The organism is Streptomyces sp. S07_1.15, from assembly GCF_020739505.1.
Lineage (GTDB): Bacteria > Actinomycetota > Actinomycetes > Streptomycetales > Streptomycetaceae > Streptomyces > Streptomyces xinghaiensis.
On the sequence record NZ_JAJBZK010000001.1, the window covers coordinates 1310376 to 1425718 of the forward strand.

The window sequence follows — 115343 nt, forward strand, 5'->3', positions numbered from 1 at the left end:
TCGCCTCGGGACTGCCGGAGCCGGCGGGCGGCAAGGTGTACCAGCTGTGGTTCGACGACGGCGGGACGATGCGCTCCGCCGGTCTGCTCCCCCTCACGACCGGGCCGGACACGCGTGCCGCGGCGGGGGCGGTGCTGATGGAGGGCCGGGTCGGCGCGGCGGGCGGGGTCGGCATCACGGTCGAACCGGCGGGCGGTTCGCCACAGCCGACCACCGAGCCGCTGGGGCTGATGGAACTCCCGGCGTGAATCCGGGACCGCCGCCGGGAAGGGCCGGGCACCCCCGCGACCGGGCGCCCGGCCCGGAGGACTGCCCGGCCGCGCCCCGCACGGCCCTCCCGGCTGACCGGCTTCGCGGGGTGTGAGGCCGGGACCCGGTCGGGGGGTACGGCTCGGAGCGGGCCCGGGGCCGCCCGGCCGGGCCGGGGGCCGCCGGCGTCCCGGCTCGTCAGGCGACGCGGTGTTCCACCGCGATCTGCTCGATGCGGTGGGCCAGTTCGGTGTCCAGTTCGGTCACCTTGCCGCCCACGCTGTGGGTGTTCACCGACACCTTCAGCTTGTCGTAGGACAGCGTCAGATCGGCGTGGTGGTTCAGGCTCTCCTGCACCCGGGCGATCTCGGTGACGATCGCCGCCGCGGCCAGGTGCCCGGCGAAGGTGTACGTGCGCTCGATGCGGTCGCCGGTGGACGTCCAGCCCGGCAGCTCCGTGAGAGCGTCCTGGATCTCCTGGGGCGAGAGCGGTCGGGGTGCCATGGTTCTTCCCTCCGTCGGTCGTGCCTCGGCCTGCCACCGTGGCACGCCGGGTCCGCCGTGCGCCACGGCCCCGGGGCGGTGTCACTCTCCTCGGCTACCGTCGGGCGGCATGACGACGCATGCGGGGGACACGGGGACGGCCGCGCGGGGCGGAGCGGGGGCGCTGCTGCGGGGCTGGCGGGAGCTGCGCCGGATCAGCCAGCTGGAGCTGGCGCTGCGCGCGGGCTCCTCGGCACGGCACATCAGCTTCGTCGAGACGGGCCGGTCCCGGCCGAGCCGGGAGCTGCTGCTGCGGCTCGCGGGGCAGCTCGACGTCCCGGTGCGGGAGCGCAACGCCCTGCTGGTGGCGGCCGGTTACGCCCCGCACTTCCCCGAACGGCCGCTGGACGACCCGGCTCTGGAGCCCCTCCGCGCGGAGCTGGAGCGGCTCCTCGCGGGCTACGACCCGTATCCGGCGTTCGTGGTCGACGGCATGTACACGGTGGTCGCCGCCAATCGCGGATTGGCCGCGCTGCTGGCGGGCGTCGCCGCCCCGCTGCTGGAACCCCCGGTGAACGCGCTGCGGATCGCGCTCCACCCGGGGGGCCTGGCCCCGCGCATCCGGAATTTCGCCGAATGGCGCGGCCATCTGCTGGGCCGGCTGGAGCGGCAGCTGCCCCTGGTCCGTTCCGCGCCGCTGCGGGCGCTCTACGAGGAGCTGCGCGGCTACCCGGCACCGCCCGCGCCCCCGCCCGCCTCGGGCCCGGCGGACGCGTCCGCCTCCCCCGGCTTCCGCACCACAGGCTCCCCCGGCGCCGGTGAGCGGGAGCCGGTCGCGCTGCCGATGCGGCTGGAGCACGGCGGGCGGGTGCTCTCCTTCGTCTCGGCCATCGCCACCTTCAACACCCCCATGGATGTGACGGTGTCGGAGCTGGCCATCGAGACGCTGCTGCCCGCCGACCGCGAGACGGGCGAGTATCTGCGCGGGACGGCGCCCTGAGTCCCCCGCGGGACGGCACCCGCGCCGCCACCCCTCCGCCGTGCGGCGGACGGAAGTGAGACCCGTCTCCCCGGCCGCTCGGTCCCGGGCCGCGCGGTACGACCCCTTACGCCCCCTACGCCACCCCGGGGGCCCGCCCCCGTGCCGGCCCTCGGGCTGCCCGGATGGAAGTGGGGCCTCCGGATGCCGCACACTCGGCGGTATGACGACAAGCACCGAGGCCCCGGGCACAGCCCGGGCGGCCTCGGAAACGGTCCACCCTCCTCGTACCGCGGAATCCGGCAGTGATTTCGCCCGGCTGGCGAAACGGATCTCCCGCGCCGGCCTGCTGGAGCGCCGCCCCCGCTACTACGCGGTCCGGTTCTCCGTGGTCTCCGTCCTCTTCGCGGCCGGCTGGACGGCCTTCGCGCTGCTCGGTGACTCCTGGTGGCAGCCGGCCGTGGCCGCCTTCCTCGGGCTGGTCTTCGGGCAGATCGCGCTGCTGACCCACGACCTCGCCCACCGCCAGGTCTTCCGGCGCCGCCGGCCCAGCGAGACCGGCGGCCGGCTGTTCGGCAATCTCGGCATCGGGATGAGCTACGGCTGGTGGATGAACAAGCACACCCGGCACCACGCCAACCCCAACCACGAGGAGCTGGACCCGGACGTCACCCCCGACATCCTGGTCTGGTCCGGCGAGCAGGCGCGGAAGAGCCGGGGCCTGCCCCGGTTCATCGGCCGCCGGCAGGCGTATCTGTTCTTCCCGCTGCTCACCCTGGAGGGCTTCAACCTCCATGTGTCGAGCGTCCGGGCGCTCTTCGCCGGGGGGATGAAGCGGCGGATCCTGGAGGCCGTCCTGCTCTCCGCGCACACCGCGGTCTATCTGGGCGCGCTGTTCCTCGTCCTCTCCCCCGGCAAGGCGCTGCTGTTCCTCTTCGTCCACCAGGCCGTCTTCGGCGTCTACCTGGGGTCGACGTTCGCGCCCAACCACAAGGGGATGCCGACCTTCACCGGCGGGGACCGGCCCGACTTCCTGCGGCGCCAGGTGCTCACCTCCCGCAATGTGCGCGGCGGGCACCTGATGGACATCGCCCTGGGCGGGCTGAACTACCAGATCGAGCACCATCTCTTCCCCAGCATGGCCACCCCGCATCTGCGCCGGGCCCGGGCCATCGTCCGCGAGTACTGCGCGGAGCTGAACATCCCGTACCACGAGACCGGGCTGATCGCCTCGTACCGTGAGGCGCTGCGCCATCTGCACGCCGTCGGCGCGCCGCTCCGGCGGGGCGGACGGGACGCGGTTCCCGCCGCCTGAGCGGTACGGGCGGGCACCCCGCGGTCCCGGCGCCCCTCGACGGCCCGGCAGCCCAAGCCGCCCCCGGCAAAGCCCCGGCGGTCAGCCGACGCGTTCGCCGGGGCCGCCCGCCGGAGGCGACAGCGGGGCCCCGGGCGCCTCCGTCTCGGCCAGCCAGCGGCGGAACACCCGGTGCACCGCCTCCGCCCCGGTGAGGATCTCGCCCTCCGGCACCGGAGGCGACAGCTCGGCGGGGCGGAGCAGGAAGGCGTGGCCCTGGGACCCGCCGAGTCCGCCGTGCGAGCCGATCTGCGCCTCGAAGGCGTGCACCCGGCCGGTCGTCGGGTCGTACGCGGAGTTGACCATGATGTCCGCGGCGTGCGGGAAGGCCGCGGTGCGCCGGACCGCGTCCTCGGCCTCCGGGCCGAAGGGCGCCAGCGGGTCCGGGCCGATGACGACACGCTGGTCGAGCCGGTGCTCGCCGCCGTGCGGGCCCAGCACCACCGGCCCGTACTCCTCGCTGCGCACCAGGACGAACCCGATGCCGGGGTGCTCGGCCAGTGTGCCCAGCAGTGCGGGGTGGCGGCGCTCGATCTCCTCCCGGCTGACTCGGCCGGGCAGTTCGGGGAAGCTGATCAGCCCGAGGTTGCCGGAGCCCAGCACGACCGGCCCGGCGCCGCGGCCGCGCCGGGTCTCCTTCTCCTCCTCGTCGACGCGGTGCAGCGCCGCCCGGGCCACCGCCCGCGCCTCGGCGCCGGTCACCTCGCGGTCGGCGCGCCGACCGGCCAGCGGCCGGGAGCCGGACCGGCCGCCGCGGCAGCCGATGCGGACCAGTTCCTCCAGGGTGATCCCGTAGGCCTCGGCGAACGTCCGGCCGGGGCTCTGCCCGTGATCGGACAGCAGCACGATGCGGTAGGCGCGGGGCGCGTGGGCGGCGGCCTTCGCGATCAGCCGGACGCTGCGGTCGAGCCGGGCCAGCACCTGCTGGGCGTCCCGGCTGTGCGGGCCGGAGTGGTGGGCCACCTCGTCGTAGGCGACGAGGTCGGCGTAGACCACCGTGCGCCCGGCGAACAGGTCGCCGATGACGGCCGCGACGACCACGTCCCGGGAGACGACGGTCGCGAAGGCGCGGATGAACGGGTAGAGCCCGCCCCGCTTGACGCGCGGCTCGTCCCCGCGCATCCGGGCCCGCACGGCCTGCACGATCTCGCGGAACACCTCGGCGGTGAAGGACAGGGCGGTGCGGGTGGCGTTGGCCGGATCGGAGAAGTACGCGAAGTAGCCCGCCCGGGAGCGGATGCCCCGGCCGCGCCGGGCGGCCACGGAGAGCACCAGGGCGAGCTGCTGCGCGCCGCCGCTGAAGAGGTTGCCGCGGCTGGCGCCGTCCTCCGCCAGCAGCCCCCGGTCGCCGGTGCGCTCGACGGCGCGGCGCTGGAGTTCGGCGACGCTGCTCGGCGAGGAGCACACCAGGACGCGGCCGGTCTCCTTCTCGTACCAGCGGAAAGCGGGGACGTCGTGGTTGGTGCCGTGCAGAATGCCGAGCTGGCTGGCGCCGGTCTGGCTGGACCAGTCGGTGCGCCACATCGACAGGCGGTGGCCGCCGGACTCGATCCAGGAGGCGACGGTCTCCATCACGGGCGGCAGCACCCGGCCGGTACCGGGCAGGGTGCGGGGGCTGACGGCCTCGCTGAGGACGTCGAAGCCCACCCCGTCGAGCTGGAGGAAGAGGATGCCGGGCCGGGCGGGCAGACCGTCCTCGCCGGTGCGCCGGGGGCCGGGCCGGTGCCGGTGCGCGAGCCGGCGGAGCCGCCGCCGGTAGGCGCCGTCGTCACGGACGGCGAGAGCGGTGCTGGTCGCGGAGGCGACGGCCGACATGATGGCGGCCACCGCCACGGCCGTCTCCGGCCCGGCCTCGCTCCCGCCGTCGGGGACCAGCCGCAGGGCGAGCAGCAGCATCGAGCCGTTGAGGAAGAACACCAGGACGCCGAGGAAGAACGCCGGCACCAGCAACAGCGCGCGGACCAGCAGCGGCCAGACCAGCGCGCTCAGCAGACCGAAGGCGCCGGCGCCGATGGCGGCCGTGCGCGCGATGGTCGTCGGGCTGTCGCCGCTCGGGGACTGGATGCGGAAGTCCGGCAGCAGACCGGCGAGGATCAGCATCGTCAGCGTGCTGACCGCCCACACCGCGAGCACCCGGAACACCGCGCCGCCGACGGCCCGCCATCTGCCTCGTACCACGCACGTTCCCATCTCGCCGGTCCGCCCGCACCGTCCGCGGTACGGGCCGGCTCCAGACTGTCACAACGGGGCGCGGACCACGGCGGACCGCGTGGTCGTGAACCGTCCGGCCGGAGTGCGCCCGGCGCCCGGCCCGGGAGCGGGGACGACGGGGGCAGCCGGGTCCGGGAGCCGGGGCGTTCCCATACGGGTGCGGGGGCGTGAGGGGTGGAGGGGCGGAGTTCAGGACCGTCCGGTGCGGGACCGCAGTTCCGCGACGATCTCGGCGGTGAGCGGGGCCGGGAGGCCGTGGCGTTCGGCCGCGCGGAGCACCGAGCCGCCGATCGCGTCGAGTTCCAGGGGGCGGCCCGCCTCGGCGTCGCGCTGCATCGAGGACTTCATGGAGCCGGGGGCGCCCTCCAGGAAGCCGAGCACCTCGCCCGGTTCCACGGCGGCGCCCGCGGCGCGCGCGACGGCGCCGATCTCGTCGAGCAGGGCGAGCAGTTCGGGCCGCCGCTGCTCGCGGACCGCGCCGACCGTGGCCCCGTAGCGGGTGGTGAGCAGGGCCATCGGGGCGAGGAAGACCAGTTTGTCCCAGAGCAGGGCGGTCTCGTCGTCCCGTACGGTCGCGCCGAGCCCGGCCTCGCGCAGCAGTGCGGCGGTGTGGTCGAGGCGCTCGCGGGGCACGGTGCGGCCGGCGAGTTCGATGCCGGCGAAGGGGCTGGTGTGCTCGATGCGGCCGGGGGCGACGCGGGTCGACTCGACGCGGATCGTCGCGGCGGCCACCTGCTCCGCCGGATAGCGCTCGCGCAGCGGCCCGAGGTGGTCGGCCCCGTTGAGGAGCGGCAGCACCAGTCCGCCGCCGAGAGCCGCCGCCGGCACCCGCTCCAGGGCGTCGGCGAGCGCGGTCTCCTTGACGGTGACGAACAGCAGGCCGGCCGGCTCGCGCAGTTCGGTGTCCGCCTCGACCGGGACCCGGAACGTGCCGAAGCGCCCGCTGGTCACGTGCAGGCCGTCCGTCCGCAGCGTTCCGGCGGTCTCCGCTCCGGCGAGGCACACCACGCGGTGCCCCGCGCGGGCGAGCAGCGCGCCGACCAGTCCTCCGACGCCGCCCGGGCCCAGTACCGCCACTGTCGTCGGGGTCGGGGTTGGGGTTGGGGTTGGGGTTGGGGTCACGGTCACTCTCCTTGCCGCCGGTCTCGCCGCGTCCTGCCGTCCACCCCGCCACCCGGGGCGGCCCCACCGTACCGACCGGCGGGTACGAGGGCGGTCCCGGGGCAGACGGTGCGGGAGCGGCGCGGCCCCGCGGAGGCGGCCGGGGGTACGGCCCGGCCGCCGCAGACCCCGGCGCCGTACCCGGCCGTGCGGCTACGCTCGGCAGCAGGACGCCGCCGCCGCGGCGGAGACCAGGGAGGTGTGGCGGGTGCCGGTCGAGATCACATGGTGGGGCCATGCCACCGCGACCGTGACGGATTCCGGGGTGCGGGTGCTCACCGACCCCCTGCTCGTGCAGCGGCTGGCGCATCTGCGGCGCCGCCGGGGCGCGGTGCCCCCGCCCGAGGCCGCCGTCGCCGATGTCGTGCTGGTCTCCCATCTGCACGCCGACCATCTCCACCCGCGCTCGCTGGCCCGGCTGGAGCCGGGCACCCGGGTGCTCGTGCCGCGCGGGGCGCTCGCCGCGGTGCCCGCGCTGCGCCGGCTGGCCGCCGGGACGCTGCGCGTCACCGAGGTCGCGCCCGGTGACGAGACGAGGGTCGGCGATCTCACGGTGCGGGCCGTGCCCGCCGCGCACGACGGGCGCCGGCTGCCCTACGGGCCCCGCCGCTCTCCCGCCCTCGGCTATGTGCTGCGGGGCGAGTCGACCACCTACTTCGCGGGGGACACGGGCTTGTTCGACGAGATGGCGGATGTGGTGGGGCCCTGCGATGTGGCGCTGCTGCCGGTCGGCGGCTGGGGCCCGTATCTGGGCAGCGGCCATCTGGACGCCTCGCGCGCCGCCCGGGCGGCGGCCCGGCTGGCGCCGCGGTGCGCGGTGCCGGTGCACTACGGCACGTTCTGGCCGATCGGCCTGGACGCCGTGCGGCCGCACGAATTCCACTCCCCCGGCGAGGAGTTCGTCCGGCAGGCGACGGCGCTCGCCCCGGAGGTGGCCGTGCACCGGCTGGAGCACGGGCAGAGCGTGCGGCCCGAGGTCGCGCGGTGACCGACGGGGCCGTGCACCGGGCGCTGCCCGGCGCGGTCGGAGACCTCCTCAGCTGGGTGCCGGCGACGTCGCCGCAGACCTTCGTGGGCTACCCCTCGCTGTTCCTCCTGGTGGCGCTGGGGTCGCTGGTGCCGGTGGTGCCGACGGGCGCGTTGGTGAGTTCGGCGGCGGCCGTGGCCCTCCACCACCAGCTGCCCGGGCTCACCCTGCCGCTGGTGTTCGCGGTGGCGGCCCTGGCGGCCTTCGCCGGTGACGTCCTCCTCTACGGGCTCGGCCTGCGCGGCGTGCGCTCGGACAGCGGTTCCCGCTGGCTGCGGCGGCTGCGGGACCGGGCGGCTCCCGACCGGCTGGAGACGGCGCGGCGGAAGCTGGACGAGCGCGGGGTGACGGTGCTCGTCGTGTCCCGGCTGATGCCGGCCGGGCGGATTCCCGTGATGCTGGCGTGCCTGCTGGCGAAGATGCCGATGCGGGACTTCATCCGGGGTGACGCGCCGGCGAGCCTGGCGTGGGCCGGGGCCTATCTGCTGATCGGGATCACCGGCGGATCGCTCTTCCCCGAGCCCTGGCAGGGGGCGCTGGCGGCGGTGGCCCTCGCCCTGGCGATCAGCGCCGCCCCGGCCGGCTGGCGCCGGGTCCGGGACGCCGGCCGGCGCGATACGGCGAGCTGACCGGCGCGCCCCGCCCCCGTTGGGCCGGGCCGCCCCCGTTGGGCCGGGCGGGCCCCGGTCCCCCGGTCACTCCTCCGGGAGGATCCGGGAGCCGCCCACCGGGAGGTCCCAGAGCTGCCCGCGGGGGCGGCCGGTGCGCCGCCAGGCGGCGCGGACCCGGGTGAGCGGTTCCAGCGGGGGCTCGGCGGAGAGCAGGAACGTCGCCCAGTGCATCGGTGCCATGTGCCGCGCGCCCACGTCCAGACAGGCCTGCACGGCCTCCTCCGGGTCGGTGTGGACGTCGCGCAGCATGTCGGAGGGGTCGTAGGCGCCGATCGGCAGCAGGGCGAGGTCGATCCCGGGCAGCCGGGCACCGATCTCCGCGAACCAGTGGCCGTAGCCGGTGTCGCCCGCGAAGTACACGCGCCGGCCCGCCGGGCCGGTCAGGACCCAGCCGCCCCACAGCGAACGGCAGGTGTCGGTGAGGGTGCGCTTGCTCCAGTGGTGGGCCGGGACGAAGTCGAAGCGGACGGTGCCGCCGTCCCGGGCGGGCAGTTCCACCGCCTCCCACCAGTCGAGTTCGGTGACGCGGGTGAAGCGGCGGCGCCGGCACCAGGCGCCGAGCCCGGCCGGCACGAAGAGGTGGGTGTCGCGCGGGAGCCTGCGGAGCGTGGGGCCGTCGAGGTGGTCGTAGTGGTTGTGGCTGATGACGACGGCGTCCACCGGGGGCAGGTCCTTCCAGGGGACGCCGACGGGGGTGAGGCGGGAGGGGGTGCCGAGGATGCGGCGGGACCACACCGGGTCGGTCAGCACGGTGAGCCCGCCTATCCGCACCACCCAGCTCGCGTGGCCCGCCCAGGTCACGGCGACGGTGCCCGGCCCGGCCTCCGGCAGCGGGCCCGGCGCCACGGGCAGCTCGGAGACCTCCGCCAGGGCCTCGGCGGGGGGCCGCGACACCCCTTCGCGGGCCAGCCGCGCGAGGCCGGCCACCCCGGCGGGCAGCGGCGCGGTGAGCCGGTCGGCGAAGGACCGGGGCCAGGTGCGGGTCTCCCCCAGCGGACGGGGCTCGGGCAGCGGTCCGGTACGGGGGCGGGGGGCCGGGCCCGGAGCGGTGACCGTGGCGGTGCCGGGAGGCGCCGCGGCGGTGCCGGGACCGGTCCGGGTCTCCGTGCCGGCGCCGGTTCCGTAGCCGATACGGCCGCCGGTTCCGGTGCCGGTACCGATTCCGGTGAGGAAGCGCTCCTGCCGTTCCGTCATCGCTGCTCCCTTGGCTCTCCGCGGTGCCCTGCGGCCCGCTCGCTACCAGGCGTCACGCCTTGCCGTATGCCCCCTTCCGTTGACAACGTTCCTCCTTCTGTCCGGCTGCTCCGGCTGCCCGGACGGACAGAAGCCGTGCCCGTCCGGTGCCACGCCTCACCCGTCACGCCACCCGCTGCCGGAGCGCCGGAGCTGCCGGCACGGCGACGGTCGGAGCCGCAGCCACCACGACCGGACCGGCCGGCACCGGGCCGAACGGTGCCGGGCCGAACGGTGCCGGGCCGCCGGCCGGTCCGCGTCCGGCGGCGGCGGCGAGGGTCCCGTGCCCGTCCCGGTCCCGTCATCCGCCGCTCCACTCGTCGAGAGCCCCTGTCACCAGGGTCAGCGACCGGGCCGCGTGCGGCGAGTCCAGCGGGTCCGCGGCGGTGAGCGCCCGGAGGCGGCCGGGCCCGTCCGGGGCGAGCAGCGGCTCGGTGGTGAACCGGACGCGGAGCGCGTCGGGGGGATCGCCGAACCGGTGCCCGCCCGCCACGGGGAAGCCGAGCCGCCGGGTGAGGTGGACCTCCAGCTCCACGGAGTCACCGACCCCCCGGGCGGCCAGCGCGTCACCGAACGGGCCGAGGTCGGCGTAGACCCGGTCCCCCGCGCGCGGCGGGCGGCCGAGGGCGCCGTGGCGGACGACGGTGCGGTACAGGGCGGCGGCGAGGATGCCGTGCAGCCGGGCGGCGGCCCGGAGCCGCTCGGTGACGTCGGGCGGCTCGGTGAGGGCGTGGGCGACGGCGGCGGCCAGCGGCGCCCCCGGCCCGGTCCGTGTCCCGGCGAGTACCCCCAGTGCGGCGGCGCGCAGCCCGGCGCCCTCCCGGCCCGCCGGGAAGCGGGCGATCGCGGCGGGCCACCCGGGCGGCAGCAGCGTGGTCCCGAGCCCGGCGAGGACGACGACGTGTTCGGGCAGCATCTCCGCCGGGCTGACGAACACGGGCCGGCCCCGCCCGTCCCGCGCGGGATCGCCCGGCGGGGCCGCGGCGTCCGGGGTGCCCGGGGTGTCCGGGACCGACACGGGGGACGGGTGGAGCGCGTCGCGGTCCGTCTCGTCGCTGATGATCAACAGCCCCTCGCCGGCCGCCGCTTCGCACACCTCGTGCAGCAGTTCGGGGGGCGCGGTGGTGCCCGTCGGATCGTCGGCCGGCGACAGGACGAGCACGCGGGGGGCCCCGCCCTCGGCCCGCACCCGACGCACGGTCTCCAGCAGGGCGAACGGGTCGGGCACACCCCCGCACTCGGCGGGGACGGGCACGGGGTAGGCCGGGCGGCCGAGCACCAGCGGCTGCGCCGAGTGCCACGGGGCGCACGGCCGGGTGGTGAAGACGTCGCCGCCCGCCGCCGCGAGCAGCGCGAGCAGCAGGGGCTGCGGGCCCGCGGCGGCCAGCAGCCGCTCGGGGCCGGTGGCCAGTCCGCGCCGGGCCCAGTAGCCGCAGGCCGCGTCGAGCAGTTCCGGTCCCCCGCCCACGGGCTCGGGTGCGCCGCGGCCGGCCGACGCCGCCAGCCGTTCGGCGAGTCCGGGGAGGACGGGCAGGCCGGAGGGCTCCACCGGCGGCCCGAAGAGGGCCCGGCCACGCGGCTCCGCCGGCATCGGCTCCATCGGGTACCTCCGTCGGGCCTGGGCGGTGTGACGGCCCGCTCCTTCCACCTTCGCAGATCCCGCCCGGTCGGCAACGGCGGGCGGCCGTGCCCCGGCACCGCGACGGCGCGTGCGGCGGCGGCTACGGCCGGGAGCGCGGCCGTTCGCGGGGCCCGGCCGGGCGGCCGCCCGCGAGCCGGACGATCTCCGCCTCCGCGCCCCGGCCGCGGCTGCCGACCAGGGCGGCGGCCAGCTCGGACAGCTTCCGGTTGGTGCGCTGGGACATGGTGCGGAGCAGGCCGAAGGCCGTGTCGGCGTCGCAGCCCAGGACGTGCATGATGATCCCGCACGCCTGGTCCACCACGGGGCGGGCCCGCAGCGCGGTGCCGAGCTGGTCTATCTCGGCGCGCAGCCGGCGCTGTTCGATGCCGCGGACGATCTCGCTGGTGGCCAGGTCGCCGAGGAGGGCCGTCACCCCCCGCGCCGGGTCCACGAGCCGGCCCGGACGGAAGCCGTAGACGGTGAGGGTGACCAGCAGGTCCTCCCGGCGGAACGGCAGGGTCGTGCTGGAGCGCACCCCCGCCTCCAGGGCCCGTGCCCGGTAGCGGGGCCAGCGCTCGTCGTGCAGCAGGTCCTCCGAGACGGCCGGGCGGCCGGTCTCCAGAACGGCCGGCACGGGGCCCTCGCCGGTCTCCCACTGCACGGTCGCCAGCGGTGCGAGGTCGGGGTGGGTCACGGCCGTACGGAGCGGGGCTGCGGAGAACGCCGCGGCGGCGCCCCGCGCGCCGGAGAGCCCGGAGAGGGGAACGGCGGTCGCCCCGGCACCGCAGCACCAGGGATTGGACGCGGCGGCCTGCTCGGCGAGCCGCGCCAGGCTGGGCTCGGAGGTGTCGGGCACCGTCTCCGGCGCGGGATCCGGCTCACGTTCCTTGTGCTCGGGCATACCTGGGGACAGCCCTCCTTACGCTCCGAGGTCACCCATCCACGCCGGTGATCAGACTCTCACCGTCCTGAAGCCGTGTGGTTCCCCCGGTCTCCCCCCATCCGGCCGCCTGCCCGGGCCGGGACCGGCAAAACGGGCACGGGCGTCCTTCCGCCCGCCGGGGCCCCGGCGGCCCTCCGCCACCGCCCGCACCCCGGGTGGTGCCCGGCTTCCCGGCAGGCGATGCGGCTACCGTGGGCTCATGGGCGAGACCATCGATTTCGGTGCCGAGCTGGCGGATTTCCGCAGCCGGGTCGCGGAGTTGCAGTCCGCACGTTCGCTTCCCTCCGAGGAACGGGGAGCGGCCCTGGACACCGCGCTGTTCGAACTCCAGCACGTGGCGGAGATCCTGTGGCCGCGGTTCGAGAAGCTCTCGGCGGCGTCCGCACGCGACGGCACCCCCCGGGAGAATCCGGAACTGCGGCTGCTGCGCGGCCTCTTCCAGCGGCTGCCGCTTCCGGTGGTGCTCATGGACCGCACCACCGTCGTCCGGCGGCTCAACGTCGCCGCCGGTGAACTCTTCGCCCTGCGGGCCGGGTACGCCACCGGCCGGGCGCTGACCGGTGCCCTGGCGCACGACACCCGCGCGGCGTTCCGCTCCCAGGTGGCCGCCGTGGCGCGGGGCGAGGGCAGCCGCAGCCTGCTGGTCCGGCGGCTGCCGGAGCCCGCCCCGGAGGACGGGGAGCGGAGCGCGCTGCGCGCGACCCTCACCGCCCTGCGGCCGCCGGACGAGCAGCGGCCGGCCGTGCTCGCCGTCTTCCAGACCGTCCCCGCGGGAGAGGCGGAACGGGAGCCGCGCCGCGCTCCGGGGCGCGCGGCGGACCGCACCGGCTCCGCCCGGCTCCCCGCGCCGCCGCCGCGGCGGCCCCGGCCGGACCTCGCCGAGGTGTCCCGGAACGCCGAACTGATGGACCTGGTCGACGACATGGCCGCCGCCCTGCTCGCCGGCTCCCCCGGTTCCCCGGAGGACGTGCTGGGCCGGGCGGCCCGGCTGCTGCACGGCCGGTTCGCCGACTGGGTGATCGCCGACCTCGCCCCCGTCCCGCCCGGCGGCGGTACGCCCGGACCGCTGCGGCGGCTGGTGGTGCTGGGCCCGGACCCGCGGCCGGAGCCGGGCACGGGGCCGGCCGGCCAGGACCCCGCGGACTGCCCGCTGGTGCTGGACGCCGTACGGGACGGGGTGCCGGCGCTGCGGGTCCGCCCGGAGGACCCGGAGGCCTTCGGGCGGGACGCGTCGGGGGCCGCGGTGCTGGTGTCGGCGCGGGTGACCTCGCTGCTCTGTGTACCGCTGTGCCCGCCGCCCCGCGAGGGTCCGGCGCCGGCGCCGGGTACAGCCGCGCCGTGCGGGGCGCTGACCCTCTTCCGCACGGGCGGACGGCGCGCCTTCGAGATGGCCGAGGCGGGAGCGGTGCACCGGATGGCCCGGCATCTGTCGCTGGCCCTGGGCCGCTCGGCCGGGCGGGACGCCGCGCCCGCCGGTCCGGCCGCCTTCCCGGCGTGAGGCCCGTACGGCGCGGGGGCCGGGGCGGCCCGCGCCCCGTCCCGGCGGCGAACACCGGCAGAGAACAACCGCCCCGCCGTCCGGGAGTACCGGGGCGGAGCGGCCCGGGGAACCGAACCGCCGGGCGGCTGCTGCGGGCGGCCGCCCGGCCGGTTCAGTTCGCGTCGGCCATCACCTGGTCGCAGAGCGTGGCGCAGGTCCGGCTGATCAGCCGGGAGACGTGCATCTGGGAGATGCCGAGCTGCTCGGCGATCCGGCTCTGGGTCATGTCGCAGAAGAACCGCATGTAGAGGATCTGCCGCTCGCGTTCCGGGAGCCGGCTGAGCTTGGGCTTGATCGCCTCGCGGTCCACGATCCGGTCGAAGCCCGGCTCGGCCTTGCCCAGGGTGTCGACGAGTGCGTAGCCGTCCTCGGAACCGGGGAGTTCCGCGTCCAGCGACAGCGGGGTGAAGCTGTCGAGCGCCTCCATGCCGAGCAGCACGTCCTCCTCGGACATCCCGGTGTGCTCGGCGACCTCGCGGATGCTGGGGCCGCGTCCGTCGAGGGTGGTGGAGAGTTCGCGGTACGCCACCCGGACCCGGTTGCGCAGTTCCTGCACCCGGCGGGGTACGTGCAGGCCCCACATGTGGTCGCGGAAGTGCCGCTTGACCTCGCCGACGACCGTCGGCACGGCGAAGCTCTCGAAGGCCGTGCCGCGGTCCGGGTCGTACCGCATCACGGCTTTGACCAGGCCGAGCGCGGCCACCTGCTGGAGGTCCTCGATGGACTCGCCCCGGTTGCGGAACTGCCGGGCCAGCCGTTCGGCCATGGGTATCCAGGCGCTGACGACCCGCTGGCGCAGGGCGTCCTTCTCGGGGCCGTCGGGCATCCGGGAGAGCCTGCGGAAGTCCTCGGTGGTGTCGGGTGCGTCGTCGTGCGGGTGCCTCGAGCGAGGCCGCTTGGTGGTGTGAGCGCGTACGGTCGTCATGAGGATCTCGCTCCCAGGACGGTCGGACTGGTTCACCGTGGGAGCAGGCACGACATACGGGGCCGAGGCGCGCTCGGGGCCGCAGACAGAGCTGGTCCCACGGGCGTGCCTACGGTCCGAAGCACGGTTGTCGCTTGCCCCCGGGCCCGGGCCGCAAACACACGGCCTTCGAGCCCTTCCGGCAGCGGCGGGAGCCCGCTGGAACAGGTTCACTTCCATGCTCCACCAGGTCCGCCGGGTGCGCGACCGGAGGCATCGCCGGCCGTCTCCCCCAGCCCTGCGAGCGCCGCCCGCGTCTTGGAAAAACCGCAGGCGGAAACGGTGTTGACCGGGCCGGGGGCCCGCCCGCCGGGCCGCCGGGGGCGGACCGAAGCGGAACCTCCCGGCGGGGCCGCGGTACCTCCGGCACCCCGGGGTGGGCGGCCGGCGGTGCTTCCCCGGGACGGAAGCGCCCCGGCCGAAAGGCCGGGGCGTCGCCGTGGCGGCCCGGGGAGGTTCGGGCCGGCCCGCCGGCCGTCGCGGCCGACCGTCCGTCCGTCCGTCTGGCCGTCTGGCCGTCTGGCCGTCTGGCCGTCCGGACGCTGTCAGTCGTTCGTCGGCCAGCTCCCGGTCACCCGGCGGACGCCGTTGGCACCGCTCCGCTCCACCACGGCGCGGACCCCGCCCACGATGGCCCCCTTGACGATGGCGGGCGGCAGGATCTGCGCCCAGGTGTAGTCGGGGTCGGTGGGCTCGGGGGCCTCGTCCTTGTCCGAGACCCGCTTCCAGAGCTGCTTGAAGAGGGCGCCGGCGATGACACCGCCGAGGATGCCGAAGAGCGCGCTCAGAATCTTGTACACCGTGCTCACGTTCAGCCCTTGCCCTTCTCCGCGCGCTTGCCGCGTATCACCATCAGAACGAGGAGCAGGGCGACACCGCCCGCCACGGCGGCGAGCGGCGGGCCGCCCAGCCGTTCCGTGGCCTGCCCGGCCTGCTCCCGGACCTCCTCCTTGATCTCGGCGGCCCGGGCCCTGGCGCGGGACTTCACGTCCGCGCGGGCCGCGAGCCGCTCCACCGTGTCACCGAGCCGCTCCCGCGCCTGGATCACCTCTTGGCGCAGTTCCTCGGGAGTGCTCGTCATCGGTGCGCCCTCTCCTTGATCCGTTCGGCATCGGCCTTCATGCCGCTGATCGCCTCCTCGGGCATCAGCGGTGCCGCTTCCCGGGTCTGCTTGCGGCCGAGCGCCGCCAGGATCCCGGCGAAGGCGAAGAGCGCCGCCGCCCCGATCAGGGCGGCGGCCCACACCGGCAGGACCAGGGCGAGTGCGGCGATCCCCGCCGCCACCAGCGCCTGGAACGCCACGAAGGCCACGACGCCCGCGCCGCCGAACAGCCCGCCCCCGAGACCGGCCCGCTTGCCCTTGCGGGCCAGCTCGGCCTGGGCGAGCCGCATCTCACCTCGTACCAGGTCGGACAGTTGCTCGGCGGCCTGCTTGACGAGGTCGCCTGCCGACGGTTCGCCGGTGTCGCCCCCGGGCGGCCGTCGGTTCACGGTCGTGGTCACTGGTGTCTTCCTCCCTCATGAACATGACTTCCTCGTAGCGGCCCAGTGCCAGGACGAGGCCGAGCATGGCCATCGGTATGAGTACGGCGAATACCGCCATGGCCCTGGTCCTTCCCTGGGGAACAGTCACGCTCTGTGACGAACGTCACGGGCCTTGAAGGCGAGTGACCATTCCCTTTCGGGTCAAACCGGACTTTCCGCTGGTCTACGGGCTCGTTCCGCCACCGTTCCGTCACCGGGTAGGGCTCGGACCCGGGATCCCTGAATTCCCGGGCCCGAGCCTTCCTTTTCCCCACTCACGGCCACTCCGGCCGTGCACCGGGTCCCCCGGCCCGTATCCGCCAAACACCGCGGCGGGCCGGCGGGACCGGGACTCCGGGGCGGGGCCGCAGCCCCCGCCCCGGAGCGGCTCAGGGCTCGCGGGCCCGCGCCCCCTCCCGGGTGCGGGACGGCGTCACCTGCCGGCGCGGGTGGCGCCGCAGATACTCGCCCTCCAGTTCGGCCATCCGCGAGTTGTGGGCGTCCAGCGCGTCCGGCGCGCCGTGCAGCAGCGTCTCGTGCCGGGTCCGGTGGACCGACTCCAGCTCCTTCAGCAGCTGCCGCTCGTCCAGGTCGGCGGGGTCGACCCCGGCTCTCCGCCGTTCCGCGTCCGCCATGGCTCCACCTCTCTCGTCGTCTCTCGCCTCGCGGTCCCGCCCGCCGTGCGGCGGTCCCGGTCCGCTCGTGGCCCCGTCCGTGCGTGCCGCGTCCTCTCCCGTCGTCTTCTCCGTCACGGGCCGCGCAACCGCCCCGCGGCCGGGTTCCCACGGTTCCGGCGTTCCCCCGCGTCCGGCGGGGTCTCCCGGGAGACGGGTGCCGGTCGTGTTGCCGTGGATCCATCGGGTACCCGGTTCGCACCACCGATACAGACAGTTCGGAGGAAGCAATGGAACTCGCATTCCTCAACCCGGTCGTGGAGCGGCCCGGCCCCTGGGCGTCGGTCTACTTCGACACCTCCCGCGCGTCTCAGTACGCCTTCAAGGAGCAGGAGCTGGCGGCCCGCGAGGCCTGTGACGAACTGGCCGCGCAGGGCGCCGACGAGCGCACCTGCCGCACGCTGCGCGATGTGCTGAGCGAACTGCCCCGCACCGGCGCTCCCGGGCGGGCCCTCTTCGCCACCGGTGGGGAAGTCGTGCTGGACGTACCGCTCGGCGAGGCCCCGCAGGGCCGCTCGGAGGTCAGCTGGTCGCCGGTGCCGCACCTCGGTCCGCTGCTGGAGCACCGCAGCGAGAACCCGCGGTGCCTGATCGCGTACATCGACCGCAGGGGCGCGGACTTCCAGATCCGCGACGACTACGGACGCGAGAACGCGGGGCACCACGAGGGCCGGCAGTGGCCGATGCACCGCACCAAGTCCGGCGCCGACTGGTCCGTCCGGCACTGGGAGTTCTCCGTGGAGGACACCTGGGAGCACAACGCCGGGGAGATCGCCGAGGCCCTCGTGGAGACCTGGGAGGAGACCGGCGCCCGGATGCTGGTCCTCGCCGGGGACGTGCGCGAGCGCCGCGCCGTGCACGACCGGCTCCCCGAGCCGCTGAAGTCCGCCTGCACCGAGACGGAGTACGGCGGCCGGGCCGCCGGCGCCCGCCGGGAGCGGCTGGACGAGGCGGTGGACGAGGCCCGCGAGAAGTACGTCCGGCAGCACACGGCGGAGCTGCTGGACCGGTTCCGCTCCCGCCGCGCCCAGGTGCCCGGCGATGTGCGGCACGACGCGGCGGAGGGCGTGCCCGCGCTGGTCGAGGCGGCGCGCGAGCACCGCATCGGCTCACTCGTCATCCGGCCCGACGGACCCGACGTGCACCGCGAGGTGTGGGTGGGCCGCGAGCCGGACCAGATCGCCGTACGGCACACCGACATCCCGTACCTCGGCGACACCGAACCGGTCGCCGTCCGCGCCGACGACGCGCTGCTGCGCGCCGCGGCCGCGAGCGGCGCCGAGGCCGTCGTCGTGCACCGCCCGGAGGACGTCGACGGTGATCTGCCGTCCGGCGGGCTGGGCGCCCTGCTCCGCTGGCCCAGCGCCCGCGGCGAACGTCTGGAGGAATCGCTGTGACCCTCAGGAACCCCCTCCTCCGCAACCCCTTCCGCCGGAATCACCGCGCGGGCCGCCCGCCCGACCCGGCGGCGGGCCAACAGCAGCGCGGAACGAAGCAGCAGCGGGAGGACCACATGCAGCGAGGCAGCGACCGGCTCAACGTGCACCACGACGACGAGATGAAGCACCAGCTCCAGGGGATGCTCCGCTCCGGGCACTCCACCCGGGCGGAGGAGTGGCACGACCCCGAGCCCGGCGCCGAGGACGACCCCGACACGACGCTGCGCCCGGCCCCGACCCCCGGTGTCAGCGACGAGGCCGAGGCGGAGGCCCTCCGCTCCGAACTCGCCCGCTACTTCGGCCGCACCCCCTTCCCCGGCCGGCGCGAACAGCTCCTGGGCACGCTGCGCGAACGCAACGCCCCCGAACGGCTGGTGGAGCTGATCGACGGCCTGCCGGCGGACCAGGACTACCGCAATGTGCAGGACGTGATGGTGGCCCTCGGCCGCAAGCCCCGGTCCTGACCCGGGACGGCGGGCCGCGGTCCCGGCGCCGGCACCGGAGGGGTGAGTCCCCGGGTCCCCGAGGCCCGGACGCGCGGACGCACGGACACGTGTTCGCCCGCTCCGCGCCGCGCCGGCCGCCCCGCCCCGCCCTGTCCCCGTGATCCCCGCATACGCCGCGCCCCCGCGGGTACTCCGGGCCGGAGAACGAACCCCGCTCCCCGCCCTGAACCCGCGGGGACGGCGTGGGGACGGGGCCGCGACGGGCCCGCCGGGCCCCGCGCCCCGAGGAGGCGACGAAGCCATGGCACACGGACACGGACAGGCAGAACACGTACGCGACGTCATGACCCCCGCGGTGACGGCCGTGCGCCCCGACGCGTCACTGGTCGAGGCCGCCGAGCTGATGCGCACCCACGACATCGGCGATGTCGTGGTCGTCGAGGACAGCCGGCTCATCGGCATCCTCACCGACCGGGACATCACCCTCCGCGCGGTGGCCGAGGGCGTCGACCCGCTGACCGTCAGCGCGCTGTCCGTCTGCACCCCGCGCCCCGTCACGGTCGGCCCGGACGAATCGGTCGACGCCGCCGTGATGCTGATGCGGACCAACGCCGTCCGGCGGCTGCCCGTCGTCGAGGACGGCAGGCCGCTCGGCATGGTCAGCATCGGCGATCTCGCCCTGGCCCAGGACCCGGGCTCGGCCCTCGCCGACATCAGCCGCGCCGTCCCGGACACCTGGCCCGTCCAGGCGGTCTGACCCCGCCGGTCCCGCCGGCCCCGCCGGTCCCGGTGATCACCCGCCGGCGGCAGCGATGCCTCGGCCGGCAGCGGGTATGCGTCTGTCCATGACGGACGACACGAGGGGCCGCTGGCACCGATGGCTCAGCGAAGGGGACCGGGCGGTGTTCGCCCGGGTGGCCGCACACCACTGGCCCGCCGGGGACCGGTTCCTGCCGCGCCTCACCCACAGCGCCAACCACGGCCGGCTGTGGTTCGGCGTGGCCGCCGGACTGTGGGCGTTCGGCGGCGCGCGGGGCCGCCGCGCGGCCACCCGGGGGGTCGCCTCGCTGGCGCTCGCCTCGGCCACCGTGAACACCCTGGGCAAGCGGTCGGTGCGCCGCGACCGCCCGATCATCGATGCCGTGCCGCATCTCCGGCGCGCCAAGCGGCAGCCGACCACCACCTCCTTCCCCTCCGGGCACTCGGCCTCCGCCGCGGCCTTCGCCGTGGGCGTCGCGCTGGAGTCCCGGCCGTGGGGCACGCTGCTGGCCCCGGTCGCCGCCGCCGTCGCCTTCTCCCGCGTCTACACCGGCGTGCACTACCCCAGCGACGTCGTCGCGGGCGCCGCCCTCGGCGCCGGCGCGGCCTACGCCGTCCGGGGCCTCGTGCCCTCGCGGCACCAGCTGCCGCCGCCCGCCCGCCCGCGCGGCGACGCCCCCGCCCTTCCCGCCGGTGAGGGCCTGTTCGTCGTCGTCAACCCGCTCTCCGGCGCCATGCCCCACCGGACCGACCCGGTACGGCAGTTGCGGGCGGCGCTGCCCAAGGCGGAGATCGTGCGCCACGACCCGGACCGGGCCCCGCTGACGAGCACGCTGGAGACCGCTGCGCGCGACGCGGCCGAACGGGGCGGCGCGCTCGGCGTCGTCGGCGGCGACGGCACGGTCAGCGCGGCCGCGACGGTCGCGCTCCAGTACGGGGTGCCGCTCGCCGTGCTTCCGGGCGGCACCTTCAACCACTTCGCCTCCGACCTCGGCGTGGAGGACATCCAGGACGTCTGCGCCGCCGTGACGCGCGGCGAGGCCGTCCGGGTGGACGTGGGACGGCTGACCCCGAGCGAGGGCCCCGGCGCCCTGCGCGAACCGACCTACTTCCTCAACACCTTCAGCCTCGGCTCGTACCCGGAGCTGGTGCGGCTGCGCGGCCACTGGTCGCCGCGGATCGGCGGCCCCGCCGCGACCCTGCTCGGCGTGGCGCACGTCCTGCGCACCTCCCGCCCGGTGAAGGCCGTGGTCAACGGCGTGCCGCGCTCCATGTGGCTGCTCTTCGCGGGCAACGGCGCCTACCGCAGCGTGGGGCTGGCCCCGGTCCGCCGCTACGACCTGGCGGACGGCCTGCTGGACGTCCGGGTCGCGCACGGCGGACGCTTCGCCCGCACCCGGCTCGTCGCCGCGGCGCTCACGGGCGCGCTGGCCCGGTCCCCCGTCTACGCCGCCGCGCGTCCGCGCCGGCTGCGGGTCTCGGGACTGCCGACCGGCACCCACATGGCGTACGACGGCGAAGTGGCGCCCGCTCCCCCGGCCTTCGTCATCGACAAGGCGGAGGAGGCGCTGACCGTCTACCGGCCGGTCCCGGACTGAGGGCACACCGGCGGGCCGACCGGCCCTCGGGCGCACCGGCTCGCCGAGGCCCGCCGCCTCTCCGCACCTCCCCTCGCGTACCACATGGCGAGACGTCATTCTCGTGATGCGAGACGCCGGTCTAGACTGCGGCTCCCCGCACGCCTCGACCGGAAGGGGCCGCCATGCCCGACCGCACCGACGTACGAGACGAACCGGCCGCGCGGGCCGGAGCAAGGGAAGACCCGAACCCGGACGGGCCGGGGAAGGAGCACCCGGAGACCGGAGCCGCCGTCTACACCCACGGCCACCACGAGTCGGTGCTCCGCTCGCACACCTGGCGGACCGCCGCCAACTCCGCCGCCTATCTGCTGGACGAACTCCGCCCCGGCATGACGGTCCTGGACGTCGGCTGCGGGCCCGGCACCATCACCGCCGACCTGGCCCGGCTCGTGGCCCCCGGCCGGGTCACCGGGATCGACGCGGCCCCGGGGATCCTCGGCCGGGCCCGGTCGGTGGCCGCCGAACACGGTCTGGACACCGTCGGCTTCACCGTGGCCGACGTCTCGGAACTGCCCTTCCCCGACAACTCCTTCGACGTCGTCCACGCCCACCAGGTACTCCAGCACGTCGGCGACCCGGTCGGCGCCCTGCGCGAGATGCGCCGCGTCTGCCGGCCCGGCGGTGTGGTCGCCGCCCGCGACTCCGACTACGCGGCCATGACCTGGTATCCGGGCTCCCCGGCCCTCGACGGCTGGCTGGACCTCTACCGCCGGGTCGCCCGCGGCAACGGCGGCGAACCGGACGCCGGACGGCACTTGCTGTCCTGGGCGCGGCAGGCCGGCTTCACCGACGTCACGGCGTCCGCCTCCGCCTGGTGCTACGCCACCGAGAAGGAACGCGCCTGGTGGAGCGGCCTGTGGGCGGACCGCACCGTGGACTCGGCCTACGCGCGTCTCGCGGTGGACGGCGGCCACGCCGGGGAGGACGAGCTGCGCCGGATCGCCGGCGCCTGGCGGGAGTGGGGCGCGAGCCCGGACGGCTGGTTCGCAGTCCTGCACGGCGAGATCCTCTGCCGCGTCGTCAACTAGGCTCAACCGCCATGGAAATCCTGGGTACTTCACTCCGTGTCTGCGTGGACGACCTGGACGCCGCCGTCGGCGTCTACGAGCGGCTGACCGGCGAACGGGCGGTGCGCTCCCGGCGCGGCGGCGTCTCGGTCGCGGCGGTGGGAGCGTTTCTGCTGATGAGCGGGGACGAGGCCGAGCTCGAACTGCTGCGCAAGGTGACCGCCACCATCGCGGTGAAGGACGTGGACGAGGCGCACCGCACGCTCACCGAGGTGGGCGCGCGCATCCTCGCGGGACCGCTGCCCACCCCCGGGCGGAATCTGCTGGCCCTCCACCCGGACGGCTCGATCTTCGAGTACGTCGACGGCGGTGTGCCCGGGGCCCGGTGACGCCCGTGCCGCGGCGGCCCGGAGACCCGGCCGCCGCGGAGGGGTCTCCGGGCCACCCGGCTCCGGAGCGTGGGAACGGTCAGACGGTCAGGCCGTCAGACCGTCAAACCGTCAAACCGTCAGGACGATCTTGCCGCGGGTGCGTCCCTCCTGGCTGAGCCGGAACGCCTCCCCGGCCTGCTCCAGCGGCAGCTCCTTGTCCACGTTGACGGTGAGCTTCCCGGCGTCGGCCAGTTCACCGAGCGCGGTGAGATCGGCCGCGTCGGGCCGCACGAAGACGTAGCGGCCGCCGGACCCGGCGATCCCCGGGTCCACGACGGAGACCACGCGCGCCGCCGACTTCGCCAGGTCCAGTGAGGCCGGGATCGCGTCACCGCCCACGAAGTCGAGCGCCACATCGACGCCCTCGGGCGCCAGTTCCCGCACCCGGTCCGCCAGTCCGTCGCCGTAGGTCACCGGCTCGGCGCCGAGGGACCGCAGATAGTCGTGGTTGCGCTCGCTGGCGGTGCCGATGACCCGCGCGCCCTGCGCGGCCGCGATCTGCACCGCGAACGAGCCGACACCGCCGGCCGCCGCGTGCACCAGCACGGTGTCGCCCTTGGCCGCCCCCGCGGCGCGCAGCGCCTGGTAGGCGGTGAGCCCCGCCAGCGGAACCCCGGCCGCCTGCTGCCAGCTGAGGGAGGCGGGCTTGCGGGCCAGGGTGCGGACGGGGGCGGCGACGAGCTCGGCGTAGGTACCGAACTGCGCCACGTCCTGCCGGTTGTAGCCGATCACCTCGTCGCCCGGGGCGAACTCGGTGATCGCCGGTCCGACGGCTTCCACCACTCCGGCCACGTCCCAGCCGGGGATGAGGGGGAAGTTGGTCTGCAGGACCGGGTCGAGATAGCCGGCGGTGATCTTCCAGTCCACGGGGTTGACGCCGGCGGCCCTGACGCGGATCAGCACGCTGTCCGGCCCGACCTTCGGCTCGGGGACGTCGGTGAGCTTCGGCGTTTCGCCGTATGAGTTGATCGTCACTGCCTTCATAACGGACTCCAACAAGGCTGAGGGGGGAGGGAATTCCCGGTCACGGGCGTGATCGCCGTCATCGGGGGCGGTTTCCGGTGACAGACCGGGGCGGATTCGGTGACGGCCGGAGGCGGTCCTGCGACGGCCCGGGGGGCGGATGTGTGACAGCGGGGGAGGAACGGGCCCGGAGCGGGCCGGGCGCCCGGGGCGGCGGGGAGGACGGCGGGCGGCCGTCCGGTCAGGGCTGGGCCAGAACCGACTCCAGAAGACCGGCGAGAAGGACCGCGCCCTCGCCCTCCTGATCGAGGTCGGGATCGTAGACGGTGACGTTGAGCCCGGCGCAGCGCGGCGAGCGCACCAGGGGCCGCAGCACGTCGTGGGCCTCCTCGACGGTGAGGCCGTCCGGGTCGGGGCTGTCCACGGCGGGCATCACGGTGGGGTCGAGCACATCCGCGTCGAAGTGCACCCAGAAGCCGTTGAGGGCATGGGCTTCGAGGCTCGCGAGACAGCGGTGCGCCACCTCGCCGGCCCCCTGGCGCCGGATCTCCCCGACGGTGGTGACCGGGATCTTCAGCTCGGCCAGTTCGGCGCGGTCCTCGTCGTCGTCGCGGATGCCGATGACCCGCACGTCCTCGTCCCGCACATAGGGGCGCAGCCCTTCGAGGTCGGTCAGGTCCGGCTGCCCGCGCCCGGTGGCCAGGGCCAGCTCCTCCCCGGCGGCGGCCCCGACGCGGGGGGAGTTGCCGGGGTGGCGGAAGTCGGCACTGCCGTCGAGCGCGGCCACCCCGTAGCGGCCGACGCGGCGCAGGGCGAGCGCGGCGCCGAGCTGGATGCTGCAGTCGCCGCCGAGGACCACGGGAAAGTCCCCGGCCCGTACGTGCTTCTCGATCCGGTCCGCCAGCCGGGGGGTGTACCCGGCGATGGCGGCGGCGTTGAACACGCCGTCCCCGTCCCGCCACGGGCCCCGGTCGTACCGGGGCGGCACCACCACCCCGCCCTCCTGGGCGCCGAGCCGCTCCAGGAGCCGCTGCTCGCGCAGCGCGCCCGCGAGTTTGTAGCAGCCGGGAACCGTACCGGGGACCGGCGGACGCAGGCCGAGATTGGACGGGGCATCGATCAGCACAGTGCGGCGCATGTCCTCACTCTGGCACGACATGCACCGGGGCAGGAGGTCTTGCTCGGCGGATCGGAGCACGCGCGCGTCCGGGCGGGGGCGCCCATGCCGGGGCCGTCGCGGTTCTCGGCGCGCCGGTCGTCCGTCGGGGGCCGGGAGCGGGCACTCCGGGACGGGCGTCCGGCCATCCGGTGGGCCCGGTACGCCGCGGCACGCCCGGCGATTCCGGTGCGCCCGGCGCCTCGGCGGCCCCCGCTCCGGAGCACCGGCGTCAGTTCCGCGTCATCTCGGTGGTGATGGCCCAGCGCTCGTGGTCGCGCCAGGCGCCGTTGATGAAGAGGAAGTCCGGGGAGAGCCCCTCCCGGCGGAAGCCGAGCCGCCGTACGAGCCGCAGGGACGGTTCGTTGCCCGGCTGGACGTTCGCCTCGATCCGGTGCAGCCCCAGTTCGCCGAAGGCGTGGCACAGCAGGAGCCGCAGGCCCTCCGCCATCAGCCCGCGCCCGGCCGCGTGGACGAACGCCCCGTAGCCCAGCGCACCGGACTGGAAGGCGCCGCGGACGATGTTGTTGACGGCGGCTCCGCCGGCGATGTCGCCGGTGTCCCGCTCGCAGAGGACGAAACCCTCGCGGTCGGGTTCGTCGAAGCGCTGCCGGTAGGCGGTGAAGTCCTCGGGCCGGGCCGGGAGGGCGACCCAGGGGTGGTGGAACTCCGCGCTCTCCCGCGCCCGTTCCGTGAACTCCGCCATGTCCTCGTCCTGGAGGTGCCGCAGCCCCACCCGGGGTCCGGTCAGAAGATACGCATCGTCGGACACCGGACCATCGTAGATCGACGACGGCCCGCCCGCCCCGGCAGCCGGACGGCCGGCGGCCGCCGTCAGCCGCCGCCGTCAGCCGCCGTCAGCCGGGGCCGTGTCCCCCGGACGGCGCACGCGGCGGCGTACCCGGGGAGGGCGGGTATGTCGGTCAGGGCCCAGCCGGCGAGCCGCGCCGGGGAGGGGCCCGCGCCGACATAGGTCGCCGCCGGATCCTCCGACAGCCCGGTGCCGGTGCCCTTGAGGTAGGCCTCCTTCCGCGTCCAGCAGCGGGCGAAGGCGAAGGGCCGCCCGGCGGCCGGCAGCGCGGCCAGCTCGGCCCGCTCCCCCGGGTGCAGGGCCGACGCGACCTCGGTCACCGTCCTCTCCCCCGGGACCTCCTCCACATCGGCGCCCACCGGCACGGGGGCGAACGCCAGCAGCACGAGGTCTCCGGCGTGCGAGAGCGAGAAGTGCAGCGGGGCGCCCGGCACGGCGGGACGCCCGTGCGGGCCCCCGCAGCCGGGGCACGGCTCCCTCGTCAGCTCCACCGACCGCGGCTCGGTGGCCAGATAGCCGCCGAGGAGCCGGCGCAGCGCCACATGCGCCACCCGGTAGCGGTCACGGTCGGGGGTCCGTACGAAGGCGTCGGCGCGCCGCCTCTCCTCCGCGTCCAGCACGGCGCGCTCCGCCGCCGCGTACGCGGCGTGCTCGGGCACCCGCACGAACCAGACCTCGGTACCGCTGTCCGGGGACCACGGCCGGCCGGGAGACCGTCCCGCCGGGTCCAGCCACCGGGGAACGGGGGGCCCGGACGAGCCGGACCCCCCGGCCGGTCCCGGAGAGCGGGTGCGCCCGGGCTCCGGTCCGGTGTCCCGCGGAGCCGGGCCGCCCCGGGGCCGTCCGGAGGCTCCGTCCGGCGCGGTGCGATGTGTCATGCGCTTCCCCCTGTGGGCGGCGGCCCGTCGCCGTACCGCGCCCCGGTCCACTGTTCCCTGTTCCCTGTTTCCCTGTTCCGTCGAGCCGGTGATCCGTACCCGTGGCCGGGCACCACAGTGACCGGGCCCGTCCCCGCTCCGGCCCGGCCGGCCGCCGCTCACTCCGTGCGCAGTTCCAGCCTCGGCACATCCGGCGCGGCGATGCCGAACACCTGCGTATACAGGGCGAGTTCGGCCTCCAGCGCCCGGACCACGGTGTCCCTGCGGCGGAAGCCGTGGCCCTCGCCCTCGAAGGTGATGCAGGCGTGCGAGACACCGTGCTCCGCGGCCGCCCGCCGGAAGGTCTCGCACTGGGCGGGCGGGCAGATGACGTCGTCCAGGCCCTGCAGGATCAGAAAGGGCGCGGTGATCCGGCCGGCGCGGCGCAGCGGGGACCGGTTGCGGTAGCGGTCGGGGTGCTCGGCGAGGGTGCCGATCAGCCCGTCGAGGTAGTGGGACTCGAAGTCGTGGGTGCCGCCCTCGGCCCAACTCTCCAGGTCGAGCACCGGGTAGCGGAAGGTGCCGCAGGCGTACAGGCCGGTGCCGGCGAGGGAGGCTGCGGCCGTCCAGCCGCCGGCGCTGCCGCCGCGGATCGCGAGCCGGGCCCGGTCGGCGGTGCCCTCGGCGGCGAGGGTCTCGGCGACGGCGGCGCAGTCCTCCACGTCGACGACGCCCCACTGGCCGCGGAGCCGCTCGCGGTATTCCCGGCCGTAGCCGGTGGAACCGCCGTAGTTGACCTCGGCGACGCCGAAGCCGCGGGAGGTGAAGTAGGCGATGTCGAGGTCGAGGACGAGCGGGGCGTGGGCGGTGGGCCCGCCGTGCGCCCACACCACGAAGGGCGGGAGTTCGTCCCCCGGCACGGTGTGGTCGGGGTTGTAGGGCGGGTAGATGTGCGCGTGGATCTCCCGGCCCTCGGGGCCGGTGAACGTGCGGATCTGCGGTTCGGGGTAGTAGGCGGGGTCGACCGGATCGCGGTGCTCCGCGCCGACCACCCGGGCGTGGCCGGTGGCGGTGTCCAGCTCGACGACCTCGTACGCGCTGCGCGGGCTGGCGGCCACCCCGAAGACCCGAGTGTCCTGCACGGCCAGGGCCGGGTCCCACTCGGACCACGGGCCGGGGGCGTCGTAGAGGTCGCCGCTCTCCGGGTCCAGGACGCCGAGGGAGGTGGCGCCGCAGCCGTGCACCACGGCGATCAGGCCGGTGGGCAGCGGGGCGAACCAGCGGCTGCCGGTCTTCCACAGCGGGCCGCCGAACTCCTCCTCGCGGGGGCAGAGGGAGGTGACGGTCACCTCGCCGGCCGGCGAACCTGCGGCGCTGTCCCCGAGGCCCGTGCCGGGCCCGGGGCCGCCGGGGTCGGGCGGGCCGATCCCCGGGCCGGTGATCCGGTAGAGGTTCCACCAGCCGCTGCGGTCGGAGACGGCGAGCAGACCGCCGTCGGGGGCCCACTCGGCCTGCGGCACGGACTCCGCGGGGCCGCCGAGCACGGTGCGCGCCCGTTCGAAGGTTCCGTCCGGCGCCACCTCGGCGACCCGCAGTTCGGTGCCGTCCCAGGGCATGTTCGGGTGGTCCCAGGCGACCCAGGCCACGCGGCCCCCGTCCGGGGACAGCCGGGCCGCGGTGACGAACCGGTGTCTGTCGTCGCTGAGTTCGCGGACCGCCGCGCGGTCCTCCGCGGCCGAGCCGTCCAGCGGTACGGCGGCGATGACGCGCCGTACGTCGCCGGGGGCCTCACCGGTGTACTCCTCCAGGACGCACCACACCTCGCCGCGCTCCGGGTGCAGCCGCAGGTCGGCCCAGCGCAGCCCGCCGCCGATGGCGGAGAGCGGGGTCAGCGGGCGGGGCCCGGTGCCGCCGGCGGCACCGGCGGCACCGGAGTCATCGGGTTCGTAGGCGTAGAGCCGCTGGTCGGCGAAGTGGACGAAGACGACGAGCGGGCCGCGCCGCCCCCGCGCGGTTCCGGCCCAGGGGGTGCCGCCGTATTCCATGACGCGGCTGCGGACGTTCCACGGGGCGGGGAGGACGGCTTCCTCGGTTCCGTCGGGCCGGCGGCGGACCAGGGTGCGGCGGCCGCCCTCGGCCGGGCGGGGCGCGGTCCACCACACCTCGTCGCCCACGATGCCCGGATACTCCGGCCGCCCGTCGTGGACCGCGGCGAGCTCGGCATCGATGGGTGACTGCCATGTGCCGTACGGGGCCGTGGACACCATTTCCCAACGCCTCCTGCGTGCTGTCCTAGCTCAACTCCGCCGGGATGGTCACGCCCGGCGCCGGTACCCGTCCCCGAGCCCTGGCCCTCTCACCCCCGTGAGCACCCCCCGGTGCACCCGCCGACCGCCCGCACCGGCGCGGGCCCCGGCGGTCCGTCCGCCCCCCACTCCGGCCGGCCGCTCCTTCCGTTGCCTCCACCTCTTCACCACGGCGCGGTGGTTCAACCCACCCGGCCGCGCATTCCGCCGTTCCGCCGCTCCGCGCACGGACCCCGGCGCCCGGGATCCGCTCCGCCCCGGCGGCCGCGCCGGGAGGGCCCGCACCGCTCCACTACCCGGGGCGGGGCCGCTCACCCCACCCCACCCCGGGCCGCGGCCCGGGGCCGCTCACCCCGGTACCCCGGCCGGCCCGGACGATGCCGGTGCCGCCGCGCCCGTGTCCGGCCCGGCCCGCCCCGGGCTCCGCAGCAGGAACCGGTCGAGGACCCGGACGCCGAACCGCAGGGCCTCGACGGGGACGCGCTCGTCGACCCCGTGGAAGAGAGCCGCGTAGTCGAGGCCCTCGGGCAGCTTCAGCGGTGAGAAGCCGTAGCCGGTGATCCCGAGCCGGGAGAACTGCTTGGCGTCCGTGCCCCCCGACATGCAGTACGGCACGGCCCGGCCGCCCGGGTCGAACTGCTCGACGGCCTCCCTCATGGCACGGAAGGTCGGTGAGTCGACCGGTGCCCCGAGCGGGACCTCCCGGTGGTGGAACGCCCAGTCGACATCGGGACCGGTGAGCCGGTCGAGGGTCTCCCGGAACTCCTCCTCGCCGCCGGGCACCATCCGGCCGTCCACGAAGGCGGTGGCGCTGCCCGGGATGACGTTGACCTTGTAACCGGCGCTGAGCATGGTCGGGTTGCTGCTGTTGCGGAGGGTCGCCTCGACCAGCGCCGCGGCCCGGCCCAGCCGCTCCAGCAGCGGGCCGGGGTCGAATCCGGGGGCGTCCAGGTCGAGTTCGGGGGCGTCCGCCGGAACGCCGTACAGCGCGGCGATCTCGGTGAGGGCGGCCCGCACGGTCGGGGTGATGCGGAGCGGCCAGGCGTGCTCGCCGATGCGGCTGACGGCGGCGGCCAGCCGGCTGACGGCGTTGTCCCGGTTGACCTTGGAGCCGTGCCCGGCCCTGCCCCGCGCGGTGAGTTCGAGCCAGGCGGTGCCCCGCTCACCCGCCGCGATGGGGTAGAGCCGCATACCGGAGTCGGCGTGGAAGGTGAACGCCCCCGATTCGCTGACCCCTTCGGTGCAGCCCTCGAACAGCTCCGGGTGGGAGTCGGCGAGGAAGCCGGAGCCGTACTCGGCGCTGTCCTCCTCGTCGGCGGTGAAGGCCAGGACGAGATCGCGGCGCGGGCGGTGGCCGGTCCGTGCCCAGGAGCGCACGAGCGCGAGGACCATCGCGTCCGCGTTCTTCATGTCGACGGCGCCCCGGCCCCAGACGACGCCGTCCCGGATCTCGCCCGAGAAGGGATGCACGGTCCAGTCGGCGGGCTCGGCGGGCACCACGTCCAGATGGCCGTGGACGAGCAGGGCCTCCGCGTCCCGGTCGCTGCCCGGGATCCGGGCGACCACGTTCGTGCGGCCCGGCGCCTTCTCCAGCAGCACCGGTTCCAGGCCCGCCTCGGCGAGCCGCTCGGCCACGTACTCGGCGGCCGGGCGCTCGCAGCCGTCTCCGCGGCCGCGGTTGGTGGTGTCGATGCGGATCAGCTCGGAGGTGAAGGTCACCACCTCCTCCAGCGCCCGCTCGTCCACCCCGCCCGCCGGCGGCACCACCGCCGGCCCGGACGGGACCGGACCGGACGGGGCGGGGCCGTTCGCCAACCCGCCGCCCGTCACCGTTCCGTTCGACGCCGCGCCGGGCGCTTCCGTCCCCGGTCCGCCCGCGCCCGGGGTCCGTGGGGCGGTGCCGGGGGCCGCTGTGTCAGCCATACTGCTCCTCCACCGCTGCCGACACGACGGTCGTGACCGCCTTGAAGCAGCGGATTCCCTCGTACATGGTGTCGCTGGTATAGGCGGCCCGGCGCTCGCCGGTGCGCTCCACCCCGGGCACGACGGTCGCCGCGCCCACCAGATGATCCGCGTTGAATTCCATCTCGACGGTGAACGGGCCCGCGTCCCGCGCCGGCTCCTGCCGTATCGCGAGCACGGCCGCCTCCTTCGCCGCGGCCCTGATGTCCGCGGCCGTGCGGGCGGGCGGGCGGCAGACGGCGGCATAGCGCGAGACGCAGTCCTTGACGGCCACGGCGGGGGCCCCGGGGGCGTACCCCCGGGCGTCCTCACAGGTGCGGTCGTCGCCGGTGACCAGCACCACGGGCGTGCCGAACTCCGCCGCCACCCGGGAGTTGAGCAGTCCTTCGCTCGCCCGGACGCCGTTGAGCCAGACCCCGGTGAGGGAGTTGGCGAGGTAGGTGTGCGCGAGGACGCCCTCGGCACCCGCGCCGGTGTGGTAGCCGACGAAGGCGATTCCGTCCACATCGCCCCGCTGCACGCCCTCGACCATGCTCAGCTCCTTGTGCCGGCCGGTGAGCATCACCGCGCGCTCGTCGAGCCGCTCCAGGAGGAGGTTGCGCATGGTCCAGTGCGCCTCGTTGATGACGACCTCGTCCGCCCCGCCGTCGAAGAACCCGGCCACGGCGGCGTTGACGTCCGAGGTGAACATCCGGCGGCAGCGCTGCCACTGCTCATGGCCCGGCAGGACGTCGGCGGGCCAGGTGACGCCCGTCGCGCCCTCCATATCGGCGGAGATGAGGATCTTCATGCCCGAAACCGTACGCGGTGGCGCAGGGCCCTGCCATGCCTGTGGATAACCCGCCGTCACCCCGTCCCGGGCCGCCCGGCCGCCCCCTGCGCCACCGCGGAGGAACGGCCCGCCGCTTCCGGTGCGTTCACCCGGCCGGGTGAGATCGCGCGGGCGGCGGCAAGCCGGGAACCTCCCGGCGGCACGGCCCCGCCGCCCCTTCCGCTCCCCGGCGGCCGCCTACTGCTCGACGTCGGCCGCGAGCCGCGCCAGCACGGCGTCGTAGATCCTGCCGAGCCCCTTGGGCGCGAAGGTCCGCTCGAAGAAGCCGCCGACACCGCCCGCCCCGTCCCAGACGGTGGTCACCCGCACCGTGGACTTCCCCTCACCGGCCGGGGTCACCGTCCAGGTGGTCAGCATCGAGGAGTTGCGGTCCTTCTCGGCGAGCTGCCCGGCGGTCGGCTCGGTGACCTCCAGCAGGCAGTCGCGGACGCGCTTGCTGGTGGCCTGCAGCCGCCAGTGCACCAGCGTGCCCGCGCCGCGGCCGCCCTCGCGCACCTCGTACTCGCTGAACTGCTCGGGCAGCAGCCGGGCGCGGGTGCCGGAGTAGTCCGCGATCGCCTCGAACACCGCCTCGGGTGCCGCCGCGATGATCCGCTCCGTCGTGGCCTCGACCTGCGCCATGTTCCGTCCTCCAGTCGGTCGCCGGCCCACGCCGGCCGGTCGTCTTCCGCACAGCCAACCACCGGAGGGGGACACGCCCAAATCGGATCCCGCTGGCGTTATTCGAATGCGTGTTCTAACTTGTGGGAACAGGTACGGACGGAAGGAGCGTGGAAACATGCGCTGGGACGGCCTGAGCCATGACGACTCCTCCGGAGCCCCCGCCCTCTTCGGCACCGACGCCGTCACACGGACCTTCGACACCCCCGAGTTCCGGGGCATCACCTTCCACGAGATCCGCGCCCGCTCGATCCTCAACCGCGTGCCCGGGGCCTCCCGGATGCCGTTCGAATGGACCCTCAACCCGTACCGCGGCTGCTCCCACGCCTGCGTCTACTGCTTCGCCCGCAAGACGCACAGCTATCTGGACCTCGACACCGGCCTCGGCTTCGACTCGCAGATCGTCGTCAAGGTCAACGCCCCCGAGCTGCTCCGCCGCGAACTGGCGTCCCGCCGCTGGCAGGGCGAGCACATCGCGATGGGCACCAACGTCGACTGCTACCAGCGCGCGGAGGGCCGCTACCGGCTCATGCCCGGCATCCTCGCCGCGCTGCGCGACCACGCCAACCCGTTCTCGATCCTCACCAAGGGCACGCTGATCCTCCGCGACCTCGACCTGCTGCGGCAGGCGGCCGAGGTGACGGACGTCGGCACCTCCGTCTCCGTCGGCTTCACCGACCGCGAGCTGTGGCGGACCGTCGAGCCCGGCACCCCCTCCCCCGAACGCCGGCTGGAGGTCTGCCGCACCCTCACCGCGAACGGCATCCCCTGCTCCGTACTGATGGCCCCGGTCATCCCCTATCTCAGCGACTCACCGGAGCAGTTGCGGGAGACCGTGCGCGCCGTCGCCGCGGCGGGCGCCGGATCGGTGACCCCGCTGGTGCTCCATCTGCGGCCCGGCGCCCGCGAATGGTTCATGGAGTGGCTCGCCCGGCACCACCCCCGTCTGGTGCGGCGCTACGAGGTGCTGTACGCCGACGGCGCCTACGCGCCCACCTGGTACCAGCGCCGGATCACCCGGCGGGTGCACGAACTGGCGGACGAGTACGGCATCGGCCCCTCCCACCCCGGAGCCGCCCGCCGCCCCCGCGGGCCGGCGCCGGCGCCGGCGACGGAGCCCGCCGGGCCCCCGGCGCCCGGGCCCACCCAACTGACCCTCCTCTGACCGCACCCGGCCCCGCCGCCCCGTTCTTCCCCTCCCCCGCCTCCCGCCCGGCCGGGCCGCTGCCGCGGATGAGTCTCCCGGGGCCCGCGTCCGTACCACAGGGCGGCGGCGTGGCGGGCGCGCCGGCGAGGGAGCGAGGGAGGCCGACGTGGACAGCGGTGACGAGTCCGGGCAGCCGCGGCGGCGCCGGGTGGTCGAGCCGACGAGAGTGATCAGTTCGCGGCGGAGCAGCAGGCTGGAGGACCTCGAACTCTTCCGCCCGGAACCGGCCGCCGGAGACCCGTCCGGCGCCCCCGCCGGCGCCCCGGCGGACGACCCGCCGACCGAACAGCTGCCCGGATCCCCTCTCCCCGGGACCGGGACCGCGGCCAGCACCGGGTCCGCCGGAGCCACCGGAGCCACCGGGTCCGCCAGGTCCGCCGGGTCCGCGGCCGGTGTCGGAGCGTCCGGAAACGCCCCCGGCCCCGGCACCCCCGGCCACCCGCGGACCCAGGCCCTGCCCGGCATGTTCCCCCCGTCACCCGGCGCGGCGCCGCGGCTCCGCGGCCTCTTCGCCGGGCGGCGCCCCTCCACCCGTACGGCCGGCTTCCTCGCCGCGGGCGCGGGCGCGGCCGTGCTGGTGGTCCTGCTGCTCACCCGGGGCGGTGCGGAGACGACGGCGCCCGGGACGGCGGCTCCCCCGGCCCCTTCGGCCCCCTCGGCCGCCCCCGCCGAGCCCACGGCGATACCGCAGCCCCCGACCGGGGCGGAGCGGGAGGGCGGCGGCGTCCTCCAGCCGGGCGACAGCGGGCCGGCGGTCTCCGAACTCCAGGACCGGCTCTCCAGAATCCCGAACGTCTACACCGAGCGGGGGGCCGACGGCCAGTACGACGACGTGCTCACCGAGGCCGTGGCCCGGTTCCAGCTCTGGTACGGCATCCGCGGCGACGAAGAGGGGGTCTACGGCGACGACACCCGCCGCGACCTGGAGTCCCGCACCTGAGCCGGCCGCACGGCGTGTCAGGTCTTCCCCGCCGGTCCCGTCCTGGTGAGCCGCCCCAGTGCCGCGGAGGCCGCGGGCGCGAGCCGGGGATGCTCCCGGGCCGCGTTCAGCACCGGGATCGCCCGCCGGTCACCGAGCACCGCCAGCCCCTCGACGCAGGCCATCGCGATCTGCCCGTACCCGGCCGGCCCGCCGCGCCGCGAGGAGCCCACCAGCCGTTCCAGGGTGGTGATCAGGGCCGGTACGGACTCGGGGGCCCGCAGCGCCGTCAGCAGCCGCACCGGGTGCAGGGCGTAGGCGGTGCGCAGCGGGTTGGTGGCCAGCGCGGCGGCGGCCCGGGCGGTCCGGGGGTCGCCGAGGCGGGCGAGGGCGTGGGCCGCGGTGGCGCAGCGGCCCGGGTCGCGGTGGTTGAGGAGCAGGACCAGGGTCTCGAAGGCGCGCCGGTCGCCGCGGCAGCCGAGGGTGAAGGCGGCCAGTTCGCGGGCCCACAGGGGCTGTCCGGGGCGGGTGAGCACGGCGGCCAGTTCGTCCAGGGCGGCGGTCCCGCCCGCGCCGGAGAGTGTTCTGCGGGCGAGCGCGGCGAGGGTGCCGCAGGCCGCGGTCTCCCCGGCCCGGGCCGCTTCGCGGCTCACCCGTTCCAGCAGCGTGCCGAGCGCCGCCCGGTCCTCGCGTCCCGCCGTATGGCCACCGGCCGCCATGCCCTTTCCCCCTCCCCACCACGGTGCCGGACGCCCCGGCACCGGACCGTCCCGCACGGGCGCGGCTCCCGGCACCGGCGGGTTTAACCTCTCTACCCGGCCCGGGCCCCGGGGTCACTTCCGGACCGGGGTGACCTTCCGCGTATCGCCGTACGGACGCCGGGCCGCCGGACCATCCGCCCCAGGTGTCCCGCCCGGCACCACCGCCCCGGCACCGGCCGCGGCGCCGCGGTCCCGTCGCGGTCCGTTCCGCCACCCCACCGCTCACTTGTGAGCGGTGCAGATCACATGGGCGCAGGGGTGGCGCGGAACGGACCGTCCGCCTACCCTCGTCGCAGGAGTCCGTACGCCGCCACAGCGGCCGGTGCGGACCCGTTTCCGGTGGCCTGGTGACGCAGCCGCCGGAGGCACCGCCGGTCCGGCCCGGTTTCTCCGCCGGCCCGGCAGCACGGCGCGGTCCCGGGGACAGGGCCCGCCGATGTCCCGCCGGGCGTCCGCGCCCGCCCGGGGCGAGTTCCGCAGTGCCCGACCATCCGCAGTGCCCGAACAGCGGTGCCCGTCTCGGGGCGCACGCCCGACTCCCCGGCCGCGCACGCCCGTTCGGCGCCCGCAGGCCCCGTCCTCCTCAGTCGTCACTCTCCCCGCCCGACATGTCCGGGGATTACCTTCTGGAGTCCGCGATGGACCGCAATCCCACTCCCGATTCCGCTGCTCCCGCCGTCACCCTTCCCGTCGTGGCCGTCGTCGGCCTCGGCACCATGGGGACCGGCATCGCCGAGGTCCTGGCCCGCGCCGGCCGTGAGGTCATCGGCATCGACATCAGTGAAGCCGCCGCCCGCGACGCCGTGGCGGCCCTGGAGCGCTCGACCGCGCACGCCGTGGCCCGCGAGCGGATCACCGAGCAGGAGCGGCAGGACATGCTCGCCCGCTTCCGCACCTTCTCCGACCTCCAGGCCGCGGCCGACGCCGACCTCGTCATCGAGGTGGTGCCGGAGGAGTACGAGACCAAGCGCGAGGTGTTCACCGCGCTCGACGGCATCGTCCGCCCCGATGCCGTCCTGGCCACCGGCACCAACGCGCTCTCCGTGACCCGGCTGGCCGCCGACTCGGCCCGCCCCGAGCGGGTGCTGGGCCTGCACTTCTTCAACCCGGCCCCGGCGATGAAGCTCGTCGAGGTGGTCTCCACGGTGCTGACCGCCCCGGCCGCCACGGCCTCGGTGACCGCGCTCGCCCGCGAGCTGGGCAAGGAGCCGGTGGCGGTCGGCGACCGTCCCGGCTTCCTCGCCGACGGCCTGCTGTTCGGCTACCTCAACCAGGCCGCGGCGATGTACGAGGCCAAGTACGCCACCCGCGAGGACATCGACGCCGCCATGCGGCTGGGCTGCGGCCTGCCGATGGGCCCGCTCGCGCTGCTGGACCTGATCGGCATCGACACCGCCCGCACCGTCCTGGAGGCCATGTACGCCGAGTCCGGCGACCGGCTCCACGCCCCGTCCCCGATCCTCAAGCAGCTGAGCGCCGCCGGGCTGACCGGCCGCAAGACGGGGCGCGGCTTCTACAGCTACGAGGCGCCGGGCAGCGGCACCGTCGTCCCGGACGAGCTGACCCCGGCCGCGGACGCGGCGGCCGTCGCGGGCCGCCCGGTGAGCAGTGTGGGCGTGGCCGGCTCCGGCACCATGGCGAGCGGTATCGCCGAGGTGTTCGCCAAGGCCGGTTACGACGTGGTGCTCGCCGCGCGCGGCCAGGAGAAGGCCGACAAGGCCAAGGCCCGCATCGCCAAGTCCCTGGGCCGGTCCGTGGACAAGGGCCGGATGACGGCCGAGGCACGGGACGAGACGCTGGCCCGGATCACCCCGGCCGGCTCGCTCGACGCCTTCGCCGACGTCGACCTGGCCGTGGAGGCCGTGGCCGAGGACCTCGCCGTCAAGCAGCAGCTCTTCGGCACCCTCGACAAGGTCTGCAAGCCGGGCGCGGTCCTCGCCACCACCACCTCCAGCCTGCCGGTCGTGGCCTGCGCCCGGGCGACCTCCCGCCCGGAGGACGTCATCGGGATGCACTTCTTCAACCCCGCCCCGGCGATGAAGCTGGTCGAGGTGGTGCGCACGGTGCTCACCGCCGACGACGTCCACGCGACGGTCCGCGAGGTCTGCGCCAAGGTCCGCAAGCACCCCGTGGACTGCGGCGACCGCGCCGGGTTCATCGTCAACGCGCTGCTGTTCCCGTACCTCAACAACGCGGTCAAGATGGTCCAGGAGCACTACGCGACGCTGGACGACATCGACGCCGCGATGAAGCTCGGCGGCGGCTACCCGATGGGCCCGTTCCAGCTGCTGGACGTGGTCGGCCTGGACGTCTCGCTGGCCATCCAGAAGGTGCTGCACAACGAGTTCCGGGAGCCGGGCCTGGCGCCGGCGCCGCTCCTGGAGCACCTGGTCGCGGCGGGCTGCCTGGGCCGCAAGACGGGGCGCGGCTTCCGCGAGTATGCGAGGGCCTGACCGGTCCCGGGGCTGGGGCGGACTGCTGGATCCCGGTGGCGGTCCGTCCCGGCGCGGCCCCGAGGAGGCGTGTTACGTTCCCCACATGTCCCATCCCGTGAAGTCCGCCCGCCCCCCGCGCACGGCCGTGAAAGGCCCGTCGAACCCGGACAGTTCGGACACGACCGGCAATCGCCGCGCCGCCGCCCAGCGGCTCACCATGCGGCGGAAGCTGGCGGCCGCGGCGATGGAGCTCTTCGCGACCAAGGGCTACGAGGCCACCACGGTGGACGAGATCGCCGCCGCGGCCGGGGTCGCCCGGCGCACCTTCTTCCGGCACTTCCGCTCCAAGGAAGAGGCGATCTTCCCGGACCACGACGACACCCTGGTCCGGGCGGAGGCGGCGCTGGCGGCGGCCCCGCCGGAGGAGCATCCGCTGGACACGGTCTGCCGGGGCATCAAGGAGGTCATGCGGATGTACGCGGCCTCCCCGGCCGTGTCCGTGGAGCGCTACCGCCTCACCCGCGAGGTGCCCACGCTGCGGGAGCGGGAGATCGCCTCGGTGGCCCGTTACGAGCGGCTGTTCACGCGCTATCTGCTGGGCCACTTCGACGAGCGGGCCCACCGGGACGGCGACGACGACCCGCTGCTCGCCGAGGTCGCCGCCTCGGCGGTGGTGACGGCCCACAACCACGTACTGCGGCGCTGGCTGCGGGCGGGCGGGGAGGGCGATGTGGAGGCGCAGCTGGACCGGGCCTTCGCGATCGTCCGGGAGACCTTCGGCAGCGGCATCGGCAGCGCGGTGCGGCCCGCGGCGGAGGAAACCGCGGACGGGCCGGCCACCGGGGAGTCCGCCGGGCGGGACCGGGCTCCGGCGGTGACGGCCTCGGCGACCGACGAGGTCCTGGTCACCGTGGCCCGTACGGACGCCCCGCTCAGCGAGGTCATACGCACCATCGAGCGGGCCCTCAAGAAGGACTGACCCCTCCCGGCCCCGCACTCCGGCAGAACGGCCGCCTCCCCGGGCGGCCGTTCTGCCGTTTCTCCCCGCCCTCACCCCGCCCGCGCCCCACACCTTTCCCACCCCCCTCACGCTCCCCGCTCATGTGCGCACCCTTCGCGACGGGTGAGAGAAATTCTTGGCACGCAGTGTCTTGTCGAGTGGCACGCCGTGCCATACGGTGGTGCTCGTCCGGGGCGCTGTCCCCACGGCTCCCGCCGTGTGCCCCGGCGCCTGCGTCACAGGCATCCCCGGACCCGTCCGGGACTACAAGAGCGCTCACCAGCGCCGCCACAGCACCACCCGTGCGGACCGCATGGCGAGCCGCACACCGTGCCGCCCCGGCGGCACAGTGACAAGACCCCAGCGTTCCCTCAAGCGTCCCCAAACGCTTCGCCGGAGGCCCCAACCGTGAATGAGATCCTGGACGCAATCGTCGCGGACGGTACGACGTCCGCCGACTTCGCCGCCCTGCAGCTGCCCGAGTCCTACCGGGCCGTGACCGTCCACAAGGACGAGCAGGAGATGTTCGCCGGCGTCGAGAGCCGCGACAAGGACCCCCGCAAGTCCCTGCACCTGGACGACGTGCCGGTGCCCGAGCTCGGCCCGGGCGAGGCCCTCGTCGCCGTCATGGCCAGCTCCGTCAACTACAACTCGGTCTGGACCTCGATCTTCGAGCCCGTCTCGACCTTCGGTTTCCTGGAGCGGTACGGCCGGCTCTCCCCGCTCACCAAGCGGCACGACCTGCCCTACCACATCATCGGCTCCGACCTCTCCGGCGTCGTGCTCCGCACCGGCCCCGGCGTCAACGCCTGGAAGCCCGGTGACGAGGTCGTCGCGCACTGCCTCTCCGTGGAGCTGGAGTCCGCCGACGGCCACAACGACACCATGCTCGACCCCGAGCAGCGCATCTGGGGCTTCGAGACCAACTTCGGCGGCCTCGCCGAGATCGCCCTGGTCAAGTCCAACCAGCTGATGCCGAAGCCCGGCCACCTCAGCTGGGAGGAGGCGGCGGCCCCCGGCCTGGTGAACTCCACCGCCTACCGCCAGCTCGTCTCCCGCAACGGCGCCGGCATGAAGCAGGGCGACAACGTCCTCATCTGGGGCGCCAGCGGCGGCCTCGGCTCCTACGCCACCCAGTTCGCGCTGGCCGGCGGCGCCAACCCGATCTGCGTCGTCTCCAGCGACCAGAAGGCGGACATCTGCCGTTCGATGGGCGCCGAGGCGATCATCGACCGCAACGCCGAGGGCTACAAGTTCTGGAAGGACGAGCACCACCAGGACCCGCGCGAGTGGAAGCGGTTCGGCAAGCGCATCCGCGAGCTCACCGGCGGCGAGGACGTGGACATCGTCTTCGAGCACCCGGGCCGCGAGACCTTCGGCGCCTCGGTCTACGTCACCCGCAAGGGCGGCACCATCGTCACCTGCGCCTCGACCTCCGGCTACAACCACGAGTACGACAACCGCTACCTGTGGATGTCGCTGAAGAAGATCGTCGGCTCCCACTTCGCCAACTACCGCGAGGCGTGGGAGGCCAACCGCCTGATCGCCAAGGGCAAGATCCACCCCACGCTGTCGAAGACGTACAGCCTGGAGGAGACCGGCCAGGCCGCGTACGACGTGCACCGCAACCTCCACCAGGGCAAGGTCGGCGTGCTCGCCCTCGCCCCCGAGGAGGGCATGGGCGTCCGCGACCACGAGATGCGCGCCAAGCACCTCGACGCCATCAACCGCTTCCGGAACGTCTGAGACGGGTCTTTCACCGATGACTGAGCGTCGCAAGGATCGTCCGTGGCTGATGCGGACCTACGCGGGGCATTCCACCGCGGAAGCCTCCAATGAGCTCTACCGGCGGAACCTCGCCAAGGGCCAGACCGGGCTGTCGGTCGCGTTCGACCTGCCGACGCAGACCGGCTACGACCCCGACCACGTCCTCGCCAAGGGCGAGGTCGGCCGGGTCGGGGTCCCGGTCTCCCACCTCGGCGACATGCGCCGGCTGTTCCAGGACATCCCCCTGGACCGGATGAACACCTCGATGACCATCAACGCCACGGCCATGTGGCTGCTGGCGATGTACCAGGTGGTCGCCGAGGAGCAGGGCGCGGACATCACCAAACTGTCCGGCACCACGCAGAACGACATCGTCAAGGAGTACCTCTCCCGGGGGACGCACGTCTTCCCGCCCGGGCCGAGCCTCCGGCTGACCACCGACATGATCACGTACACGGTGGCCAACATCCCCAAGTGGAACCCGATCAACATCTGCAGCTACCACCTGCAGGAGGCCGGCGCCACCCCGGTCCAGGAGATCTCGTACGCGATGTCCACGGCGATCGCCGTGCTCGACGCGGTGCGCGACTCCGGCCAGGTGCCGCCGGAGAAGTTCGGGGACGTCGTCGCCCGCATCTCCTTCTTCGTCAACGCGGGCGTCCGCTTCGTCGAGGAGATGTGCAAGATGCGCGCCTTCGGCCGCATCTGGGACCGGGTCACCCGCGAGCGGTACGGCGTCGAGAACGACAAGCAGCGCCGCTTCCGCTACGGCGTCCAGGTCAACTCCCTCGGCCTCACCGAGGCCCAGCCGGAGAACAACGTCCAGCGGATCGTGCTGGAGATGCTGGCCGTCACCCTCTCCAAGGACGCCCGCGCTCGCGCCGTCCAGCTCCCCGCCTGGAACGAGGCGCTGGGCCTGCCCCGGCCCTGGGACCAGCAGTGGTCGCTCCGCATCCAGCAGGTCCTCGCCCATGAGTCGGACCTGCTGGAGTACGAGGACATCTTCGCCGGGTCGCACGTCATCGAGGCCAAGGTCGACTCCCTCGTGGAGGAGTGCCTGGCCGAGATCGAGCGGATCCAGGAGATGGGCGGCGCCATGGCCGCCGTCGAGTCCGGCTACCTCAAGTCCCAGCTCGTCGCCTCGCACGCCGAACGCCGCGCGAAGATCGAGTCCGGCGAGGAGAAGATCGTCGGCGTCAACTGCTACGAGTCGACGGAGCCGAACCCGCTCACCGCGGACCTCGACACGGCCATCATGACGGTCGACCCGGAGAACGAGGCCCGGGTCGTCGAGGCCCTGCACCGCTGGCGCGACGACCGCGACGAGGCCCGCGCGCAGGACGCCCTGTCCGCCCTCAAGGCCGCCGCCGCGGGCGACACCAACCTCATGCCCGCCACCCTGGAGTGCGCCCGCGCGGGCGTCACCACCGGCGAGTGGGCCTGGGCGCTGCGGGACGTCTTCGGCGAGTTCCGCGCCCCCACCGGCGTCTCCAGCGCCCCGCTGGCCGTCGCGGCCGAGCGGGGCACCGCGCTCGCCGCCGTCCGGCAGAAGGTGGCCCGCACCGCCGAGGAGCTCGGCAGCGGCAAGCTGCGGCTGCTGGTGGGCAAGCCCGGCCTCGACGGGCACAGCAACGGCGCCGAGCAGATCGCCGTACGGGCCCGCGACGCGGGCTTCGAGGTGGTCTACCAGGGCATCCGGCTGACCCCCGAGCAGATCGTCTCCGCGGCCGTGGCCGAGGATGTGCACTGCGTCGGCCTGTCGATCCTGTCGGGCTCGCACGCCGAGCTCGTACCGGACGTCGTGGAACGGCTCCGCCGGGCCGGCGCCGCGGACCTGCCGGTGATCGTCGGCGGGATCATCCCGAGCGCCGACGCGCGGGCGCTCCGCGAAGCCGGGGTCGCCGCCGTCTTCACCCCGAAGGACTTCGGGATCACGGAGATCATCGGCCGTATCACCGACGAGATCCGGATCGCGAACAAGCTCGACCCTCTCGACCTCCAGGAGGACCACGCATGACCGCCCCCGCCCCCGCCGCCGGCGAGAACCGTCTCCGCCCGCGCCGCTCCTGCCTGGCCGTGCCCGGCAGCAACCCGCGCTTCCTGGAGAAGGCCCAGGGGCTCCCCGCCGACCAGGTCTTCCTGGACCTGGAGGACGCCTGCGCCCCGCTGGCGAAGGAAGGCGCCCGGCACACCATCGTCGACGCGCTGAACAACGGCGACTGGACGGGCAAGACCCGGGTCGTGCGGGTCAACGACTGGACCACCCACTGGACGTACCGCGACGTCGTCACGGTCGTCGAGGGCGCCGGCCCCAACCTCGACTGCATCATGCTGCCCAAGGTGCAGAGCGCCGACCAGGTGGTCGCCCTCGACCTGCTGCTCACGCAGATCGAGAAGACCATGGGCTTCGAGGTCGGCCGGATCGGCATCGAGGCGCAGATCGAGAACGCCGCGGGCCTGGTCAACGTGGACGCGATCGCCGCCTCCTCGCCGCGCATCGAGACCATCATCTTCGGTCCGGCCGACTTCATGGCCTCCATCAACATGAAGACCCTGGTCGTCGGCCAGCAGCCGCCCGGCTACCCGGCCGACGCCTACCACTACATCCTGATGCGCATCCTCATGGCCGCCCGCATGCACAATCTGCAGGCCATTGACGGACCGTTCCTGCAGATCCGCGACGTGGACGCCTTCCGCGAGGTCGCCGGCCGCTCCGCCGCCCTGGGCTTCGACGGCAAGTGGGTGCTCCACCCCGGCCAGGTCGAGGCGGCCAACGAGATCTACTCCCCCTCCCAGGAGGACTACGACCACGCGGAGATGATCCTCGACGCCTACGAGTGGTGCACCTCCGAGGCGGGCGGCAAGAAGGGCTCCGCCATGCTCGGCGACGAGATGATCGACGAGGCCAGCCGCAAGATGGCGCTCGTCGTCTCCGGCAAGGGCCGCGCCGCCGGCATGACCCGTACCACCACGTTCACCCCGCCGGAGGCCTGATCCCATGCAGTTCGGACGCACCTACGAAGAGTTCGAGGTCGGCGCGGTCTACAAGCACTGGCCCGGGAAGACGGTCACCGAGTACGACGACCACCTCTTCTGTCTGCTCACCATGAACCACCACCCGCTCCACATGGACGTCAACTACGCCGAGAAGACGACGGACTTCGGCAAGAACGTCGTGGTGGGCAACTACATCTACTCGCTGCTGCTCGGCATGTCCGTGCCGGACGTCTCCGGCAAGGCCATCGCCAACCTGGAGATCGAGTCGCTGAAGCACGTGGCGCCGACCTTCCACGGCGACACCATCTACGGCGAGACGACCGTCCTCGACAAGACCCCGTCCCGCTCCAAGGACGACCGCGGCATCGTGTACGTCGAGACCAAGGGCTACAAGCAGGACGGCACCCTCGTCTGCGTCTTCCGGCGCAAGGTGATGGTCCCGACCGCGAAGTACACCGAGGCGCGCGGCGGCGAGCAGCCCGGCCGCCCCCAGCTCAAGTCCCAGGAGAAGTGATGAGCCGTCTCGCGCAGACCCACGGCCTGACCGACGTCCAGCAGGAGATCCTCTCCACCGTCCGGGACTTCGTCGACAAGGAGATCCTGCCGGTCGCCACCGAGCTGGAGCACCGCGACGAGTACCCCACGCAGATCGTCGAGGGCCTGAAGGAACTCGGCATCTTCGGCCTGATGATCCCCGAGGAGTACGGCGGCCTCGGCGAGTCGCTGCTCACCTACGCGCTGTGCGTGGAGGAGATCGCCCGCGGCTGGATGAGCGTCTCGGGCATCATCAACACCCACTTCATCGTGGCGTACATGCTGAAGCAGCACGGCACCCAGGAGCAGAAGGACCACTTCCTGCCCCGGATGGCGGCCGGCGAGGTGCGCGGCGCCTTCTCGATGTCCGAGCCCGCGCTCGGCTCGGACGTGTCGGCCATCTCCTCCAAGGGCGTCAGGGACGGCGACGAGTACGTCCTCAACGGCCAGAAGATGTGGCTGACCAACGGCGGCACGTCCACGCTCGTCGCGGTGCTCTGCCGCACGGACGAGGGCCACCCCGAGGGCACCGCCCCGCACAAGTCGATGACGACCTTCCTCGTCGAGAAGGAGCCGGGCTTCGGCGAGGTCCGCCCGGGCCTCACCATCCCCGGCAAGATCGACAAGATGGGCTACAAGGGCGTCGACACGACCGAACTCATCATGGACGGACTGCGGATTCCGGCCGACCGCGTCCTCGGCGGCACCACCGGACGTGGCTTCTATCACATGATGGACGGGGTCGAGGTCGGCCGCGTCAACGTCGCCGCCCGCGGCTGCGGTGTCGCCCAGCGCGCCTTCGAGCTGGGGGTTTCCTACGCGCAGCAGCGCACGACCTTCGGCAAGCCGATCGCCCAGCACCAGGCGATCCAGTTCAAACTGGCCGAGATGGCCACCAAGGTCGAGGCCGCCCATGCGATGATGGTGAACGCAGCACGCAAAAAGGACTCCGGGGAACGGAACGACCTCGAAGCGGGCATGGCGAAGTATCTCGCCTCCGAATACTGCAAAGAGGTCGTCGAAGACGCTTTCCGGATTCACGGTGGCTATGGCTTCTCCAAGGAGTACGAGATCGAGCGCCTGTACCGAGAGGCGCCGATGCTGCTCATCGGAGAAGGCACCGCCGAGATTCAGAAAATGATCATTGGCCGCCGTCTGCTCGAGGAGTACCGGTTCCAGGGGTGATCGCAGTGGATCGCTCCGCTTCGGTGCCGATTTCTCCCTCGGCGGGGATCACGCGAGCTCACCCGGGGTGATCACTGTTCGGACATCGACTGAGCTTCTGGCTTGCCCAGTTGCCGCTCGTAACCGATACCATCCCGGAAAGCCGCCGTCCCCAGTCGAAGCGCGGCATCATCCGCTACGAAGGTCATCCATGCCCCACAGCCAACCCTCTGCACCACGCGGCCGGGTCCGCCTCGCGCGCGGCGCGTCGCCGTGGCTCCTCCCGACCGTGGCCACCGCGGCCATCAGCCTGTCCCGCGCCCGGCGCTCCGGGCGCGCGGCAGCGGTCGCCGTGCCCGCCACCGCTCTGGCGGCGGGCATGCTGTGGTTCTTCCGCGACCCCGAGCGCGAGATCACCCAGGGCAGAGTGATCTCGCCGGCCGACGGTGTGGTGCAGAGCATCATGCCGTGGAAGGACGGGCGCACCCGCGTCGCGATCTTCATGAGCCCGCTGAACGTCCACGTCAACCGTGCCCCGCTCGCCGGCACGGTGACCTCCGTCGAGCACGTCCCCGGCGGATTCGTCCCGGCGTTCAACAAGGAGAGCGAGAACAACGAGCGGGTGGTCTGGCACTTCGACACCGAGCTCGGCGACATCGAGATGGTGCAGATCGCCGGCGCCGTGGCGCGCCGCATCGTCCCGTACGTCACGCAGGGCACGAAGGTCGAGCAGGGTGAGCGCATCGGCCTGATCCGCTTCGGTTCGCGGGTCGACGTCTACCTCCCGGAAGGTGTCGAGGTGGACGTCGAGGTGGGCCAGGCCACACAGGCAGGGGTGACTCGTCTTGACCGTGATTGATTCCCGGGCGGAGAGCTCGTGGGTCCCGGACGCCGAGGCGGACGAGGACGACGACATGCCGCTGTCGACACGCCTGTCGATAGCGGACGCTCTCACCCTCGGCAACGCCACCTGCGGCTTCCTGGCGGTGTACTTCACCACCACCGGGGTGCTCATCCCGCACATCACGGGCAGCGAGGTCAGCGGCATGGCGCGGCACAGCGCCGCGACCGCCGTCATGCTGATGCTGCTCGCGTCGGTCTTCGACCTCTTCGACGGGCTCGTGGCGCGCAAGCTCCGCAGCTCGGCGATGGGCGCGGAGCTGGACAACCTCTCCGACCTGGTCAGCTTCGGCCTGGCGCCGGCGTACTTCGTCGTGGTCTGGGGCATGGTCGCCAACGACGCCCACCAGCTGATGTCGGCGGTGGCCGCCATCGTGGTGCTGCTGGCGGTGGTGCTGCGGCTGGCGCGGTTCTCCTGCGTCACGCTGCGGGACGGGATCTTCCAGGGGATGCCCTCCCCGTTCGGGGCGCTGACCGTCGTGTCGATCGTGCTGCTGGAGCTGCCGTTCTTCCCGACGCTGCTGGCGATCATCGGGGTGGCCTGGCTGATGGTGAGCCGGGTGGAGTACCCGAAGCCGCGGGGCGCGCTGGCGGTCGCCATGCTCGCCTGGATCGCCGCGAGCATGGGCATGCTGGCGGCCTGGGCGTTCGACTCCCCCGGCGGCCAGCTGCTGCTGCAGACGGGCTGCGCGCTCCAGGTGGTCCTGGGCGCCGTCATCCCGCTCTTCGCCACGGCGCGGCGGGTGAACACCTTCCGCGGCAACCGGCGCGAGGCCCGCGCGGCCCAGCTGCCGTAGGACCCGCTTCTCCCGCCACAACGCCCGTGGGCCCGAGCACTCCGCTCGGGCCCACGGGCGTTTCCGCGTCCCGCACCGCGTCCCGCGCTGGATGCCATGCCGGATCCCGCCCGGGGTGCGTCCGCGGGCGTTTCCGCCCCGGCGGCCTACCCGGCCGGCAGCCGGTCGGCGGCCAGCCGCTCCCCCACGCGCACCAGGAGCGGCCCGGCGCGGTCGATGCAGACCGCCGGATCGGACTCCAGGTCGGTGAGCGCGTAGGCGTGCCCGATCCCGGCGGCGGCGAGCTGCCCGGGAGTGAGGGCCAGCCGGCCGCAGACGGCGACCACGGGCTTCCCCGCGGCCCGCGCCGCGGCGGCCACGCCCGCCGGGGCCTTGCCGTGCAGCGTCTGCTCGTCCAGCGAGCCCTCGCCCGTGACGACCAGACCGGCCCGCTCCAGGGCGGCGCCGAAGCCCAGCACCTCCAGGAGCACCTCGATCCCGGGCCGGAAGCGGGCCCCGAGCACGGCCAGGGCCCCGTAGCCGACGCCGCCCGCCGCTCCGGCCCCCGGGGCGGCGGCGCACTCGGCGGCGCGCGGCCCGAGCACCCGGTGCAGCACGGTGGCGTAGTGGACGAGGGCGTGGTCGAGGACCCGCACGTCCGTCTCGGTCGCGCCCTTCTGCGGCCCGTAGACGGCGGCGGCGCCACGGGGCCCGGTCAGCGGGTTGTCGACGTCACTGGCGAGGACCAGGTCCGTCGCGGCGAGGCGGGGGTCGAGGCCGGACAGGTCGGCGGACGCCAGCTCCCGCAGCCCGCCGCCCCCGGGCGGTACCGGCTCACCGCCGGGGGTCAGGAAGCGGGCGCCGAGCGCGGTGAGCATTCCCGCGCCGCCGTCGGTGGTGGCGGAGCCGCCGACACCGAGGACGATCTCGCGGGCCCCGGCGTCCAGCGCGGCCCGCAGCAGCTCACCGGTGCCGAAGGTGGTGGCCGTGCGCGGGGCGGCGTGCCCGGCCGGGAGGTGCCGCAGCCCGGAAGCCTCGGCCATCTCGACCACGGCGGTGGAGCCGCGGAACGCGTAGCGGGCCGTGTGCGAGGCGCCGAGCGGACCGGTGACGACGGCCTCGCGCCGCTCGAATCCGGCGGCGAGGGCGGCGTCGACCGTGCCGTCACCGCCGTCGGCGACGGGCAGTGCCTCGATCCGCGCCCCGGGAGCGGCCCGGTGGATGCCCTCGGTGAGATACCGGGCGACCTCGGCGGCCGTGAGGGAGCCCTTGAACTTGTCGGTGGCGATCAGCACACCCGCCGCCGCCCCTGCGGTGTCCGGCACCGTGCACCCCTTGCTTCCGTACGGACGGTGGTGACGCCGTGACCCTACCCGCGCCGGACCCGGCCGCCCATCCCCGTGGGCGCCGCTCGGACCGTGTCCTCGGTGGGACCGGTCCAGGCGGACTCGCGCAGCAGGCGCAGGCCGTTGAGACCGACGATGACCGTGGAGCCCTCGTGTCCGGCGACGCCGAGGGGCAGCGGCAGCGTGCCGATCAGATCCCAGGCGACCAGGGCGGTGATGAACACCCCGGCGATGCACAGATTCTGGACGACCAGGCGGCGGGCGGTGCGGGAGAGGCCGACGACGGCGGGGAGGGTGCCCAGCTCGTCGCGGACGGCGACACCGTCGGCGGTCTCCAGGCGAGGTCGGAGCCGGCCCCGCCCATGGCGATGCCCGCGTGGGCGGCGGCCAGCGCCGGGGCGTCGTTGACGCCGTCGCCGACGACGAGCACCTTGCGCCCCTCCCGCTCCCACTCCCGCACGGCGGTCACCTTGTCCTGCGGCAGCAGGCCGGCGCGGACGTCGGTGATGCCCACCTCGGCGGCCAGGTGCCGCGCGGCACGCTCGTTGTCACCGGTCAGCAGCACCGGCGTACGGCCGGTCAGGCGGGTGAGCGCGGCGACGGCGGCGGGGGCGTCCGGCCGCAGCCGGTCGGCGATCCCCAGCACTCCGGCGGGTTCGCCGTCGCACAGGACCACCACCGCGGTGCGCCCGGCGTCCTCCAGTTCCCGTACCGCCGCGCGGGCCGCGTCCGCTCCCTCGGGCAGCAGGCGGGAGGGGGAGCCGGCCCGGACGGTGCGGCCGCCGACCGTGGCGCTCACCCCCTGGCCGGGGGTGGAGGTGAAGCCGGTGGCGGGGGCGAGGGCAAGGGAGCGTTCGCGGGCGGCGCCGACGACGGCCCAGGCCAGGGCGTGCTCGCTGGGGTGCTCGGCCGCGGCGGCGAGGGCGAGCAGTTCCTCCTCGTCCAGGCCGCTGCCGGGCAGGGGGCGCAGATCGGTGACCCGGGGGGTGCCCTCGGTGAGGGTGCCGGTCTTGTCGAAGGCGACGGTGTCGGTCCGCCCGAGGCGTTCCATGACGACGGCGGACTTCACGAGCACGCCGTGGCGGCCCGCGTTGGCGATGGCGGAGAGCAGCGGCGGCATCGTGGAGAGCACCACCGCGCAGGGCGAGGCGACGATCATGAACGTCATGGCCCGCAGCAGCGCGGGCTGGAGCGCCTCGCCGAAGGCGAGCGGCACACCGAAGACGGCGAGGGTGGCGATGACCATGCCGACCGAGTAGCGCTGCTCGATCCGCTCGATGAACAACTGCGTGGGGGCCTTGGTCGCGGACGCCTCCTCGACCATCCGTACGATCCGGGCGATCACCGAGTCCGCCGGGGCCCGCCCGACGCGTACGCGCAGGGCGCCGGTGCCGTTGAGGGTGCCGGCGAAGACCTCGTCCCCGGCCTGTTTGGCCACCGGCAGCGGCTCGCCGGTGATGGTGGCCTGGTCGACGTCGCCGGCTCCGTCGAGGACCCGCCCGTCGGCCCCGACACGTTCTCCGGGCCGGATCAGGATCGTGTCCCCGACCTCCAGCCGTGCGGCCTCGACGCTCTCCTCGGTGCCGTCGGCCAGGAGCCGGGTGGCGGTGGTGGGGGAAAGGTCGAGCAGGGCGCGCACGGAGTCGGCGGTGCGGGCGGTCGCGACCGCCTCCAGGGCCCCGGAGGTGGCGAAGATGACGATCAGCAGCGCGCCGTCGAGGACCTGGCCGATCGCGGCGGCGCCGAGCGCCGCGAGGATCATCAGCAGGTCCACGTCGAGTGTCTTGTTCCCGAGGGCCCTGCATCCCTCCAGGCCCGGCTCCCAGCCGCCGGTGACGTAGACGGCGGCGAACAGCGTCCCCCACAGCCATGCCGGGGCGCCCAGCAGATACGGCGGGAGGGCGAGAAGGAACAGCGCCAGCGCCGCGAGCGCCCACCGGGCCTCCGGCAGCTCCAGGACGCGCGTGCGGCGGTGCGGAAGGGCGGGGCGCGGCCGGGCGGCGGCCGGTGCGGGCCGCCGCTCCAGGAGTGAGGACATGACGGGGCAACCCTCCACGGGTGGTCGGGGCAACGGCCCTCACCATACAGGAATACATGAACAGCTCTTCATGTGTCGTCGGTATGATGGCCCCATGGGCCACGGAACCGACGCCACCGGCGGCATCACCACGCGCGAGCGCCTCGACGCGGTCGGCGCCGCCGACGTCGCCGCCACCCTCCAGGCCCTCGCCACCCCCTCACGGCTGCACATCCTGGCGCGACTGCGGGAAGGGCCCTGCTCGGTGGGCGACCTCGCGGAGGCCGTCGGCATGGAGGCCTCGGCCTGCTCCCACCAGCTGCGCCTGCTGCGCAACCTGGGCCTGGTCACCGGTGAGCGGCACGGCCGCTCCATCGTCTACGCCCTCCACGACGACCACGTCGCCGGACTCCTCGACCAGGCCCTCTACCACGTCGAACACCTGCGCCTGGGCCTCAGCGACGCCCCGGCCGACACCCCGGAGAGCGCCGCGGCGGTGTGAGCGGGTCCCGGCAGCCGCGGCCCCGGGCACTCGTCCACCCACGTTGACGGGCCGCGCTGTCCGTCCCCCCGGAGCACTACGCTCGGGGAAATGACCACCACCGACACGTCCGGGACCGAGACCGCCGAGACCGCCCGGACCACCGCGAGCGCCTCAACCGCCGCCAACGGGGCCACCGGGGCCACCGACGACTACGCCGCCTACATCGCCGGTCTGCCCAAGATCCTCGCGGGCGCCGCGGCGCTCTTCCAGGACGCGCGGGGCCACGTCCTCGTCGTCGAGCCGAACTACCGCGACGACGACCGGTGGATCTTCCCCGGCGGCACCGTGGAGTCCGACCTGGGCGAGACGCCCCGGCAGGGCGCCCGCCGCGAGACGGCGGAGGAGATCGGCCTCGACGTGGAGCTCGGCCCGCTGCTCGCCGTCGACTGGGTACCGGGCACGGGCCGCCCGCCGATCGTCTCGTATCTGTACGACGGCGGGGTGCTCGACGAGGCACAGCTCGCGGCCATCCGGCTCCAGGAGGAGGAGCTGACCGCCTGGCGGCTGGTGCACCCGGACGAGCTCGGCCGCTACCTGAGCCCCGACATGGACCGCCGCGTCCGCGCCGCCCTCACCGCCCGCGCGGCGGGCCGGTTCCCGGTGGAACTGGAACACGGCCGGGAGCCGGGAGGCGCACTCGGCGGCTGACCGCCCGTCCGCCCCCGGAGGCGCCCGCCCCGCCGTGGGACAGCAGCCGGGCCACGGCCCGGGGCCGAGCCCGCGGCCCGGTACAACCCGCTCGCGGAGCCGTGTTCCCGCTGCGTACCCTCGGGCGCATGAGCAGCGGCAGCGGTGGTGGTGCGGAGCGGAAGCGGCCTCTGGTGGCGGTTCTCAGCGGGGCCGGGATCTCGACCGACTCGGGGATTCCCGACTACCGCGGTCCGGGCGGGCTGTGGCGGCGGGACCCGGAGGCACAGAAGCTCGTGACGTACGAGTACTACATGTCCGACCCCGAGATCCGGCGCCGTTCGTGGCGGATGCGCCGGGACAGCACCGCACTGCGCGCCCGTCCGAACGACGGCCACCGGGCCGTCGCGGAGCTGGAGCGCTCCGGGGTGCCGGTCCGGGTGCTCACCCAGAACGTCGACGGGCTGCACCAGATGGCCGGAATGCCCGACCGCAAGGTGCTGGAGCTGCACGGCACCGCGCGGGCGGTGCGCTGCACCCGGTGCCACGCGCGCTCCTCGATGGAGGAGGCGCTGGAGCGGGTCGCGGCGGGCGAGGAGGATCCGCCGTGCCGGGCGTGCGGCGGGATTCTCAAGTCGGCCACGGTGATGTTCGGCGAGCGCCTGGACCCGGAGGTGCTGGGGCAGGCGGCGGCGATCGCGAAGGCGTGCCAGGTCATGGTGGCGGTCGGGACGAGCCTCCAGGTGCAGCCCGCCGCCTCGCTGGCCGGGACGGCGGCGCAGCACGGCGCGCGGCTCGTCATCGTCAACGCCGAGCCCACGCCGTACGACGAGCACGCGGACGAGGTCGTGCGGGAACCGATCGGCACCGCGCTGCCGCGGCTGCTGGGCCGGATCGCGGCGGAGGGCGTCTAGGGCGGGAGCAAGCCCCGGCGGGACGCCGTGCTCCGGCCGGACGCCGTGCCCCGGCCGGAGGGCGCCCGCGGGCCGGGCGCCAGGACCGGGTGGACGGCGCCGGACCGGCGGGCGGCGCCGGACCGGCGGGCGGCGCCGGACCCGCCGAGCGCGCGTCCGGGGCGCGGAGCCGGCTGCCCCGCTCCCGGGTGGGCTCGACGCGTCCCGCGCTCCCGGCCGGCCTTCAGAAGAGGACCGTGTGTGCGGGGGCCGGACCGGGCGCGGCCGAGTCCGTACCAGGGACCGGGTCCGAGTCCGGGCCCGGGAGCGCGCCTTCCAGGGCCAGCAGGTGGCGCTTGCGGTCGAGGCCGCCGCCGTAGCCGGTGAGGCTGCCGCCCGCACCGATCACGCGGTGGCAGGGAACGATGATGCCGATCGGGTTCCTGCCGTTGGCCATGCCGACGGCGCGGGAGGCGGTCGGCCTGCCGAGCACGCCGGCGAGTTCGCCGTAGCTCAGCGTCTCGCCGTACGGGATGTCGCGCAGGGCGGCCCAGACCCGCTGCTGGAAGGGCGTCCCCGCCATGTGGAGCGGCAGGCCGTAGTGCGGGCGCTCCCCGGCGAAGTAGGCGTCGAGGAAGCGGACGGCTTCACCGAACGGGGTGGCGCCGGGGACGGCGGGGCTGCCGAAGGTCTCGTCGGCGGGGCGGTGGCGCTGGCCGGTCATGTAGAGACCGGAGAGGACCCCGTCGGTGGCGACCAGGGTCAGCGGGCCGACCGGGCTGTCGACGACGGTGTGGGTTCGCTGGGGCATCTCGTTTCGTTCCTCCGTAAGGGGGCCGGTTCGTACGGTACGGGCCGGGGTGCGGGCTGCGGTCGGGCGGAGGGTGCGGCTCCAGGGGCGCCTCATCCGGTGGGCATGTGGTTGATCGGGTGGTCGTCGGTCGCCCACAGGTACTGGACGGCGTACGCGCGCCAGGGGCGCCAGGCGGCGGCGCGGGCGGTGAGTGCGGCCGGGGTCGCGGGGAGGTCGCACGCGGCGGCGGCGCGGCGCAGGCCGAGGTCGGTGGGGAGGAAGGCGTCGGGGTCGCCGAGGGCGCGCATCGCGATGGTCTCGACGGTCCAGGGGCCGAATCCTGGGAGCGCGGCGAGGCGTTCGCGGGCGGAGCGCCAGTCGCTGCCGGGGTCGAGGGCGAGGTCACCGGACGCGAGCGCGGCGACGAGGGTGGTGAGCGTGTTCCGGCGGCTGCGGGGCAGGGCGAGTTTCTCCGGATCGAGGCCGGCGAGCGCCTCGGGGGCCGGGAAGAGGTGGGTGAGGCCGCCGCCCTCGGGGTCGTCCACCGGGTCGCCGTGCGCGCGGACCAGCCGTGCCGCGTGGGTGCGGGCGGCGGCCGTGGACACCTGCTGGCCGAGCACGGCCCGTACGGCGAACTCGGCGGCGTCCACGGTGCGCGGCACCCGGCGTCCGGGCGCCTTGTTGACGAGTGGTGCGAGGACCGGGTCGGCGCGCAGCAGCTCGTCCACGGCGACGGGGTCGGCGTCGAGGTCGAGCAGGCGGCGGCAGCGGCTGATGGCTCCGGTCAGGTCGCGGGGGTCGGTGAGGGAGAGCCGGCAGGCGATGTGGCCGGGCCCGGGGCGCAGGGTGACGACCCCGTGCCCGTAGGGGAGGCGGAGGGTGCGGCGGTACGCGCCGTCCCGCCACTCCTCGACGCCGGGCACGGCGGTGGCGGCGAGGTGGCCGAAGAGGTTGTCGGGGTGGAGCGGTGCCCGGTGGGGCAGCCGGAGGGTGAGTGTGGCGGGAGCGGGGGCGGAACCGGGGCCGGGGAGCCCGGCGCCGGGGCGCGGGGCCGGCCGGTCCCGGCCCGGGGCGCCGTCCGGAGCGGGGCCGGTGCGGGCGTCCGTACGGGCACCGGGGCGGGCGCCGGTACGGCCGCGGCCGGCGCGGCTGCGCAGATCCGTCGGCGCGAGCGCGAAGACCTCCCGCACGGTCTCGTTGAACGCCCGGATGCTGGCGAAGCCCGCGGCGAACGCGATGTCCGCCATGGGGAGTTCACTGGTCTCGATGAGGAGCCGGGCGGTCTGGGCGCGCTGGGCGCGGGCGAGCGCGAGCGGTCCGGCACCCAGTTCGGCGTGGAGCTGGCGTTCGATCTGCCGGGTGCTGTAGCCGAGGCGGGCGGCGAGGCCGGGGACGCCCTCGCGGTCGACGACGCCGTCGGCGATGAGGCGCATGGCGCGGGCGGTGAGATCCGCGCGTTCGTTCCACTGCGGCGAGCCGGGGGTGGCGTCGGGGCGGCAGCGCTTGCATGCGCGGTACCCGGCCTGCTGTGCGGCGGCGGCACTGGGGTGGAAGGTCATGTTCTCGGGCTTGGGCGGCACGGCCGGGCAACTCGGACGGCAGTAGATGCCGGTGGTGCGGACGGCGGTGAAGAACCAGCCGTCGAACCGCGCGTCCTTCGACCGCACGGCCCGCACGCAGCTCTCGGTGTCGGTGTGCATGTCCTCCAGCATCGGTGACGGCGGAGCACGGCACTGGCGGATTTCCGACATGAGCCTTCCCGGGCCGGGCGCGGGGAGGCTCCCCGCCCCGGTCAGCCCTGCCCGGCCCCGCCCCGCCCTCCTGTCAACCATGGTTGACAGGAGCCGCTCGTCAACCTAGATTGACAGGCATGGCAGGAACAGAGGCGAACGACACACGCGACACCGCCGAGGCCGCCATGGACCGCGATCCGGCGGTCGGGCTGCGCGCGGTGGCGGCACTGCGGCGGCTCGTGGAGCGCCTGGAGACCCTGCAGGTCGACAGCGCGCGCCGGCAGGGCTGGTCCTGGGAGGAGATCGGGACCGCGCTCGGCGTCAGCAGGCAGGCCGTTCACAAGAAGCACGCGAGGAGGTAGCGGGATGTTCGAGCGATTCACCCGACAGGCCCGGCAGGTCGTCATCCAGGCACAGGAGGAGACCCGGAACCTGGGGCACCCGGCGGTCGGTTCGGAGCATCTGCTGCTCGCCGCGCTGTCCCGGCGGGACGATCCGGCCGCGGCGGCGCTCTCCCGGCTCGGCGTCACGGCCGGCTCCTGCCGGACCGAGGTCGAGCGGCTGACGGACCGGGGCGGCAGCGGCCTGGGGCCGGACGACGCGGAGTCGCTGCGCTCCCTGGGCATCGATCCGGACGAGATCCGCAGCCGCGCCGAGGCGGCCTTCGGACCCGGGGCGCTCGACCCCAAGCCGGAGAAACCGGAGCCCGCCCGCGGCCTGCGACGGCTGGTCCCCGTACGGCGCGCCCGGCGGGGCGGTGGTTCCCGCTCCGGCGGGCATCTGGCCTTCACGCCGCGCGCCAAGAAGGCACTGGAGCGCTCCCTGCGCGAGGCGCTGTCACTCGAGGACCGTCACATCGGTACGGAACACGTGCTGCTGGGCCTGCTGAACCCGGAGGACAAGGTCACCACCACCGTTCTGCGGCGCCTGGGCACCGAGCCGGACACCGCGCGGGCCACCGTCCTGTCCGGACTCGGCCGGACGGCCTGACAGACCCGCGGCCGAACGGCCCGGCCCCGCCGCCCGCGGCCCGCCGAGGCGCCCCCGGCACCGTGCCCGGGGCCTCAGCGGGCCATCTCCCGCAGCCGGCGCCAGACCTGGCGGGCGGCGTGGTGGCCGCACATGCCGTGGACGCCGCCGCCGGGCGGGGTCGCCGAGGAGCAGAGGAAGACCGCCGGGTGCGCCGTGCTGTACGGCACCCGGGCGAGCTTGGGGCGGATGGCGGACTGGAGGCCGTCGAAGGCTCCGCAACCGATGTCGCCGCCCACGTAGTTGGCGTTCTTCGCGGCCATCTCGGGCGGCCCGGCGGTGGCGCGGGCCAGCACCAGATCCCGGAAACCGGGAGCGAACCGTTCGAGCTGGCGCTCGATCACCTCCGTGGCGTCGCCCGTCCAGCCGTTCGGCACATGGCCGTACGCCCAGAAGGTGTGCTTGCCCTCCGGGGCGCGGCTCGGGTCGGTCAGGGTGGGCTGGGCGGTGAGCAGCAGCGGTGTCCTCGGCTCCCGGCCGCCGACGGCCCGCCGCAGCGCGTCGTCGATCTCTCCGTAGGTGGGTCCGATGTGGACCGTGCCGGCCCGCCGCGCCTCGGGGGCCGTCCACGGCACCGGGCCCGACAGTGCGTAGTCGATCTTGAAGACGCCCGGTCCGTGCCGGAAATTGCGGTAGGCGTTGCCCAGGCCGGCGATCTCGGCGAGGGCCCGCGGCGCGGTGTCGAAGACGTACGCGCGGGCGGGCGGCAGTTCGTCCAGCCGTTTGACGGTGACTCCGGTGTGGACCGTGCCGCCCAGTTCCCGCAGATAGCCGGTGAGGGCGTCGGAGATCGCCTGCGAGCCGCCGCGCGCGATGGGCCAGCCCCGCTCGTGCGCGGCGAGGGCGAACATCAGCGCGACCCCGCCGGAGGCGATGCTCGTCGGGGCCGCGATCACGTGTCCGGCCAGCCCGGCCAGCAGAGCGCGCGCCTTGCCGTCGCGGAACAGGCGCGCCAGCAGGGCCACCGGCAGACCGGCGACGCTCATGAACCGCGCCCACCGCAGCGGGTCGCGGGGCACGCCGAGCCACTGGGTGCGCAGGAAGTCGGCGGAGAGGGTCTCCCAGTGGCCGGTGAACGGTTCCAGCAGCCGCCGGTACGCGCCCGCGTCCCGCGCTCCGAGCGAGGCGGCGGTCTCGCCGACCGACGGGGCCAGCACGGCTGCGGTGCCGTCCGCCCAGGGGTGGGCCAGGGGCAGGTCGTGGTGGAGCCATTCCAGCCCGAAGCGGCCGAGCGGCATGGTGTCGAACGCGGGCGAGCCGATGCCCAGGGGGTGGACGGCGGAGCACGTGTCGTGGCGGAAGCCGGGGAGCGTCAGCTCCTCGGTGCGGGCCCCGCCGCCGACCCCGTCCCGGGCCTCGTAGGCGGCCACGGCGTATCCGCGGCGGGCCAGTTCGACGGCGGCGGTCAGGCCGTTGGGCCCGGTTCCCACCACCACCGCATCGAGCATCGACGGCACCGTACGACTCCCCTTCGGCTGCTGGTCCCCCCGGCCCGCCGGCCGGCCCGGTCCGCCGCTCCCGGGGTGCCTCGCGCGGGGCCTCGGCGGCTCCCACGGGTCTCCGGTCCGCGGCGGGTCGGCCGGTGGCGTTCCCGGTGGGGCGGTCCCCGGCCGCCACCGCGCGTCCGCCCGTCCCGCTGAGCGTCCGTCAGCGGGACGGGGCGGACGGCCCGGTTACCGGCCGGTGGCCAGGATAGGCCCGCCCGGCGGCGGAGCACCGGACGGGACGGCCGCCGGCCCGGGCCCCGGCGCCGGACCCGCTCAGCGACCGCCCTGGTCCGTGCGCCGGGGAAGGCCGGAGCCGCGCATCAGTTCCAGGATCCGGCGGGCCGTGCGTCCGTCGCGGGCGGCGGTGAACGGCAGGGCGTTGCCCCCGGTGAGAGCGAACGGCTCGCCCGACATGGTGGCGCTCGCCCCGCCCGCCTCGGCGACGAGCAGCAGGCCCGCCGCGTGGTCCCAGACGTTCTCCCAGCCGAACGCGACCGCGTCCAGCGTCCCCTGCGCGACGTGCAGATACTCCAGCCCCGCCGAGCCGCACGGCCGGGGCGCCACCCCGTCGACCACGAGCCGGGCGAAGGCCTCGTCCTCCTCCAGGGAGGTGAAGTCGGGGTGCGAGGTGGCGATCTCCAGCAGTTCGCCGGGCTGCGCGGCACCGCAGCGCAGCGGCTCGCCGCCCAGCCGGGCCCCGCCGCCCTTGACCGCGACCGCCATCCGGTCGGTGGCCGGCGCGTACGTCCAGGAGGCCAGCACCTCCCCCTCGCGGGCGAGCGCGACCAGGGTCGAGAAGCCCGGGTCGCCGTGGACGAACTGGCGGGTGCCGTCCACCGGGTCGACGATCCAGACCGGCGCCGGGCCCTTCAGCGCGTCCAGCACCCCCGGGTCCGCGGAGACGGCCTCCTCGCCGACCACGACGGAGCCCGGCAGCAGCGCGGGCAGCGCCGCGGTCAGCCGTTCCTCCGCCAGCCGGTCCGCGACCGTGACCAGGTCGTGCGGCCCCGTCTTCACGTCGATCTCGTGCGAGGCGAGCTGCCGGAAGCGGGGCATCACCTCGGCGGCCACCGCCTCGCGCACGGCCTGCTCGGCGGCGTCCAGCAGTGTGGCCCGCTCCTCCGCGGACAAGTCATCGATCATGTGGTCCATCGAATCACGACCGCCGGACACCCCGCCCGCGGTGCACGGACACGGAACATGGCGGGCGGCTGAACTCCGGGAGCGGGGGCGCTCACGGGCGCCGTGGTGCCGCCCGGGAGCCCGCCCGGAGGCGCCGATCGCTGTGCCGTGCGCGGGGCGGGGGCACGGCACCAGGGCGCGGCCCCGGGAATGCCCCGCTCGAGAACACCGTGCTCCGGATCCGCCCGGCTCAGGGCCGCCGTTCCGCCTCCACGGCGTCCTGCGTCCGTCGCAGCGCCGCCCCGAGCAGTTCGGCGCCCTCCTCCGCCTCGGCGACCGTCAGGGTGAGCGGCGGGGCGATGCGCAGGACGTTCCCCTCGCGGCCGCCCCGGCCGACGAGCAGCCCTTCCGCCCGGGCGTGTTCGAGGGCGAGACCGGCGGCGTGCGGTGCGGGCCGGCCGTCGGGCCCGGCGAGTTCGACGCCGATCATCAGTCCCCGGCCGCGCACCTCCCGGACGACGGGCAGGCCCGCGGTGACCGCGCGCAGCCGCTGGATGAGCAGGCCGCCGACCCGCCGCGCGTTGCCCTGCAGGTCGTGCTCCAGCAGATGGGTGAGATTGGCCAGCCCGGCGGCCATGGTGACGGGGCTGCCGCCGAAGGTGGAGACGGAGTGGGCGTCGAGGCAGTTCATGACCTCCGCGCGGGCGACGACCCTGCCGACCGCCATGCCGTTGCCGATGCCCTTCGCGAACGTCAGCATGTCCGGCGGGCCGGAGGCGGCGTGCGCCTGCCAGCCCCAGAAGTGGTCGCCGGTGCGGCCCCAGCCCGTCTGCACCTCGTCGCTGATCCAGAGGATGCCGTGCCGGTCCAGCACCTCGCGGAACGCGGCGTAGAGGCCGTCGGGCGGCGCGGTGAACCCGCCGACGCCCTGCACCGGTTCGGCGATGAGCGCGGCGGCGCCGCCGTGGGCCTGGCCGAGGACGTCCTCCAGATCGGCGACGCAGGCGTCGGTGAAGGCGGCGTCGGACAGTTCGGCGAACGGGCCGCGGGTACGGACCCCGCCGTGCACGTACAGCGTCTGGAAGGGGGACAGACTCGTCGGCGACCAGGCGGAGTTGCCGGTGACGGAGACCGAACTGAACGACCGGCCGTGGTAGCCGTTGCGCATCGCCAGGATCTGGTTCGAACGGCGGTACGCGGTGGCCAGCAGCAGGGCGGTGTCATTGGCCTCGGTGCCGGAGGCGGTGAAGAAGACCCGGGCGTCCGGGATGCCGGAGAGGGTGGCGATGCGCTCGGCCAGCTCCACCATGGGGCGGTTGAGGTAGAGGGTCGAGGTGTGCAGGATGCGGCCGGCCTGTCCCGGACGGCGGCGGTCACCTCGGGCAGGGCGTGGGCGGTCATGGTGGTGAGGACGCCGCCGTAGAAGTCCAGATAGCAGCGGCCCTCCGCGTCCCAGACGTGCCGCCCCTCGCCGTGGGTCAGCTCGACCGGATCCTCGTAATAGAGGGTCAGCCAGTCCGGCATGACGGCGCGGTGGCGGGCCCGCAGCGGGGGCCGGATGCCGCTCTGCTCGACGGTGGGATGGGCCGAACCCGGCCCGGTGGGGGCGGCCGGGGGGCGGGGCGGTGAGGAGAAGAGCGTCATGGGCGCACCAGCTTTCCGGGAACGGGAGATCGGGTCCTCACGGGCATCGGGTGGGACGGGTGGCGGGTGGACGGGCAGCAAGTGGACGGGCAGCAGGTGGGACCAGCACGGCACCGGCGCGGACCGGGGCCGGCGGCCGGTGCCGGGGCGGGCGCCGACCGGGGTGATCGGGGTGACCGGGGTACGGGCGGTGCTGGTCCGGCGGTTGATACCCGAGGGGTTGCTGACCCGGGACAGCGGCCTGCCCGGCGGCCGGGGATCGCCCCGGGCCGGGCCCGGGACGGGCGGCGCCGGCCGGGCCCGCGTCGGGGGCGTACGAGCGTCGGGACGGTGGCTTCCGGGGTGAGGGAGAACGTAGGCCGCCCCGCGAGCCCGGGCAAGCCCATCTCCCCGGAACCCCGGTGTCGGCCGGGTTTCCCACCGCAACGGGCCACAGCGGCCGGCCCGCGGCAAGCGGATCGAAGCGGACGGGCCACGGGAGTCCCCACGTCACCCACGTGTCACCACCGCCCCCGCCGCCCCGCAGCGGCAGGACCGACCGCGCTTCCGGTCGTTTCCGGCCACGAGGGGCCACGGCGGGCACAGCGAACGCGGCAGCACACCGGGCACACCGGGCACGCACGGCAGGAGAGCTCCGCATCGCAGCAGCGGTAAGGAGGCCGGGACACCGGGCCGGAACGGGCAAGGACCAGGGCGAGGCGAGGCGAGGCCGGACCGAACAGGCGGAGCCGAAGCGGTTCGTGGACCGGGCCGGACCGGACAGCCCGCTCGGGCAGCAGCACGTGCCGCCACGCAGGTCCGGCCGCGCCCCCGGGGGGCGGATCGGCGGGACGGCAGCCAGAAAGGGACAGCGATGGACAGGGCCGACCGGGACCAACGGTCGGTGGTGCGCAGTCGGCGGCGGGCGGCCCGGCCGGCGCAGCGCCGTCACGCCGTGTCGGGGATGCCCGGCAGGCCCGCGCCGCGCAGCACATGGGCGAGGTTCCGGTACCGCTGCGGTGAGCCGGCCGCCGCCTCCAGCAGCGGCGGCACCAGTGCGCCGGGATCCGCTTCCGCCACCCGGGCCGCATGCTCGTCCGTACGGGCCCGGAGCATCCCGCCCAGCAGGACCGCCGTCTCCTCGTGGCGGCCGTCGGCGCGCAGGGCGAGCGCGGTGTCCGCCACCTCGGCCGCCGGCCGGCCCGCGCACTGGGCGAGGAGCGCTCGGCAGTCGTCGCCGCGCCCTGCGTCGGCGAGGGCCCCGGCCATCGCGGCGAGCGCGGCCGGGGGCAGTGTGGCGGCCTCCCACAGCAGCGTGGCGACCTCGGCGGCCAGCCCTTCCCGCTCCAGTTCCCCGGCGAGGAGCGGCAGTCGGGCGGCGGGCCGGGCGGCGGCCTCGCTCAGCAGCGCGTATGCCTCTCCGCTGCGGCCCGCGGCCCGCAGGGCGCGCAGCCGGACCGCCGTGTCCCGTGCTTCGGCGTACGCCGCGGCGAGCATCTCCCGCTCCCGGGCGGAGGCGCGCTCGCGCCGCTCGCCGTCCCCGTCACCGGCCTGGTACGCGCCGGCGAAGCGTGCCCCGCGCGGTGCGGCGGCGGGCGCTGCCGGAGGGTGGGGGCCGGGGTCGGGAGCCACCGGCGGGGCGGCGGGCGCGGCGTTCTCCTCCTCGGTCTCCAGTCCGGCGAAGCGTGCCCCGCGCGGACGGGCGGCCCGCTTCGGCACGGCCCGGCGGGGGGACGCCGGCTCACCGGCACGCCCGTCGGCGGGACCGGGGCGGCCCGCCGGAGGTTCGGGGGAAGCGGCGGGCCCGGACGGCTCCGGGGCTCCGGACGGAGACAACGGAGACAGGGGTCCGGCGGCGGCCCCGGCCTGCCCGGCCCGGGAAGCGGCCTGCCCGGCCCGGGGAACGGACCAGGGAGCGGCCTGCCCGGCCCGGGAGCCGGACGGGGCGTGAGGGCCGGTGGAGGCGCCGGCAGGGGCCGCCTCACCGGGCCGGGTGCGCCCGGGGTGTGCGCCGTCCGGCCCCGTACCGGGAACGGCACCGGCCGCTCCCGCCGTCGCCGCTGCCGCTGCCGTCTCCAGGGCCTCCAGCCGCCTGCGCAGTTCCGCGCAGCGGGCCGAGGCCCGCCGTATGTCGTCCTCCGCCCATGCCAGTTCGGCACTGGTCCGGGCGCTCTCCTCCGCTGCGGACGGGGACCCCCCGGCGTTCCCGGTCAGTCTCCGGCGCCGCACCGCCGCGTACTGGCGTTCCCGGATCATCGCGTCGAGCTGGTCGAGCAGCGTCTGCCGGCCGCCCGGACGGGCGTCGTACGAGGCGGCGGCCACCCGGTACGCCTCCCGCACCACCCCGTACACCCGCTCGGCGGCGGGGAGACCGTGCAGCGCCGCGTGGTCCTGGAGCAGGGCCTCGGCCACGTCCCAGGGCAGCAGGTCCCGGCCCTGGAAGCAGGCGGCCATGCCTTCCGGATCGCGTCGGAGAAAGACTCCGAACCAGCCGCCGGCGGGGTCCAGCTCCGCGGTCAGCTCTCCCAGCACTCGCGTGAACTCCCCCATCGCGGCGGGGTGTTGTTCTTCCGTCACTCTCGTATCTCTCTCCCGACCGCCCGGTACGTGCCCCTCGGGGCATTGGACACCGCGCGTGTTCGGTGGGAGTGACGGGAAGGCTACGGACGCTTTTCGTCCGGTTGTGACGGTGCGGTGCGCGCGCCGCCCACCGGACCGCGGGCCGCCCCGGCGCCGGGGCGGCCCGGGCCGGGCCCCGGTCAGAAGGTGACGGCGATCCCCGTGTGCGGCCGCTTGCCCAGGCGCGCCAGGGCTCCGCCCGTGTCGACGATCCGGAAGCGCCAGCCGTACTTGCGGGTCATCTCCCGCCGGACGTGAACGAGCCCGGCCGGGTCCAGCAGCCGCGCCTCGCCCGGGACCGGCCGGGCCCCCTCCTCGACGTTGCCCCGCACGTCGCACGGCGTCACGGTCACCCGGCCGCTGTTCCGGATCCGCTTGACCTTGCCGCTGTCGGTCTTCGTCCAGACGTAGAGCCGCTCCCCGTCGGAGGCCGCCCAGACGGGTGTGGGGACGGGGGTGCCGTCCCGCCGGTGGGTCACGAGCCGGACGTAGGAGGCGCGGGCGAGTTCTTCGGGGACCATGGGCCCACCCTACGGGCCGTCCCCGCACAGTGGGCCCGGCCCGGAGGCCCCCGCCGCCTCCCTCTCCCGCTCCCTCGCCTTTTCTCTCCTCACGACGCCCGTCCCGGCCCCGGAGCCGGTAACCCGCACGCGGTTTCCACGAGGTCCCACGGGCGCACGGGAGCCGATCGCGGGCCGGCCCGGCTGGGCCACGTCATCGTCCCGGCTGCGTACCGTCCCGGCCGAGCCACCGTCCCGGCACCTCACCGCCGCGGCCGGCTCACCCGCCGGCCCGCTGCCCGCCGGCGCCCCGCTTCCGCTCGTCCACCACCATCGCGGAACCGCCGCCCCGCCGTTCCTTCTCCGCCGCGGCCAGCCAGCGCCCGTCCGGCAGCAGGCGGATGCCCGTCACGGCGCCGATCTCCGGGTTGCGCGCGAAGCGGTGGCCGAGGGCCTCCAGCCGCTGCCGCACCGGGTCGTCCCACAGGCCGGGCTCCATCTGGGTGGTGGCCGTGTTGCGCTGGCTGACGCGCGGGGCGGCGATGGCCTCGGCGAGCGGCATCCCGCGGTCCAGATGGTTCGTGAGCGTCTGCAGCACCGTCGTGATGATCGTCGAGCCGCCCGGTGATCCCAGGGCCACGACCGGCCTGCGGTCGGCGTCGAGCAAGATCGTCGGGGACATGGAGGAACGCGGCCGCTTGCCGGGGCCGGGAAGGTTCGGGTCGTGGACGCCGGGGGCGGCGGGGGCGAAGGAGAAGTCGGTCAGTTCGTTGTTGAGCAGGAAGCCGCGGCCGGGGACGGTGATGCCGCTGCCGCCGGTCTGCTCGATGGTGAGGGTGTAGGCGACGACGTTGCCCCAGCGGTCGGCGGTGGTGAGATGCGTGGTGCTCTCGCCCTCGTACGTCGTCGGCGCGGCGGCGCCGCCCGTGCGGCAGGCGGCCGGGTCGCGCGGGTCACCGGGCGCCACCGGGCTGCTGAGCACGGCGTCGTCGCGGATCAGGCACTCCCGGGAGTCGGCGAAGCGCTGCGACAGCAGTTCCCGCGTCGGCACGTCCTCGAACGCCGGGTCGCCCAGCCAGCGGCCCCGGTCGGCGAAGGCGAGCCGGCTCGACTCGATCAGCCGGTGCAGGTAGCGCTGCTCGTCCGCCGCCGCGAGGTCCGTGTTCTCCAGGATGTTGAGCGCCTCGCCGACGGTGGTGCCGCCGGAGGAGGACGGTGCCATGCCGTACACGCCGAACCCCCGGTACTCGGTGCGGGACGGTGCCTGGCGCTTCGTCCGGTATTCGCGCAGGTCGGCGGTGGTCAGATCGCCGGGCCGCGGATCGCGCCCGGCGCCGGGGCGGACCGGGGGCCGGCGCACGGTGTCCGTGATGTCGCGGGCCAGCTCCCCGCGGTACAGCGCCCGGCCGCCGCCGCGGGCCAACTCGCCGTAGGTGCGGGCGAGATCGGGGTTGCGGAGGGTGGAGCCGACGACGGGTGGCTCACCGCCGGGGAGGAACAACTCGGCGGAGGCGGGGAAGTCCCGGAAGCGCTCCTCGTTGGCGGCGGTCTGCTGCCGGAAGGTCTCGTCGACGGTGAAGCCGTGCCGGGCGATCCGCTGGGCGGGGCGCAGCACGTCGCGGAGGGACTTGGTGCCCCAGGCCCCGAGTGCGGTGTCCCAGGTGGCGGCCGTGCCGGGGGTGCCGACGGAGAGGCCGCTGGTGACGGCCTCGCCGAAGGGGAGCGGTTCGCCGTCCTCGTCCAGGAAGAGGGTTTCATCGGCGGTGCGCGGGGCGGTCTCGCGGCCGTCGACGGTCCGCACGGTGCGCCGCTTGGCGTCGTAGTACACGAAGTAGCCCCCGCCGCCGATCCCGGCGGAGTAGGGCTCGGTGACGCCGAGCGCGGCCGCGGTCGCGACGGCCGCGTCCACGGCGTTGCCGCCGCGCCGCAGGATCTCGATGCCGGCGGCCGAGGCGTCCGGGTCGACGCTGGCGACCGCCCCGCCGTAGCCGGTGGCGACGGGCGACTTGGCGGGCGGGACGGTGGCCGGGGCCGTGGCGTAGGGCCCGCCGGCCCGGGTGCCGTCCGCCGTGCCCGTCCCCGTCCCCGTCGGTGGCGCGGCCGCCGCCGTGGACAGAACGGCTGCCATGGCGGCGAGCAGCGACAGATTGCGAACGGCGGCGGGACGGGGCATGCGGACCTCCATCGGCACGAACGCGGGTACGACGGGAGCACAGGGACGGGGACGGGCAGGGCGCGGGCACGGATCACGGGCAGGGCAGCGGACGCGGGCACAGGTCACGCACACCGGCACGGGCACGGAGCCCGACGCCAGCACATGGCACACGGCCCACGGCGTGCCGACACCACACCGCCGTCCGGCACACCACAGCCCCAACCACGCCTCCCGCAGCGGTGGTTCGCGGCAGCCTAACCGCGCCGCAGGCTGCCCGTCAGCAGCGCCACGCGCACCGCTGCCCCGCCACCGCGGGGGCGCCACCGGCCCGCCCTCATCCGCGCCCGGACGCCGGCACCGCCGCGGCGGGAAGCGGCCCTTCGCGACGTATCACCCTCCGGGCTCGAACAGGGATGCGTCCCGGCGCTACGATCCCCGGCCATGAACGACGACGTGCGCAACCTCGTCCTCGGCGTGATCGGTACCGGCCTCAGCGCCTCCATCGGCTGGTTCGCCCGCACCTATCTGTGGCGCCGCAAACTCCGCCGCAAGCAGCGGTTCTTCGGGCTGCCGACCAACTCCGAGTGTCTGCTGGTGGTCAACCGGTCGGCGGGGGCGAGCGACTGGACCGTCGCCCGGCGCGACGTGTTCGCGCTGCTGGAGCTCTCCGCGCTCATCAAGGACTGCGAGGCGCACGCGCAGATCATCGCCCACGACACGGCGCAGCAGGGCTTCGGCGACCGCACGGAGTTCTGCATCGGCGGCCCGGTGTCGAATCAGCGGATGGCCGCCCATCTCTACTCGATGCTGCCGGGGATCTCGGTGAACACCGACCCGGAGCCGGGGCCGGACCGCGGCTCCTTCAAGATCGGCACCGAGCGGTACCGCTGGGAGCCGGGCCGGGTGGAGTACGTCATCGTCGCGCGGCTCACCGCCGAGGAGAAGAAGCGGCCGGTGTTCCTGGCCAGCGGCCAGCACTCGATCGCCAACCAGGCGGCGGTGCGCTATCTGGCCCGGCACCACGCCAAACTGGCCCGCAAGTACGGCGACAGCACGTTCGTCCTGCTGCTGAAGGTGGCCAACTCGTCCGCCTACGGCCCGGACATGGTCGAACTGGCGGCCGACGTGACGGACGCGGCCACCACCCCGGCCCCGGTCCCCGGGCCCCGCGCCTCCCGCCGGGCGGCGAACAACAGCTGACGCCCCGGCACGCCGGAAGCACTCCCTCGAGGCGGGGGCGCCGACGGCCTGTTCGAGCGGGATAGCGCGCGTGCCGCCGAAGAGCGCACCCCTGGCGGGGAGCTCCCCGCGTTCCGGCCGCTGAAGGCCGCTCCGTCTCTTGACGGCTGCTCCGTCCGTTGACGGCCGCTCGGTCCCTTGACGGCCGCTCCACCCCGTTGACAGCCGCTCCGTCCGTTGACGGCCGCTCCGCGCGCCGGCGGCCGGGACCGGTGCCGCGCCCGCCACGACGGCGATGCGGCGCGCGCCGCCCGCGCCGCCCGCGCCGCCCGCGCCGCCCGCGCCGCCCATGCCGCCCGCGCGGGTGAGTGAACGCCTCCGGGAGCCGTCCTCAACCCGAACGACACATTGTTACCGTCGCGTAACGTTCCAGTCTATTACCCCCGGTAATCCAAGAGGTTACCGTCGAGTCACTTCCGCGTGTTCGCGTGCCGGGCCTCACCCACCCGGCACCGATGTCAGGAGCTGACCCCCATGGCACACCCTCGTCGTAAGCCCCTGCGTGCCTCCACCGCCGGCGTGGCCTCGGCCGCCGTGCTCGCCGGCACCGCCCTCTCCCTCGCCCCCGCCCCGCCCGCGCAGGCGGCGGAGCCCACCACCTCCGCCTCCTCCCTCACGGCCGGTGCCACCGCTTCCTCCCCCACCGTCAGGTTCGTCGAGATCGCGGGCCACGGCGGTACGAAGCTCGCCGCGAACGTCGTCACACCGTCCGGCGGTGACGGCGCCGGCCGCTACCCTCTCGTCGTCCTGCCCACCAGCTGGGCGATGCCCCAGATCGAGTACCTCGCCCAGGCGCAGCGACTGGCCGACGACGGCTATGTCGTGGTGAGTTACAACTCCCGCGGCTTCTGGCAGTCCGGCGGCGAGATCGAGGTGGCCGGCCCGGAGGACATCGGTGACGCGACCAAGGTCATCGACTGGGCCCTCGCCAACACCCCGGCCGACCCGGACGCCGTCGGCATGGCCGGCGTCTCGTACGGAGCGGGGATCGGGCTGCTCGCCGCCGGGTTCGACGACCGCATCAAGGCCGTCGTCGCGCTGAGCGGCTGGGCCGATCTGATCGACTCCATCTACAGCGGCCGGACCCAGCACCTCCAGTCCGCCGGGCTGCTCACCGGCGCCGGCTACCTCACGGGACGCCCGAGCGAGGAGCTGGAGACGGTGCTGAAAGGATTCTTCGCCTCCGATCTCTCCCAGGAGGAGTCCATGATCGCGTGGGGGAGGAAGCGCTCCCCCGCCACCTACATCGACCGGATCAACGCGAACGGCGCGGCCGTCATGCTCGGCAACGCCTGGGGCGACTCGATCTTCCCGCCCAACCAGTACGCCCGCTTCTTCGAGAAGCTGACCGGTCCCAAACGCCTGGAGTTCCGCCCCGGGGACCACGCCACCGCCGAGGCGACCGGCCTGCTCGGACTGCCCAACGACACCTGGACCAGCGCCCACCGCTGGCTCGACCACCACCTCAAGGGCGAGGACAACGGCGTCGACCGCGAACTGCCGGTCCGGCTCAAGTCCCGCTCATCCGGCGGCTACGAGAGCTACGCCGACTGGAAGTCCGTCCCGTCGAAGGCGGAGAGGATCCCGCTGGGCACCACCCAGCACATCAACACCAACATCGACTCCGGCGCCAACGGCGGCACCCTGATGCTCTCCAGCATCCTGGACCAGTTCTTCCGGATCCCGCCCATGGCGTCGATCCCGCTGCTGCCGCGCTCCCTGGCCGCCGTCTGGCACTCGGAACGCTACCCGTCCGAACAGCGCGTGCGCGGCACCGTGAAGCTGCACACCACCGTGACCAGCGACAAGTCCAGCGGCACGGCCGTCGCCTACCTCTACTCCGTCGGCCCGCTGGGCATCGGCAAGCTGGTCACCCACGCGCCCGTCACCTTCCACGACCGCACCCCCGGCAAGCCGTTCACCGTGGACCTGGAGCTGTACTCCACCGCGTACGACGTGCCCGCCGGCCACCGGCTGGCCGTGGTCGTCGACTCCGTCGACCCGCTCTACATCGAGCACAACCCGAGCTGGGCGGACCTCACCTTCTCCTCACCCGCCGACGACCCCTCGTACGTCTCCGTCCCCCTGCGCGACTGACAGCCGGGGAAGCACCGGGACAGCGGCGCAGCCGACAGCGGCGGAAGCCGCTTCGGAACCCCGCCCGGCCGGGCCCTCACCCGGCCGGGCGGGCCCCTGCGCGGCACCGGTCAGAGTTCCGCCGCCTCCGCGTACACCTGCGACAGCTCGGGCGCCCCGGTGACGGCCCAGTCGACCCCCTTGCCCACCGCGTCCAGCTCCCGCCCCGACGGGAGCCGCACCACCGGCCCCACGCCCGGCCACAGATACCAGCGGGCCCCGGGCACCGTGCGGACCACGACCGTGCCCAGGTAGAGTCCCGCGTCGTTCCCCAGCCGGGCCAGCTCCTCCGGGTCGTCGCGCCAGCGCGGCAGAAGCTGGTCCAGGGCCGCCAACGAAGCCGGGCTGCCGTCGAGTCCGATGCCCGCCGTCTCCGCCCGGGCGCGCAACAGCTCGCATTCCGCGAGCAGTTCGGCCGGTCCCTCACCCTCCTCGCCCCACAGTTCTCCCGCCGGGCTCCGTAACCCCACTCCGTGGCCCGCCTCCCGCCGCCTGCGCCATGTGCCCAGAAAAGGGATCTCCATACCGCCAGCGTGGCACCCGCGTCCACCCGAATGCCACAGGGCGCGCGGTCCCCATCTGGCCGATTGTTCGCACCGATGTCATCCTGGACTCTCCGGGGCTTCATCCGGCACCTGTCGTATCGCTGCTGCGCGTTCCGCCCGCCCGTGTCCCGCCCACGGCCGGGTGAGCGCCGTCGCCGTCGTTGTCGCCACTGATGGGGTTGGTCGCCGATGCCGAGGTCCAGGGCACGCCGGGAAGCACGGCTCGGACGGGCACACCGGACACCACCTCCCGGACGCTGCGGCACGGTGCTCCTCGCCGGCCTCTCCCTCGTCCTGACGGGCACCCCCGCCCTGGCCGGCCCCGCGGAACGCGCGCCCGCCACGCACCGCCCGCTCCCCCTCCACCGGCTCTTCGACAACACCGCGATCAGCGACGACGCCCGGCCGGACGGCGCGGACTTCGACGGCGCGGGCCGTTCCCTCTCCGCCGGCGACCTGCGGGCCGCCGGCTGGACCCCGGGCCGCACCCTCGCGCTCGACGCGGCCCGGCTCACCTGGCCGCGCTCCGCGCCCGGGGAGCCCGACAACGTCCGGGCCGACGGCCAGTCCGTGGCCTTGCGCGGGCGCGGCGGAGCGGTCACCTTCCTGGTGGCCGGCACCGGCGGCACCGCGAGCGGCAGCGGCACCATCCGCTACCGCGACGGCACGCGAGGCACCTACACCCTGACGGCCCCCGACTGGCGCTCCGGGCCGGCCGCCACCAGGGCCGTCACCCTGCCCCACATCAACAGCCCGGATGGGCAACTCGCGGAGAAGGCCCGGCTCTACGCGGTGACGGTGGCCGCGGAGCGCGGCCGGGCCGTCGCCTCGGTGACGCTGCCGCGCGACCCCGGGCCGGAGACCGATCTGCACGTGTTCGCGGCCGCGGTGCGCGCGACGGACACCGGCTGGACCGGGAGCTGGTCCCGGGCCGTCGGCGGCTACGCCAAGGCCGGGCCGTGGACCGACCGGACGCTGCGGCTCGTCGTGCACACGAGCGCCGGCGGACGGGGGCTCCGGATCCGGCTCTCCAACACCTTCGCGGACACCCCGGTGCGCATCGGCGGCGCCACGGTCGCCGTCCAGCGGAAGGGCGCGGAGCCCCGCGGCGAGCCGGCGCGGCTGACCTTCGGCGGCCGGTCCGGCACCGAGATCCCGGCCGGCGCGCAGGCATGGAGCGACCCGCTCCGCTTCCCCGTCCCGGCCGCCACGAACCTGCTGGTCAGCTTTCATCTGCCGGAGACGGTGACGGCCGTGCCCGTGCACACCAAGGCCATCCAGCGCTCCTACCTCAGCGAACAGGACAGCGGCGACCGCACCGCCGATACGAGCGGAGCGGCGTTCACCGGTTCCCTCACCACCTACCCCTTCCTGACCGGGGTGGACGTGCGCGGCGGCCCCGGGTCCGTGGTGGTGCTCGGCGACTCCATCACCGACGGCAACCACTCGGAGGAGGGCGGCAACCGGCGCTGGCCGGACGTGCTGGCCCGGCGCTTCCTGGAGCAGGACGACGTACCCCGCCACGGGGTGCTGAACCAGGGCATCTCCGCCAACCGCGTCGTGACCGACCGCTACCCGGGAGAGGGCGTCGACCGGGACACCGCCGGGGTCAGCGCCCAGCACCGGCTGGAGCGGGACGCCCTCGCGCAGACCTCCGCCCGCACGGTCGTCGTCTTCGAGGGCATCAACGACGTGCGCTGGGACACCCCGCCCGAACAGGTCATCGACGGGCTGCGCGCCATCGGGGAGCGGGTGCGGGCCCGCGGGCTGCGCGCCGTGGCGGCGACCCTGACGCCCTGCGAGGGCTACCCGGACTGCACATCCGAGGTCGAGGCCCGCCGTACGGCCGTCAACACGTATCTGCGCGAGCGGGGGACGCGGGAGAACGGCGGGCCGTTCGACGCGCTGCTCGACTTCGACGAGGTGCTCCGCGACCCCGGGCGGCCCACCCGGATGCTGCCCGCCTACGACAGCGGCGACGGGCTCCACCCCGGCCACGAAGGGCTCCGGGCGCTGGCCGACTCGGTCGACCTGCGGGAGCTGGTGGAGCGCGGGCGGTGAGCCGGGCGGGGGCGGCGGACGGCCGGGCCTGAGCAGCCCGGCCACCCGGCCGGACCCGGGCGTCAGATGTCGAGGTCGACGACCACCGGGGCGTGGTCCGAGGCACCCTTGCCCTTGCGCTCCTCGCGGTCCACGTACGCGTCCTTCACCGCGCCGGCCAGGGGAGCGTTGCCGTAGACCAGGTCGATCCGCATACCGCGGTTCTTGGGGAAGCAGAGCTGGCGGTAGTCCCAGTAGGTGTACGGGTGCTCGTACTTGAGCGGGCGGGGCACGACGTCGGACAGGCCCGTGTCGCGCAGGGCGGCCAGGGCCGCCCGCTCCGGCTCGGTGACGTGCGTGGAGCCCTCGAAGAGCGAGCGGTCGTACACGTCCTCGTCGGTCGGCGCGACGTTGTAGTCGCCGAGGACCGCGAACGGGCGCTCGCCCGCGGCGTCCTCCGCGACGGCCGAGCGCAGCGCCTCCAGCCAGCGCAGCTTGTAGGCGTAGTGGTCGTGGCCCACCTCGCGGCCGTTGGGGACGTAGACCGACCAGAGCCGCACCGGGCCGCAGGTGGCCGCTATGGCGCGGGGCTCCGTCCTGCCGTCGTAGCCGGGGTCGCCGGGCAGGCCGGAGGTGACGTCCTCCAGACCGACCCGGGAGATCAGGGCCACTCCGTTCCACCGGCCGTCGGCGTTGACCGCCGACTCGTAGCCCAGCTCCCGCAGCTGCTCGCGGGGGAACTGCTCGTCGGTGCACTTGGTCTCCTGGACGCACAGCGCGTCGGTACCGCTGCTCTCCAGCCAGGCCAGCAGCCGGGGCAGCCGGGCAGTGATCGAATTGACGTTCCAGGTCGCGATGCGCATGGCACCGAATCTACCCGGCACCGCCGACAGCCGGGACCGGCCGCCCTCGGCGGGGCCGGGAACGGGGCCGGGAACAGGGCTGGGAACGGGGCCGGGGCCAGGCCCGGGCGGCACGTCCGGCCGGCGGGCCCGGGCAGCGGTCGGCCGCTCAGAGCCGGAGGCTGCCCCCGGGCTCCAGCCGGCCGTGCTCGGCCCCCGCGACGCCGGGGCCGCCCGGGCCGAGCATCCGGTCGTAGATCGGCCGGGCCTGTTCGGACAGGAGGCCGTCGTGGATGTCGATCGCCTGCCGCGGCCGCACCTCGCGGACGTAGTCGATGATCTCGGCGACCTTGTTCCACGGCGCGTGCACCGGCAGCATCAGCGTGTCCACCGGGCGGCCCGGCACGGTCAGCGCGTCCCCCGGGTGGAACACCGAACCGTCCAGCAGATAGCCGACGTTGGTGACCCGCGGGATGTCCGGGTGGATCACGGCGTGCAGCTCGCCGTGCACCTCGACCTCGAACCCGGCCGCGGTGAAGGTGTCCCCGTGGCCGACGGTGTGCACCCGGCCGGGGAACGCGGCGGTGAGCTGCCGGGCCACGCTGTCCAGGGTCCAGATCCGTGTCTCGGGGTCGGCCTCCAGGGCGGCCCGCAACCGGTCCTCGGCGAAGTGGTCGGGGTGCTCGTGGGTGACGAGCACGGCTTCCGCGCCGACCGCCGCGTCGGGCTCGCTGAAGCCTCCCGGGTCGATGACGAGCGTCCGGCCCTCCTTCTCCAGCCGGATGCAGGCGTGGCCCTTCTTGGTGAGCTGCACTGGTCGCTCCTCCAGTCCGTCTGTCCGTCTGTCCGTCTGTCCGCACGGTGCGGCCGGACGCCCGGCGCGGGCGCCCCGTGGCCGTCCCGCCACCCCACCGTGGGCCTTGCCGCTGTGCGCCTTGCCGCCGGCCATCCTGCTACACCGGCGGGGTGGTCTCCTGCAGGATCACCTCGCGCGCCACCTTGAACGCGGAGTTGGCCGCCGGCACCCCGCAGTAGACCGCCGTCTGCAGCAGAACTTCCTTGATCTCCGCGGGAGTCAGCCCGTTGCGGAGCGCGGCGCGGGTGTGGAAGGCCAGCTCGTCGAGGTGGCCGCCGGCGACGAGCGCGGTGAGCGTGATGACGCTGCGGGTGCGCCGGTCGATGCCGGGGCGGGTCCACACCTCGCCCCAGGCGTAGCGGGTGATGAACTCCTGGAAGTCGGCCGTGAAGTCGTCGGTGGTCTCGATCGCCCGGTCCACGTGGGCGTCGCCCAGCACCTCGCGGCGCACCTTCATCCCCGGCTCGTACGGGTCGGGACGGCCGGCAACCGTCTCCGCGGGGATCTCGGCCGGGGCGATCTCCCCGATGGGACCGGTACGGGCGCCGGGCGGCGAGGTGGCGACCGCCCGCCGGTCGGCGGACGCGGCGACCGGCACGGCGCCGGTGCGCTCGGCGGCGCCCGGCCAGGAGCCGGCGAAGTGCCGTACGAGCAGGTCGGTGACGGCGGACGGCTGCTCCACGGGCACCAGGTGCGAAGTGCCGGGCACCAGCGCGAGCCGCGAGTCGGGGATCCCGGCGACCAGGACGCGGGCGTCGGCGGGCGAGGTCACCCGGTCCTCGGACCCGGCGAGCACCAGCGTCGGCACACCGATCCGGCCGAGTTCCTTGCGCACGTCGAAGGTGGCGAGGGCCTCGCAGGCGGCGATGTAGCAGCCGGGGTCGGTGGTGCGCACCATCTGTACGGACCATTCGACGATCGCGGGCTGCGCGGCTGCGAAGGCCGGGGTGAACCAGCGTTCGGGCGCGGAGCGGGCGATCGGGTCCAGCCCGTTGGTGCGGACGATGACGCCGCGCTGCCGGTGCTCGTCGGCCGTGCCGAACCGGGCGGCCGCGGAGACCAGGGCGAGCGAGGCGACACGGGCCGGGTGGCGCAGCGCCAGCTCGGCACCGACGGCGCCGCCGAGCGAACAGCCCGCGTAGCCGAAGCGGTCGACGCCCAGGGAGTCGAGGGCGGCCAGGAGGCGGTCGGCGAGACCGGAGACGGAACCGGCGGCGTGTGCGGGGGCACCGCCGTGCCCGGGCAGATCGAAGCGGATGACGCGCCAGTGCCCGCTCAGTTCGGGAATCTGCCGGTCCCACATGTGCCAGGTGGTGCCGAGGGCCGGACCGAGGACCAGTACGGGGGCGCCCTCCGGGCCGTCACAGCGGTAGTGCAGGGGGTTCGGTGGTGACTCGCTCACGCCCCAGAGCCTCTCACGTGTCATGGATGCCCCTATAACAGGGACGCTGGATACCGTCCCTGACCAGGCCGAACACACCTTCGGGCGACACCGACGCGGTAGGTGGCGCGGCGCTGTCAGTGGCGGGTGCCAGCATCGGGCGCATGACGGACATCACAGCTTCGGGATTCGACTGGCGTTCCTTCCTGCGCAGGTGGAGCGGGGAGTGGGCGGACTCCCTGCCGGCCGGCGAGACGCGGAGCGAGGCCGACGAGGCCGCGCGGCAGGCGCGGTGGCTGGGCTTCCCGCCCGCGTCCGAGGAGCGGATCACGGCCATGGAGGAGCGTCTCGGCCGCCCGATGCCCCCGTCGTACCGGGAGTTCCTCCAGGCCAGCGACGGGTGGCGGCACGCGGGCGGGTTCGTGTGGCTGCTGGCCGGGACCGGGGGCGCCCGGTGGCACGAGAACGCGTCGGGGCTGGCGGAGATGTTCGAGCAGTACCTGGACGAGGACGCCGGGCCCGAGGAGCGGCGGGAGGCGGATGTCTGGCGGCGCGGTCTGCAGCTCGACGTCGAGTCCGACATCACTTACGTCGTGATGGACCCGGAGGACGGGGACGGCGAGTGGGCCGTGTACACCTGGGCGAGCTGGCGGGCCGAGCCACCCGAGCGGCACGCGAGCTTTCTCGAGTTCATGAAGGCCATGTACCGGGAGTTCCATTGCTTACGGGCGCGCTCGTGCGACGGGAGGCCGGTGTTCGTCAACGACACGACGCGGAAGCTGGACGCGCTGGTGGAGGAGGCCCGGCTGGAGGCGCTGCGCGGCGGGTGGGAACGGGCCGTCGAGGCGCTGGACGAGGCCGGGGAGTACGGCAGACCGCGGGCCAGGGGGCTGGGCGACCAGATACGCCGCCTGCTGGGACGGACCTACATGGTGTATTTCGACGACTTGGTGACGGACCCGCGGTACGCGCCCGAGCTGCTGCCGCTGCTGGTCGCCGAACACGCGGGCCACGCGTACCGGGGCGACTCCGCGCTGACGTCCCGTCTGGGCGGCGCCGGTGAGGACATCAGGGCACTGGCTCACGCGCTGCTGGAGCGGATACGGAACGGCACCTACCGCTACACGGCCGCCGGACCGTTCGGGGAGGCGGTCGAGCGGGCGCGGGAGCTGGCCCGGTGGGGGGACACCGACGGGGCGTGGCGGACTCTGAAGGACGCCCTGTCCTGGTGGGAGCCGCTGGGACCGGACCATCTGGCGCCGCTGGGGTGGGTGGCCGACCCGGTGCTCGGGCCGCTGCTGACCCCGGAGCGGGGCCGTGAGCTGCTGTCCACGCCGCGGGGCGGGCAGGCGGGTGAGATGCCGGAGCCGACGGCCGGGCTCGACCCGGGCGGCCTGGCGTGGCTGGCGGAGCCGGACCCGGTCAGCAGCCGCACGTCCTACCGGTTCGTCCTGGTGGAGGGGGTGGAACCGGCGGAGCTGCCCGGACTTCTCGCGGACGGGGACGGCACCGCGCTGAACCCTCCCATGAGCTCCTGGGAGGCACACCGGAGTCTGCTGGACGGCAGGAGGGAGTACTCGTCCTACGAGGACCGGGCTCTCCTGGCGGTCGGCCGCGCCGGTCCCGGCTGGAGTTTCGCCTTCGACGGCCATCCGGCCCCGTTCGACCGGCAGCGGTTCGTCTCCCCGTCCGCGGTCGCCGCCGCGGGCGCTCGCGCGGTGGTGGTGTGGAGCGACTTGAGAACGCGGCACGGGGAACCGCTCTTCCACCTGTCGGTGGCGCGGGAGGGTGCCGAGCGGTACGCCTTCACCTGCGCGGACGGAGAAGTCCGGCAGAGCGGGCGGATACCGCCGGCGCTGGACCCGAGCCGCTTCTTCGGGACCGTCGCCGCCGTCGGCCCGGAGGGCGGCGCCGAGGCGGAACGGCCGCTGCTGGAGGCGGTGGCCGGGGAGTTCGGTGTCCACCTGCCGCGTCACGCGATCGTGCACGGGCGGCTGCACACGTTCACCAGCCGTTCCTGGACACGGCCGCCCCGTGACGGTGAGTGGTACTGGTCCGCGTGGACCGAAGAGCCCCACGGCGGGCGGGCGGCGGGCGGCGGAGAAGCGGGCGGAGAGGAGACGGCGCGCCGGTGAGTGCACCGCCGGGGCCCGGGCCACCGACGGCACCGGACCCGGACCGGCCCGATGCCGATCGTCGTCGTCCGGGACGCATGCTGAGCCCCGTCGGAGCGACGTGGGCCGTGGCACCGCGCGGGCCGGCCCCGGTACCGGCCCGCGTCACAGGCTCACACGTCACAGCTCACAAGGTGACAGCGCACGCGGTCACAGCTTCACGGTGGAGACGACGTACACCATCGGGTGCGCCGGGTTGCTGCGGTCGACCGTCACCTTCAGCCGCGGGCGCGGGCCCGGGTGGTCCAGCACCAGGCCGGACCAGTCCTCCTTGTCGGTGGGTACGGTGCTCAGGGCGCGGGACGAGGCCGACGGCTGTCCGGCGCCGAGGTGCCAGCCGACCTCGGCGGCCTCCTCGGCGGTGATGGTCACCCTGCCCTCGTCCAGTTCGCCGGGGCCGGTGCCGATCCGGCCCAGGAACAGGTTCAGCCCGTTCTCGGACGTGGTGAACTGCACATACAGCTTGCTGGTGTTCCAGCTGTTGGACTCGTAGAAGGCGACGTCGTCGGAGTAGCCGGTGATCGGCACCTCGTAGATGCGGCGGGTCACCCGGGGCGGCCACTCCGCCGTCAGGCCCTGCGCGGACGCCCGGGCCTGCTTGTCGCGGCCGCTGTCCCGGCTCTGGCCCGCCGAGATCACGATGTAGCCGGCCGGGACGCCGATGAGCAGGATGACGACGAAGAGGATGAACCAGCGGCGGCGGTTGCTGGGATGCTTCCACGACGAGTGCCGCCGGGGCCCCTGACCGTCACCGGGCGGGCCGCCGCCCGCGCCGGGGGTACCACCCGCGCCCGGGCTGCCGTCACGCCCGCCGTCCTGCCGCCCGCCGGAGCCGGCTCCGGCGCCGTCGGCGGGCCCGTTCCGCTCACCGCGGGGCGGCTCGGAGCCGCCTCCGTCAGCCGTGCCGTCGTGGACCGTGCCATCGTGCGCCGTGCCATCGTGCGTCACGCCGTCCCCGCCGGTGTCCGCCCCGGTGCGGGGACCGATCCTCTCCGTGGTCATGTCCGGCCTCCCCGTACCACCTGCGCGTACCGCTCGTAGCGTTCCTGCCGCTCCACCCGCCGCCGGTTGGCGCGGCGGAAGCGGCGGGCCACCAGCCGCGCCAGGTCGGCGGCCCCGACCAGACCGGCCTCGTTGCCGAGCTGCGCCTTGCTGATCGTGGCCTCCGGGCGGTAGCCGCGCCCGGTGAGCTGGCGGCGGAAGGCGTCGCGGGCGGGGCCGATCAGCAGATCGTCGGCCGCGCTGACCCCGCCGCCGACGACGAAGCAGGCCGGATCGAGGGCCGCGGCCAGATTGGCGATGCCGACGCCCAGCCACTGGCCGATGTCCTGGAGCAGTTCGACGCACATGGCGTCGCCCTCGCGGGCCAGCTCGGTGATGAGGGGGCCGGTGATGTCGGCGATGTTGCCGCCGACCCGGTCGATGATGTTGTACGCCACCGGGGAGTCGGCGGCGGCCAGCTCGCGGGCCTCCCGGACCAGGGCGTTCCCCGAGCTGTACTGCTCCCAGCAGCCCCGGTTGCCGCACGGGCAGCGGTGGCCGCCGGGCACGACCTGCATATGGCCGAACTCCCCCGCGACGCCGTACGCGCCCCGTTTGACCTGGCCCTCCTCCAGGATGGCGCCGCCGATCCCGGTCCCGAGGGTGATCATGACGAGGTGGTCCGTGCCGCGCCCGGCGCCGAAGCGCCACTCGCCCCAGGCGGCGGTGTTGGCGTCGTTGTCGATCATGACGGGAACGGCGAGCCGGGAGGTCAGGGCGTCCCGGATGGGCTCGTTCCGCCAAGCCAGGTGGGGGGCGAAGAGCACCCGGGAGCGGTCGGCGTCGACCCAGCCGGCCGCGCCGATGCCCACGGCGTGGACGTCGTGCCGGTCGGAGAGGTCCAGGACCAGTTCGACGATGGTGTTCTCGACGACCTTGGGGCTCTTGGACTTGTCCGGCGTCTCGGTGCGGATCTTCTCCAGGATGTTGCCGTCCGCGTCCACGACCCCGGCGGCGACCTTGGTGCCGCCGATGTCGATGCCGACGGTGGGAACGCGCGGGGCGGTGAGGTGCGAGCGCCGCTCGCGCGTCCCCACGGTCCGCAGAACAGTGGCCCGGGCCGGTCCCCGGTGGGTCAACTCGCGGTAGGTGCTCATCGGCTCACAAGGTCGTCGGGGTGGTCGGCCGGTCCGGCACGGAGGGCGCCGGGGGCCGCCGGTCGGCGATGGTCGGTCGCCCGAGGGACGATTGTGCCTCAGACGGGGCGGACGGCGCACAGCGGCGGACCCGGGCACGGGAGCCGGGCGCCGCGTGGCGGCCGGGCGCACGGCCGGGCGCCGCTCCGGGGGGACGGGCCGGGCCCCGGCACGGGCCGCCGCCGGGATCCGCGCCCCGGCCGTCACGCCGTGGCGGTGCGGCGGTCCTCCGGCGCCGTCAGGTCCGGTGCCGGGCCGCGCTCCAGTTCGTGGCTGAGCTGCTCCAGCTCCGAGCCGCCCGCCATCTGCCGGGTGAGCTCGTCCAGCCCGATCGCGTCCCGGCTGTGGCTGCCGGCCATCGCACCCCGCTTGAGGAGGACGAACCGGTCCCCCACGAGGTAGGCGTGGTGCGGATTGTGGGTGATCAGGACGACGCCCAGACCGGCGTCCCGGGCCGCCGCCACATACTTGAGCACCACCCCGGACTGCTTGACGCCGAGGGCCGCCGTGGGCTCGTCCAGGACGAGGACCTTGGCCCCGAAGTGGATGGCGCGGGCGATGGCCACGCACTGCCGCTCACCGCCGGAGAGGGTCCCGATCGGCTGGTCGACGTCGCGCAGGTCGATGCCCATGCGCAGCAGCTCGCGGCGGGTCGTCGCGCGCATCGTGGCGACGTCGAGCCGCTTGAACGGGCCCCGGCCGACGGTCGGTTCGGAGCCGAGGAAGAAGTTCCGCCACACCGGCATCAGCGGGACGACGGCCAGGTCCTGGTAGACCGTGGCGATCCCCAGGTCGAGGGCCTCGCGGGGGGAGGACAGCCGGCGCTCCTCGCCGTCGACGGCGAAGGTGCCGCCGTCGTGCCGGTGGAGCCCCGAGATGATCTTGATCAGGGTGGACTTGCCCGCCCCGTTGTCGCCCAGGACGCAGGTGATCCCGCCCGCGTGGACCTCCAGGCTGACGTCCTGGAGCGCTTTGATGTTGCCGTAGAACTTGCTCACGCCGCGGAGGGCGACGAGGGGAGCGGCGGCAGCAGCGGCGGGCTCGGCCGCGGGCTCGGCGGCGGACTGCGCTGTCGCGGTCCCCTCCGCCGCGGACTCGGCCCGCGCCGCCTCCGGTGCGTCGCCCGCTTCTCGGGCGGCTTCGGTCTTGTCGGTCACTTGGTCGCCTCCGCCCGTTTGCGGACCCATGCGTTGAGGAGTGTGGCCAGCAGCAGCATCGCCCCGAGGAAGAACTTGAACCAGTCGGCCTCCCACTGCGCGTACACGATGCCCCGGCTGGTCATGCCGAAGATGAGCGCGCCGATCGCCGAACCGATCGCCGAACCGTAGCCGCCGGTCATCAGGCAGCCGCCGATGACGGCCGCGATGATGTAGAGGAACTCGTTGCCGACGCCCTCGCCGGACTGCACCGCGTCGTAGCGGAACAGCAGGTGCTGGCCGGAGATCCAGGCGGCGAAGGCGACCCCGGTGTACAGGCCGATCTTGGTCCTGTTGACGGGGACCCCGACCGCGCGGGCCGCGTCCGCGCCGCCGCCCGCCGCGAAGATCCAGTTGCCGGCGCGGGTGCGCAGCAGGATCCAGGTGGCGAGCACCACCAGGGCGAGCCACCACAGGACGGTGGCCTCCAGCCGCACGCCGCCCAGCTGGAGGTGCGAGGCGAAGACGGTACGGGCCGACTCGAACCCCTCCATGTCGCCGATGGCGTCGGTGGAGACGCCGCCGCTGATCAGCTTGGTGAAGCCGAGGTTCAGTCCGGTCAGCATCAGGAAGGTGCCGAGGGTGATGATGAAGCTCGGCAGCTTCGTCCGCACCAGCATCAGCCCGTTGAAGACGCCGATGGCCAGGGTGACCACGAGGGACACCCCGACGCCGACCCAGACGTTCGCCGACATCTGGTAGCTGAACATCGAGGAGACCAGCGCGGAAGACGTCACCATGACGCCGGTCGACAGGTCGAACTCGCCGCCGATCATGAGCAGCGCCACCGGCACGGCCATGATGCCGATGGTCGACGAGGCGTAGAGCACCGTGCCGAGGCCGGCGGGCCGCAGGAAACTCTCGGCCGCGAACGCGAAGAACACGAAGACCGCGACCGCGCCGACCACGGCGCCGAGCTCCGGGCGGCCGAGCAGCTTGCGCGGCAGGGACCGGCTCACCAGCCGCTCGTCCGCCTTCGCCGGGGGCGGGGGCGCGGGGGGTGCGGTCGTGGCCGGCGCGCTCACCGTGTCTTCCGCTCGATGTAGGACTTGAGCTTGCCGGCGTCCTCGCGGTGGATGATCTGCGGGCCGGTGAGCACGGGGCGGCCGCCGCCGAGGACATCGGCGTTGTACCGGTACAGCCAGAGCAGGTCGACGGCCTGGTAGCCCTGGAGGTAGGGCTGCTGGTCCACGGCGAAGCCGAGTTCCTTCTTCTCCAGGCCCTTCAGGACGGCCGGGTTGAGGTCGAAGGTGTTGATCTCCGCCTTGCTGCCCGCGCTCTCCTTGGCCTTGACGGCCGTGGCGGCGAAGGGCGCGCCGAGGGTGAGGACCGTGTCCACGGACTGGTCGGACTGGAGTTCGGCCTCGATGGCGGACTGCACCTCGGGCATGTTGGTGCCCTCGACGTAGAGGTTCTCCATCGTGCCGTCGAAGGTGGAGCGGGCGCCGTCGCAGCGCTCCTCGTGGCCGACGTTGCCCTGCTCGTGCAGGACGCAGATGGCCTTCTTCCGGCCGCGCTTGTTCAGCTCCTCGCCGACGGCCTCGCCCGCGATGGTCTCGTCCTGGCCGATGTGGGTGATGGCGCCGAACTTCTTGGAGTCGGCGGAGCCGGAGTTCACGGTGATCACGGGTATCCCGGCCTTCACGGCCTTGCCGACCACGTCCTTCATCGCCTGCGGTTTGGCGAGCGTGACGATCAGCCCGTCGACCTTCTGGTCGATCATGGACTGGACGAGTTCGGCCTGCTGCTGGCCCTCGTCATGACGCGCGTAGAGGAACTTGATGTTGTCCTTGGCCGCGGCCTTCTCGGCGCCGCTCTTCACGATGTCCCAGAAGGTGTCGCCGTCGCCGGAGTGGGTCACCATGGCGAAGGTCCACTCCGGGGTGCCCGCCGCGGACCGTCCTCCGGACTTGTCCCCGGAGCCCTCCTCCGCCTGCTTGCCGCCCGTGCTGCTGCACCCCGCCAGGGTCATGCCGAGCGCCGCCGCCAGCACCGCACTCGCCATCCGTACGCCTCTGTGAGCCCTTGCCACGGTGTCATACCTCTCTCGCTGTCCGTTTCCGGCGGTACGCGGCCGCCGGTGCGGTGCCCGCCGGGGTAATCCGGTCCTGCTCCGTTCCCGGTCCTGCCCGGGGTCCGGCCGGTCCGGTCCGCCCCCCGGCACGGTTGTCCCCGTCCGGCAGGCCGGTCAAGTATCCGTCACCGCTGGTCGCGCTGTTCCCCGCAGGTCCTTCCCCGGGTCCGGCGGGCGCAGCCGGAAGCCGGGGACACGGTTCGGCCACAGCCCAACGGCCCGTGTTCCCGGGCGGGTTGCCCGGTGGGCTGGGTGAGTTGTAGTGGCGGCCCGGACCCACGTCAAGACGTGGTGCGCAATGTGTCCGTACATGACGGCGGAGCGGCTCAGGGCCGCACGAGCAGCTGGAACTCGAAGGAATAGCGGGAGGCCCGGTAGACGTGGGAGCCGAACTCGACGGCGCGCCCGGTGTCGTCGTAGGTGGTCCGCTCCATGGTCAGCAGCGGGGCGCCGGCCGGCTCGGCCAGCTGCGCCCCCTCGTCGGCGGTGGCGGCGCGGGCGCCCACGCACTGGCGGGCGCTGTGCAGGGTGATCCCCGCCTCCCGCAGCAGCCGGTAGAGACCGGTGGCCTCCAGCCGGCCGGTGCCCAGCTCCAGCAGGCCCGGCGGCAGGTGGTTGCGGAGCCGGGCCACGGGTTCGCCGTGGGCCAGCCGCAGCCGTTCGACGAGGCACACCTCCGCCCCCTCGGGAACCCCGAGCGCCGCGGCGACCGCGGCACCGGCCGGTTCGACAGTGTTGCGCAGCACCCGGGTGGCGGGGCGCTGGCCGGCCGCCTCCAGGTCGTCGTAGAGGCTGCTCAGCTCCAGCGGGCGCTTGACCTTGCTGTGCACCACCTGGGTGCCGACCCCGCGGCGGCGCACCAGCAGCCCCTTGTCCACCAGTGACTGGATCGCCTGCCGGACGGTGGGGCGGGACAGGCCCAGCCGCCCGGCCAGTTCGATCTCGTTGCCGAGGAGGCTGCCCGGCGCGAGACCGCCCTGTTCGATCGCCGCCTCCAACTGCTGGGCGAGCTGGAAGTAGAGCGGTACGGGGCTGCCGCGGTCGACGCCGAGCCGGAGGGAGGACGCCGCTCCGGCCCGGTCCCCCGCCCGGTCCCCGGAGCGTCCCCCGGCCCGGTCCCCGGCCCGCCCTGTGTCACGCTTCGCCACGAGGGGGAGGGTAGTCGTCCGGGACGGGCCGGGGACAGCGGGTCGGCCGGATTGTCCTGACCATGCGGTTTCGCCCCGCGGCGCGTGCCCGCCGGCCGGCGGGGCCGCCTCAGCGGAGCCGCAGGGGCAGCCGGCGCAGGCCGCGTATCAGCAGTCCCGGGATCCAGGGGAGGTCCCCGGCGGGACGGTCCGGGTCGAGGTCGAGTGCCAGGTCCGGGAAGCGTTCGAGGAGCCGGCGGATCGCGATCTGCCCCTCCATCCGGGCCAGCGGCGCGCCCAGGCAGAAGTGGATGCCGTGCCCGAACGCGAGGTGCCCGCCCGGCCGGCGGTGCAGGTCGAACCGGTCCGCGTCCGGGAAGCGTGCCGGGTCGCGATCCGCAGAGGCGAGGGAGATGACGACGGCCTGGCGGGCCGGGATGGTCACCCCGCCCACCTCGAGCGGCTCGCGGGAGTAGCGGAAGGTGGAGTTCTCCACCGGCCCGTCCCAGCGCAGCGTCTCCTCCACCGCCCGCTCGGTCAGCGAGAGATCCGCCCGCAGCGCGGCGAGGCTGTCGGGGTGGCGGAGCAGCGCGTGCACGCCGTTCGTGATCAGGTTGACGGTCGTCTCATGGCCGGCGACGAGCAACAGGAAGGCCATGCCGACGAGTTCGTCCGGTGCCAGCCGGTCCCCGTCCTCGTCCGTGGTGCGGATCAGGCCGCTGAGGAGGTCGTCCCCGGGGTGGCGCCGCTTCTCCTCGATCAGCCCCACGAGGTACTCCCCCACCGCGTGCATCGCGGCTTCCCCCGCCTCGGGGCTGGTGGGGGCCACGACTTCATTGCTCCAGGCACGGAACGACGCGCGGTCGAGCGACGGCACCCCGAGCAGTTCGCAGATCACCGACATCGGCAGCGGGAACGCCAGCGCCTCGACGAGATCCGCCCGCCCGTCGGGCACGGCCGCCATCGCGTCGAGCAGCTCACCGGTGATCTCCTCCACCCGCGGGCGCAGGGACTCCACCCGCCGCGAGGTGAACTCCCGGGCCACCAGCCGGCGCAGCCGCGTGTGGTCCGGCGGGTCGGAGTCCAGCATGTTGGCGTTGACCGGGGCGGCCCTGAACCTCAGGTCCGGTGCCGCGCGCCAGTCCTTGCTGAGCCGGGAGTCGGCCAGCGCGGCACGGCCCTCCTCATGGCCGACGATCAGCCACACCACATTCTGTTCGTCGATGCGCACCTTGTGGGCCGGGCCCCGGTCGCGCAGTTCCGCGTAGACGGAATAGGGGTCGGTGGTGAAGCGGTCGCCGTAGGCGGTGAGGTCGATGATCGGGGGGTCCGGCGTGCCGGGGGTGCCCGGTGCATCCGGTGGGCTGAGCGCTTCCGGTGGGCTCGGCACGTCCTGCGCGTCCGGCGCGTCCGGTGATCCGGGGACGGTCGGCACGGGGTGGTCCGGCACTTCCGCTCGCGGGCCTGCCTGCACATCGGTCCGCGCCGGGGGCGGCTCCGGCTGCCCGGATGTCCGTCCTCGCGCCGGTTCCGCTAACCGCGCCTCGGTCTGCTCCGCCATCTGCCGCTCCTCTGGCCGTGGTGTCCGGGCCCGGATCCGGGCCCGGCTTCGTGTGCGTGACCGCGTTCGTGTGCTGTCCCCTTCTCCGGCCCGCGTCGCCTTCCGTGACCACGTCACCGTTCGGGCACGGAAGCGTCATGGACCGGACTGCGGAAAGCCTACGAGCCGTACCGGCGGCCGGGCGTCGGCCCAATGGGGGAGGTTGCCCCCACCGGTCCTTCGCGGGCAGTACGGCCGGTACGGCGGGTGCGGTACGTCCGCGGGCGGCAGGGCGGCAGGGCGGGGGCCGGCAGGAACGCAGGACAGCCGTGCGCGGGCGGGAGTCGGCGGCCGGCGCGCACGTCCGCCGGCCGGCGCGGCGAGTGGCCGGAAGCCGGGACGAGTTCGAGGGCGTCGGCGCCCAGCTCCAGGACGCGCACCATCTCGGTGGGGGTGGCGACGCCGGGGAAGACGGGGACGCCGTAGCGGTGTCCCGTGCGGATCACTTCCGGTTCGAGGCTCGGGGAGACGAGGAACCGGGCGCCCGCGTCGACGGCGGCCCGGGCCGCCTCGACGTCCAGGACGGTACCGGCGCCGACCACCGCGCCGCCCCCAGTTCGAGGGTGAGGGTGGTGAGGGTGGTGACGGCTTCCAGGGCGAAGGGGGTGGTCAGCGAGATCTCCAAGCCGGCTGCGCCGGCGGGGACCAGGGTCTCCGCCAGGACGGCCGCCCGGTCGCAGCCGTCGGCCCGGACGATGGGCATCGGGGCGACCCCGCTGGTGGCACCGGACCGGAGCTGCGACGCTGAGGACATGAACGGACACCGGCCCGGGAGCCGACGCCTCCTCACCCGCGCCGTTCCGGTCGCGGCGGGAGCCGTTTACGGCGCCGTCGTACGGCCGCGGCTGCTGACCTGGGGCGCGACCCCGGAGGAAGCCGCCCGCGCCTACCCGGGCGACGACCTCGTCCCCGAGGCCCACACCTCGTCGACCATGGCCACGACTCTCCCGGCACCGCCCGCGGAGGTCTGGCCCTGGCTGGCGCAGATGGGCTGCAACCGTGGCGGCTGGTACAGCTGGGACCGGCTGGACAACGGCGGACGGCCGAGCGCCGAACGCGTCGTCCCGGAGTGGCAGCATCTGGAGGTGGGGCAGCGCCTGGACTCCGTGCCCAGCGGCCATGCGTGGTTCACGGTGGCGATGCTGGCGCCGGAGAGCACGCTGGTCCTGCGCGCCCAGCTGGAACTGCCGTCCGGACGCCCCTTCGACGCCCGGTACGAACCGCTGCCCGGCGCGTACGTCGATGCCGTCTGGGGATTCCACCTCCGCCCGGCGCCCGGTGACCGGACCCGCGTGGTCGTCCGCACGCGGGGTCGCGGCCGCCCGCGAGCGCTCATGCGGATCATGGACGTGCTGTACAACGAGCCCGCGCATCTGATCATGCAGACCCACCAGTTCCGGAATCTGCGAGACCGCGTCGGCGGGGTGATCTGAGCACACGCGGCGAGCTCGACGAGCCCGCGTCGGAAGAGCATCGAGGACCCGGCATCGGACGAGGACCCGGAGTGGGGCGGAGGACCCGGCACCGGATGACGACCGGTGCGGGGCCCGGCACCGGGCGGGGAGGTGACGGCGGACGTGCCTCGTCCGCGCGCGTCCGGACCGCGGTGCGGCGGCCGCCCCTGGGGAGGACGGCCGCCACCACGTGGGGGGCACCATGGGGGGATCCGCGAGTCCCAGCCTGACGCGCGTAGAGACCCTCCTCAACCACACATGGCGGATGTTCGCACGGCATTCACAGGACCCGCACGAAGATCACGACACGCCCGCGTCCGACGGCTGCTGCCGGCCCGCCCACACGGTGCCCGTAAGCCGCCGCCCGCCGCCGGCGCCCGGAGCCCGCTCGCGGAAAGGACCTGCGAAGCGGCCCGGTAGGCTGCATGACACCGGTCCGCCGCCCCCGCCCGTACCCACACGGCCGACCGGCCCCACCCGCCCCGAAAGGATGCGATGTGCCGCCGTCCAGCGACAGGACCACCGCAGCCACCAGGCCGGCCAACGGCTCCAGTGGCGTGCAGTCCCTCGAACGGGCCTTTGACCTGCTCGAACGGATGGCGGACGCAGGCGGCTCCGTCGGGCTGAGCGAACTGTCCGGCAGCAGCGGCCTGCCCCTCCCGACCATCCACCGGCTGATGCGGACCCTGGTGGCCTGCGGCTACGTCCGCCAGCAGCCGAACCGCCGCTACGCCCTCGGCCCCCGGCTCATCCGCCTCGGCGAGAGCTCGGCCCGCCTGCTCGGCACCTGGGCCCGGCCGCATCTCGCCCGGCTCGTGGAGGAGACCGGGGAGACGGCGAACATGGCACTGCTCGACGGCGACGAGGTCGTCTACGTCGCCCAGGTGCCCTCCCGCCACTCGATGCGGATGTTCACGGAAGTCGGCCGCCGCGTGCTGCCGCACTCCACCGGGGTCGGCAAGGCCCTGCTGGCGCACCTGCCGGCCGATGAGGTGCGGGCGCTGCTGTCCCGCACGGGCATGCCTGCCGCCACCGAGAAGACCATCACCAGGCCGGACGACTTCCTCACCGCTCTGGAGGAGGTGCGGGCCTCGGGCTACGCCATGGACGACAACGAGCAGGAGATCGGGGTCCGCTGCCTCGCCGTCTCCGTGCCTGACTCGCCGACCGCCGCGGCCATCTCCGTCTCCGGACCGGCCGGACGGCTCACGGAAGAGGCCACCGGGAGGATCGTGCCGCTGCTGCGGGAGGTCGCGACCGAACTGTCGGAGACACTCACCGGGGACGGGACGCCCTCGTAGGCGCCCGTCCCCGCCGCGCTCCTCCCTCTCTTGCCCCTCCCCTCGTCCACTGTCCGGCGCTCCGGGCGCTCCCGGCCTACACAGCCCGCTCGCCCGTCCTCTGCTCCGGTCTGCTGCCGAACAGTTCGACCCCGTGGCGCACCCGCGCGAGCGCCGGCGCGAGCGCGCTCACCGAGCCCACGGCTCCCGCGACGAGAAGCAAGGAGCGCCGCATCCGCGGGACTTCGGGCACTCCCGCGCTCACCATCGCGTAGAGGGCGGCGAGTTCGTCCTCGGCTATGGTCCGGTCCCGCAGGTCGGCCGGGTGGGCGGCCAACTCGCGGCGGAGCCGCGACACCGCGGTGCACAGCTCCTCCACTCGCGGGTCCGGGCCGCCGCTCCTGCCCGCCGGCCGGCTCTGGCCACCGGGCAGGGTCCCCGCTTGCGCGACGACGGCCGTCCGCGTACCGCAGTCCGTCCGATCACTTCGCAACGCGCTTCCCCTCGCTCTTCGACACAGCGCCACGGGCCTCACCGGCCCCGGGCGCACGGGTAAGTCGCACCGGGCTGCGGACAGTTAACGCCACTCTCCGCTCCGGGCGCTACACGGAGGGCGAAATTCAGCCGTACGATTCCGTCCGTACCGGACAACCGCTCTTGTGATCGACCCCAGTCCCGGGCTGCGGAAGGCCACACGCGTTCGGCTTCTGAACGGTGGGCGGAGAGCGGCACGGCAACCGGTGCGGTATGCAAGGAGCATGGCGGAGTCAACAGCGACACACCCGGGGCCGGACACCACCGGCACCCGGACGGACATCCCCGCACCCGCGATCGCCGGTCTGCTGCTGGCGGCCGGCGGCGGCCGGCGGCTCGGTGGACGGCCCAAGGCGCTCCTGCCGCACCGGGGGCGGCCACTCGTCGAACACGCGGCCCGCGCGCTCCGTGACGGCGGGTGTGCGCCGGTGCACGTGGTGCTGGGCGCGGCGGAGGAGGAGGTCCGGGAGCAGGCGGAGCTCCCCGGCTGCGTACTGGTCGGCAACCCGCACTGGGCGGAGGGCATGGGCTCCTCCCTGCGCGCGGGCCTCGCCTCCCTCTCGCCGCGCACGCCCCCCGCCACGGCCTTCCCGCGGCCGCCGCTCCGTCCACCCTTCGGCACCGCTCCCCCGGACCACGGCGCGAGCGGCACCGCTCCGCACGAGGTGACGGCGGTGGTCGTCGCCCTCGTCGACCAGCCCGGCGTGGGCGCGGAGGCCGTCGCACGGGTGCGGGCCGCCTTCCGCTCCCGTACGAGCCTGGCCGCGGCCGCGTACGACGGCCGTCGCGGGCACCCGGTGCTGTTCGGCGCCGCCCACTGGGCCGCCATCGCCGACCGGGCAGTGGGCGACCAGGGCGCCCGGGCCTACCTGGCGGAGCACCACGACGCGCTGGAGCTGGTGGACTGTTCCGGCGTCGCGTCACCCGGCGACATCGACACCCCCGAGGACCTGCACCGGTTGAACGGCGGCAGGTGACGCGCCGGAGGCCGAGGGAACACCGACGCCGAGGGGACGCCGAAGGGACGCCGAGGGGACACCGCGCCATGAGAACGCCAACGGGGAAGAGCGAGCCGGCACCCGGCGGCCGCACCCTCCTCGCAGGCCACCGCACCCCCGCCGTCATGCCGCCGCCTCCCACCCCGCGTTGAACTTCCACAATGAGGAAACTACTCTCCATTCACAGAGGGGACTGGCGGCCGCCCAGCAGCCCCGACGCCGCGCACCACCGCACGATCCGTGAACCGCCCCGCCCTCCTGGCCGGGAGCACGGCGGCGCCTCCCCGCTCCACCCCGTCCCGACTTCTCCTCCCTGTTCCTCCCCGAACATCCGCCCCTCGAAGGAGTGACCGCCATGTCCGCCGCACCGGTGCCGCCCGCGCCGACCGTCGTCAACGCCGCGCCGCTGGAACGGCAGGAGGAGATCCTGACCCCGGAAGCACTCGCCTTCCTGGGCGAACTCCACCACCGGTTCACCCGGCGCCGCGACGAACTCCTCGCCCTCCGCAAGGAGCGCCGCGAGGAGATCGCCCGCACCGGCACCCTGGACTTCCTGCCCGCGACCGCGGACATCCGCGAGGGCGACTGGCGGGTCGCCCCGGCCCCCGAAGCGCTCAACGACCGCCGAGTCGAGATCACCGGCCCCACCGACCGCAAGATGACGATCAACGCCCTCAACTCCGGTGCCCGGGTCTGGCTCGCCGACTTCGAGGACGCCACCGCCCCCACCTGGGAGAACGTCGTCCTCGGCCAGCTCAACCTGATCGACGCGTATGAACGCCGCATCGACTTCACCGACCCCCGCGGCAAGACATACGCGCTGCGCCCCGCCGAGGAGCTGGCCACCGTCGTCACCCGCCCCCGCGGCTGGCACCTGGACGAGCGCCACCTCCGGGGCGAGGACGGCCGCGCCCTCCCCGGCGCCCTCGTCGACTTCGGCCTGTACTTCTTCCACAACGCCCGGCGCCTCGTCGACCGCGGCGCAGGACCGTACTTCTACCTTCCGAAGCTGGAGTCGCATCGGGAGGCCCGCCTCTGGAACGACGTCTTCGTCTTCGCCCAGGACCAGCTCGGCATCCCGCAGGGCACCGCCCGCGCCACCGTCCTCATCGAGACGATCACCGCCGCCTACGAGATGGAGGAGATCCTCTACGAGCTGCGCGACCACGCCTCCGGACTCAACGCGGGCCGCTGGGACTATCTCTTCTCCATCGTCAAGAACTTCCGTGACGGCGGGGCCCGTTTCGTCCTCCCGGACCGCAACGCCATCACCATGACCGCCCCGTTCATGCGCGCGTACACCGAACTGCTGGTCCGCACCTGCCACAAGCGCGGCGCGCATGCCATCGGCGGCATGGCGGCCTTCATCCCCTCCCGCCGGGACCCGGAGATCAACCGGGCCGCCTTTGAAAAGGTGAAGGCGGACAAGGACCGGGAGGCGAACGACGGGTTCGACGGCTCCTGGGTCGCCCACCCCGACCTGGTGCCCGTGGCCCGGGAGTCCTTCGACACCGTGCTCGGCGACCGCCCCCACCAGAAGGACCGGCTCCGCGAGGACGTCCGCGTCTCGGCAGCCGATCTGCTCGCCGTCGACACCCTGGAGGCCGAGCCCACCTACGACGGTCTGCTCAACGCCGTCCGGGTCGGCCTGCGGTACATCGAGTCCTGGCTGCGCGGCACCGGCGCCGTCGCCATCTTCAACCTCATGGAGGACGCCGCCACCGCCGAGATCTCCCGCTCCCAGATCTGGCAGTGGGTCGACGCCGGAGTGGAGTTCGAGAACGGCGAAAAGGCCACGGGCGAACTGGTCCGCCGTATCGCCGCCGGCGAACTGGCCGCGATCCGCGAGGAACTGGGCGAGGAGTCGTTCGCGGCGGGTGAGTGGCAGCGCGCCCACGACCTGCTGCTCCGGGTCTCCCTCGACGAGCGGTTCGAGGACTTCCTCACCGTGCCGGCCTACGAGCTGCTGGACTGAGCCGCCGCAGCCACAGCCGTCGCGGTCACGGCCGCCACCGACCCGGCTCATTCCTCCGGGTACACCACCGCTCTCCCCGGCCCCGCCGGCATCCGGGCCCCTCGGCCCCGCCGGCACCCGGGCCCCGGTCCTGCCCGTCCGCTCTCCCCCGACGGGCCGTCCGCTCTTCCCCGACGGGCAGGACCGCACCCGCCGTCCGTGTCTCCGGCGCCCCTTCCCTGTCAGCGGTCGCGCCTAGAGTCGGACGCGACCGGTGCCCAGCTCCACCCACCCCTGCGAGGCCCCCATGCCGCACGCCCTGCCGCCGCCCCGAGATCTCGGTGATCTGCCGTACGCGGAGTATCTGGAGCGGTTCGACGGGCGGCTGACACCGGAGGCCGTCCACGACACCCTGCACTTCGACGGCGACACCTTCGAGGACGCGGACAGCGGCAGTGCGCGGTTCGCCGAGTGCGCGTTCTCCTCGGTGTCCTTCACCGGCGGCCGTCTCCGGCGCGCACGCTTCAACGACGTATGGCTGCACACCGCACGCCTGGTGGGGACGGACCTGGCCGAGACGGACTGGCTGGACGCCGAGGTCGTCTCCGGTTCGCTCGCCGGACTGGAGATGTTCGGCGCCGAGTTGCGCCGCGTCACCTTCCACCAGTGCAAGTTCGACTCGGTGAACTTCCGCGCCACCACACTGCGGGACGTCTCCTTCCGGGACTGCCTGCTGCGCGATGTGGACTTCGGCGGCGCGGCCCTCACCGATGTGGCGTTCCCCGGCTCGGACCTGGACGGGGTCCGGTTCGAGAAGGCCCGGCTGGAGAGAACCGATCTGCGCGGAGCCGTCCGTCTCGGCATCACCGCAGGCTACGACTCCCTGCGCGGGGCCCTTATCGACAACGCGCAGCTCTTCGCCATCGCGCCGATGCTCGCCCAGGCTCTCGGCATCACGGTCCGGGACCGCTGACCCGACCATGCGCGATCGCCCGACCCGGCGGGTGTCGTTCTGACGGGGTTTACGGCACCGGGTGGGCGGCGCGATGGTGGTGGCGCGTGCGTCGCGGGCTGCCCGTTGTCGTTTCGGTGGGGGTTACGGCGCCGGGTGGGCGGCGCGATGGTGGTGGCGCGTGCGTCGCGGGCTGCCCCTTGTTGTTTCGGTGGGGGTTACGGCATCCGTGCCGGGGGTGGGCCGGTGGTCGGTCGTCTATCCGGGACCGTGCGCACCCGGGGTCGTCTTTGAAAGCGATGGCGTGGCTGGTGCCGGTGGGTGGTTGCGGGGGCACACGCGCGCCTGGGCTTGTCGGCTTTCCCGTTCGTCGTGGCGGGCTGTCGGTGGTGACGGTCGTGGCGGGCTCAGTTCGCTCCTCCCGCTGGTTGCCGGTCGGCGGGTGCTGGAAGCCGCTCGCGCCCGGTGACGTCAAGATGCCCGTCGCTGGCACGCGTTGACGCCTAGGTGTGCACATGGGCCCCTGTCAGGTGTTGCCCACCCAGTGGTGACCCACGGTGGGCTCTCGGCCTTGGGCATGGGTGTGGGCCCCTCCGCGCGGTGGCGGAGGGGCTGGTGCCGGTAGCTGGCCCGCCGGAATGCGGGGGCTAAGGGCTGTGGGGTGGGTTGGTGTAGGTGTGGCCCGTCGGCGCCGTCCAGGTGACCTCGCCGGTCTCGGGATCGCGTTCCGCCTGCCAGTCGGTGCGGTGTTTCAACAGGTGGTGGCGTCGGCACAGCGGCATCAAATTGTCCGGCTCCGTCGCCCCACCCGCCGCCGGATCCTGGTGGTCGAACGGCTCGATGTGATCGAGGTCGCAGCGGTGGGCGGGCATCTGGCAGGAAGGGAAGGTGCACGTCCCGTCGCGGGCGGTGACGTGGCGTTGGGTTTCGGCGGTGGGCTTGTAGGTGGTGGGGTCGGTCTTGATCAGCAGGCCGGTCTTCGGGTGGGTGATCAGACGCCGCCAGATCGTGCCCGGAGCGAAAGCCACCTCCCGCGCCGCGGTCGCGCTGACCGGCCCATAGCCCTTGAGCTGTGCGGGCTCCTCATCCACCCCCATCAGGGTGTCGAGGGACACCGTCACCTGCACCACCGCCGCCGACCGGCCACCCGCAGTCGCCTCTCCGGCGGGGCGGTTGACGACCAGGTCATACAGGGCATCCACCCGCTTCTGGTTCAGCGTGCGGCCGTCATCGGCGAAGGTGGCGGCGTGGGCGTCGACGGCAGCGTCCAGCTGCGCGGCCTGCGGGACGGGGAGGAACGCGGTCCAGGTGGCCATACCGTCCTCGGTGGCCCGGTGCCAGATCGTGCGGTCCTCCCGCCGCCGGCGATGCCGCACCTCCGCCCCCTGCGGATCGGCCTTGAGCACCGCACGGTTCAACGCCCGCCGGGTCTGCCCCACCGACTGGGTAGGCATCTTCGCCACCACCATGGCCTCCACCTGCCCGGCGGCCTCCAGGGCGAGGGTGCCGGTGACCTCCGCCACCGCCTTCGCCTGCAGATAGCAGATCTCCCCGCGCTCCAACAGGCTGACCGTGGTGGGGAAGCGGCTCTCCAGGGCGGTGGCGACTGCCAGGCGGTCCGCGGCCGTGTTTCCCGACAGCTTCAACGCGCAGGCGACATCCTCACAGGCGAAGTTCCAGTCATAGTCCACCCAGCCCAACTCATTCGGCGTCGCCTCCAGCGCATCGGCCTCGATATCGGCCAGCAGACGCACCTGCTGCGCCTGGATCCAGGAGGTGTGCCGCTCCCAGGCCTTCAGCGCGTCGATCCGCCCCGTCGTGGAGAGCTGCCCGCGCTCCAACAGAGCGAGCATCGCCGCCGTCTGCGGACCAGGGATGGCCGACGCCAGATGCGCCGCCCACTCATCCGCCGTCACCGGCTCCCCCGGCACCCCGGCCGTGTCCCCGGTCGTGACCGTGTCGTCGTGGTCGAGCAGCGTGGCCTGCATGACATTCCCCCCGTCCTGGTCCCGCGCGTGAACTTCCGCCCTCACGGCGCGAGTTCATACCTCCTATTTTCCGTCACGTACGGTGATGAATCCAGGTCCAAAGCATGGAACCACCCGAACGAGTGAGCGAAAACGGACCCGGGAACTCCGCTCATGGCCCACACCGAACACCAGCAACACCACCCACCCGCAACCGCCACCACCGACAGCCCGCCACGGCGGCGGGAAAGCCGAGAAGCCCAGGCGCGCGTGTGCCCCCGCAACCACCCACCGGCACCAGCCACGCCATCGCTTTTCGAACCGTCCCCGGGTGCGCACGGTCCCGGATAGACGACCGACCACGGGCCCGCCCCCAGCACGGATGCCGTAACCCCCACCGAAACAACAACGGGCAGCCCGCGACGCACCGGTCACCACCATCGCGCCGCCCACCCGGCGCCGTAACCACAACCAGACACAACAGCCGAGAGCCCTCTCGGCGCACCCACTGCCTGCAGCCCTCCCCGCCCTCCCCGGCCACCGGCACCGGCCACAGCCACAGCCACAGCCGCAGCCGCAGCCGCAGCCGCAGCCGCAGCGGACGAGATCTCCCCCACGGACTCCCGAAACAATTTTGCAGAAATAACTTTGCAGACTCCTTCGCCGACACTAGCCTCGCCCCATGCCCCATGAAGAAAGCCAGCGCGTGCTCGACCCGGAGAAGGACTCGGCGGCCCTCAAGGCCCTCACCCACCCCCTGCGCATCCGGTTGCTCGGGATGCTGCGCCAGGACGGGCCCGCCACCGCCACCGAACTGTCCGGCAGGACACAGGAGTCGTCCGCCTCCACCAGCTACCACCTGCGAGTTCTGGCCAAATACGGGTTCGTGGCCGAGGCCGAGCACCGCGACGGCCGGGAGCGTCGCTGGCGGGCTGTGCACGCCGTCACGTCCTGGGACAACGCCGCGGTCGGCGCCTCCCCCGAGCATCGGGCGTTCCTCGACGTCACGCGCAGGGCGCAGATCGAGCATCTGGAGCGCTCCCTCGTCCAGCACGAGGAGGATCTGGCAGCCGCACGGCTGGGCCCGGAGTGGCTTGAGCCGTCCGGGATCTCCGATCTCTTCCTGCGCCTGACGCCCGAGTCCCTCGGCGAACTCATGGAGCGGTTCGCGCGGAGCGCCGAGGAACTCGCCGACCGGGACGCGTCCGATCCCCGCGCCGAGCCAGTCGTGGTCTTCAGCGCCGGGCTTCCCCTCGCCACCCGCGACCCGGCCAACCGCCCGCTCGCCAACCGCTCCGTCGCCAGCCGCCCCGTCGCCACCACCCACACCACCGAGGCCGCCGCGGATCGGCCCGAGTCGACCACCCGGGCCGAGAACACCGACTCCGACTCACCGCCCGACTCACCGCTGGACACACCGCCGGACTCACCGCCGGACTCACCGCCGGACGTGCCGGGGACACCGCCGAACACCGGCCCGGGCGCCGGTGCCCCGTGACCGGTGCTCTCACTCCCCGCAGCGCACGCCGCCGCTTCACCGCCGTCAACTTCCTGTTCTGGCTGCCGGTCGGCCTCTGCCTCCCCTCTCAAGTCCTGCTGCTCGGTGAGCGCGGGATGGGCCTCGCGGCGATCGCCGGACTCTTCGCCGTGCACTCCCTCACCGTGGCCGCTCTGGAACTGCCGACCGGTGGTCTGTCCGATGTCATCGGCCGCCGCACAGTCCTCGCCGCCGCCGGCGTGTTCAATCTGACCGCCCTCACCCTGCTGGCCCTGGGTACGACGGTCTGGGCGCTCACCCTCGCCATGGTGCTGATGGGTTCCGGACGGGCCCTGTCCAGCGGCCCCGCGGAGGCCTGGTACGTCGACACCGTGCAGGCCCATTCCGGCCCCGGCGCCGAGTTGCGGACCGGCCTCGCCCGCGGCAACACGGCGTGCGCCACGGCGCTGGCCCTGGGCACCCTCATCGGCGGCGGACTGCCCTGGCTGCTGCAAGGCCCGGCGTCCGGGCTGGGCAGCGGGCTGGACGCCGCAACGGGCGGAGCACTGCTGCCGCTCTCCGTGCCGGCGCTTCTCGGTGCGGCCGTGGGGCTGGTCTTCGTGACGTACGTGCTGACCGCTCTGCGGGAGCCACCGCGGCTTCCGGCAACGCTGCGCGGTGTGCTGCACGGGGTTCCGGCGACCGTCCTGGGCGGGCTGCGCCTCGGGGCCCGGGACGGTCTGGTGCGCCGCGTTCTCCTCACGGCCGCGGCGGCGGGGACGGCCCTGGCCGCCATCGAGCTGCTGGCTCCCGGACGCGCCGCCGCGCTGACCGGTGCCGCCGAGTCGGGAGCGCTGCTCTTCGCAGCGCTCGCCTGTGCGGGCTTTCTCTGCACGGCCCTCGGCAGTCACTGGGCGCCGTCGGCCGCCCGGTTGACGGGGAGCGGTGAACGCGCGGTCCTGGTGAGCCTCGCCCTGAGCGCCACGGGTCTGACACTGCTCGGTGCGACGCTGCTGTGGAACGGAACGACCGCCCTGGTGCTCGCCGCCGTCGGATACGCCCTCGTCTACTTCGGGCTCGGCTCGGCGGGTCCGAACGAGAACGATCTGCTGCACCACCGGGTGGACAGCGCGGGCCGGGCCACCGCGCTGTCCGTACAGTCCCTCGCTCTGCAACTGGCCGCCGCCTTGGCGGGTCTCGTCGCGGGTGTCCTGCCGACGGGGCCGCTTCCCTGGCTGCTGGTGGCCGGGGTACTGCTGGTGGGGGCGGGGTTGTGGATCCGTCCCGCGCCACTGCCGACGGGGGAAGTGGCACCGGCGGGAGTGGCACCGGCCGGGCCACTGGCGTCCGCGGCGCCGGCAGGGCCCGTGGCACCGGCACCGGCACCGGCAGCGGTCGCGGTGGCCACCGCCGGGTCGCCGGTGCGGGCCGGGTCGCCTCCGGTCCGCTCGGGCACCGAAAGCCCCGCGGACCCGGCGGAGCCCGCAGCCCGCACCGGCGCGGCCGACCCCGCCGAGGCCCCGCCGATCGTCACCGCCTCCGCCCGGCTGCCGTCGGCCCTGGCCGGGGCACCGTCCACCGGCCTGCCCGAGGAACTGCGGCGGGAACCGCCACGGGAACTCCCCGGAGGGCCGGCTACCGGCCTGCCGGAGGTTCTCCCGCCGGAGACGCGGGGACCGGCCCGTCGCCCATCGGGTTGAGCAGGTCCGCTCGGCCCTCGAAGGCGTGGAGCAGCAGATCGGTCATCGTGAAGCGCCCCTCCTGCCGTGCCGGCAGCGTCGGACGCCAGCGGCGGTCGCGGACGATGGAGTGGCGGCTGCCCTCCATGGCCCGGTGGAAGACCTCCGCCACCAGGTTGCCGCCCACGCCGGTCAGCCGCCCCGGCTGCTTCGGGTTCACCTCGGCCTCGCGGAGGACGTAGAACCACAGCGGGGTGTGGGCCACCAGTTCCTCCCGCTCGGCGGCGGTGAGCGTGTCGAGCGGGGCGCCGCCGCTGCCGGTGAGGATCTGCTCGTCGGTCAGCGGGTCGATCCCCATCTCCTTGGCCAGTTGCGGGCCGGTCGCCAGTTCGACCATGGCCGCGCGGGTGAGGTTGCGGAAGGCCAGGTTGAGGTGGAGGGGGTCCGGGGCCGGTCCGCCGTCGCGGCCGCCGAAGGTGCCGGTCGGGAGGGTGGCCAGCGGGTCGACGAGCACGGTGTCGATCCGCCGGGTGAGGTTGAACTCGGCCGCCGGTACGGTGAGATCGGCCCGGCCCGCCTCGCCGAAGTCGTACAGCCGCCGGAAGTCGGCGATCCAGTTGCTGGGCAGCCGGAGGTTGTCGCCGGCCTCCGGGTCGTTGAGGTCCGAGAGGTCGTCCGGCCCGGGGCTGAGGTTGCCGGAGGTGCCGCTGAAGCGGAACATCAGTCCGAGGGTGCCGATGCCGCCCGGTCCGCCGTTGCTGTTGAAGACCCGGTTCCACTGGTAGGCACCGCGGATCATGCTGTGGCCGAGGCGGTAGGCGGCGACGGAGAACTCGATGGGCATGGTCGGCCGGTCACCTTGCCGGATACCGGGGAACGGCCCGGGCCGTCCCGCGGGCACTTCGAAGAAGCGCCTCCCCTCGGTGAACACGCTCTCGACGATCTCCTCGTCGACGATCCTCGGCAGGAAGTCGGTGCGCAGCATCCACTGGTAGTGCTTGACGACCAGCTCACGGGCCTCCTGGAACAGCCGGCCCGGCGGAAGGCCGCGGCGCTCGAGGCCGGCGTGGACGCGGTTGTGGAGGCGGATGAAGGCGAGATGAGTCTGGGCGACGATGAGGTTCTCGTCGTTCCGCGGGTCGGGGATGAGGGGTGCGCGCCGGTCGGCCGCGGTGCCGCCGGCGGATTCGCCCGCCCTGGGCAGGTCGAAGCCCGGCTGGTCGGTGTTGGCGGGTTCGAAGTCCGCCGGGAAGGGCACGCCGAGAGCGGTTCCGGTCCGGAGCCGGCCGTCGCGCTCGTAGAAAGCCCTGGTGCCGGGGTGGCGCGGGCCGAGACCGTACACGGAGTCGAGGTCCAGCGAGGGCGAGCGGCCCTGCTCCAGTTCCTCGACGGGCAGGTTCTCGCCGAGGGCGATCCGGGTGGCGTCCATCGTCAGGTCGTGGTCGACGAACTGGCCGAGGTAGGTGTACCCGGCCGGGATACCGGGGCGCGAGTCCTGGTCGTCGGTGGTGGCGGCCGTCATCGCCAGGGCGAGCTTTGTGCGTAACTCCTCGCTGATCTGCTGCCCCTTCTCGCGGCTCAGCCGGGAGAACCGGAAGCTGGTCTTCCGCTCCTCGGCGGTGGCGGGCCGTGCGGTGCGCCTCCCCCGTGAGGTCTCCAGCACGCGGCCGCCGTCGCCCTCGTTGACGAGGAAGTAGCTCTCGCGGTGGTGGCGCCGGCGCGGGCCCCGGCGCCGGTTCGGCTGCTGCCCGCCCCCGGTGCGGTGCGGGTCCTGGTCCTGGTGCTGCTCCTGGTGGCGGTCCTGCTGGTGGTCCTGCTGGTGGTCCTGCTGGTGTTCCTGCTGGTGGTCCTGGTGCCGCATGAATGGTTCCCCCGTATCTCGGCCCCGTTCGGGGCGGACGGCCGCGGCTTACCGCGACGCCCGTCCGGGCGTCCGCAGTCCGCTGCCCGCCGGGCGGGTGACGCCCTGGCGGCCGTGCGGCCGGTTCCGCCGGACGGGACGTTCGCGGTGTCCTGTAGGCGGGAGTTGTTCCCCCTTGCCCGCAGAGACAGCGCCCGGGGGAGGAATGGTTGACTGCCACTTTTGGGCGGATAGATCCGGGCTGGTCGTGGGGCCGCATGGGCCACCAGAAGGGGAAGTTCCGGGGCCTTTGCCCAGGGGCGGCCCTCCGGCACCCCCGCTGCGACCCTCCGGCGGCGCTGCCGGGGGGAGAGCGCCGAGGCGACGACGCCAGTGTCCTCTCCAGCGGGACGCCCGACCGCCTCCGCGGTGCGGCCGGCGGCGAAGGCGCACCCGGGTACGCACGAGGGTTGACGGCGGACGGCGCTCGCCGTCACGGCATCCCACCGGGACGGCGAGCGGATGGGGGCGACTTACCTGCTGTGCGCGATCTGGATGAGGTTGCCGCAGGTGTCGTCCAGAACGGCGGTGGTGATCGGGCCCATCTCCAGTGGCTCCTGGGTGAAGCGCACCCCGAGTTCGCGCAGGCGGCCGAACTCCGCGTGCACGTCGTCCACGGCGAAGGAGGCGGCCGGGATGCCGTCCTGGACCAGCGCGGTCTTGTACGGCTCCACCGCGGGGTGGCCGGAGGGCTCCAGGAGCAGTTCGGTTCCGTCGGGCTCCTCCGGCGAGACCACGGTCAGCCACCGGTCCTCGCCCATCGGGACGTCGTGCTTCTTCACGAATCCCAGCACGTCGGTGTAGAAGCGCAGGGCCTTTTCCTGGTCGTCGACGAAGACGCTGGACAGGTGGATCCTCATGAGGCGTTCTCCGGTTCGTCGGGCCTGAGCCACCGGGTCACGATGCGCTCAAGGGGTTCGGTGTTCACGTCGTGGAACTTGTAACGGCCCTCGCGCCGCGAACGGACCAGGCCCGCCGCTTCGAGTACGGCCAGGTGCTGGCTGATCGCCTGGCGGGACAGCCCCAGTCCGTGCTTGGTCACCAGCCGCGTGCATATCTCGAACAGGGTCTGGCCGTCCCGTTCCACCAGCTCATCGAGGATGCGCCGGCGGGTGGGATCGGCCAGCGCCTTGAAGACATCCTCGGCCATGACGCCCACCATAGGCAAGCGATGACTTGCCTATCAAGTCGTGTGGTCCGACGGTGCCCGGTCGGGCCGGGGGAAACCGCCCGGCTACCGCGACGTGGGCCGGGGCCCGGACCGGGACGCTCGCGCGCGGGCCAGGTGCGTACCGCGTTCGAGGAAGAGCATCCGCGCCCGCTTCCCGGGCAGTTCGATCTCGGGACCGAGTCCGAAGCCCGTACGCCGCAAGCGCTCGATGGCCTTCGCGTTCCGGGCGTCGGGTTCGGCGACGATCCTCCTGCGGTGCGGATCCTCCGCCAGCAGGTGGTCGAGGAAGACGGAGAGGAGGGTGTCGGTGAAGCCGGGCTCGGGGGTGCCGTCGGCGGGGCCGATCATGAGATGGAGGCCGAAATCGCCGGGCTGCACGTCGTAGCAGTCGCCCACCGGGTCGGCGGAGGGTTCGTAGGTCTGGAACAGCGCCACCGGGCGGCCGTCCCGGTGGATCAGGTAGGCGTGGTGGGTGGGGAGGGAGTCGAGGAACTCGTAGATCTCCCGGACCTGTTCGCGCGAGTGCTGGCGCATCCCCCAGAAGCGGGCGCGGTCCCGGGTGACCCAGTCGTGGAGGAGCTCCGTGTCGCGGGCGGGGTCGACGGGGACGACGCGGACGGTCCCGAAGCCGTCGACGTGCCTCTCGTGCACCGGGGTACGGGGAGGGCCGAGGGTGCCGGTGCCGGGCTCGGCGGCGGCCCCGGCCCCGGACTCGGCGGGGGTGGCGGCGGAGGCACCGGTCCGCGGCGCGCCGGTCCGGGCTGGTTCGCCGGTGTCACGGAAAGGGAAGTCGTCGGGGGTCATGCCTCTCCTGGCTCGGTTGTGCGGTGGTTCGGTGTTTCGGGTACCGGACAGATCGAGGCCGGCCGGACCGGGACCGGCCGGATTCGAGCCGGACGGGCCCCGGCCGGCGGTCTCCGGGGTGAGCAGGCTCCAGTCGGTGACCACGGGAACGAGGTCGCCGCGCACCCAGAGCGGCAGTTGGTCGCTCCGGTGCGGGTGTCCGGGGATCCCCGAGGCACCCAGGGGCACGATCCACCGGCTGTCCTCGCGGCGGGCGAGATCCCACACGAAGCGGGCGGCCGAGGCTCTGGCGCTGTGGTGCGTGAGGCCGGGCACGCTGGAGGTGGCCAGTACGCAGTCGTGGTCGCCGGAGAGGGCGGGCCGGATGTCGGGCGCCGGCTTCGGGGCCCCGGGTATGGGCTCGGCCCCCGTGTCCGGGGCCGCCGGTACGGGTCCGGCCGCCCCCTCCGCGCCTCCGGTCCGTCGGCCGGGTGCGGGCTCCGGCAGTGCCTGCCACGGGGCCAGGCGGTGCAGGTCTCCCCACCGCCGTGGCGGGCCGGCGGCCCCGGCCGCCTCCGCGGCTGTCTCCTCGACGGCCCGTCGTACGGCCTCGGTCCTGGCCGCGCCGGGGATCCGGTCGGACGTCAGCAGGGTTTCCAGCGCGAAGGCCACCCGCGGGACCACGGCCAGCCAGGGCTGGAACACGTCCGGATGGGGAGGAGGCACGGCCAGCGGCGCCAGCACGGGGTGCTCCGCCAGCCGCCGGACGACGCGCGCCCGTACGGTGGCGAAGGCCGCGGCGTCGGTGCTGTCCGCGTCCATGTGGCGGTCCCAGCGCAGCAGCCGGTCCCGCAGGTCGGCGGCCGCGGGGCTCAAGCGGCCGGTGGTGGGCTCGGACGCGCCCGGTGACGATACGGGTGCGGGGGCGGGGGACGATACGGGGGCGGGGGCGGGGGCTGGTGCGGAGGGGGGCCCGGTGCCGTCTGCGCCGTCCGCGGTGTCGTCCGAGCAGTTGTCCCCGCGGCCGTCCCTGTGGCCGTCCCCGTGGTGGCCGTCTCTGTCGCCGTCCGCGCGGTTGAGACCCGCGAGGAGCCGCAACAGCGGTTCGGCGGATGCCAGTCGGGTGTCCCTGTGGATCGCCGCCATGTCCCCGGCGGACCAGAGGGCCTGCCGGTCCAGCAAGGCCCTGATGCGCTCGGCGCGGTGCGGCGGTGCGAACTCCACACCGAGCGGGCCCGCGATCCCCCGCTGGTTCGCCATGACCGCGGGGCCCCGCACGGTGTCCCGGGGCATCGGGTGGTGCCAGCCCCGCCACGCACGATCGGCCTCCCAGGCCGGTGCGACGCGGAGCCGGTTTCCGGGGTGGCGCAGCGGTACGGCGCCGGCCGCCCGGTGCAGGGTTCCGCCGGCGGTGTCGGCCGCGTGGACGACGTTCACCGGCTCGACCCAGCGGTCCAGTGCCCGGTCGATGTCGGCGACGCTCTTGGCCCGCAACAGCGCGGGCAGGACGGCGAACCCTAGGTCTTCGCGTACGCGCGGCGGGTAGCGCAGGCTGACGGCAAGGGCGTGCCCTCCCCCGTCAGTCGCCGGATCCGGAGCCGAGGCCGGAGCCGGAGCCGGAGCCGGAGCCGGAGCCGGAGCCGGAGCCGGCGGGATGATCACCGGCCCGCGCTCCGTCTCCAGGATGGCGACCCGCACCGGATCGGCACCCGCGACCTCGATGGTCTCGACGTGGCGCGTCACCGGCCGCCAGCCGTCCGGGCCCAGCGCCTCCACGGTCCCGGAGAAGTCCACCGCCCCGCAGAGGTCTCCCGCACCGAGGGAACCCTCCGGGGCCGAGGCGTTCGCGCCATCCGCACCGTTCGCGCTGTCCGCACCACCACCGTCCGCGCCCTCTTCTCCCCCGACCCGCCGCAGGCGTTCGGTGTACAGGTCCTGGTAGTCCGCCATGGCGTTGGTGATCGACCAGGCGACGTGACCGGTGTGCCCGAAGTGGGCGATGCCCGGAACGCCCGGGACGGCCAGTCCGATGACGTCGAACTCCGGGCAGGCCAGCCGGATCTGCTGGTAGACGCCCGGGGCCTCGATGAAGCGGTGCGGGTCTCCGGCGAGGACGGCCGCTCCCGTGACGGTGCGGTCGCCGGGGACGAGCCAGCCGTTGCTGCCCGCGGTCCCGGGTCCGTCGGTGGCGAACAGCCCGGTCCAGTCCTCGCCGAGGCGCCGGGCCACCTCCTCGCGCCACAGCTTGGTGGGGAAACCGGCGAAGAGGATGTGGGTGGACAGCCAGATGCCCAGGGGGGTCCACGGCTCCCAGTGCCCGGGGGTGAGCCCGGTGGCCGCGAACTCCGGGGAGCGGGAGGCTCCTTCGGTCAGACCCGCGTTGACACCGTCGACGTAGTGCCGCAGCCATGTCGCGGTGTCCGGGTCCTCCCGGTCCAGGGTGCGCAGGCAGCGTCTGGCGGTGTCGTCCAGCCGGGCCTGCCGGGCGAACCGGTCCCAGCCGACGGCTTCCGGCCCGAGGAACACGGCGGTCGTGCCCCGGGAGCGGTGCCGTTCCACCTCGATCTGCCAGGCCCGGTCCAGGGCGGCGTTGTGCCCCTGGGCGAAGGCGAGTTCGTTCGCACTGTCCGCGCGGAGATGCGGGATCCCCCAGGCGTCGCGGTAGAGCATCATCTCCGGTCTCCTCTGCCGGGGCCGCCCTCGGGGCGGCCGGGTGCGGCGGACGCGGCCGGTGCGGCGGAAGCCCCGGGCGCCACGGCTTCCGCGGGCGCGGCCGAGACCCCGGACGCGGATACGGACGCGGATACGGACGCGGACGCGGACGCAGACGCGGATACGGACGCCGGGATCGCCGGGGCGGCGGGAGCGGCCGGGGAAGCCGGGGTGACAGTGACCACGGGCTTGGTGCGCCCTGCCACCGCCACCGCCACCGCCCCAGCCACCGGATCCCGCGGTGCGGCGGCGTCAGGCGGTGCGGCCGCGTCGGGCGGACCGGCTTCCGGTGCGCCCGGGTCCGGGCCGGAGCCCGCGGCCGGCCCCGCGCCCGTGTGCGGCCCGGGGCCGGAGCCCGCGGCCGCTCCCGCGCTGACGGCAGCCCCCGCGCCCACGGCCCTTCCCGCGCCGGGCTCCCCGTCCGCATCCCCGCCCCCGCTCCCGTCCTCGTCCCCGCCCGCGCGCCGCAGCAGGTATCCCGCCGCGCAGCCCCCGGCGAGTACGGCCACGGCGCCCACCAGCTGGCCCGTCTCCAGACCGGCCGCGAAGGCCGAGGTGATCCGGGCCTGCTCCGCCTCGCCGGCGGCGCGGCCCAGGGCCTCGGGAAACGAATCGGCACCGGCTGCCGAGGCGGGCAGCAGTCCGCTGAACCGGGAGGCGAGGACGGCGCCGAGGACGGCGACCCCGAGCCCCGCGCCCAGTTCGGCGAGGGTGCTGTTGACGCCGGCGCCCGCGCCGGCCTTCTCCTTCGGGATGGAGCCCATGACGGCCTCGGCGATGGCCGGGTTGGCGAAGGCACAGCCGACGCCCATCAGCAGCAGGCCGGACAGCAGCCCGCCGTAGTGCCCGTCGCCCACCAGCGCCACCACCGCGAACCCGGCCGCCAGCACGGCCATCCCGCAGGTGATCACGGTCGGCAGCCCGAAGCCGCGGATCAGCCGGGCCGAGACACCGGTGAAGTTCAGCGCCACCACGGTCAGCGCGAACGGCGCGATGGCCAGTCCGGCCTCCAGCGGGGTGCCGCCGCGGATGAACTGGAGCTGCTGGGTGAGCAGATAGAGCGCTCCCCCGCTGCCGAAGGTGATGAGGACGACGCCCGTCACGGCGCCGGAGAAGCGGCGGTCGCGGAACAGCCGCGGGTCCAGCATGGGGTGCGGGGTCCGGCGTTCCCACCCGGCGAAGAGGACCAGCCCGGCGACGCCGAACAGCGCGGGGAGGAGCACGGACACGGAGGTCCAGCCGTGCTCCGGCCCGGTGATCACCGCGTACACCAGGGCCGTCATGCCGACGACGGAGAGGGCGGCGCCCGGCAGGTCGGGGCGGCCGGCGGCCGGGTCGCGGGTCTCCGGGACGAGGACCGCCGCGGCGGCGAGGGCGAACAGCACCACGGGGATGTTGACCAGGAAGATCGCGCCCCACCAGTAGTGGCTGAGCACCAGGCCGCCGACGACGGGCCCGACGGCGAAGCCGAGCGCGCTGACGGCGGCCCAGATGCCGATGGCCTTGGGGCGTTCCGCCGCCCCGAAGATCTGCAGGACGACGGCGAGGGTGGTGGTGAGCAGCAGGGCCGCGCCCACGCCCATGCCGGCCCGCGCGGCGATCAACTGGCCGGCGGAGCCGGCGAGTCCGGCGGCGAGGGAGCCGATACCGAACAGGACGAGCCCGGTGAGCAGCATCCGTTTGCGGCCGTAGCGGTCGGCGGTGCTGCCTGCGGTGAGCAGCAGCCCGGCCTGGACCAGCGCGTAGGCGTTGATCACCCACTGGATGTCGGCGGTGGAGGCGCCGAGTTCCGCCGTGAGGGACGGGATCGCCACGTTGAGCACGGTGTTGTCGAGGACGACGACCAGTTCGGCGAGGCAGACGACGGCGAGGATCAGCCACCGGGCGGGGTGGCCGGGGTGATCCGGGTGGTCCGGGTGGTCCGGGTGGTCCGGGCCGGCTTCAGGGGCGGGGCGGCCGGCGGCCGGGCGGGGCCGCGTTCCCGGCTCCGGCCGCCTCTCCGGCCCTGTCCCGTGGCCCGCTTCCCGGACCGCTTCAGGACTCCTCCCCCGCCCTGCCCCGGGCCGACTCTCCGGCTTCGACGGCTTCGTCTCCGGCTTCGTCTCCGGATTCGGCTCCGGTTCTCTCTCCGGCTGCATGGGCGGTCAGGTCCTCGACGGTGTGGGGGACGGTGCGGGGGCCCGCACGCCGTCTGCTGCCGCCGCCGCGCCGGAGGTCCCGTCCGCGCCGGAGGTCCCGTCCGCGCCGAGGGCCGCCGCCGGAGCGGAGGCCGTCGCTCCCGGGGCCGCTGCCGCCGGGGCGTGGGCCGCGATCGGGTTCTCCAGGGTGCCGACGAGCTGGAGGGCGCCGGAGGGGTCCTGGAGGTCGACCATCTGCCGGTTGTTGCGCAATTGGAGCCGGTTGAGGCAGGACAGGGCGAACTCGCCGGCGAAGATGTCGTACCGCGCGAAGCGGTCGGCGAGTTCGGGCACGGACTCCTGGTAGGCCGTGACGGTCCCGGCGACCGTGCGCCAGAAGGCGTCCTCGTCGACGACCTCCTCGGCCGCCAGCACGGCCGCCAGGTGGCGCAGGAAGCAGTCGAAGACGTCGGTGAGGATGGAGAGCAGTTTCATGTCCTCGGGCACCTCGGCCCGGACGCGTTCGACCTCGGGCGGCAGCTCGGCGCCGTCGTTCATGACGACGATCTCCTCGGCGATGTCCTTGAAGACCACCCGGGCCACGGCGTCGTCCTCCAGCACGAGGATGACGTTCTCGCCGTGCGGCATGTACGCCAGGTCGTGGGCGTAGAAGCTGTGCAGCAGCGGGGTGAGGTAGGCGTCGAGGTAGCGGCGCAGCCAGTCCTCGGCGGTCAGGCCGGAGCGTTCGATGAGGGCGGCGGTGAGGGAGCGGCCGTCCCGGTCGGTGTGGAGGAGAGCGGCCATGGTGGCGAGCCGCTGTCCGGGGCGCAGGCCGGGGACGGGGCTCTCGCGCCAGAGGGCGGCGAGCATTTTGCGGTACGGGGAGTGTTTGTCGGTGGCGGCCTCGTAGCCGCGGTGGCGGTAGCCGATGGCGGCGCGCTCGCGGATGACACCGAGGCCGGTCCGGCGGAGGACGGGGTCGCGGGCGACGAGGTCGGCGAGCCAGTCGTTGATGGCGGGGGTGGCCTCCATGTAGGCGGCGGAGAGTCCGCGCATGAAGCCCATGTTGAGGACGGAGAGGGCCGTTTTGACGTAGTGCTTCGCCGGATCGCTGGTGTTGAAGAAGGTGCGGATGGACTGCTGGGCGAGGTAGTCGTCGTCACCGGGGCCGAGGCAGACCAGGCGCCGCTGGGCTATCTCGGCGGCGAAGGTGACGGAGAGTTTGTTCCACCACTGCCAGGGGTGGACGGGTATGAGCAGGTAGTCGCCGGGGTCGAGGCCGAGGCCGGTGAGCTGTGCGGTGAAGCGGCCGAGGAGGGCGTCGCCGAGTTCGGCGCGGAGCAGGGTGTCGTAGTCGGTGTCGGCGGAGCAGGTGAAGGTGGTGTGGTCGCGGTGGGCGGCCAGCCACAGCAGCCGGACGGGTGCGCCGGTCTCGGGTGCGTGGGCGTGGTAGTCGTGGATGCCGAAGCCGAGACGGCCGTTGTTGGCGACGAAGCAGGGGTGGCCCTCGGTCATGCCGGTCTCGATGGCCTGGAAGTCGGCGGCGGCCAGTTCGGCTGCGCTGACGGGGGGCTTGCCGAGTTTGTAGGCGGTGCCGGAGAGGGTGGAGCCGATCTCCTCCAGGTAGACGGGGAGGATGTCGTCGGCGATGCCCAGGGTGGTGCGCAGCTCGGTGAAGAAGGCGAAGCCATCGAGCGGGAGTTCGGTGCCGTGCGCCTCGGACGTGTCCTGTACCTCGGCCGTGCCGTGCGCCTCATCGGTGCCGGTGCCGCCGACGCGGTGGCGGGTGATGCTCGCCGCGTCGACGTGCCAGTGGTCGAGCCGCATCCGCCGGGCGGCGAAGCGGTATTCGACGGTGCCGTCGTCGCTGGTGACGCGGTAGCGGCCGCCGGGCAGCGGCTCCGGGGCGAGCAGCCGCTCGTGGGAGAACTCGGCGAGGGCCTTACGGATCAGCAGCCGGACGGCCGTGTCCCAGGGCCCGGGGGTGAGGTGGGCGACCGCCTCGGCGGGTGCCGCGGTGTGCGGGGCGGGCCGGAGCGGGGCCGCGCCGTGGGGGGCGGCGTCGGCGGCTGCGGCCCCGTGGGGGGCGGTGGTGCTCATGTCGCTGCTCCTCGTACGGCTGCTGCGAACCGGTCGCGGGTGCAGACGCTCAGCAGGGCGTCCTTCTCCGGTTTGGCGATGGTGGCGACGGGTTCGAACCCGACGGCCTCGTTCAGTGCGTGGACGGCGGTGTTGCGGACGTCGGGCTCGACGACGACCCGCCGGGCCTCCGGGTCGTCGAAGAGCATCGCCATGACGGTGGTGATCACGGCACGGGTGAAGCCGTGCAGGGGGGTGTCGCCGGGAGCGGTGAGGAAGTGCATGCCCACATCGCCGGGCAGCGGGTCGTAGAGCCCGGCGAGTTCGACGTGCGCGGGGTCGTAGCGTTCGACGAGGAAGGCGGGCCGGCCGCGGTGGAGGCCGAGGAAGGCGTCGTGGTGCGGGTGCGCCGCGATCCGCTCGTACTCCTCGGCCACGTCCTTCTCGTCCGCGTCCTGCATCAGCCAGAAGGCGGCCTTGGGGTCGGTCACCCAGCGGTGCAGCAGGGCCGCGTCGGCGTGCGGGTCGAGGGGGACGACGGCGAACTCGCCGAGCCGGGGGTCCGCACGGCGGAACAGGGGCGTGCGGGAGCCGGGGCCGGCTGTCCCACCGGCGAGTACCGCCGGGCCGGAGCCGGAGCCGGAGCCGGGGCCGTGGTCCGGGGCGCCGCTCATGCCGGGCTCCCCTCGGGGGCGGCGAAGTCCTGGAAGGTGAAGGACTTCTCGACCGGGTAGGCCTCGCGGCCGAGGACGTCCCGGATGATGTGGGCGTTGCGGTACGGGCCCATGCCGAGGTCCGGCGAGGTGACGCTGTGCGCGTGGACGGCGCCGTTCTGCAGGAACACGCCGCGGCCGGCGAGGTCGACGCTGTAGTCGCGGGCCGGGTCGAGGCGCCCGCGGCTGTCGAAGCGCAGCCGGTCGCGGATGCCGTCGAGGAAGGCGGGGATCCGGTAGCTGTAGCCGGTGGCGAGGATCAGGCCCTCCGTGGTGTGCGAGAACGTCCGGTCCTGTTCCCGCTGGTGGAGGCCGAGGGTGTAGGTACCGGTGGACTCGTCGTACGAGGCGTCGGTGAGCGCCGTGTTGCTGATGAGCCGGGTCGGGACGGGGCCGGCGGCGCTCTTCTCGTAGAGCAGGTCGTAGATGGTGTTGATGAGCTCGGAGTTGATGCCCTTGTAGAGCGGCTTCTGCTCCTCCGCCAGGCGGTGGCGGGTGTCCTCGGGGAGGGCGTGGAAGTAGTCCACGTACTCGGGGGAGGTCATCTCCAGGGTGAGCTTGGTGTATTCGAGCGGGAAGAAGCGCGGGGAGCGGGTGATCCAGTCGAGCCGGTAGCCGTGGGTGCCGATCTCGGAGAGCAGCTCGTGGTAGATCTCGGCGGCGCTCTGGCCGCTGCCGACGACGGTGATGCTCCGCTTGGCCTGGAGTGCCTCCTTCTCCTCCAGGTAGCGGGAGTTGTGGAGGACGTCACCGCCCAGGTCGCGGCAGACCTCGGGGATGTACGGCGAGGTGCCGGTGCCGAGGACGAGGTGGCGGGCCCGGTGCTCGGTGCGTTCGCCGGTGGCGGTGCGGACGGCGTGGACGGTGTAGAGGCCGTCGGTCTCGTCGTACGTCACCGAGGTGACGTCGTGTCCGAAGCGGAGGGAGGTGAGGCGGGCGGCGGCCCAGCGGCAGTAGGCGTCGTACTCCGAGCGCAGCGGGTAGAAGTTCTCCCGGATGTAGAACGGATAGAGCCGCCCGGTCTCCTTGAGGTAGCAGAGGAAGGAGTAGGGCGAGGCGGGGTCGGCCAGGGTCACGAGGTCGGCCATGAACGGGGTCTGCAGATGCGTGCCGGCCAGCATCATGCCCGGGTGCCAGGAGAACGCGGGGCGGCTCTCCAGGAAGAGGCCGTCGAGGTCGTCGAGGGGCTCGGTGAGGCAGGCCAGGCCGAGGTTGAACGGGCCGAGGCCGATGCCGATGAGGTCGTGCGGTGCGGTGCGGGCCGGGCCGGTGGGCGTTCCGGGCGTAGTGGTGGTGTCGGGCACGTCGGTCTCCGTGGAGGGTGAGGACTGGCTGCTGGCTGCTGACTGCTGGTTACTGGCTGCTGGCTACGGGCTGAGGACTGTCACCGCTGTGGCCGGGGCCGGGGCCCGGGGCGGGTCTGGTCGGGTCGGGTCGGGTCGGGTCGGTGACGGTCAGCGGACCGGCGAACCCGCGGTCCCGGTGGCCGCCGCCGGTTCGGGAGCGGCGCCGTGGTTGCCGGCGTGGTCTCCGGCGTGGGCGGCGACGAGGCCCAGCACGGCGCGGATGTCGTCGAGCGTGGTGCGCGGGTTGAGCAGGGTGAATTTCAGGTGGTGCCGCCCGTCGACGACCGTTCCGGCGACCAGCGCCTCCCCCGAGGCCGCCAGGGCCTCCCGGGCGTGCAGATTGGCCAGGTCGGTGTGGCGCCGGTCGGCATCGGTGTGCTCGCCGCCGGCCGGTACGTACCGAAAGACCAGAGTGGACAGGGAGGGTTCGGTGACGACCTCGAAGCGCGGGTCCGCGTCCAGCAGCCGCCAGGCGTCGGCGGCGAGGTCGACGACCTGGTCGAAGAGGCGTCCCACGGCGTCGGCGCCCATGATGCGCAGCGTCAGCCACATTTTGAGGGCGTCGAAGCGCCGGGTGGTCTGCAGGCTCTTGTCGACCTGGTTGGGGATGCGCCGCTCCGCGCTGCGGGCCGGGTTGAGGTAGTCCGCGTAGTAGGTGGCGTGGCGCAGCGTGGCGCCGTCGCGGACCAGGACGGCACTCGAACTGACCGGCTGGAAGAAGGACTTGTGGTAGTCGACGGTGACGGACGAGGCCCGTTCGATGCCGTCGAGCAGATGGCGGCGGGTCGGGGAGGCCAGCAGTCCGCAGCCGTAGGCGGCGTCCACGTGCAGCCAGATGCCGGCGCGTTCGCAGAGTCCGGCGATGGCGGGGAGGGGGTCGATGGAGCCGAAGTCGGTGGTTCCGGCGGTGGCGACCACGGCCATCACGGTGAGGTCCGCCGCGGAGCAGCGGTCGATCTCGGCGGCGAGGAGGTCGGTGCGCATCCGCCGGTTGCCGTCGGAGGGCACGGGGATGACGGAGTCGGGTGCCAGGCCGAGGAGTTTGGCGCTCTTCTGGACGGAGAAGTGGCTGTCCTCGGAGGTGAGGATGCGCAGCTGCGGCAGCAGCGCGGCGAGCGGTGCCGGGGCGGGGAGGTTCTTCCGCAGCATCCGGCACGTCTCCTCCCGGGCCAGCAGCAGGGCCTGGAGGTTGGACTGGGTGCCGCCGCTGGTGAAGATGCCGTCGGCGGCGCGGCCGAGGCCGATGCGGCCGGTGGTCCAGTCGATGACGTGACGTTCCATCAGGGTGCCGCCGGCGCTCTGGTCCCAGGTGTCGAGGGAGGAGTTGACGGCGGACAGGACGGCTTCGCCGAGGAGGGCGGGGAGCACCACCGGGCAGTTGAGGTGGGCGAGGTAGCGGGGGTGGTGGAAGTAGACCGCGTCGCGCAGGTACACCTCCTCCAGTTCGGCGAGGGCGGCGGCCGGGTCGCCCAGGGGCCGGTCCAGGTCGATCGCGCCCACGCGGGGGGCGAGTTCGTCCGGGGAGACGCCGGTGAAGGGGCGGGCCGTCCGGGCCACCGCGGCGGCGACCCGCGTCACGCCGTCGGTGACCAGGCGCCGGTAGTCGTCGGCCGTTTCGTTCCCCAGCAGGTGGGAGCGGGGGTCGGGGTCGGCGGCCGGTGGGGCCACGCCGGTCAGGGCGGTGGGGAGGGGTCCCTGAAGACTCACGTGCACGTCCTCCGTCGAGGGGGGCGGGGATGGAGCGAGAACGAAGGTTAGCCTAACCTAACCTGACTCGCCCTCAACCCCCACCCCGGCCTTTCTCACATGCGGTTTCCCGCCACTTCGGCCGGGGCCCGGCCCTTCACGGGCGGGCGAACGGCCGGCGCGCGGGCGGCAGCACGGCGGCGGGGCCGGTCTCCGGCAGCAGCGCGCGGGGCGCACAGAAGGGCGGGGGACGGGGGGCGAGGGACGGGCGCACACGCGGACGCGGACGCGGACCGGCCGAACCCCCCGGCCGGTCCGCGTTCCGCCCTCTCGCCTCCGGCGGCACCGCCGCCTCCGGCCACGGACCGTCAGTCCAGCTTCTCGGACTCCTCGATGGCCTCCGCGAGGTTCTCCAGCAGCGGGGCGGCACCCTGGTAGGAGAAGCGCGGCACCGGGTCCCACTCCGCGACCTGGCCGGCCTCGACCGCGGCCAGCTTCTTCCAGGTGGGCTTGGACTCCAGGTCCTTCTCCTGCAGAGCGGTGCCGCGGTTGTCGAGGATGATCAGGTCGGCGTCGTACTTGTCGGCGTTCTCCCAGCTCAGGCTCTCGAAGTAACCACCGCTCTCCTTCACGTCCTTCGGGGTGACGAACTCGACGCCCAGCTCCTCGAAGTACTTCAGGTCCGCGGCGGGGCCGGGGGTGGAGACGTAGAAGTAGTCGGCGCTGCCGGAGGCGGCCATGACCTTCAGCCCGCCGTTGGCCTTCGCGGCCTTCCGCAGCTTCTCCGCGGCCTTCTCGAACCGCTCCTTGCCCTCGGTGACCTGCGGGGACTTCAGGTCGGCGCCGAGGGATTCGGCCAGTTCGGCATAGCGTTCGATGGGCTCGGTGAGGGAGACGTTGGCGACCTGCGTGGCGACGCTGGGCGCGACCTTGAGGATCTTGTCCGCGCTCTCCTCGGGGACGTACCAGAGCGAGCCCTTGTCGTACTGGTGCGTCACCAGCAGATCCGGGTTGAGGGCCGCGTACTTCTCGATGTCGAACTCGCCCCAGGCGTTGCCGAGCACCTCGACCTTCTTCACGTCGAGGTCACCGGCCTGCGGGTGGGCGGAGCCGTCCTTGAGGGTGGTCTCGCCGAAGACACCGACGATCTTGTCCTTGAGGCCGAAGTCCGCGAGGGCCGCGGCCGTGCCGGTGAAGGCGACGATCCGTTCCGGGGTGCTGTCCGCGGTGACCTTCTTCTTGCGGTCGTCGGTGAAGGACCACGGCTTGCTCTTGCTGTCGTCGGCGCCGGAGGACGAGCCGGAGTCGCCGCCGCAGGCCGCCAGCAGGACGCTGAGGCCGAGAGCGCCGGTCGCGGCGAGCAGGCCGCGGCGGGAGGGGGAAGCGGGACGGTTCCCGGACATGGTGGTGCCTTTCGTGCAGGGCGGTGGAACGCGGACAAGGCCGGCGGAGACCGCAGCGGCCGATCAGCAGATGTTAGGTTAACCTAACCAAAGTTTCCGCCCAAGGGCGCGGGCTCCTCCCGCCCCCCGGCCCGACCGGAGCCGTACGTGTCAGTCACCGAGCCGTCCCCGGCGACGCGGAGCACCACCCCGGCTCCGCCGCCGCCCCGTCCGCCGGCCGGCCGGCCCCCCGGTGCCCGATGGGCCCTGCGCGCCGCGGGGTTGGCGGGCGCGCTCGTCCTGCTGCTGGTTCTGACGGTGCTCAGCCTCGGTTTCGGCGCCCGGCCGCTCACGGCGGCCGAGGTGTGGCACGGCCTGCTCGACAGCGACGCCGCGGCCTACCAGGTGGTGCACGGGATGCGGCTGCCGCGCACCCTTCTCGGGCTGCTCGTCGGCGCCGCCCTGGGCCTGGCGGGCGGGGTGATGCAGGCGCTCACCCGCAACCCGCTGGCCGACCCCGGGCTGCTGGGCATCAACGCGGGCGCCTCCGCCGCCGTGGTCACCGCCATCACCTTCCTCGGGGTGACGGCCTTCACCGGCTATGTGTGGTTCGCGCTGGCGGGCGCCGCCGTCGTCTCCGCCCTCGTCTACACGGTCGGCGGCGGACGCGGGGCGACCCCGGCGCGGCTGGCGCTGGCCGGGGCCGCGCTCAACGCCGCGCTCTACTCGTACGTCAACGCCGCGATGATCCTCAACACCGTGTCGCTGGACCGGATGCGGTTCTGGACCGTCGGCTCCCTCGCCTCCGCCCAGACGGACACGGTGATGAAGGTACTGCCGTTCATCGCCTCCGGGGTGCTGGTGTCGCTGGCGCTGGCCCGGCCGCTGAACGCCCTGGCGCTCGGCGACGACCAGGCACGCGCGCTCGGCGCCCGGCCCGCCCGGGTACGCGTCGCCTCCATGGTCGCCGTCACCCTGCTGTGCGGGGCGGCCACCGCCGCCGCGGGGCCGATCGTCTTCGTCGGGCTCATGGTCCCCCACCTGGTGCGGGCGCTGACGGGCCCGGACCTGCGCTGGATGCTGCCCTACTGCGCCGTGCTCGCCCCGGTGCTGCTGCTGGGCGCCGACGTGCTCGGCCGGCTCCTCGGGCGGCCCGGCGAACTCCAGGTCGGCATCGTCACGGCGGTGCTCGGCGGACCCCTCTTCCTGTACGTTCTGCGGCGCCGGAAGGTGGCGGGAGCATGAAGCCGGTGACCACCGGGAAGACCGCACGGGAGAAGACCGCACCGCAGCGGACCGGCACGGGAGAAGCCCCGGCCGGCACGGGAGTTGACGGCCGGCACGGGCCCGCCCCGGCCCGCGTACGGCGCCCGCGGCGCCTCGGCGGCGCCGGCGCACCGCCCGGCGGGACACTGCGCACACTGCGCCCGCTCCCCGCCGTCAGCCTCCGCTACCGCCCCCGGACGCTCGCCGCGGCGGCCGGCTGCCTGTTCGCCGCGCTGGCCGTCGGCGTCCTGAGCGTCGGCAGCGGCGAGTTCCCCATCGGCCCGGCCGAGGTGCTGCGCACCGTCGCCGGATCGGGCACCCCCGCCCAGGACTTCATCGTCAACGAACTGCGGCTCCCCCGGGTGATCGCCGCGCTGCTGGCCGGGGCGGCGCTGGCGCTGTCGGGGGCGGTGTTCCAGTCCGTCGTCCGCAATCCGCTGGGCAGCCCGGACCTGCTCGGACTCACGCAGGGCGCGTCGACCGGCGCGCTCGTCGTCGTCATCACCGGCGGCAGCAGCGCCGCCCTGGCGGGTGGTGCCGTCGCGGGAGGGCTGCTCACCGGCCTGCTGATCTTCGCCCTGGCGTGGCGGCAGGGGCTGCACGGCCTGCGGCTCGTCCTGATCGGCATCGGTGTGATGGCCATGCTCACCGGCGTCAACGGCTATCTGCTCACCCGGGCGAAGCTGATGGAGGCGTCCCGCGCGGTCCTCTGGCTGACGGGCAGCCTGGACGGGCGCGGCTGGGCCGAGGTGACGCCCCTGCTGATCGCGGTGACGGTGCTGCTCCCGGTGACCGTCGTCGGCTGCGGCCGGGCGCTGCGCATGGCGGAGATGGGCGACGACGCGGCGCACGCCCTGGGCATCCGGGTCGAACGGGTCCGGCTGGTGGCCCTGGCGTCGGCGGTGGCCCTGGCGTCGTTCGCCGCCGCCTGCGCGGGCCCGGTGGCCTTCGTCGCGCTCACCGCCCCGCAGCTCGCCAAGCGCCTCACGAAGGCGCCCGGCCCCAACCTGGTCCCGGCGGCCTGCATGGGGGCGGCGCTGCTGGTGTGCGCCGACTGGGCCGCGCAGAACGCCTTCGGCGCACGGCAGTTGCCCGTCGGTGTGGTGACGGGTCTGCTCGGTGGCGGCTATCTGGTGTGGCTGCTCGCCCGGCAGCGGAGGGCGGGGCGGCTGTGAACGGGGAGAAGGCGGCAGGGGCCGGGACAGCGACCGGGGCAGACCCGGAGACCGGGGCAGGGGCCCGCGGCGGCAACGAGCACAGCGAGGACGGAGCACAGCACATGACGCCGGGACAGCGGCAGCAGCGGCCGGGAGCGGGGCGGGACGAGCGCGGCGGGCGGGAGGTGCGGCCCGCCCCGGTGGAGGGCCCGGACACCCGGCTGCGCGGCGGCGGGCTGACCCTCGCCTACGACCGGCGGACCGTCGCCGAGGATCTGACCGTCGCGATCCCCGACCGTTCCTTCACCGTCATCATCGGCCCCAACGCCTGCGGCAAGTCCACCCTGCTGCGCGCGCTGTCCCGGATGCTCAAGCCGGCGGCGGGCAGCGTGCTCCTCGACGGCCGGGACATCTCCGCGACCCCCGCGAAGCAGGTGGCCCGCACCCTCGGGCTGCTGCCGCAGTCCTCGATCGCCCCGGACGGCATCGGCGTCTCCG

At 74.3% G+C, this 115343-nt stretch carries 92 protein-coding genes and 4 pseudogenes (2 of these 96 cut by a window edge); 42 read left to right on the forward strand and 54 right to left on the reverse strand.

The window, feature by feature from the left end:
• Positions 1 to 248, forward strand: the 3' end of a protein-coding gene (locus LIX60_RS05570) for an anti-sigma factor domain-containing protein (RefSeq protein ID WP_227957462.1). Its footprint begins 592 nt before the window's first position; only the last 248 of its 840 coding nucleotides appear in the window; its start codon lies beyond the left edge, outside the window; its stop codon occupies positions 246 to 248.
• A gap of 199 nt (positions 249 to 447) precedes the next feature.
• Here the strand turns inward: LIX60_RS05570 and LIX60_RS05575 are convergent, their stop codons facing one another.
• Entirely contained in the window at positions 448 to 753 is a 306-nt protein-coding gene (locus LIX60_RS05575) for a 4a-hydroxytetrahydrobiopterin dehydratase (protein WP_043463935.1), read from the reverse strand.
• Between the two features lie 109 nt (positions 754 to 862).
• Here LIX60_RS05575 and LIX60_RS05580 point away from each other — a divergent pair, with 109 nt between their 5' ends.
• Positions 863 to 1732 (forward strand): helix-turn-helix domain-containing protein, encoded by an 870-nt coding sequence (locus LIX60_RS05580; protein ID WP_227957463.1) that lies wholly within the window; start codon positions 863 to 865, stop codon positions 1730 to 1732.
• A 202-nt stretch (positions 1733 to 1934) separates the two neighbouring features.
• Positions 1935 to 3026, forward strand: coding sequence for an acyl-CoA desaturase (locus tag LIX60_RS05585; protein ID WP_227957464.1), 1092 nt, complete (start codon positions 1935 to 1937; stop codon positions 3024 to 3026).
• An 81-nt stretch (positions 3027 to 3107) separates the two neighbouring features.
• Here the strand turns inward: LIX60_RS05585 and LIX60_RS05590 are convergent, their stop codons facing one another.
• The gene (locus LIX60_RS05590) at positions 3108 to 5255 is read right to left on the reverse strand and encodes a phage holin family protein (RefSeq protein WP_265584802.1); all 2148 of its coding nucleotides are present in this window, start codon (positions 5253 to 5255) and stop codon (positions 3108 to 3110) included.
• A 210-nt stretch (positions 5256 to 5465) separates the two neighbouring features.
• Positions 5466 to 6404, reverse strand: a complete 939-nt coding sequence (locus tag LIX60_RS05595) for a ketopantoate reductase family protein (RefSeq protein WP_374117804.1) — start codon at positions 6402 to 6404, stop codon at positions 5466 to 5468.
• A gap of 241 nt (positions 6405 to 6645) precedes the next feature.
• Here LIX60_RS05595 and LIX60_RS05600 point away from each other — a divergent pair, with 241 nt between their 5' ends.
• Positions 6646 to 7425, forward strand: coding sequence for an MBL fold metallo-hydrolase (locus LIX60_RS05600; RefSeq protein ID WP_095757941.1), 780 nt, complete (start codon positions 6646 to 6648; stop codon positions 7423 to 7425).
• Between the two features lie 23 nt (positions 7426 to 7448).
• Positions 7449 to 8093 carry a DedA family protein gene (locus LIX60_RS05605; protein ID WP_227962639.1) on the forward strand — a complete coding sequence of 215 codons (645 nt, stop codon included), beginning with the start codon at positions 7449 to 7451 and terminating at the stop codon, positions 8091 to 8093.
• Between the two features lie 66 nt (positions 8094 to 8159).
• On the opposite strand, the gene LIX60_RS05610 is transcribed toward LIX60_RS05605, so the two are convergent.
• The 3 genes from LIX60_RS05610 to LIX60_RS05620 form a co-directional block, all read right to left on the reverse strand.
• Positions 8160 to 9329, reverse strand: a complete 1170-nt coding sequence (locus LIX60_RS05610) for an MBL fold metallo-hydrolase (protein ID WP_227957467.1) — start codon at positions 9327 to 9329, stop codon at positions 8160 to 8162.
• A 340-nt stretch (positions 9330 to 9669) separates the two neighbouring features.
• Positions 9670 to 10968 (reverse strand): pyridoxal phosphate-dependent aminotransferase, encoded by a 1299-nt coding sequence (locus tag LIX60_RS05615; RefSeq protein ID WP_374117805.1) that lies wholly within the window; start codon positions 10966 to 10968, stop codon positions 9670 to 9672.
• A gap of 121 nt (positions 10969 to 11089) precedes the next feature.
• Complete coding sequence (locus LIX60_RS05620; RefSeq protein WP_227957468.1) at positions 11090 to 11890, reverse strand: ANTAR domain-containing response regulator; 801 nt, start codon at positions 11888 to 11890, stop codon at positions 11090 to 11092.
• Positions 11891 to 12131: 241 nt separating this feature from the next.
• On the opposite strand from LIX60_RS05620, the gene LIX60_RS05625 reads away from it, so the two are divergent.
• Entirely contained in the window at positions 12132 to 13430 is a 1299-nt protein-coding gene (locus LIX60_RS05625) for a PAS domain-containing protein (RefSeq protein WP_227957469.1), read from the forward strand.
• 154 nt (positions 13431 to 13584) lie between these two features.
• Here the strand turns inward: LIX60_RS05625 and LIX60_RS05630 are convergent, their stop codons facing one another.
• The 5 genes from LIX60_RS05630 to LIX60_RS05650 form a co-directional block, all read right to left on the reverse strand.
• Positions 13585 to 14397 carry a SigB/SigF/SigG family RNA polymerase sigma factor gene (locus LIX60_RS05630; protein ID WP_043463961.1) on the reverse strand — a complete coding sequence of 271 codons (813 nt, stop codon included), beginning with the start codon at positions 14395 to 14397 and terminating at the stop codon, positions 13585 to 13587.
• A gap of 584 nt (positions 14398 to 14981) precedes the next feature.
• Complete coding sequence (locus tag LIX60_RS05635; RefSeq protein WP_095756669.1) at positions 14982 to 15245, reverse strand: DUF4235 domain-containing protein; 264 nt, start codon at positions 15243 to 15245, stop codon at positions 14982 to 14984.
• A 2-nt stretch (positions 15246 to 15247) separates the two neighbouring features.
• A complete protein-coding gene (locus tag LIX60_RS05640) occupies positions 15248 to 15517 on the reverse strand; it encodes a DUF3618 domain-containing protein (protein ID WP_227957470.1) in 270 nt (89 codons plus the stop codon).
• Complete coding sequence (locus tag LIX60_RS05645) at positions 15514 to 15939, reverse strand: phage holin family protein (protein ID WP_078649462.1); 426 nt, start codon at positions 15937 to 15939, stop codon at positions 15514 to 15516. The genes LIX60_RS05640 and LIX60_RS05645 overlap by 4 nt, the downstream gene beginning before the upstream one ends.
• Positions 15940 to 16349: 410 nt before the next feature.
• Entirely contained in the window at positions 16350 to 16595 is a 246-nt protein-coding gene (locus LIX60_RS05650; protein ID WP_125626944.1) for a DUF6158 family protein, read from the reverse strand.
• Positions 16596 to 16864: 269 nt separating this feature from the next.
• Between LIX60_RS05650 and LIX60_RS05655 the strand changes: the two genes are divergently transcribed.
• The 6 genes from LIX60_RS05655 (at position 16865) to LIX60_RS05680 (ending at position 22314) form a co-directional block, all read left to right on the forward strand.
• The gene (locus tag LIX60_RS05655) at positions 16865 to 18031 is read left to right on the forward strand and encodes a Vms1/Ankzf1 family peptidyl-tRNA hydrolase (RefSeq protein WP_227957471.1); all 1167 of its coding nucleotides are present in this window, start codon (positions 16865 to 16867) and stop codon (positions 18029 to 18031) included.
• Entirely contained in the window at positions 18028 to 18537 is a 510-nt protein-coding gene (locus LIX60_RS05660) for a DUF2795 domain-containing protein (RefSeq protein WP_308101096.1), read from the forward strand. Before LIX60_RS05655 ends, LIX60_RS05660 begins: the two co-directional genes overlap by 4 nt.
• 283 nt (positions 18538 to 18820) lie before the next feature.
• Positions 18821 to 19276: a CBS domain-containing protein gene (locus LIX60_RS05665; protein WP_019710941.1), complete on the forward strand. Its 456-nt coding sequence runs from the start codon at positions 18821 to 18823 to the stop codon at positions 19274 to 19276.
• Positions 19277 to 19364: 88 nt separating this feature from the next.
• Positions 19365 to 20876: a bifunctional phosphatase PAP2/diacylglycerol kinase family protein gene (locus LIX60_RS05670; RefSeq protein ID WP_227957472.1), complete on the forward strand. Its 1512-nt coding sequence runs from the start codon at positions 19365 to 19367 to the stop codon at positions 20874 to 20876.
• Between the two features lie 164 nt (positions 20877 to 21040).
• On the forward strand, positions 21041 to 21946 hold the full coding sequence (locus tag LIX60_RS05675; protein WP_227957473.1) for a methyltransferase domain-containing protein: 906 nt from the start codon (positions 21041 to 21043) through the stop codon (positions 21944 to 21946).
• An 11-nt stretch (positions 21947 to 21957) separates the two neighbouring features.
• Positions 21958 to 22314, forward strand: a complete 357-nt coding sequence (locus LIX60_RS05680) for a VOC family protein (protein WP_039823353.1) — start codon at positions 21958 to 21960, stop codon at positions 22312 to 22314.
• A gap of 111 nt (positions 22315 to 22425) precedes the next feature.
• Here LIX60_RS05680 and LIX60_RS05685 read toward each other — a convergent pair whose 3' ends face one another.
• From LIX60_RS05685 to LIX60_RS05720, 8 genes are all read right to left on the reverse strand, one after another.
• Positions 22426 to 23340 (reverse strand): NADP-dependent oxidoreductase, encoded by a 915-nt coding sequence (locus LIX60_RS05685; RefSeq protein WP_227957474.1) that lies wholly within the window; start codon positions 23338 to 23340, stop codon positions 22426 to 22428.
• A 220-nt stretch (positions 23341 to 23560) separates the two neighbouring features.
• Positions 23561 to 24457, reverse strand: coding sequence for an arginase family protein (locus LIX60_RS05690; RefSeq protein WP_227957475.1), 897 nt, complete (start codon positions 24455 to 24457; stop codon positions 23561 to 23563).
• Positions 24458 to 24707: 250 nt separating this feature from the next.
• Positions 24708 to 25247 (reverse strand): GNAT family N-acetyltransferase, encoded by a 540-nt coding sequence (locus LIX60_RS05695; protein ID WP_227957476.1) that lies wholly within the window; start codon positions 25245 to 25247, stop codon positions 24708 to 24710.
• A gap of 62 nt (positions 25248 to 25309) precedes the next feature.
• On the reverse strand, positions 25310 to 25951 hold the full coding sequence (locus LIX60_RS05700) for a 4'-phosphopantetheinyl transferase superfamily protein (protein ID WP_227957477.1): 642 nt from the start codon (positions 25949 to 25951) through the stop codon (positions 25310 to 25312).
• A gap of 371 nt (positions 25952 to 26322) precedes the next feature.
• Positions 26323 to 28410: an LpqB family beta-propeller domain-containing protein gene (locus tag LIX60_RS05705; RefSeq protein WP_227957478.1), complete on the reverse strand. Its 2088-nt coding sequence runs from the start codon at positions 28408 to 28410 to the stop codon at positions 26323 to 26325.
• A 387-nt stretch (positions 28411 to 28797) separates the two neighbouring features.
• Positions 28798 to 30264: a M20/M25/M40 family metallo-hydrolase gene (locus tag LIX60_RS05710; RefSeq protein ID WP_374117963.1), complete on the reverse strand. Its 1467-nt coding sequence runs from the start codon at positions 30262 to 30264 to the stop codon at positions 28798 to 28800.
• Between the two features lie 100 nt (positions 30265 to 30364).
• Positions 30365 to 31201, reverse strand: coding sequence for a M55 family metallopeptidase (locus LIX60_RS05715; protein WP_227957480.1), 837 nt, complete (start codon positions 31199 to 31201; stop codon positions 30365 to 30367).
• Positions 31202 to 31420: 219 nt separating this feature from the next.
• A complete protein-coding gene (locus LIX60_RS05720; protein WP_227957481.1) occupies positions 31421 to 31864 on the reverse strand; it encodes an SRPBCC family protein in 444 nt (147 codons plus the stop codon).
• A gap of 157 nt (positions 31865 to 32021) precedes the next feature.
• Between LIX60_RS05720 and LIX60_RS05725 the strand changes: the two genes are divergently transcribed.
• Together LIX60_RS05725 and LIX60_RS05730 are read left to right on the forward strand one after the other, a co-directional pair.
• Positions 32022 to 33068, forward strand: coding sequence for an Rv2578c family radical SAM protein (locus tag LIX60_RS05725; RefSeq protein ID WP_227957482.1), 1047 nt, complete (start codon positions 32022 to 32024; stop codon positions 33066 to 33068).
• 148 nt (positions 33069 to 33216) lie between these two features.
• Complete coding sequence (locus tag LIX60_RS05730) at positions 33217 to 34050, forward strand: peptidoglycan-binding protein (RefSeq protein ID WP_308101097.1); 834 nt, start codon at positions 33217 to 33219, stop codon at positions 34048 to 34050.
• 17 nt (positions 34051 to 34067) lie between these two features.
• Here LIX60_RS05730 and LIX60_RS05735 read toward each other — a convergent pair whose 3' ends face one another.
• Positions 34068 to 34748, reverse strand: a complete 681-nt coding sequence (locus LIX60_RS05735) for a HEAT repeat domain-containing protein (RefSeq protein WP_227957483.1) — start codon at positions 34746 to 34748, stop codon at positions 34068 to 34070.
• A gap of 680 nt (positions 34749 to 35428) precedes the next feature.
• Between LIX60_RS05735 and LIX60_RS05740 the strand changes: the two genes are divergently transcribed.
• The 9 genes from LIX60_RS05740 to pssA all read left to right on the forward strand — a co-directional run bounded on the left by LIX60_RS05740 (position 35429) and on the right by pssA (position 46384).
• Positions 35429 to 37243, forward strand: a complete 1815-nt coding sequence (locus LIX60_RS05740; RefSeq protein ID WP_227957484.1) for a 3-hydroxyacyl-CoA dehydrogenase family protein — start codon at positions 35429 to 35431, stop codon at positions 37241 to 37243.
• 85 nt (positions 37244 to 37328) lie between these two features.
• Positions 37329 to 38204, forward strand: coding sequence for a TetR family transcriptional regulator (locus LIX60_RS05745; protein WP_227957485.1), 876 nt, complete (start codon positions 37329 to 37331; stop codon positions 38202 to 38204).
• A gap of 429 nt (positions 38205 to 38633) precedes the next feature.
• Complete coding sequence (ccrA, locus tag LIX60_RS05750) at positions 38634 to 39971, forward strand: crotonyl-CoA carboxylase/reductase (RefSeq protein WP_227957486.1); 1338 nt, start codon at positions 38634 to 38636, stop codon at positions 39969 to 39971.
• A gap of 16 nt (positions 39972 to 39987) precedes the next feature.
• Entirely contained in the window at positions 39988 to 42009 is a 2022-nt protein-coding gene (locus LIX60_RS05755; protein WP_227957487.1) for a protein meaA, read from the forward strand.
• A complete protein-coding gene (locus LIX60_RS05760) occupies positions 42006 to 42986 on the forward strand; it encodes a CoA ester lyase (protein WP_019710956.1) in 981 nt (326 codons plus the stop codon). Before LIX60_RS05755 ends, LIX60_RS05760 begins: the two co-directional genes overlap by 4 nt.
• Before the next feature lie 4 nt (positions 42987 to 42990).
• Positions 42991 to 43503 carry a MaoC family dehydratase gene (locus LIX60_RS05765; protein WP_019710957.1) on the forward strand — a complete coding sequence of 171 codons (513 nt, stop codon included), beginning with the start codon at positions 42991 to 42993 and terminating at the stop codon, positions 43501 to 43503.
• Positions 43503 to 44708, forward strand: a complete 1206-nt coding sequence (locus LIX60_RS05770; protein ID WP_227957488.1) for an acyl-CoA dehydrogenase family protein — start codon at positions 43503 to 43505, stop codon at positions 44706 to 44708. The genes LIX60_RS05765 and LIX60_RS05770 overlap by 1 nt, the downstream gene beginning before the upstream one ends.
• Before the next feature lie 190 nt (positions 44709 to 44898).
• Complete coding sequence (locus tag LIX60_RS05775) at positions 44899 to 45546, forward strand: phosphatidylserine decarboxylase (protein WP_125625467.1); 648 nt, start codon at positions 44899 to 44901, stop codon at positions 45544 to 45546.
• A gap of 55 nt (positions 45547 to 45601) precedes the next feature.
• Entirely contained in the window at positions 45602 to 46384 is a 783-nt protein-coding gene (pssA, locus tag LIX60_RS05780) for a CDP-diacylglycerol--serine O-phosphatidyltransferase (protein ID WP_370739361.1), read from the forward strand.
• Positions 46385 to 46530: 146 nt separating this feature from the next.
• Here pssA and LIX60_RS05785 read toward each other — a convergent pair whose 3' ends face one another.
• Together LIX60_RS05785 and LIX60_RS05790 are read right to left on the reverse strand one after the other, a co-directional pair.
• Positions 46531 to 47688: a glycerate kinase gene (locus tag LIX60_RS05785; protein ID WP_227957489.1), complete on the reverse strand. Its 1158-nt coding sequence runs from the start codon at positions 47686 to 47688 to the stop codon at positions 46531 to 46533.
• 44 nt (positions 47689 to 47732) lie between these two features.
• Positions 47733 to 49747 (reverse strand): annotated as a pseudogene (locus tag LIX60_RS05790) (heavy metal translocating P-type ATPase).
• Positions 49748 to 49841: 94 nt separating this feature from the next.
• Here LIX60_RS05790 and LIX60_RS05795 point away from each other — a divergent pair.
• From LIX60_RS05795 to LIX60_RS05805, 3 genes are all read left to right on the forward strand, one after another.
• Positions 49842 to 50228 carry a metalloregulator ArsR/SmtB family transcription factor gene (locus tag LIX60_RS05795; RefSeq protein WP_227957490.1) on the forward strand — a complete coding sequence of 129 codons (387 nt, stop codon included), beginning with the start codon at positions 49842 to 49844 and terminating at the stop codon, positions 50226 to 50228.
• A 90-nt stretch (positions 50229 to 50318) separates the two neighbouring features.
• On the forward strand, positions 50319 to 50918 hold the full coding sequence (locus LIX60_RS05800) for an NUDIX hydrolase (RefSeq protein WP_227957491.1): 600 nt from the start codon (positions 50319 to 50321) through the stop codon (positions 50916 to 50918).
• Positions 50919 to 51046: 128 nt separating this feature from the next.
• Positions 51047 to 51811: a Sir2 family NAD-dependent protein deacetylase gene (locus LIX60_RS05805; RefSeq protein WP_227957492.1), complete on the forward strand. Its 765-nt coding sequence runs from the start codon at positions 51047 to 51049 to the stop codon at positions 51809 to 51811.
• A 223-nt stretch (positions 51812 to 52034) separates the two neighbouring features.
• Here LIX60_RS05805 and LIX60_RS05810 read toward each other — a convergent pair whose 3' ends face one another.
• A complete protein-coding gene (locus tag LIX60_RS05810) occupies positions 52035 to 52601 on the reverse strand; it encodes a methylated-DNA--[protein]-cysteine S-methyltransferase (RefSeq protein ID WP_227957493.1) in 567 nt (188 codons plus the stop codon).
• Between the two features lie 92 nt (positions 52602 to 52693).
• Positions 52694 to 54283 (reverse strand): AlkA N-terminal domain-containing protein, encoded by a 1590-nt coding sequence (locus LIX60_RS05815; protein WP_227957494.1) that lies wholly within the window; start codon positions 54281 to 54283, stop codon positions 52694 to 52696.
• A gap of 170 nt (positions 54284 to 54453) precedes the next feature.
• Here LIX60_RS05815 and LIX60_RS05820 point away from each other — a divergent pair, with 170 nt between their 5' ends.
• Both LIX60_RS05820 and LIX60_RS05825 read left to right on the forward strand, forming a co-directional pair.
• Entirely contained in the window at positions 54454 to 54678 is a 225-nt protein-coding gene (locus LIX60_RS05820; RefSeq protein WP_227957495.1) for a hypothetical protein, read from the forward strand.
• Positions 54679 to 54682: 4 nt separating this feature from the next.
• Positions 54683 to 55306, forward strand: a complete 624-nt coding sequence (locus tag LIX60_RS05825) for a Clp protease N-terminal domain-containing protein (RefSeq protein ID WP_227957496.1) — start codon at positions 54683 to 54685, stop codon at positions 55304 to 55306.
• Positions 55307 to 55380: 74 nt separating this feature from the next.
• Here the strand turns inward: LIX60_RS05825 and LIX60_RS05830 are convergent, their stop codons facing one another.
• The 6 genes and pseudogenes from LIX60_RS05830 to ggt all read right to left on the reverse strand — a co-directional run bounded on the left by LIX60_RS05830 (position 55381) and on the right by ggt (position 64869).
• Complete coding sequence (locus LIX60_RS05830; RefSeq protein WP_227957497.1) at positions 55381 to 56793, reverse strand: NAD(P)/FAD-dependent oxidoreductase; 1413 nt, start codon at positions 56791 to 56793, stop codon at positions 55381 to 55383.
• 312 nt (positions 56794 to 57105) lie between these two features.
• Complete coding sequence (locus tag LIX60_RS05835; RefSeq protein ID WP_227957498.1) at positions 57106 to 57975, reverse strand: inositol monophosphatase; 870 nt, start codon at positions 57973 to 57975, stop codon at positions 57106 to 57108.
• 229 nt (positions 57976 to 58204) lie between these two features.
• A pseudogene (locus LIX60_RS05840) lies at positions 58205 to 59478 on the reverse strand (aspartate aminotransferase family protein).
• Between the two features lie 1047 nt (positions 59479 to 60525).
• Entirely contained in the window at positions 60526 to 62154 is a 1629-nt protein-coding gene (locus LIX60_RS05845) for a hypothetical protein (protein WP_227957499.1), read from the reverse strand.
• Positions 62155 to 62336: 182 nt separating this feature from the next.
• A complete protein-coding gene (locus tag LIX60_RS05850) occupies positions 62337 to 62717 on the reverse strand; it encodes a PPOX class F420-dependent oxidoreductase (RefSeq protein ID WP_227957500.1) in 381 nt (126 codons plus the stop codon).
• Between the two features lie 259 nt (positions 62718 to 62976).
• The gene (ggt, locus tag LIX60_RS05855; RefSeq protein ID WP_227957501.1) at positions 62977 to 64869 is read right to left on the reverse strand and encodes a gamma-glutamyltransferase; all 1893 of its coding nucleotides are present in this window, start codon (positions 64867 to 64869) and stop codon (positions 62977 to 62979) included.
• A gap of 423 nt (positions 64870 to 65292) precedes the next feature.
• Between ggt and LIX60_RS05860 the strand changes: the two genes are divergently transcribed.
• Both LIX60_RS05860 and LIX60_RS05865 read left to right on the forward strand, forming a co-directional pair.
• Positions 65293 to 66051 (forward strand): hypothetical protein, encoded by a 759-nt coding sequence (locus LIX60_RS05860; RefSeq protein ID WP_227957502.1) that lies wholly within the window; start codon positions 65293 to 65295, stop codon positions 66049 to 66051.
• A gap of 513 nt (positions 66052 to 66564) precedes the next feature.
• Positions 66565 to 68187 (forward strand): alpha/beta fold hydrolase, encoded by a 1623-nt coding sequence (locus LIX60_RS05865; protein WP_227957503.1) that lies wholly within the window; start codon positions 66565 to 66567, stop codon positions 68185 to 68187.
• A 110-nt stretch (positions 68188 to 68297) separates the two neighbouring features.
• Here LIX60_RS05865 and LIX60_RS05870 read toward each other — a convergent pair whose 3' ends face one another.
• The gene (locus LIX60_RS05870) at positions 68298 to 68750 is read right to left on the reverse strand and encodes a DUF6278 family protein (protein ID WP_227957504.1); all 453 of its coding nucleotides are present in this window, start codon (positions 68748 to 68750) and stop codon (positions 68298 to 68300) included.
• A gap of 210 nt (positions 68751 to 68960) precedes the next feature.
• Here LIX60_RS05870 and LIX60_RS05875 point away from each other — a divergent pair, with 210 nt between their 5' ends.
• Complete coding sequence (locus tag LIX60_RS05875) at positions 68961 to 70832, forward strand: SGNH/GDSL hydrolase family protein (protein WP_374117806.1); 1872 nt, start codon at positions 68961 to 68963, stop codon at positions 70830 to 70832.
• Positions 70833 to 70894: 62 nt separating this feature from the next.
• Here the strand turns inward: LIX60_RS05875 and LIX60_RS05880 are convergent, their stop codons facing one another.
• From LIX60_RS05880 to pcaC, 3 genes are all read right to left on the reverse strand, one after another.
• Complete coding sequence (locus LIX60_RS05880) at positions 70895 to 71674, reverse strand: exodeoxyribonuclease III (RefSeq protein ID WP_227957505.1); 780 nt, start codon at positions 71672 to 71674, stop codon at positions 70895 to 70897.
• 148 nt (positions 71675 to 71822) lie between these two features.
• Positions 71823 to 72467, reverse strand: a complete 645-nt coding sequence (locus tag LIX60_RS05885) for an MBL fold metallo-hydrolase (RefSeq protein WP_227957506.1) — start codon at positions 72465 to 72467, stop codon at positions 71823 to 71825.
• A gap of 139 nt (positions 72468 to 72606) precedes the next feature.
• Positions 72607 to 73935, reverse strand: a complete 1329-nt coding sequence (pcaC, locus tag LIX60_RS05890; RefSeq protein WP_265584803.1) for a 4-carboxymuconolactone decarboxylase — start codon at positions 73933 to 73935, stop codon at positions 72607 to 72609.
• 119 nt (positions 73936 to 74054) lie between these two features.
• Here pcaC and LIX60_RS05895 point away from each other — a divergent pair, with 119 nt between their 5' ends.
• Positions 74055 to 76025 (forward strand): SMI1/KNR4 family protein, encoded by a 1971-nt coding sequence (locus tag LIX60_RS05895; RefSeq protein ID WP_227957507.1) that lies wholly within the window; start codon positions 74055 to 74057, stop codon positions 76023 to 76025.
• A 189-nt stretch (positions 76026 to 76214) separates the two neighbouring features.
• On the opposite strand, the gene LIX60_RS05900 is transcribed toward LIX60_RS05895, so the two are convergent.
• The 8 genes and pseudogenes from LIX60_RS05900 to LIX60_RS31710 form a co-directional block, all read right to left on the reverse strand.
• Entirely contained in the window at positions 76215 to 77066 is an 852-nt protein-coding gene (locus LIX60_RS05900; RefSeq protein WP_227957508.1) for a hypothetical protein, read from the reverse strand.
• Positions 77063 to 78202 (reverse strand): ROK family glucokinase, encoded by a 1140-nt coding sequence (locus tag LIX60_RS05905; protein WP_019710973.1) that lies wholly within the window; start codon positions 78200 to 78202, stop codon positions 77063 to 77065. The genes LIX60_RS05900 and LIX60_RS05905 overlap by 4 nt, the downstream gene beginning before the upstream one ends.
• Before the next feature lie 242 nt (positions 78203 to 78444).
• Positions 78445 to 79239 (reverse strand): ATP-binding cassette domain-containing protein, encoded by a 795-nt coding sequence (locus tag LIX60_RS05910; protein ID WP_227962645.1) that lies wholly within the window; start codon positions 79237 to 79239, stop codon positions 78445 to 78447.
• Between the two features lie 155 nt (positions 79240 to 79394).
• Positions 79395 to 80462, reverse strand: a complete 1068-nt coding sequence (locus LIX60_RS05915; RefSeq protein ID WP_227957509.1) for an ABC transporter permease — start codon at positions 80460 to 80462, stop codon at positions 79395 to 79397.
• A complete protein-coding gene (locus LIX60_RS05920; RefSeq protein WP_227957510.1) occupies positions 80459 to 81442 on the reverse strand; it encodes a sugar ABC transporter substrate-binding protein in 984 nt (327 codons plus the stop codon). The genes LIX60_RS05915 and LIX60_RS05920 overlap by 4 nt, the downstream gene beginning before the upstream one ends.
• Before the next feature lie 395 nt (positions 81443 to 81837).
• The gene (locus LIX60_RS05925) at positions 81838 to 82659 is read right to left on the reverse strand and encodes a GntR family transcriptional regulator (protein ID WP_227957511.1); all 822 of its coding nucleotides are present in this window, start codon (positions 82657 to 82659) and stop codon (positions 81838 to 81840) included.
• Between the two features lie 109 nt (positions 82660 to 82768).
• Positions 82769 to 84199: a cytochrome P450 gene (locus LIX60_RS05930; protein WP_227957512.1), complete on the reverse strand. Its 1431-nt coding sequence runs from the start codon at positions 84197 to 84199 to the stop codon at positions 82769 to 82771.
• Positions 84200 to 84357: 158 nt separating this feature from the next.
• Positions 84358 to 84941 (reverse strand): annotated as a pseudogene (locus tag LIX60_RS31710) (bifunctional 4-hydroxy-2-oxoglutarate aldolase/2-dehydro-3-deoxy-phosphogluconate aldolase).
• 49 nt (positions 84942 to 84990) lie between these two features.
• Between LIX60_RS31710 and LIX60_RS05940 the strand changes: the two are divergent.
• A complete protein-coding gene (locus LIX60_RS05940) occupies positions 84991 to 85671 on the forward strand; it encodes a hypothetical protein (protein ID WP_227957513.1) in 681 nt (226 codons plus the stop codon).
• A 518-nt stretch (positions 85672 to 86189) separates the two neighbouring features.
• Positions 86190 to 86993: an IclR family transcriptional regulator gene (locus tag LIX60_RS05945; RefSeq protein ID WP_227957514.1), complete on the forward strand. Its 804-nt coding sequence runs from the start codon at positions 86190 to 86192 to the stop codon at positions 86991 to 86993.
• Between the two features lie 76 nt (positions 86994 to 87069).
• On the opposite strand, the gene LIX60_RS05950 is transcribed toward LIX60_RS05945, so the two are convergent.
• Positions 87070 to 87351: a DUF5955 family protein gene (locus tag LIX60_RS05950; RefSeq protein ID WP_374117807.1), complete on the reverse strand. Its 282-nt coding sequence runs from the start codon at positions 87349 to 87351 to the stop codon at positions 87070 to 87072.
• Positions 87352 to 87730: 379 nt separating this feature from the next.
• Here LIX60_RS05950 and LIX60_RS05955 point away from each other — a divergent pair, with 379 nt between their 5' ends.
• The 3 genes from LIX60_RS05955 to LIX60_RS05965 all read left to right on the forward strand — a co-directional run bounded on the left by LIX60_RS05955 (position 87731) and on the right by LIX60_RS05965 (position 91431).
• Positions 87731 to 88483 carry an NTP transferase domain-containing protein gene (locus LIX60_RS05955; protein WP_227957515.1) on the forward strand — a complete coding sequence of 251 codons (753 nt, stop codon included), beginning with the start codon at positions 87731 to 87733 and terminating at the stop codon, positions 88481 to 88483.
• Between the two features lie 376 nt (positions 88484 to 88859).
• Positions 88860 to 90479 carry a malate synthase A gene (gene aceB, locus LIX60_RS05960; protein ID WP_227957516.1) on the forward strand — a complete coding sequence of 540 codons (1620 nt, stop codon included), beginning with the start codon at positions 88860 to 88862 and terminating at the stop codon, positions 90477 to 90479.
• A 253-nt stretch (positions 90480 to 90732) separates the two neighbouring features.
• Positions 90733 to 91431 (forward strand): pentapeptide repeat-containing protein, encoded by a 699-nt coding sequence (locus tag LIX60_RS05965; RefSeq protein WP_308101100.1) that lies wholly within the window; start codon positions 90733 to 90735, stop codon positions 91429 to 91431.
• 626 nt (positions 91432 to 92057) lie between these two features.
• Here LIX60_RS05965 and LIX60_RS05970 read toward each other — a convergent pair.
• The gene (locus LIX60_RS05970) at positions 92058 to 93398 is read right to left on the reverse strand and encodes an HNH endonuclease signature motif containing protein (protein ID WP_227957517.1); all 1341 of its coding nucleotides are present in this window, start codon (positions 93396 to 93398) and stop codon (positions 92058 to 92060) included.
• 661 nt (positions 93399 to 94059) lie between these two features.
• On the opposite strand from LIX60_RS05970, the gene LIX60_RS05975 reads away from it, so the two are divergent.
• Both LIX60_RS05975 and LIX60_RS05980 read left to right on the forward strand, forming a co-directional pair.
• Entirely contained in the window at positions 94060 to 94875 is an 816-nt protein-coding gene (locus LIX60_RS05975; protein ID WP_308101101.1) for a helix-turn-helix domain-containing protein, read from the forward strand.
• Positions 94872 to 96554: an MFS transporter gene (locus tag LIX60_RS05980; protein WP_308101102.1), complete on the forward strand. Its 1683-nt coding sequence runs from the start codon at positions 94872 to 94874 to the stop codon at positions 96552 to 96554. Before LIX60_RS05975 ends, LIX60_RS05980 begins: the two co-directional genes overlap by 4 nt.
• Here the strand turns inward: LIX60_RS05980 and LIX60_RS05985 are convergent.
• The 10 genes and pseudogenes from LIX60_RS05985 to LIX60_RS06030 form a co-directional block, all read right to left on the reverse strand.
• Positions 96490 to 98394 (reverse strand): heme peroxidase family protein, encoded by a 1905-nt coding sequence (locus LIX60_RS05985; RefSeq protein ID WP_227957518.1) that lies wholly within the window; start codon positions 98392 to 98394, stop codon positions 96490 to 96492. The genes LIX60_RS05980 and LIX60_RS05985 overlap by 65 nt on opposite strands.
• A 512-nt stretch (positions 98395 to 98906) precedes the next feature.
• On the reverse strand, positions 98907 to 99293 hold the full coding sequence (locus LIX60_RS05990; protein WP_227957519.1) for a VOC family protein: 387 nt from the start codon (positions 99291 to 99293) through the stop codon (positions 98907 to 98909).
• Positions 99290 to 99583, reverse strand: coding sequence for a helix-turn-helix transcriptional regulator (locus LIX60_RS05995; RefSeq protein ID WP_227957520.1), 294 nt, complete (start codon positions 99581 to 99583; stop codon positions 99290 to 99292). The genes LIX60_RS05990 and LIX60_RS05995 overlap by 4 nt, the downstream gene beginning before the upstream one ends.
• 84 nt (positions 99584 to 99667) lie before the next feature.
• Entirely contained in the window at positions 99668 to 103060 is a 3393-nt protein-coding gene (locus LIX60_RS06000) for a GNAT family N-acetyltransferase (RefSeq protein WP_227957521.1), read from the reverse strand.
• A gap of 455 nt (positions 103061 to 103515) precedes the next feature.
• Positions 103516 to 104976: pseudogene (locus LIX60_RS06005) on the reverse strand (DHA2 family efflux MFS transporter permease subunit); the annotation flags it as partial.
• 267 nt (positions 104977 to 105243) lie between these two features.
• On the reverse strand, positions 105244 to 107316 hold the full coding sequence (locus LIX60_RS06010; RefSeq protein ID WP_308101103.1) for an IucA/IucC family siderophore biosynthesis protein: 2073 nt from the start codon (positions 107314 to 107316) through the stop codon (positions 105244 to 105246).
• Positions 107313 to 107969, reverse strand: a complete 657-nt coding sequence (locus LIX60_RS06015) for a GNAT family N-acetyltransferase (RefSeq protein ID WP_227957522.1) — start codon at positions 107967 to 107969, stop codon at positions 107313 to 107315. Before LIX60_RS06015 ends, LIX60_RS06010 begins: the two co-directional genes overlap by 4 nt.
• On the reverse strand, positions 107966 to 109312 hold the full coding sequence (locus LIX60_RS06020; protein WP_227957523.1) for a lysine N(6)-hydroxylase/L-ornithine N(5)-oxygenase family protein: 1347 nt from the start codon (positions 109310 to 109312) through the stop codon (positions 107966 to 107968). Before LIX60_RS06020 ends, LIX60_RS06015 begins: the two co-directional genes overlap by 4 nt.
• 150 nt (positions 109313 to 109462) lie before the next feature.
• Positions 109463 to 111031 carry an aspartate aminotransferase family protein gene (locus tag LIX60_RS06025; protein WP_227962648.1) on the reverse strand — a complete coding sequence of 523 codons (1569 nt, stop codon included), beginning with the start codon at positions 111029 to 111031 and terminating at the stop codon, positions 109463 to 109465.
• A gap of 377 nt (positions 111032 to 111408) precedes the next feature.
• Positions 111409 to 112443, reverse strand: a complete 1035-nt coding sequence (locus LIX60_RS06030) for an ABC transporter substrate-binding protein (RefSeq protein ID WP_227957524.1) — start codon at positions 112441 to 112443, stop codon at positions 111409 to 111411.
• Between the two features lie 147 nt (positions 112444 to 112590).
• Here LIX60_RS06030 and LIX60_RS06035 point away from each other — a divergent pair, with 147 nt between their 5' ends.
• The 3 genes from LIX60_RS06035 to LIX60_RS06045 form a co-directional block, all read left to right on the forward strand.
• Entirely contained in the window at positions 112591 to 113667 is a 1077-nt protein-coding gene (locus LIX60_RS06035; protein ID WP_374117808.1) for a FecCD family ABC transporter permease, read from the forward strand.
• Complete coding sequence (locus LIX60_RS06040; RefSeq protein ID WP_227957525.1) at positions 113664 to 114863, forward strand: iron chelate uptake ABC transporter family permease subunit; 1200 nt, start codon at positions 113664 to 113666, stop codon at positions 114861 to 114863. The genes LIX60_RS06035 and LIX60_RS06040 overlap by 4 nt, the downstream gene beginning before the upstream one ends.
• A gap of 104 nt (positions 114864 to 114967) precedes the next feature.
• Positions 114968 to 115343, forward strand: the beginning of a protein-coding gene (locus LIX60_RS06045; protein ID WP_227957526.1) for an ABC transporter ATP-binding protein. The gene runs 587 nt beyond the window's last position; only the first 376 of its 963 coding nucleotides appear in the window; its start codon is at positions 114968 to 114970; its stop codon lies beyond the right edge, outside the window.

Coding starts and splice junctions, on each gene's coding strand:
- pssA (WP_370739361.1), top strand. CDS start 45,602: ATGCCGCTGTCGACACGCCTGTCGATAGCGGACGCTCTCACCCTCGGC.
- LIX60_RS06010 (WP_308101103.1), bottom strand. CDS start 107,316: ATGAGCACCACCGCCCCCCACGGGGCCGCAGCCGCCGACGCCGCCCCC.
- LIX60_RS05995 (WP_227957520.1), bottom strand. CDS start 99,583: ATGGCCGAGGATGTCTTCAAGGCGCTGGCCGATCCCACCCGCCGGCGC.
- LIX60_RS05795 (WP_227957490.1), top strand. CDS start 49,842: ATGGGCCACGGAACCGACGCCACCGGCGGCATCACCACGCGCGAGCGC.
- LIX60_RS05955 (WP_227957515.1), top strand. CDS start 87,731: ATGGCGGAGTCAACAGCGACACACCCGGGGCCGGACACCACCGGCACC.
- LIX60_RS05610 (WP_227957467.1), bottom strand. CDS start 9,329: ATGACGGAACGGCAGGAGCGCTTCCTCACCGGAATCGGTACCGGCACC.
- pcaC (WP_265584803.1), bottom strand. CDS start 73,935: ATGACACGTGAGAGGCTCTGGGGCGTGAGCGAGTCACCACCGAACCCC.
- LIX60_RS05720 (WP_227957481.1), bottom strand. CDS start 31,864: ATGGCGCAGGTCGAGGCCACGACGGAGCGGATCATCGCGGCGGCACCC.
- LIX60_RS05615 (WP_374117805.1), bottom strand. CDS start 10,968: ATGGAGCCGATGCCGGCGGAGCCGCGTGGCCGGGCCCTCTTCGGGCCG.
- LIX60_RS05805 (WP_227957492.1), top strand. CDS start 51,047: ATGAGCAGCGGCAGCGGTGGTGGTGCGGAGCGGAAGCGGCCTCTGGTG.
- LIX60_RS05830 (WP_227957497.1), bottom strand. CDS start 56,793: ATGCTCGATGCGGTGGTGGTGGGAACCGGGCCCAACGGCCTGACCGCC.
- LIX60_RS05825 (WP_227957496.1), top strand. CDS start 54,683: ATGTTCGAGCGATTCACCCGACAGGCCCGGCAGGTCGTCATCCAGGCA.
- LIX60_RS05625 (WP_227957469.1), top strand. CDS start 12,132: ATGGGCGAGACCATCGATTTCGGTGCCGAGCTGGCGGATTTCCGCAGC.
- LIX60_RS05585 (WP_227957464.1), top strand. CDS start 1,935: ATGACGACAAGCACCGAGGCCCCGGGCACAGCCCGGGCGGCCTCGGAA.
- LIX60_RS05810 (WP_227957493.1), bottom strand. CDS start 52,601: ATGCCCCAGCGAACCCACACCGTCGTCGACAGCCCGGTCGGCCCGCTG.
- LIX60_RS05650 (WP_125626944.1), bottom strand. CDS start 16,595: ATGGCGGACGCGGAACGGCGGAGAGCCGGGGTCGACCCCGCCGACCTG.
- LIX60_RS05865 (WP_227957503.1), top strand. CDS start 66,565: ATGGCACACCCTCGTCGTAAGCCCCTGCGTGCCTCCACCGCCGGCGTG.
- LIX60_RS05575 (WP_043463935.1), bottom strand. CDS start 753: ATGGCACCCCGACCGCTCTCGCCCCAGGAGATCCAGGACGCTCTCACG.
- LIX60_RS05665 (WP_019710941.1), top strand. CDS start 18,821: ATGGCACACGGACACGGACAGGCAGAACACGTACGCGACGTCATGACC.
- LIX60_RS05630 (WP_043463961.1), bottom strand. CDS start 14,397: ATGACGACCGTACGCGCTCACACCACCAAGCGGCCTCGCTCGAGGCAC.
- LIX60_RS05580 (WP_227957463.1), top strand. CDS start 863: ATGACGACGCATGCGGGGGACACGGGGACGGCCGCGCGGGGCGGAGCG.
- LIX60_RS05740 (WP_227957484.1), top strand. CDS start 35,429: ATGGACCGCAATCCCACTCCCGATTCCGCTGCTCCCGCCGTCACCCTT.
- LIX60_RS05765 (WP_019710957.1), top strand. CDS start 42,991: ATGCAGTTCGGACGCACCTACGAAGAGTTCGAGGTCGGCGCGGTCTAC.
- LIX60_RS05900 (WP_227957508.1), bottom strand. CDS start 77,066: ATGACCACGGAGAGGATCGGTCCCCGCACCGGGGCGGACACCGGCGGG.
- LIX60_RS05770 (WP_227957488.1), top strand. CDS start 43,503: ATGAGCCGTCTCGCGCAGACCCACGGCCTGACCGACGTCCAGCAGGAG.
- LIX60_RS06000 (WP_227957521.1), bottom strand. CDS start 103,060: ATGATGCTCTACCGCGACGCCTGGGGGATCCCGCATCTCCGCGCGGAC.
- LIX60_RS05725 (WP_227957482.1), top strand. CDS start 32,022: ATGCGCTGGGACGGCCTGAGCCATGACGACTCCTCCGGAGCCCCCGCC.
- LIX60_RS05745 (WP_227957485.1), top strand. CDS start 37,329: ATGTCCCATCCCGTGAAGTCCGCCCGCCCCCCGCGCACGGCCGTGAAA.
- LIX60_RS05655 (WP_227957471.1), top strand. CDS start 16,865: ATGGAACTCGCATTCCTCAACCCGGTCGTGGAGCGGCCCGGCCCCTGG.
- LIX60_RS05640 (WP_227957470.1), bottom strand. CDS start 15,517: ATGACGAGCACTCCCGAGGAACTGCGCCAAGAGGTGATCCAGGCGCGG.
- LIX60_RS05970 (WP_227957517.1), bottom strand. CDS start 93,398: ATGCAGGCCACGCTGCTCGACCACGACGACACGGTCACGACCGGGGAC.
- LIX60_RS05985 (WP_227957518.1), bottom strand. CDS start 98,394: ATGCGGCACCAGGACCACCAGCAGGAACACCAGCAGGACCACCAGCAG.
- LIX60_RS05760 (WP_019710956.1), top strand. CDS start 42,006: ATGACCGCCCCCGCCCCCGCCGCCGGCGAGAACCGTCTCCGCCCGCGC.
- LIX60_RS05620 (WP_227957468.1), bottom strand. CDS start 11,890: ATGCCCGAGCACAAGGAACGTGAGCCGGATCCCGCGCCGGAGACGGTG.
- LIX60_RS05860 (WP_227957502.1), top strand. CDS start 65,293: ATGAACGACGACGTGCGCAACCTCGTCCTCGGCGTGATCGGTACCGGC.
- LIX60_RS05875 (WP_374117806.1), top strand. CDS start 68,961: ATGCCGAGGTCCAGGGCACGCCGGGAAGCACGGCTCGGACGGGCACAC.
- LIX60_RS05930 (WP_227957512.1), bottom strand. CDS start 84,199: ATGGCGGAGCAGACCGAGGCGCGGTTAGCGGAACCGGCGCGAGGACGG.
- LIX60_RS05715 (WP_227957480.1), bottom strand. CDS start 31,201: ATGAAGATCCTCATCTCCGCCGATATGGAGGGCGCGACGGGCGTCACC.
- LIX60_RS05920 (WP_227957510.1), bottom strand. CDS start 81,442: ATGGCGAGTGCGGTGCTGGCGGCGGCGCTCGGCATGACCCTGGCGGGG.
- LIX60_RS05850 (WP_227957500.1), bottom strand. CDS start 62,717: ATGGTCCCCGAAGAACTCGCCCGCGCCTCCTACGTCCGGCTCGTGACC.
- LIX60_RS05835 (WP_227957498.1), bottom strand. CDS start 57,975: ATGATCGATGACTTGTCCGCGGAGGAGCGGGCCACACTGCTGGACGCC.
- LIX60_RS05975 (WP_308101101.1), top strand. CDS start 94,060: ATGCCCCATGAAGAAAGCCAGCGCGTGCTCGACCCGGAGAAGGACTCG.
- LIX60_RS05680 (WP_039823353.1), top strand. CDS start 21,958: ATGGAAATCCTGGGTACTTCACTCCGTGTCTGCGTGGACGACCTGGAC.
- LIX60_RS05880 (WP_227957505.1), bottom strand. CDS start 71,674: ATGCGCATCGCGACCTGGAACGTCAATTCGATCACTGCCCGGCTGCCC.
- LIX60_RS05670 (WP_227957472.1), top strand. CDS start 19,365: ATGACGGACGACACGAGGGGCCGCTGGCACCGATGGCTCAGCGAAGGG.
- LIX60_RS05690 (WP_227957475.1), bottom strand. CDS start 24,457: ATGCGCCGCACTGTGCTGATCGATGCCCCGTCCAATCTCGGCCTGCGT.
- LIX60_RS05905 (WP_019710973.1), bottom strand. CDS start 78,202: ATGAGCACCTACCGCGAGTTGACCCACCGGGGACCGGCCCGGGCCACT.
- LIX60_RS05940 (WP_227957513.1), top strand. CDS start 84,991: ATGAACGGACACCGGCCCGGGAGCCGACGCCTCCTCACCCGCGCCGTT.
- LIX60_RS05590 (WP_265584802.1), bottom strand. CDS start 5,255: ATGGGAACGTGCGTGGTACGAGGCAGATGGCGGGCCGTCGGCGGCGCG.
- LIX60_RS05990 (WP_227957519.1), bottom strand. CDS start 99,293: ATGAGGATCCACCTGTCCAGCGTCTTCGTCGACGACCAGGAAAAGGCC.
- LIX60_RS05755 (WP_227957487.1), top strand. CDS start 39,988: ATGACTGAGCGTCGCAAGGATCGTCCGTGGCTGATGCGGACCTACGCG.
- ggt (WP_227957501.1), bottom strand. CDS start 64,869: ATGCCCCGTCCCGCCGCCGTTCGCAATCTGTCGCTGCTCGCCGCCATG.
- LIX60_RS06030 (WP_227957524.1), bottom strand. CDS start 112,443: ATGTCCGGGAACCGTCCCGCTTCCCCCTCCCGCCGCGGCCTGCTCGCC.
- LIX60_RS05800 (WP_227957491.1), top strand. CDS start 50,319: ATGACCACCACCGACACGTCCGGGACCGAGACCGCCGAGACCGCCCGG.
- LIX60_RS05675 (WP_227957473.1), top strand. CDS start 21,041: ATGCCCGACCGCACCGACGTACGAGACGAACCGGCCGCGCGGGCCGGA.
- LIX60_RS05705 (WP_227957478.1), bottom strand. CDS start 28,410: ATGGTGTCCACGGCCCCGTACGGCACATGGCAGTCACCCATCGATGCC.
- aceB (WP_227957516.1), top strand. CDS start 88,860: ATGTCCGCCGCACCGGTGCCGCCCGCGCCGACCGTCGTCAACGCCGCG.
- LIX60_RS06015 (WP_227957522.1), bottom strand. CDS start 107,969: ATGAGCGGCGCCCCGGACCACGGCCCCGGCTCCGGCTCCGGCTCCGGC.
- LIX60_RS05735 (WP_227957483.1), bottom strand. CDS start 34,748: ATGGCGGCCGGTGGCCATACGGCGGGACGCGAGGACCGGGCGGCGCTC.
- LIX60_RS06040 (WP_227957525.1), top strand. CDS start 113,664: ATGAAGCCGGTGACCACCGGGAAGACCGCACGGGAGAAGACCGCACCG.
- LIX60_RS05815 (WP_227957494.1), bottom strand. CDS start 54,283: ATGCACACCGACACCGAGAGCTGCGTGCGGGCCGTGCGGTCGAAGGAC.
- LIX60_RS05820 (WP_227957495.1), top strand. CDS start 54,454: ATGGCAGGAACAGAGGCGAACGACACACGCGACACCGCCGAGGCCGCC.
- LIX60_RS05870 (WP_227957504.1), bottom strand. CDS start 68,750: ATGGAGATCCCTTTTCTGGGCACATGGCGCAGGCGGCGGGAGGCGGGC.
- LIX60_RS05895 (WP_227957507.1), top strand. CDS start 74,055: ATGACGGACATCACAGCTTCGGGATTCGACTGGCGTTCCTTCCTGCGC.
- LIX60_RS05685 (WP_227957474.1), bottom strand. CDS start 23,340: ATGAAGGCAGTGACGATCAACTCATACGGCGAAACGCCGAAGCTCACC.
- LIX60_RS05775 (WP_125625467.1), top strand. CDS start 44,899: ATGCCCCACAGCCAACCCTCTGCACCACGCGGCCGGGTCCGCCTCGCG.